The following is an 82,856-nucleotide window of genomic DNA, read 5'->3' on the forward strand; positions in this document are numbered from 1 at the left end:
ATAGCCAGAGAAAACCAGCAGGAAAGCGGGACGAGGGAGCGGAGGCGGGATTGGATGTTTGGAGGCGGCCATGGAGAGCGGAATCCGTCGGGGATGAAAGCCATCTGGAAACCGTTAGTGAAACTTAGGCTCCAGGGATGGAAAAAGACGGGCAGAAACTGAAAACCAAATCAGTTTCTGAGATGCCCACTGAACGGTAAAGTCCCATAAAGAGTTTACCGTGAATGGGCATCGGACCGTCTTTTTCCGTTCCTGGAGTCTTAGTTTCACTTACGGTTGGAAGCCGGTTTTCATCCCCGACGGATTCCGCTCTCCATGGCCGCCTCCAAACATCCAATCCCGCCTCCGCTCCCTCGTCCCGCTTCCCTGCGTAACTTTCACCAATTAAATCCCAATTTATTTCCTTTTCACCGGAATCCAAATCTCACTCCTATAATCCGCCGCTGAGGTATCGCCCTCTGAATACCACTCAATGGATGCGTCCATAGCGATATCATACTCCTGATTATTAGGCAGCCATTCGTGGAAAATCTTTGTGTTGACCGACTGCAGGGATCCCGGCAAAGGTCCGGTGCATCTGAATTTCATCCATTCCATTTCCGGGAATTCATAAAGAACCAATCCGTCCGGAACCGTTTTTCCATCATAAGCTCCTGCGATCAGATAGCGGAAAGTTTCGCCTTTCTGGGGAGAGTCAATACAAATTCCATATTCTCCAATATTATAATTACTGATTGCCTGCTGAATTTCCCTGTGTTCTTCTTGGCTGAATAGCGGTTTCATATACATTCTGCAAAATTCATCCCAGAATTTGGGAATATCCTGGTAAGAAGTTTCATAAGAAATCTCCCGCTCGAATCCAATCACCTGAAATCCCTTTACTTTTTCTGTTACATAGTCCATGTCGTATCCTCCTTGAATTGAAATTATAATTTTTAAAGGTAAGAAGGGTTTTATCTTCTCCGAGTGGTTCTGTGTGCGCAGCGGAGAGATACCATGGAACCGGCTGTACGCTTTTGTAAAGCTTTCAGGCGTGTCGTAACCGTATTTTAAGGCCAGATCGATGATCTTTTCATTGCCGGAAGCCGCATCCAGTGCCGCAAGATACAGTCTTCTGTTTCTGATATATTCAGCAGGGGAATAGCCAGTCATAATTTTAAATCCCTTTTGGAAATAAAAGGATGACATATGTATTTCGTCCGCGATATCTTTAGAAGAGATATCGTCCAGCAGATGATTTTCTATAAACCTGATCGCGTTTTGTAAATCGTGGGTCCAGTCCATTTTCCTTACCTCCTGATGAAATTATAATATTCAATAAGAAAATATTCCTGTCATTTTGTGCTTATATTTGTCTAAAGGCCGATTCGTTCACATTGTATATTTTGCATAAAACACAAGATCCATACCATTCATAATAGGTTCGACTCTGCCAGTTTTCCTATACCCAATCTTTTCGTACAAATAGCAGAGTTTTTCTTCCTGCAATATGGTGTCCAGTTCCCATTTTTCTGCCGTTGGGTATAATGACTCGACAATCGTAATTGCTTTTTGAGCGTATCCATATCCCTGATATTCAGGAAGAATACAGATTTGCTTTAATTTACATAGTGTTTCAAAATGGCATATCCTCAATGCACCGATATGCTTTCCTTTAAGAGATATAAAATAGTAATCAGTAATTGGGTCGTACAATCGTTGTATAGTACGTTCGAGTTTTTCTGCACCTGGGCTGAAATCGTAATCTTGATATTTTTCTAATAATGCTTTAAATGATTTAATTTGTAAATCATATAGTTCTTGTGCATCGGTAAATGATGCAATATCTAATACAATAGGCATGTCTTCACCTCTCAATCCTATGGCTGCTTTTTGAAACATACTGGCACAGAAATTCGACTTTAATTATTCCTGTATTGTGTATGTTTTGGTGTTTTTATCCACCCACACTTAGAAAAAGCAGGGACATTAAAATTTATTATATCAGACATGAACTGAAAAAACAGTTTTATTTTCCCTTCCTTTGTCCCGTAATGGCCGCTGTCAGTATGGTTAAAACGGGAAGCAGCAGATCAACCGTAAGGCAGAACTCTTTCTTTTAGTGTAGCATGGGTGGGAAAGCGGTGTAGAATTAGTATTTTCTTTATTTTTCATAAGCAGACATTTATAGGATGAAACAGATGATGGATTTGCAAAAATTCAGCGGTTAAAAAGCCCCTCCCTCAAACGGGAAGATAACGTTGGAGGAAGGGGCGCATTTATAATGACCGCGAATGTTGATAATCATTATTTGAATTTAAAGAAAGATCCTTTTTCCGTATGCTCTTTTACCAATTGTATGAAATATCCCATGGCTTCCGTTACATAGAAATCTTTCCTGTAAATGGCACACAGCGTCGCTTTCGAGTTGTCCCGTTTGAGGCGGAAAAATGCGCCGTAATGGTGGGAGAACGCCACATAATCCTGTAAAAGGGCGAATCCCAGCCCGGCCTGCACCAGGTTAAAGACCGCCGCTTCCTCGGTGAGAAGAATGGTGTTCTTAGGCTGGAAATGATAGGGGCTGTATGTGGCCTCATCCCAACTGCGGTGACGGTCCATCACAATTGTATTAATAAACGGTTCGTCCTGGAAATCATCCAGATCCACCGGAGGCCGGAGACGCCAGTCCGGCTCTTTTTCGGCTGCTTTGGCGATTGGATGGTTGGGCGGAGCCGCCAGCAGGCAGTAATAGTCGAATAACGGGATATAAGTGAGGGACTGCCGCACATCGCTGGGCACATCCGCTTTATCCATAACGAAAGCCAGATCCAGATTGCCGGCCGAAACCATGCTTTCAAATCCTTCGTGGGATCGGGTGTTTATGGTGAGCTGGATATTGGGATATTTTTTTTGAAAATCCGGGAGCACGATGGAAAGGAACATGGGAGCCCTTCCGCTGGAAATGCCGATGGAAATCCGCCCGGTTTTCGATTCCCTCGCATCGTCCAATGCTCTCTGAAGAGAGTTTTCCAGGAATTTCTGCTTCTGGAAAGTCTCCAAAATCAGCTCCCCAGTATAGGTTGGAATCAGCTTTCCGCCCTTGTATTCAAAAATTTTGGTGTTATAGGTCTTTTCCAGAGATGTGATCAGCTGGCTCAATGCCGGCTGGGATACATACAGTTCTTTTGCCGCATTTGTAATGGACTGGGTTTCCGCTATTTTCAGCAGATAATCCATTTTGCGCTCGTTTAACATAAAAAATTCCCCCTGACTGTTTGTGCTGCGAAATCCATATTGCCAAGAAATAAATATTGAGAAATAAATATTGAGAAACAAATACTGTGAAACAAATACTGTGAAACAAATACCGGGAAACAAAAATCGAAAAACAAATACCGGGAAACAATTTTCAGATACGCTCTAGCGGCCCGGTGCCGGTCTGGGATTTAAAATTATATTGATCATACCATAATAAAATAAGAAAATGCAATGAGTGTTCCGGTTTATCATATAGAGCGTTTCATATAGAGCTTTACTTTTCACGGGCCAGCTGCGCGCTGAAATCGGGGCAAATATACCGCAAAGTGAGGCGCACAGACGGCAGAAATGAATTTTAAGCCCCACATTTGTATTGTAAGAGTTCTGACGGCAGTTCTTCTTGACCAAAACGGCCGGTCAAGAAGCATCGGATGTCCATCCGGTGTAAAAATGGATAAAGAAAGCAGCTTACAAGCGGGCTTGACGCTGCTTTCTTTATCCATTTTTCCGCCGTCAGGGCTGTTGTCTGGTATTAGAAAATGATGAAGAAAAGATAAGAAACTGCTTATATTCCCTCAAAAATGCCGCAAAATAAGGCATTTTCCCCAAATATAAGAAAATGGTTATGGAAAAATAACGAGCTAACTATTTGTCAGGGCCGTTTTATTTTCCTATAATGGGAGCATAGAAACAAACATTCTATCATTTGTTTTTTCGGCCGGGAAAACAATCAAGAACAACAAAGGAGAAATGAGTATGACGTTAGAATTATTTGGGGCGATTTTAGGCGTAACCGTGTTTATATTAATATTGATGTTCCGTCTGCCGAACTGGCTGACTTTTGTGGCGGTAGCGCCGATTGTGGTATTTTGCGGAAGTATGACGACAAAAGAGGTTTATGCGGTATTTTCCAGTTCCGGCCTCCAGCTCATGTATATCATTTGTATTTTCATGGGCCTGATGACAGCCACCGGATTGGACAGCATTATAGGAAACACGGTGGTTACGGCCGCCAACAAAGTAACCCATGGGGATGACAGCAAGACGGAGATCATGATCCTTTTGGTGCTGTTCGTGTTTGGAAATATTTTTTCGTTCTTCCTGGCTAACAACCATGTGGCAATGGCTCTGGTTCCCGTTATTTACGGTATCGCTAAAAAGACAAAGCTGAGCTACTCCAAAATGTGTTTGTTCGTCATTTTTTCCACCACCATCGGCGGCGCGTGTACGCTGGTTGGCACCACTTCCAATGTTTACGCCAACACAGCGCTGTTGGATAACGGCCTGAAGGGCCTGGGAATGTTCGATTTCGCATGGGTCGGCGTGCCTGTAATGATTTTAGGAGGCATTTATTTGATTCTCTGCAACAAAATGTGCCCGTCTTATGTGGAAGAAGTTCCGGGAAGCGCATCAGTTTTAATGGAAGCGAAGGATACTGCCACACCTGAAATGAAGAGAAAGCAGATGTTTGTCTGCGTCGGTTTTGCCGCATTTTTGATCGGTCTGGCTATGGACAGCATTGCGGATCTTCCGGGATTCAGCCCTTATTTCTTCGGTTATTTCATAATTACCGTTTTGTATTTCTTAAAAGTCGCAAAATCAAAACAGTTTTTTACCAGTATCAGTTCCCAACTGGTTCTGTTCTGTGCAGGTATTAACCTGGCAATCGCTATTATTAAAGTCACGCCATTGGGAGACGTGTTCAGTACATTTTTCATCAATGCCATCGGCGGAAGCACAAATCTTTATGTAATAACCGCTATTTTATGGGTGGGTACGGTTGTTATGACCCAGTTTATGAACAACATGGCCTGTGCAGGCGTGCTGGCTCCGGTAGCCATCGGCCTGGCCGAACATTTGGGCGCTGATCCGAGAGCGATGGTTATGGCAATCGCCATGGCGGCCACCAGTTCCTATCTGACCCCTATGGCGTCGGGAACCAACCAGTTAATCATGCCATTTACCAACTTGAAATTCCAGGATTTTGCAAAATACGGCTGGCCGCTGTTAATCATTAACTTCACATGCTGTATGCTGATTCTGCCTATCGTTTTCCCATTTTTCTAAAATGGTCTGTTACGGCATCGGAGCAGAGGCGGAAGATTCATCCGGTTTATCGAAAAACTTCAGGATATAGAAAAGCCGTCCAGGGCGGCAAAAATGAGGAAAGGATATTTACATATGAGATTAAAAGAGATTTATATAAAATCTGCGGATCCGTTTGAACGCGGACGCCAGCATGGGGCGCAGGTAAAAGAAGAGATCAAAAAAGTCTGCCTGGGATACCAAAAATCCTTTGAGCGCAAAGGCTATACCTGGGAGGAGGCCCAGGAAATGGCCATGGAATATGTGCCGCTATTGGATAAAGAAATGCCGGAACTCATGGAAGAGGCCCGGGGAATCGCCCAGGGGGCAGAGATCAGCCTGTCCATCGTCATGGTTTTGAACACCCGGTATGAACTCTTGAAATTCAAAAAGGGCGTTGACAACCATGAGCACAATGAGTGCACCTGCTTCGCAGTGCTGCCGGAGGCAGCCCGGGACAAAGAAACCATCGGAGGGCAGAACTGGGATAATGCCCCATTTATCGGAGAGAATCTTTACATTCTTCACATTGATGAAGAAAATGGAACAAAAATCCTAGGCCTTACGGAGCCGGCCCAACTGATCAGAAGCGGCATGAGCAGCCATGGCATTTCCGTTAACTGCAGCACCCTTTTATCCACTAAAGATGTGCGGGGAGTGGCGGTGCCCACCAATTTTATGCGCCGCCGCATATTGCAGAGCCGGACATTTGAGGAGGCCTGCAATGTTGTGAAAGAATTGAAGCCCTGTGTATCCATTAACTATGTGATCGCGTCGGCTTCAGGTGAAGCAATTGTCTATGAAACCACTCCGGTTGAGAACTTCACGGTCTATCCGTCCAGGGGAATTGTAACTCAGGGAAATGATATTCAGGCTGATCCAGTCATTGACCGGTTTATTCCCGCTGATAAAGAGCATTCCCATCATTTCCGGGGACAGAGGCTTAATTATCTGCTTCAGAAAAAGGCGGGGGATATTACGGAAGAGGATATTATGGAGAATTTAAAGGATCATTATGGTTATCCGGCTTCTGTCTGCAATCATGCGGGGGATCAGAGTTTGCAGACGATTGCGTCCATGCTGTATTGTCTGGATAAAGGGTATGCGTGGATCGCGTGGGGGAATCCGTGTGAGAATGCGTATGAAAAATATGAGCTTTAAAGTAAAGGGGGAAGGCATTTTCGAAAATGCCTTCCCCCTTTACTTAAAAAAACTGCTGGTGCATTCCCGTGACTTCCGTCGTGAGTTAACCAGCAAGATTTGTTTACAGGATAGCTGTATGCGCCTACCGGCACTGCATTTTTAATAGTCATGCCAGTTCCCTGACTGTAAAACAGGTAAAGAGCCATGCATATTTCTACGCCAAAAACAGAACGTATATTCGAAAACATATTGTGCAATTCTTATGCGTTTGGTATAATTAAACTATGGAAAAAAATATATGAATTATCAGAAAAAACAAAGTTAACATATGGCCGTAAGTATGTGTATTCTTTACAGTATCATATTATCTGGTGCACGAAATATCGGAAGAATGTGTTAATGGATGGGCTCGATTTATAACCATTATCTTGCCCCCCAGTCCGGGAACCATCAGCAGGGGAAAAAGCACCTGGGCCGGACCGAACAGTATAACCACACAACAGCTCACAGGGAGGAAATGTTAAAAATGGAATCAAAAAAACTGGAAATCAAAGAATTTTACAGCTCCGAAGACAAAGAATATTGGCTGGAACAAATCAAAAAAAGCGACTGGAGAGCCGGACAATACTTGTATAACCAGTTAAGCCAAGGAACATTAAAGGAATTATGCGGTGAAACAACCCGTGTATTTTTGCTGATAGATGACCGCAGCCTGGTGTCGTTCTGCATTTTGGCCGAGGTAGATGAGGTAAGGGATACGGGCCTCACCCCCTGGATCGGTTTTGTTTATACGTTCCCTCAATACAGAGGCCGCAGGTATGTGGGAAGACTGCTGGACTTTGCACAGAAAACGGCAAAAAACGACGGAGCAAATCAGGTATATATATCCACCGGAGAAATCGGATTGTATGAAAAATACGGATATTCATTCTATCAGATGATGAAAACTAAGGATGGTGCAGATACCAGGGTATATACACGAAAACTTTAACAAACCGTCATAGAGCAGGTTTACGCCTGCCGTTTTACCGCGGTGGTTTCGCAGATGTTCTAGTTTGAAATGGAGAAAGATATGAGCAGAATATTACTTCTGGAAGATGATTTGAGCCTGATTGACGGCCTGACCTATTCATTGAAAAAGCAGGGATACGATACGGTGGTGGCCCGGACGGTCAAGGAAGCCGGTGAGCTTTGGAGCCGGGGACAGTATGATCTGCTGATTCTGGACTTGTCCCTGCCCGACGGTTCTGGTTTTGAGATCTGCCAAAGGGTGCGCCGGACTTCCAGGGTTCCGGTTCTCTTTTTAACGGCTTCCGATGAGGAGGTTAATATTGTGAAAGGGTTGGATATGGGCGGCGATGATTATATCACAAAACCCTTTAAATTGGGGGTTCTTCTGTCAAGGATCAACGCTCTGCTCAGAAGGGCCGGTCATTTTGGTGACGCCGGATTCCAGTTGGAATCCAATGGAATCCGCGTGCTGCCGCTTCAGGGGCAGGCATATAAAAATGAAGCCGTTTTGGAGCTGACCGCAGGTGAATACCGCCTGCTCTGCCTGTTTATGCAAAACCCAAATCTGGTGCTTTCCAAAGAAAAGATACTGGATAAACTGTGGGATGGAGAAGGAAATTATGTAGATGACAACACTCTGGCAGTATATATCCGCAGGCTGCGCACGAAGATCGAAGACGATCCCGGCGATCCCCGCATGATTCTGACAGTCAGAGGAATGGGCTATAAATGGAATGTGTCAGGGTGAGGCGGGAAAAATGAATCTATTCATAAATCATGAGATAAAACAGTTGTTCATGCGGCTTTGCTCCATATTGGGCGCTTTTACCGGTCTGTCACAGATTGGTATCAGGCTTATTTTTGGAACATGGAGCCTGCTGTTATTAGGGCTGTCGGCAGCGGCGTCACTGAGCGTGCTGGCGGCCGTATTTTTATACCTCAGGAAAGAAAACAGGATTTTGGATGAGGGGGCGGCCGGAATTGAGGCGTACCTGGCCGGAAACAGGGAGACGAGAATCGAATGCGACCGGGAAGGCAGCCTGTATAAACTTTTTCACGCGGTGAATACCCTGGCCGCGGTGTTGAATACCCAGGCGGAAAAAGAAGAGCATGTAAAAGATTTCTTAAAAAATACCATTTCCGACATTTCCCATCAACTGAAGACACCCATTGCCGCCATGAGTATTTATAATGGAATCTTACAGGAAGAAACTATGGATCAGCCTGCCATACATGAATTTGTGGTGAAATCAGAACTGGAACTGGACAGGATCGACATGCTGGTTCAGAATCTGCTGAAAATCACCCGGCTGGATGCGGGCTCCATTCAGATGGAACTGTCATTTGAAAATATATCCGGTTTGATGAAGGGTATCCGCCGCCAGTTTGAATATCGAGCTGGAAGGGAGAAAAAAGCCATTGTCCTGTCGGGCAGTGAGAACGCATTTCTATCTTGTGATAAAACCTGGATGACAGAGGCCGTGTCCAATCTGGTAAAAAATGCCCTGGATCATACGGAAGAAGGCGGTTTGATTGAGATTGAGTGGAAAGAACTGCCTGCGGTCACACAGATCGTGGTAAAAGATAACGGATGCGGCATTCACCCTGAAGATATCCACCACATATTTAAACGCTTTTACCGAAGCCGTTTTTCCAAAGACACTCAGGGGGTGGGGCTTGGTTTGCCCCTTGCAAAAGCGATTGTGGAAGAACAGGGCGGCAGCATCACGGTGGACAGCGCAGAAGGGAAGGGGAGTGTGTTTACCCTGAATTTTCTCAACCTTACTGAATTGTAAGGCTGGATTCAGGTAAGAGTAAGGAGGGGATGTTAACCTGTTATCAAACGGCCCGGATGTGTGAAGCCAGGAAAGCCGTTTAGAAAGGTGTGACATAATATGGACTTATTAGAGGTAAATGATATCTGCAAAACATACGGATCCGGTGAAACGGCGGTGCACGCATTAAAACACGTGAGCTTTTCCGTTCCCAGAGGGGAGTTTGTGGCGGTTGTGGGAGAATCCGGTTCGGGAAAGAGCACACTGTTTAATATGATAGGCGCTCTCGATACGCCCACATCCGGCAGAATACGGATCGACGGCAGGGATATTTTTGAGATGGAAGATGAGAAACTTACGATTTTCAGGCGGAGGAATATCGGGTTTGTTTTCCAGTCATTTAATCTGATTCCGGAATTGAGCGTGGAACAGAATATCTCGTTTCCGGTGCTTTTGGATTATAAAAAGCCGGACCAGACATATGTGGAGGAACTTCTCTCCGTCTTATCCCTTCAGGACAGGAGAAATCATCTGCCCCGCCAGCTATCGGGAGGGCAGCAGCAGCGGGCAGCTATCGGGCGTGCTCTGATCACCCGCCCAATGCTGATACTGGCCGACGAGCCAACCGGCAATCTGGACAGCCAGAACAGCAGCGAAGTGATTTCACTGATGAAAACGGCGTCCAGGAGGTATCAGCAGACCATTCTCATGATCACACATAACAGAAGCATTGCGTCCGCGGCAGACCGGGTTTTGCAGGTGTCTGACGGCATTCTCACTGATTTGGGAGGGTATGCCGGATGAACAGTTACTTAGACCTGGTTTCAAAATATGGAAAAATACACAAAAAGAAAAGCCGCCTGACCGTAATATGCATCGCCATTTCAGTGATGCTGGTAACGGCAGTTTTTGGGCTGGCAGACTTGAGCATTAAAGCTCAGATCGCCGACTATATCCGGCAAAATGGGAATTTCCATGCCATTATTACGGATATAACCGACGATTTGGCCCGGCAGATCAATGACCGGCGGGATGTGAATATGGCCAGTTGGCTGGGAATGGCTGAGGATTCGGTTTTTAAGGGGAAAAAATTGGTAATCCAGAGCGGCGCCCAGGAATTTGCTGCCCAGATGAACCTGATTGTAACGGAAGGCAGTTATCCTGAAGAAGAAAATGAAGCCCTTTTGGACGGGGATGCCCTGAATCAATTCGGCATTTCCATCGGTGAGTTTATTGAGGTTCCTTTTGCCGATGGAGAGACAAGACATTACAAGATTACAGGCGCTTATGGGGAGTTTTCCGGCCTGCTGGGATCGGATTCCCACGGATTGTTTCTGTCCACGGCAGGAATGCGCGCGCTGCCTGATGATCTGTACAAGGAATATCTGTATGTCCAGTTTAAGGATGGCGTGAATATAAGAAAAGCCCTGGCAGAGCTCCGGGAGCAGTACGGATTGAGGCCGGAACAGGTATCGGTGAATACCAGGCTTCTGGGGTTGATGGGGCAGAGTGACGACAGCGCCATACTGGAAATCTATCTGACGGCGTTTTTGCTGTTTTTTCTGGTGGCCATGGCAGGTACATTTATGATTGCGGGCAGTTTCCATATGAGCATTTTAGAGCGTACCAGATTCTTTGGGCTTTTGCGCTGCCTGGGCGCAACGAAAAAGCAGATTCGGAGGTATGTCCGCCTGGAAGGCCTGTATTACTGTCTCAAGGGGATTCCCGCAGGTCTGATGGCAGGCTGTTTTGTGCTTTGGATTTCCGTATTTTCCTTAAATACGTTAAACATACCGGACATCCCACCCATGGAACTGTTTCAGATCAGTCTGCCCGGCATTGGGGCCGGAGCTCTGGTCGGTGTTCTGGTAGTAATGGCTGCATCCGGTTCACCGGCCAAAAACGCGGCCAAGGTATCCCCCCAAGCAGCGGTAACCGGAAATCTGGATGATTTCAGCCATCAGAAGATGAAAAAGGCGTCCAACACAGAATTGTTCCATGTGGACACTGCCATGGGAATCCGCCATGCGTTTTCAAGCAAAAAAAGCATGGCTCTGACTGCCGGATCCTTTGCCATCAGCATCATACTGTTTCTGGGTTTCACCGTGTTAATCACCTTCATGAACCACGCATTAAAGCCGTTACAGCCATATACTCCTGATTTGTCTGTGAAAGGGACGGAAGAAAGCCAACTGGTGGGCCGGCCGGTCATGGAGGAACTCAAGCGGCTTCCCTATTTTAAAAATGTATACGGCCGTATGTTTTCTTACCGGATACCGGCAGAATCAGGCCAGAATCCGGGGACGGTAATGCTGATTTCTTACGATGCCCCTCAGTTTCAATGGGCCCGGGACACTCTCCTTTCAGGAAAAATAGAAGATGTGATAAATGGCGGCGGAGTTCTGGTGGAACACAGCCTTTCAAAAGAAATGAACTGGAAAACCGGTGACAAAATCACACTCCATACAGACCGCGGGGCCAGGGAAGTACGGATCGCAGCAATCCTCTCCGACATCCCCTTCAATGCGGAGGCTGGCGGATGGGAAATGGTCTGTTCGGAAGAAACCTTTACAGAATTGACCGGCGTATCGGATTATACGATCATCGATATGCAGACGTCGGGTGAGAGTTCCGTGGTGGATTTGGCAGACCAGATAAGAAACATAATACCGGAAAATATGCTGCTTTTAGACCGGCGTTTAAGGAACAGACAGACCCGCACAGGATTTCTGGCCATGGCTGTTTTCGTCTATGGTTTCCTGATCGTGATCGGGCTGGTTGCGCTGATCAATATCATAAACACGGTAAATGCCAGTGTCTCCAGCCGGATGGGCAGCTATGGAGTGATGCGGGCGGTGGGAATGTCCGGGAGGCAGTTAAAGAAAGTGGTGAGAGCCGAGGCGGCGGCCTATGCGGTGACGGGCAGTATTGCGGGCGGCATTTTGGGACTTCTGCTCCACCGGTTTCTGTTTCAACTCATCATCACCTCCAACTGGGGAGATGCCTGGCAGCCGCCGTATACAGTTTTGGCGGTAACGGTTACTGCATCCATATTGACCACATTTTTAGCGGTGATTTCACCGATGGCGAAAATCGGCAAAATGAGCATTGTTTCTGTGGTAAATGCGGAATAAACAGCTTTGGCTGTGGTTTCCGCAGATACCGCCTTAATGTCATATAATCTTATTGGAAGAAAATGATTTCAGCACCAGTGGTTCCTGGCTGACAAAAAAGGCATCAATGATCTGCGCTTGGGGAGATTCCTTATATTCGAATATCTATGAAGTCACATTTCCCGGCCGTTACTCCGCAAGATGGCGTCTTCATACAGCTGCTTTTGCTGTTCACTATGAAAGCAGATCTCGGAAAAGACCTGTCTGCAGATACTGACGAAAACCTGAGCATAGTGGGGCAGATCCAGATCGGAAGGATATGCCATAACGGTGGTTATTTCAGGCATATTCAGAGGAAAGGCATAGATGTTGGAAAGCTTTTTTCTGTATATGTCATAGGGATAGAACAGGAAACTATCGGTCAGGATAGCGGCGCCGCACCCATTCACGCACATGTTGTAAATTAATTCATTATCATTGCTCTCAAAGACAGCTCTTGGAATCACATCTACAGCTTCAAACTCCTGATCTATCATAAGTCTGATCCGGTTATTAGGGGGAAGGAGCATCAAAGGAATCCCTGTCATATCTGAGAAGGTAATTCCTTCGGCGTATTTTTTCCGCACGATATCCGGCCCGGTGCCGAAATACTGTTCAAACAAAGTTTGAGGTATGACATAATACAGTTTTTCTGATGTGAGAGGTTCTATATGAAGCCGGGGATGAGCGGGGATATTGACGCCGATGCACATATCTAATTTATGATCCAGCGTATATTTTTCTAATAATAGGGAATTTCCCTCCGTCAGCCGAATCTCAATATTCGGAAAATGATTCTGATACGCCTGCCAGAGCAGAGGAAAATAATACTTTCCACGGATTCTGGAGCTCCCCAACAGGAGAATGCCGCTGGTCTTCTGGGAAATGTCAGCAAACTCCGATCTCATAATCCGTTCCATCCGGACAATACGGGCTGCGTAGCGGACCATCCGTTCCCCTTCTGGCGTGAGGCTTAAATGAGGACGGCGGTTGAATAGGGCAACACCATACTCCTGTTCCAGACGTTTGATATGGCTGCTGAGTGTCTGCTGGGTAATGTACAGTTTTTGTGCCGCCGCCGTAATATTCATTTCTTCCGCCGCCGTAAGAAAATAAGCTAAACTCCGTATACTCAAATAAACACCTCCACAGTATTTTTACTGTTAATCAGCTATATATTAAACAGTTTTATTTGATAATAAGATTATGATAACATATATAATACAGGGGTACAAGAAATGATTATCAGCAAAAATGACCATAGTTGGCGGACAGAACCGCTGCAGGGTGGCGCAGGAAATATGGAAATAGAAAAAATAACAAGTTGGGAGAGAAGACCGTGAATTATCAGCAGCTAGAAGCATTATTTCCGGAGTTTCAGGAGATCCGGGATGAAAACCTGAAATTCAAATCAATGGATGCCATGCAGTCAGCTATGGCCCGGGGCGGATGGACCGGTGAGAACATCCATCAGTGCCCTGTGACATTAAACTGGGAGAATTGCAGTGTGTCCTGGGTGGAACATGTAAGGGATGTGACGGAAATGTGTATCCGGGAATTTGTTGCATTGGAGAAGTATTATCAGCGCAATCAGGTCGATTTTAGCCGTGACCGGGTGATAGCCGGGGCCCTGCTTCATGATATAGGAAAGCTGACAGAATTTCTCATGGAAGATGGAAAAGTATGCTACAGCCCGGAAGCCCAACTGATGCGTCATCCTCTTTCTGGGGCGGTCCTTGCGGCGCAGGCGGGCCTTCCCAACCACCTGGTACATTTGATAGCCACGCATTCTTTTGAAGGAGATCAATCCTGCCAGACACCGGAATCTGAATTCGTACGGACCATCGATCTGTTTGTTTTCCGGTGTTCGGTCAAAGGGCTGAAAAAGAAGAACTGTTAACCGCGCTTTAAAATAAATTTTAGGAGGTATATGGAGTTGCTTCAATTAATGGATTGTACGCTGCGGGATGGAGCCAATGTAGTGGGAAAAGGGTTCCCGGCAGATTTAACGACAATGATTTTGAAAGGGCTGACCGCCGCGAAGGTTCCTGTCATTGAATTCGGCAACGCAGGCGGCATCGGCGCCTATGAAGTAGCCGGATTCACTCAGGCGGAGACGGATGAAACTTATTTATCGCTTGTAAAACCGTATCTGGGACAAGCAAAGACGGGTATGTTCCTTAATGCCAGGAGATACAGGGAGAATTATATTGATATGGCGAAGGCGGGCGGGATTGACTTTCTTCGCTGCGGCGCCGACGCCGGGGACTGTGGGATCACATTTGAACCCATAAAGGCGATTAAGAAGAGAGGAATGGAGGCATTTTACTCCGCTATGAAAGCCTATCTGCTGACACCGCAGGAACTGGCGGAAGAGGCAAAACAATTGGAGGCCATAGGGCTTGATGAGTTTACCATTATGGATTCGGCAGGAGCAATGTTCCCGGATGAAGTATCCCGATACGTGGAAGCTCTCGTGAAAGCGGTAAAAATACCGATCGGATTTCACGGACACAATAATTTGGCTTTCTCCGCCGCCAACGCCGTGGCGGCATATGAGAACGGGGCTTCGATTCTGGACTGCGGCCTGATGGGAATGGCCAGAAGCGCCGGCAACATGCCCACAGAGATATGTGCTGCCGTGATGCAGAATAAAGGAGAAATGGAAGACGTGGATTTGTACGCGCTGTTAGAATGCATCGATCAGATCGCCCCAGTGATGAAGGAGCGGTACGGCTATCATAACCCGATCCCTCCATTTGACCTGATTCTGGGCCTTAGCGGCGCGCACTCGAGTTTCGGAAAACTCTTTCGGTCCGCAGCGTCGGAGGCAGGAGTTTCTCTCTATAAACTGATTGTGGAAGTCTCAAAAGAGAACCGGAAAAATCCGAATGAGGACTTGGTACGCGCCGTTGCAAAACGTATTAAAGCCTGAGAAAATGGATATAGGAGGAGACCGCTGTGTTAAAAATATGTATTGCAGGTACCTACCCGGAAGGAACCGGCAGAATTTTTGAGGAACGTCTTCCAGCCGGCCGATTCAAGATTATAGAAGCGGATACACAGGAACAGTTTGATGAGGTGACGGACGCGGATGTGGTAATACTTCGTATCTTCAAAATGCCAAAAGAGGCGTTCGGCCGGTTTGCCAACCTTAAAATGGTAATGCGGTGGGGAGCTGGCTATGACAGTGTGGATGTGAAAGAAGCCGCCAGGCGGGGAATAACCGTCTGCAACACGCCGGGGGCCAACGCATACGCGGTCGCAGAGCTGGCCGTCGGCCTGATGATTGACGTGGGAAGAAATATTTTTGGATATTACGGAAACGTGCGGCAGGATAATTGGGATAGAAATGCATTTAATAAGAGTGTTTCCCTGAATGGCAAGGTGGTGGGCCTTTTAGGAGGAGGAAATATTGGCCGTCAGGTGGCTGAGAGAGTCGCTGCTTTTGGCGCTTCCGTACAGTATTATGATACATACCGCCTGAAAACGGAGATAGAGGAAAGGTATCACATGAAATATGTTGATTTTGATACGCTTCTCAGAACCAGCAATATTATCAGCATTCATATCCCTCTGACGGATGATACCTATCACATATTAGGGGAGGATCAGTTGGAGGCCATGGAACAAAGCCCTATTCTTATCAATACGGCCAGAGGGGGCCTGGTGGATGACGCGGCGTTGCTGGCGGCTCTCCAATCAGGGCGGATCTTTGGAGCTGGTCTGGACTGCGTAGAAGACGAGCAAAGCCAGGTGACAAAAGAACTGATGCAGATGGTAAATGTGATAGTAACTCCCCATATTGGCGGAAGCTCCAGCGACCTGGGAAGTGCAATCATACCAATGATTATAGAAAATATTGTGAAGCTGGAGGCTGGGGAGCCGGTCTCCTATATTGTAAAAGGGTAATACAAATCATTCATTCCAAAAGAGCATAACACATCAAAACCCCTGCAAAAGCGTTATTGTATAAGCTTTGCAGGGGCTTTTTATGCGGACAGGCCGTCCGCCGGTTTTGATATTATTTACTGTTACAGAATCTCTTCTTTCTTTCCAAGAATCGCCTCCACAGCCGCACAGGCCGGGCAGTCACAGAATTTTGCTCCCGCAGCCTTGATCTCCTTTGCGTGAGCCGCCACATTAGGAGCCACGTCCGCGCCGAAGACCTGGGCGCCGGCTTCGGATTCGGCAAAAGCGATTAACTGGTCGATTGGCATGATGTCCGCTTCCAGTTCGTCGATATATTTCTTTGTTTCCGCAGCTTCATGATCCGTTCCAACTGCTTCCAGCCAAGCCTGGGCGGCAGCTCTTGTCTCTGGGCTGCATGTGTGTGCGTCGATTAATTCATGAGTTTTTTCTACAACAAAATCCAATACTTCTTTCTTCATCGTATCCTCCATTCTGAGCGAACTGCCGAGGGCAATTCATACAATTGGTTTCTGATCTTTTTCCGCAGTCAAAACTGTTACTATATTTTACCATATTTGCCCTGTTTTTGCAATTTCGTTTGCAGAGCACCAGCTCAAATTCATTTCATATACAGAGCACCGGCTCAAATTTTATCTGCAGAGCACCAGCTCAAACAGGAACACCACCACACAGGCCGCTATGGACACCTGGAACAGGCTTTTTCCCTTCCAGGCCAGCCCGATGGCCGCAGCCAGTCCCGCGGCAGCCGACCAGATGCTGCCGGTAGCGCTTAAAATCGCCGGAAAGGTCATGACGGACAGGGTGACATAGGGGACGTAATAGAGAAACGAACGTATGGTTACATTTTTAATCTGTTTCCGGATCAATGTGAGGGGCAGCACCCGGATCAGGTAAGTGACGCCCGCCATAACGAGGATATAGAGATAGACGTTATTCTTCATAGGTTTCGTTCTCCTTTAATGGAAATAATAGGGCCGCGATTCCGGCGATTAACACGGTCAGGATGATGATTTTCATGCCGGAGGAGATGAAGCTGAAAAACGGGATTTTGGCGAACAGAAAGCTGGCGGCCATGGAAGCGGCCACCACGCCTGCCAGGACCCTGCTCTTTTTTGCCGGAGGGATGACCACTGCCAGGAACATGCCGTATAGGGCCACGCTCAGCGCCCGCACAATCCGGCCCGGCAGAACTCCGCCCATGACCACGCCAAGGCAGGTGCCAAGGGCCCAGCCGGGAGCCGCCATGCTGATCACTCCATACGTATAAAACGGATTTAACTTGCCCGGCTGTCCGATGGATACTCCGAATATCTCGTCCGTAACCCCATATCCCACCAAAAACCGGTGGATGAGAGGAAAGGACGGGTCCAGCTTCTGGGACAGGGAACAGGACATCAAAAGATATCTCAAATTGATCACAGCCTGTGATATGGCCATCTCTATGTAAGGGGAAGCGGCGCTTATGATGCCCAGCGCGGCGAATTCCCCTGCGGACGTGTTGTTGGTTAAGCTCATTAAAGTTGCCTGAAATGCGGTCATTCCTGAGTTTTTAGCCGCTATGCCCAGGGTAAAGGCCACGGCAATATAGCCCAGTGCGATTGGAATCCCGTCTTTTAATCCCCTGCGGTAACAGGCAGAGTTCGTTTGTACCATTGGAAAATGTCCTCCTAAACGTTTTCTGTTAAATGTAGTTGATTTCCGGTTTTATCCACCTTAAATATACTTTAGTTTACCATTCAAATTGACAGTAGTAAAACGAATATTTATAATTGAAATATTAGAATTTCTAATACAATGTAACTGCCCGGACAGGGGGGAACATGAATTTCCCATACTTTTTTCCCGGTTCTTCCGGTCAAGAAGATGAGCCGTCCCAATTGTCCCAATATAATACACATGATAAAAAGAACCTGTAAAAAATCAGAGGAAGGTAAGATTCTTTCAGGTGATATGGAGGAGGAAGAGATGACACGCTATGACGCATTTATTAAGGTAATTGAAACCGGAAGTTTTTCCAAGGCAGCCAAAGAACTGGGCTATACCCAGTCCGCGGTCAGCCAGATGGTGCACTCCCTGGAAGAAGAACTGTGCACAACTTTAATCAGCCGTAGCAGAAAGGGGATATCCCTGACGCCGGACGGTGAAGAGTTTCTTCCATATATTAAGAGCGTTTACCATTCCCACAGGGAACTGCTGGAAAAGAGGAAAGAGCTGCAGGGGCTTGAGGGCGGCATCATCAGGATCGGGACATTTTCAAGCGTATCCTGCAACTGGCTTCCTGAGTTGATAAAAGAGTTTAAAAAACAGTTCCCGGATATCTACTTTGATCTCCAGCAGGGGGAATACACCAGCATTGCAGGGTGGATCAAAGAGGGGAGCGTGGACTTTGGGTTTGTCAATCCGGAAGCGGTGTCCGGGCTGACCACCATTCCGCTGGCGGAGGATGAGATGCTGGCTGTTCTTCCGGTGGGGCATCCTTTGGCAGAAAAAGAACGGGTGTCTTTAAAAGAGATGGAAAATGAACCCTATATTCTTCTGGATGAAGGAGAACTGAGCGAACCCCTCAATATCTTCCGCCATTACAACATCCATCCCAGAATCCAGTACCGGGTATTCGACGATTACGCCATCATGGCCATGATTGAAAAGGGGCTGGGCGTGGCCATACTTCCAAAGCTGGTGCTGAGCCGGTGCAGATACGAGATCGTGTTAAAGGAGATTTCCCCGCCCATTGTGAGAACCATCAGCCTGGCTTATAAGAATAAGAAGGTTCTGCCTGTGGCCGGCCGGTATTTTATCGATTTCATTCTGGAGAGTTTTCATAAAAAAGTATGATAATATTTCATACTGTTTTTCCTGATCCAACAGGGGTAAACTAAAGACAGATAAGAAATGAATCACAAAGATCGTTTCATTTTATAGGAGGTTTGTCTTATGGAGACAGGTAAGAAGAAAAAGTCTTTTTGGGCTAAGATACCCACAAGTGTCTGGCTGCTTTTATCCCTGGTATCGGCATTTTTGCTGTGGATCGTTATCGCGTCAACGGAATCAGGAGGAGTGGTATTCGCAGAGCCGTGGGAAGTGCTGAATAAGTTTATCGCCAAAGTTTCAGACGGAACGTTATGGCCACATGTGTATATCAGTTTATTCCGTGTTATTGCCGGTTTTTCAATTGGATTTGTAGTATCAATCCCGATCGCATTTTTAATGGGCTGGTATGCGCCGTTTCGGAATCTGGTGGCGCCGTGGATCCAGTTCGTGCGTAACATTCCGCCGTTAGCTTACATACCCCTTGTTATCACCGGAGCAGGTGTTGGCGAGAAAGCAAAGGTAATCGTAATTTTCATCGCTTCATTCCTCGTATTGGTTGTAACCATCTATCAGGGCGTCTGCAATGTGGATGTGACACTGATTAAAGCAGCCAGAGTTTTAGGAGCGACGGACAGAGATATTTTCTTTAAGGTAGTCATCCCGGCTTCCACGCCGTTTATCCTGGTTGGCGCCAGACTGGGCCTTTCCGCATCCTTAACCACCTTGGTGGCCGCGGAGCTGACGGGCGCGTCAAAAGGTCTGGGCATGATGATCCAGAAAGCCCAGGGTTATTACGATATGGCAACCGTGCTTCTCGGCATTTTGATTATCGGTATTATCGGAATGCTGATGGAACAGCTCGTTAAATTCTTAGAGAGGAGGCTGACAGGATGGCAGGAAACAATGCAGTAAAGATGGAAAAAACAGAAACCGGAGCCGGAAGCAATAAGGTAAAGGTTAAAATTGATAAAGTTGAAAAAATTTACAGCGGCCGCAACGGCGACATGGTGGCATTAAACGGCGTCAGCCTTGACATCATGGAAAATGAATTCGTATGTGTGGTAGGGCCTTCCGGATGCGGAAAGTCAACCTTGTTAAATATCATCGCAGGATTGTTGGAGCCGTCTTCCGGCGCTGTCTATGTGGACGGAAAAGAAGTAAAAGGCCCGGGCCCGGAACGCGGTGTGGTCTTCCAGCAGTATGCTCTGTTCCCATGGCTGACCGTATTGAAGAACGTGCAGTTTGGCTTAAAGCTCCAGGGCATGGGAGAGGCCGAATCCAAGGAAACCGCCATGAAGTATTTAAAAATGGTGGATCTGGAACAGTTTGCGGATTCCTACCCTAAGGAGTTATCCGGCGGTATGAAACAGCGTGTGGCAATAGCCAGGGCTTACGCGGTGAATCCACAGGTGCTTCTGATGGATGAACCTTTCGGGGCTTTGGATGCCCAGACCAGGACACAGCTCCAGTCCGAGCTCATTAAAACATGGCAGGAACAGAAAAAGACGGCTTTCTTCATCACACACGATGTGGAAGAGGCGGTTATCTTAGCCACTAAGGTCATTATCATGAGCGCAAGGCCGGGACGCATTAAAAAGATTGTGGACATCAATCTTCCCTATCCCCGCACTCAGGAGATGAAGATGGAACTTCCATTCCTGGATCTTAAAAGCTACATATGGGGCGAAGTATATAAAGAATACCTTGAAGTCCGTAAATAATAAATTATTTTTAAATGCCGCTTAAAACTAAAATATGACGGCGGCAAGAAGGAGGAAACTATATGAAAAAAAGTATGAGCGTGTTATTGGCATCAGCGATGGCAGCGGCAGTGCTGGCAGGATGCGGCGGCGGAAAGACTGAACCGACGACAGCGGCCACAACGGCAGCGACAACAGCGGCAGAAACCACTAAGGCAGAAGAGACCACAGCAGCAGAAGCAAAATCAGAAGCAGCTTCTACGGAAGCTAAAACTGAGGCTGCAAAAGAGCCGGAAACATTTGAGCCGGCAACACTCCGGGTGGCATATATGCCGAATATGGGAAGCTGTTCCCTGGCCATTACGGCAAAAGAAAAAGGGTATTTCGATGAGATGGGCCTCACCGTAGAGATGGTGGAATTCCAGGGCGGCCCTGCTGAAATCGCAGCAATGGCTTCCGGCGATATCGATATCTCACAGATCGGACACGGCGCTCATGCATTGTGTGCGGAAGGAGAAGCGGTGATCTTCCAGATCGACTGTACCAGCCTTGCGGACGCAGTGATCGGAAATAAAGACAAAGGCGTTAATACAATCGCTGATTTAAAGGGCAAAAAAGTAGCGGCTACCAGCGGAACATCGGCTGAAATTATTTTAAATCTGGCTTTAAAGAACGAGGGCTTAACGGCTGACGATCTTGAGATCGTAGAGATGGATGCCAACGGCATCGTATCCGCAATGGTAAGCGGCGCGGTAGACGCATGCGCTACCTGGTCACCAGGAACCACCACAATCGCGGACGCATTGGGCGACAAGGCTGTCTGGCTGGCAACCAACCAGGATTATGTAAATGAAGTTACATTCCCGTCCAGTTTCATCACAACCCAGAAATATGCGGACGCAAACCACGATTTACTGGTTCGTTTCTCACGGGCTTTACAGAAAGCGTCTGATTACAGAGCAGCCAACATCGATGAAGTTGCTAAATTCGTTGCCAAACAGTGTGAAGTTGACGAAGCTACCATGTTGGCATGTACCGGTGAAGGCCAGTGGCTGACCAGCGATTTCGTAGGAAAAGGCCTGGCTGACGGAACCATCAAGAAATACTATGAGAACCAGCAGCAGGTATTCATTGACGGCGGACGGCTTACTGAGAAAGTTGATGTAGATAAGTATGTCCTGTTTGATGTGATGCAGGAAGCATATGATGCAAATAATAAATAAAACTTCTTTTATTCAGAGGCTGGAGAAATGCCTGGAATAAACGGATAGCGGTGCGGCGGCAGAAAAAACGGAAGGAATCCGGTTTTCTGCCGCTCCACCGCTTTTTCAGTGGCGGAGCGCGTCCTGGAATTTAAGCGGGTTTCAGCGCTGACTGGCATCAAACGTTGTAAATAAGTTCAAATTATGGTACTATCTTGATAGTTTATACGGAAGCGGGGATGGGGGACATGCTGTTTATCGTATTGTTATTTTTGGCAATTTCATCAATCGCCCTGTTTTTTCTCAAAAGGGACAGGCAGACGTTATATATGCTGGGACTCTGTTTCAGTTTTATTTTAATGTTTATCGGGATTATCATCTACTTAGCCAAAACAGGGGGGCTTTCACAGGCCCAGAAGCTGTTTTTGTTTTTTGATACGAGAATCCAGAGAAAGCTGTCCTATTTGATCTTTCCGCTGAGACAATTAGGTTATATGATCGCCATAGGGCGGTTTCTGTTTCCGGCATTTCTGCTGTTGATCGCCATCAATTACAGCATGATTCCCTGGGTGCTCAGGTATAAAAAACGGAGCTGGATGGTTTTTATTCTTCCGGTGGTCAGCCTTGGCATCTATTATCCGGAGATTTTCTTTAAGCTGGTGAGAAGCCGTTTTACCCTGCAGCTTTTTCTGATGAAAGCCACGGTGAGCTGGATTTATCTCTATTTGATTGCCGCGGTATGTCTGCTGGTCTGTGAGTACCGGGGAACGACCATTCCCTATTCCAAGAAGCAGTTCCGGTATATCACGGTTTTCCTTTTGAGCGTGACGGCCCAATATGCAGTTTACTGCACCCAGGATCCGATCCAGGTTTACCAGATGTATTCCAGTGAATACATGAGATTCAGCGGAAGGCTGTATACCAATTCCATGATGAGCATACAAGGCTGGTTTCTGTTCACTCTCGTTACCATGTTTTTTGTGGTGCTGGGATTCTGGAACCTGAAAAACTATACGATGATCGATTATGAGGAAACTGCGGATGAGGTGAGGATTCAGAGGAAATTCGATACGGCCAGCATGGGGGTGTCGGTTTTCGTGCACAGCATTAAAAACCAGCTCCTTTCCAACCGGGTGCTGTGCAAGAAAATGCGCAGGGAACTGGCCCAGGAGGAGCCGGACCTGGTTAAACTGACGGAGTATGCGGACATGCTGGAAGATGTGAATGAAAGCATGCTGGGCAGGATGGAGGAACTGTATAAAAGCATAAAATCCAATTTCATTTCCCTGTCCCCGGTGGAGGCGGATAAGGTGATCGAAATGACGTTAAAGCTGTTTCATAAAAAATATCCGGAAACGCCGGTGGAAATATCCGGTGTAACGGAGGAATCGGTTTTGGCAGATGTACAGCATCTCAGCGAGGCGCTTTATAACCTGCTCACCAACGCGCACGAGGCATTTATGGCATCCGCCAAGGAAGAAGAGCGGCTGATGCTGATCATTCACAGTGAACGCCTCTATATCGGTTTTGAAGTCAGGGACAATGGAATGGGAATATCCAAGCAGGACCAGCGAAAGATTTTCGATCCTTTTTATACCAGCAAGAACACCAATTTCAACTGGGGGATGGGGCTTTATTATGTGAGGAAAATCGTGAAAAGCCATTTGGGAATTTTAAGGCTGGAAAGCAGGGTGGGGGAAGGAACCAGCTTTTTTGTGATGATTCCCCGATATGAACCCAGAGGCAGGGGACAGTAAAAGAAGATATTTAAGAAGGTATTAAGAAGAAGGCATTAGAAGAAGGCATGAGATAATATGGAAAAAGGGAGGCAGGAAATAAGCGTATGATCAGAATTGCAATTGTGGAAGATTTCGACCTGATCAGGGAAGATCTATGCGAATTGATCGGGGGCCGGGAAGATATGGAGGTTATCTGGGAAGCTTCCACAGGCCAGGAGGCGGTGGAACAGGCTAAAGAAAAACATGTGGATATCATTTTAATGGATATAGAGATGGAAACCGTCAATGCGGGAATCCTGGCGGCTGAAAGGATACGGGATGAGAATCCGGACCAGCAGATCATATTTTTGACGGCCCATGAAACAGACCAGATGATCATAACGGCCATGGGAACCGGGGCCGTTGATTATATTGTAAAAGGCGGTACGGATGAAGATGTGCTCACCCATATCCGCAACGCCTACGCGGGCAAGCCGGTGATGGAGTACCGCATCCAGGAGACTGTGATGAAAGAATATACCAGGCTTCAGCGTTCGGAACGGAGCCTTCTTTTCTTCATCAATAACGTGTCCCAGCTGACCGCGGCGGAACGGGAGCTGGTGAAACTGCTTTTAGAGGGCAAGAAGGTTAAGGAAATCGCCCAGGTGCGCTGTGTGGAACTCATTACGGTGAAGACCCAGATCAAGAGCCTATTAAGAAAATTCGGCTGCAGCAGGACCAAGGAGATCGTATCCATCATTCGGGAATTGAATATTTCCCACCTGTTTATTTAAACTGATCCGGTCATATATATTTAATCAAACGTTTGGGCAAAATTTTTGAGCAAAAGTTAACAATATGTGATAGAATAATATTGTTTGTGATTTAATACAAAAGACAGGCATGGCAGCCATTCAGACGGCCCATCTTCTTTGACGAAATATATGGTCTGAACGGTTGCCTGAAATGAAGGATTTATAGGAAAGAGGAGAAGGAATGAGTGGATATTTATATGTAATATTTTTAGCTGTCAGTTTTACTGCTTCCGTGGTCGGAGCGATCTGTGGAATTGGCGGCGGCGTTTTGATCAAGCCGCTTTTAGATGCGTTTGGGGTGCTCAGCGTGGCATCCATCAGTTTTCTGTCCGGCTGTACGGTGCTGGCCATGACCTGCTATTCCGTAGGAAAGTCAAAGCTCAGCGGTGAGTCAAAGGTGGATATGAAGACGGGAACCCCTCTTGCCATCGGTGCGGCCATAGGCGGAGTGGCAGGTAAGATGATGTTCCAGGCGATTGCGGCCATGTCGTCCGATCCCAATAAGGTGGGAGCGGTACAGGCGGCCTGTCTGCTGGTCATCACATTCGGAACCATGGTTTATACGGTCAATAAGGACAAAGTACATACCCTTCATGTTACCAATAAAATGGCCTGTATCCTGATCGGCCTGATTCTGGGAATCTGTTCTTCTTTCCTGGGGATCGGCGGCGGCCCCATCAACCTGGTGGTGCTGTTTTATTTCTTTTCCATGGATACAAAAGTGGCGGCGGAAAATTCCCTGTATATTATCCTGTTTTCCCAGATCACCAGTTTAATCAATACCCTTGTTACGGGAACCGTGCCGGAATTCGGCTTCCTGCTGCTGGTTTTAATGGTCGGCGGCGGTATCATGGGCGGTGTCGCAGGACGTATTGTCAATAAACGGATTGATGAAAAGACAGTTAACCGTTTGTTTATTGTACTCATGATTATTATTATGCTGATTAATGTTTATAATATATACCAGTTTATGTAAATGCTGGCAGGATAGGAGGGGCTATGAAAACACTGTTAAAAAATGGTCTTTTATACCTGAATCACGGATTTGAGAAAAAGGATCTTCTGCTTCGGGACGGCATTATCTCACAGATCGGAGAATCCCTTGAGGATGGGGAGGCGGAAGTGACCGATCTGGAAGGAAAGAAGGTGGCGCCCGGATTTTTCGACATCCACACCCACGGCGCGGTGAATGTGGATGTGAACGCGGCATCGGCCGAGGACTTTGAGGCCATTTGCCGGTTTTTCGCTTCCAAAGGGGTGACTAGCTGGCTGTGCTCGATATTAACGGATACGAGAGAGCAGACGCTGGCCTGTATCGAAGAATACAAGCGCTGGAAAACATTGGAACATAAAGGCGCAGACCTGGCCGGAATCCATTTGGAAGGGCCGTTTCTCTGCGCAGAATATAAGGGAGCCATGCCGGAACATCTGCTGCGGCCTGCGGACCTGGAACTGCTGAAAGAGTATCAGGAAGCGGCTGGCGGAGATATCCGTTACATCACCGTATCCCCTGAAGTGGAAGGGATTGTGGATATGATCCCGGAGATTAAAAAACTGGGCATACAGACTGCAATCGGCCACTCCGGCGCTGATTACGATACGGCCAGAGCCGCCATCAAAAACGGAGCGGCGGCATCCACCCATACCGGCAATGCGATGAAACTGCTGCACCAGCATTTTCCCGCCATCTGGGGAGCCGTATTGGAGGATGACGACCTTTATTGTGAAATGATCTGCGACGGCCGCCATCTCCATCCAGGCACGGTGCGGCTGATCATTAAAACCAAAGGGCTTGACCGGGTAATAGCAGTAACGGATTCCATCATGGCGTCAGGACTTCCTGACGGAAAGTATAAACTGGGCGTCAATGACGTTGTGGTTGTGGACGGGGATGCCAAACTGGCTGTAGGCGGAAGCCGGGCGGGAAGCACCCTTACCATGGATGCGGCGCTGAGAAACCTGCTGGAGTTCACCGGCCGTCCTATTGAGGAGTTAATCCCTGTGATGACGGAGAATCCGGCCAGGCTGATGGGAATGTACGGCAGCATCGGTTCCATCGATACAGGCAAAGACGGGGACCTTGTGGTTCTGGATGAAGAGAACCGGGTGTTTTCCACCTATTCAAAAGGGAAAATGCAGTATCATGTATAAGGTTTTGGAATAATATGTTCCGGTTGTGCAAACAATCACGAAAATTTGCACAACCGGAATTTTTATGTATGGATTTGTTAAATGGATCGTATTTTTATGATTTTGAAGTTACAAACGTAAAAACAATGCGTTTTTTCTTAGGGATGGTTTAACCATATGAGAAAAGGAGAAGCGTATGCGTACAATAGTTTGTGATGTTTGGCAGACTCGTTTTAAGCAGATGGAATCGAATTCCAAAAACGGCCGGAATGACGGCAGAAACCAGTTGGAGAATAAATATGATAAGGATGTGGGGCTCTTTCTTAACGCGTTTAAGAAGGAGCCTTTTCATATAGATTTTTGGGCTTATGAAACATTGTACAGGAAGTATGTGGTGGCCAGCAACCAGAAGATGACCTTATACCGGTTCGATGATATTATATATATGGAGTCCTATCTCCATTCCGTTAAGATACATACAATAAATGGCACTGAAATCATACAGTCTAAACTGGATGAGGAAGAGGAGAAAATACCGGGATGGAAATTTATCCGGATTCATCAGAGCTATATTGTGAATCTGGTTCATGTGAACAGCCTGACGTCAACAGAGGTGGTGTTATATAATGGGCATAAACTGAAGGTCAGCGCCAGCAGGCGCAGACAGGTGCTGAGATCCATGGAAAAGTTTGCCGGGTGGGGAGAAAATAGCTGAACATGCGTCCGGGTTTTGGGCGCTGTTTGTCTGTTTGGGTGAGGTGGAAAGACAAAAGCATTTTACTACATTCCGGAAGTGCGTTATAATAGAGGTTACAGTAACGGCCGGGGCTGCATCCGCTGAGAGGCTCCCGGCAGTTCTGTGGATTAAATGCCGTTTTACACGGCGGAATGAAGGAAATGAATGAGATTACTGACTGAAATCCCCGACCGGTTCTGGAGCCTGTTTAGGTCGGTCAACCGGGAAACTTACATAGAATCATTGTTGAAGATCAATGAAGAATACGAATATAACAGCTATTTCCTCAGCAGGGAAGTCTGCATCCAGGTGCTTGCGGATTATTTTGCCCAGAGAAAGATTACCATCAAACAGGAGGAAGAGGACGACGAGATCGATGCGCTGGAACCGCCGGCCACCCGGATTTTAAACTGGCTTGTCCGGGCAGGGTGGCTTCGAAAGCTGGATGACTACAATACTCTGGTGACCAACATCGTAATCCCGGATTACGCCGCCGTCTTTATTGAGGCGTTTGAGCATTTGTTCAATGAGGAGGAGAATGAAACGGAAGTCTACATCCAGAACATCTATGCCATTTTATTTTCCTTCAAAAATGATCCGAGAGCCAGCGTGAGCCTGCTCCATACGGCCCTCGTGAACACCCGGAAGCTAAATAAGGCCCTGCAGGACATGCTTCATAATATGGATAAATTTTTTGCCAGCCTGCTGGAAAAACGGTTTTACGGCGATCTGTTAAAGGAGCACCTGGAAGGCTATGTGGAAGAGATTGTAAAAAAGAAATACCATATACTGAAAACATCGGATAATTTCTATCTCTATAAGACGGATATCAAGCGCTGGATCAACGAGATGAGGGAAGATTACGACTGGGTGGAGAAGACTGCCGGCCGGAGCGGAGGAAATGTGGACGAGACACAGATCATCCGGACCCTGGACGATATTGAGAGGGGATTCGATGATATCGAGCGGAGAATCGCCAATATGGACAGAGAGCACATGAAATATGTGAGCGCCACGGTGGGCCGCCTGAACTATCTGCTGAATAATGACGACGATACCAAGGGCCTTGTGATACAGCTTTTAAACCACATGGCCGCCAAAGAGGATATCACTGAAACCCTGAGTGAGATCAGCGGCAGGATCAACCTGTCTTCTCTGGAAGTGATATCAGGAAAATCCCTTTATAAAAAGAGAAAGCCCAGAACCGCTTTTACGGAAGGGCTGGAGGATGTGGAAGAGAGCGAAGAGCTGGACCGGGAGGACATTCTGCGCCTGAACCGGCTGGGTAGCCGTTACAGCAAAAAGGAGATAGAAGATTTCATCTTCTCCCGCATGACGGAAGGGACGGCGGAAATTACAGAAGGTTCGGTTCAGTCGGATCAGGAGTTTGAAAAGCTGATTCTGGCATATGATTATGCGATCCGCAGGAACAGCCGGTTTGCGGTCAGGGAAGACCAACCGGAACTCATCGATAACGGCAGATATCAATACCCAAAACTGACATTTACGAGGAAATGAGGACGACTATGATAGAATACTTTGAAACAATGCCCCAGGAAGAACAGCAGCAGCTGACGGAAATCATCCAGCTCCTGTTCCGCCAGACCTTTATCCTGGAACGGAAATACGACAGAAGGATGTCCAGATTCCAGAATAACAGGGAATTCAGGGTCTGCAATAAGCATTTGGAATTCATCCGGGAATACTTTGCCATCAGCGGCATTTCCGTGTATGAAAACAGCCAGATGGGAGTGATTTACATACAGGGAGAGAATCTGCTGGGGGATAAACTGCCGAAACTGGCAACCCTCTATATCCTGATTTTAAAGATTATTTATGAAGAACAGATGGCAGCGGCCTCCACCAGCGTCAATGTGTATACCACCCTGGGAGAGATCAATGAGAGGCTGGGCAGCTACCGCCTTTTAAAGAATAAACCGTCCGTAACGGAGATCAGAAAAGCCATCGCCCTGCTCAAGCGCTATCAGATCATAGATCCGCTGGACGTTTTGGAGGAACTGGACGGGCAGACCAGGATGATCATCTATCCATGCATCAATGTGGTGCTTTTGGGGGATGATGTCAGGGCTTTGATCGGCGCATTTGCGGAAGATGAAGGAGATACAGAAGGAGAGGGAGAAGAAGAGGATGACGAACCAGAGATTTGAGGCATTGTCCAGGATGTGTTTGAACAACTGGCATTATATCAGCAGAAAGACGTTGTCGTTTAACGACTCCATCAATTTCTTCACAGGCCATTCGGGGAGCGGGAAATCCACGGTTCTGGACGCCCTTCAGATTGTGCTGTATGCCAATACGGACGGCAGGGGGTTCTTTAATAAAGCGGCCGCCGATGATTCGGACCGTTCCCTGCTGGAATATTTAAGAGGAATGATCACCATTGGGGAAAACAATGAATTCTCCTATTTGAGAAATAAGAATTTCTCCAGCACCATTGTGTTGGAACTGAAACGGACGGATACGGAAGAATACCAGTGCGTGGGCGTGGTATTTGATGTGGAGGTGGCCACCAATGAAATCAGCCGGCTCTTTTTCTGGCACAAAGGCCCTCTGCCGGAGCATCAGTACCGGTCGGGTTCCCGCTGTATGTCCATTGAAGAGATAAAAGGCTGTTTACAGCAGAATTTCAACAAGGAGGAATATTATTACGGTTCCCATAATGAGCGGTTCCGCAGGCAGCTCTACGATGTGTACCTGGGCGGGCTGGATATGGAAAAATTCCCCCTGCTGTTTAAACGGGCGATTCCCTTCCGCATGAACATCAAGCTGGAAGATTTTGTGAAGGAATATATTTGTACGGAACAGGATATCCATATAGGGGATATGCAGGAAAGCGTGATGATGTACGGCAGGATGCAGAAGAAGATCGACGACACCTGCCGGGAGATCAAACACCTGGAACAGCTCCGGGGAATATATGTTAAGATGCAGGCCAAGGAGGAGGAAGGACGGGAGTACAGATACCTGGCCGCTAAGATGGATATTCTGTCCGACCGGCAAAAGATCAAAGAGCTTCATGACAGGATACTTTTGTCGGCTGAAGACCTGGACAAACAAAAAATCCAAAGGGCTGAACTGGAACAGTCTGTCCGGGAATTGGACGAAAGAAGCGAGGCGCTGTTAAAACAGATCTCTTCCACCGGATATGAAGAGAAGAAATCTGAACTGAGATCCATGAATGAACTGATTGAAGCCCTTTTAAAGAGCCGGGTGAAGTGGGAGAAAACGGCGGAGGGGCTGAAACGCTGGATCGACCAGGATATCACGGACAACAGCACGATCTGGGACATTGAAAAGTTTGAAGAGGGAGACATTCAGCCGGAAGAGATAAAAAGGCTTAAAAAATCCATCCATGAGACCCGGATGGAGGTAAGAGAGCAGGAGCAGGAGGCTTCTTCCGCCATCCGCAGCCTGAGAAAACAGGAAAAAGCGGTACAGGAAGATTTAAAGAAGCTGAAACAGGGAAAAAAGGCCTACCCCAAAGAACTGGAACGGGCCTGCAACTATATCCAGAGACGCCTTCTGGAAGAGACGGGGAAATCTGTGGATGTGAGGATTTTAGCGGATCTTCTGGATATCCGGGATGATAAATGGCGCAATGCGGTGGAAGGCTATATGGGTAATAACAAGCTGGCCCTCATTGTGGAACCCAAATACGCCGGAAAGGCCATGGATATTTACCGGGAATTGGACCGGAAGGAATATTTCCGCGTGGCGGTTCTGGATACGGAAAAAGTATCCCAGAAGGAACAACCGGTATTTAAGAATTCTCTGTCCGAAGAAGTGATAACGAAGAACAGTTACGTACAGTCCTACATCGATTTCCTTCTCGGAAAAGTGGTCAAATGTGAAACTACCGGGGAACTGAGAAACTGCCAGATTGGAATTACGGCGGACTGTGTGCTGTATCACAGTTACCGCCTGCAGTATATCAATCCGGACAATTATACCAGAAGCGCATATATCGGGGCCATGAGCATGGCCAAGAGAATCCGCCAGTTGGAACAGGAACTGGAGGAACTGAAAGAAGAGCTGGCTCCCCAGTTAAAGATCCAGAAGGAATGCCAGGATATCCTGAGCTTAGAGGAACTGGGCCTTCCGGCTGAGGACTATATAAGCTGGCTGAACGACATGGACAAATTAAAGGACAGAGAAAAAGAAAAGAAGCGCCTTGTAAAGCAGTTGGAAGAGCTGAAGGAAAAGAAGGTGGATCTCTGGGAAAATGAACGCCGCACGGTTTTGGAGGAAAAGAAGGCCAAAGAAGATTTGGCGGAACAGGTAAAACAGGTGCTCTGGCGTCTTAGCGGCCAGATGGAGGAAAACAGGAAAAAGCAGATCGAATTCAATGAAATTCTGGTTCAAAAAGAGCGGAACTTTACAGCAGACGACCGGTATGAGGCCAAAGCGGAAGAACTTCTGGCCGGGCTTTCCGAACCGCGGTACGACAGGCTGTGCCAGAAATACCTGGACGCTTCAATGAAAGCAGAGGAAGAGAAGGCAGCCATCTGTACAGAACTTCAGGAAGGCCGTTTCCTCTATTTGAAACAATATCCCAACCGCAGTTTTTCCGCCACCATTGAGAATAATGACCCCTATGACAAACTGTTGGAGAGGCTTCAATGCGATAATCTGGAGGAATACCGCCAGATTGCCAGAGAGCAGGCCAGGTCTGCCGTGGAACATTTCCGGGACGACTTCATGTTTAAAATACGCAGCGCCATCAAGGAGGCCCTGATCCGTAAAGACGAGCTGAACCGGATCATAAATAAACTGGATTTCGGTAAAGATAAGTACCAGTTCGTGATCGGCAAAAATAAGGGGCCGGACGGCCGTTTCTACGATATGTTCATGGATGATTCCCTGGAAGTGAATCCCAGCATGCTGACGGATACCTTCGAAAACCAGTTGGATTTTTTCACCATCAACCACGAAAATCACTACGGGGATATGATTAATGAGCTGATCAATGTGTTCATTCCGCCGGAGAGTGCGGATCACGACCAGTTGGAAGAAGCCAAGCAGAATATGGATAAATATGCGGATTACAGGACCTACCTGTCCTTTGACATGCAGCAGATTGTCCGCAGCCAGGGCGAGGAAACCATCAAGATCCAGCTCAGCAGGATGATTAAGAAAAACTCGGGAGGCGAGGGGCAGAATCCCCTTTATGTGGCCCTGTTAGCCAGCTTTGCCCAGGCATACCGGATCAATATGTCCCCCAAAATGCTGCGGAACCCTACAATCCGCCTGGTGGTTTTAGACGAGGCATTTTCCAAGATGGATGCGGAGAAGGTGGCAAGCTGCATCGAGCTGATCCGCGGCCTCGGTTTCCAGGCCATCATAAGCGCCACCAATGACAAGATTCAAAATTATCTGGAAAATGTGGATAAAACCTTTGTATTCGCCAATCCCAATAAGAAGTCGATTTCTATACAGGAATTTGAGAAGAGGGAGTTTGGGGAGCTAAGGAGAATGTTAAATGGAGATTAAATTAGTTGATAAGATAATCGAAAAGTATGAAAAAAGCACAACAGATTGGAAAGAGGGAGCTTCCGGAAACCGGAGCCTGAGAATCCAACAGAAGGATAAAGATCAGATTGGCAGCCTGGAATTGATCAGCCAGGCTGTTGAGCTGGAAAAAGAAAAGCTGGTTGAGATTAAATGGTATGCTCATTTATCAGAGATCGAGATGATCCATTATTCCTTAAAAGACATGCCGGAATTTTATGCCAGAGCCGGAAAAATATCTAAGCCCCAGAAGATAAAGGATTGTCGGGAGTTTTTGGAGAATGAGAAGCAGAAGATAAAAAGAGACTGGTTACGTGCCTATTACGAATCGTTCCTGGATAAACTGGAAAAGGGCGAAATACCAGGGGAATTGGAGGGAGACAGACTTCTGTTCCGATGTCTAAGCGGCCTGGATCAGTTAGAAGAGCCGGTTTATAAAAGAACATTCAGCAAGCATTTTCTGGGCAACTCCAAGCTGTTTGAAAAAAGGTTCCAGAAGAAAATTTTAAACATAGCTAAGGCTCATAATCCGGAAATTGACGATAATATGGATAAGTCGTCCATATTATCCCAGCTCTATCTGGAAGAATACTCTCAGGAACTGGCCCTGAAGGGGAATGTGATTTTGGAACTGGAGGGTCAGAGCATAGATTTGTCGCCATTTATTTATGGACTGGTCATAAACAGCCAGATGTTAAAACATGCAGAAGTCCATGCAGGGCAGAAGATACGCAAAGTTATAACAGTGGAAAATAAGGCCAATTTCATGTCAATGCCGTATGAAGAAGGAACTTTGATTGTGTTTTCCCACGGTTATTTTACGCCGCTGGAAAAAGAATTTTTAAAACGGCTGTATCAGTCGCTGGATGGAGACCAGGTGGAATATTTCCATACCGGGGATTTGGATTATGGAGGCATAAAGATATTCCAATATATTAAAAACAACATCTTTCCGCCGTTAAAACCTCTTTATATGGATTTAGAAACATTTGAACGCTTTAAAGCTGAAGGAGAAACGATTGAAAGGTCAACACTGGATAAACTGAAGCGTGTAAAAGAGCCGCTTTTACAGGAGTTAATCGATATAATTTGTGAAGAAAAGCTGGTAATAGAACAAGAAAGTTTATTAATAAAATAACAGCGGAATGCTGTAATCAGTAGAAAGGAGAAATGCAGATGTCAACCGTATACTCAAAAGATATTGAATACCACATCCATCTCAAACCGGGGGATGTGGGGGAATATGTGATACTGCCGGGTGATCCGGGACGGTGTGAAAAGATTGCCGCTTATCTGGAAGATGCCAAACTGATGGCCTCCAACCGGGAGTATGTGACATACACCGGCCATTTGGGGGACAAACGGGTCAGCGTCACTTCAACGGGAATCGGCGGCCCGTCGGCGGCCATCGCCATGGAGGAGCTGATCCACTGCGGCGCCCACACATTTATCCGCGTGGGAACATCCGGGGGAATGCAGCCGGACGTGCTGGCGGGAGATGTGGTCATCGCCACAGGCGCCATCCGCCTGGACGGCACCAGTAAAGAATACGCTCCCATCGAATATCCGGCCGTAGCCGATTATGAAGTGGTGGAAGCCCTGAAAAAGGCCGCCGACCGTCTCGGGAAACGCTCCCATGTGGGTGTAGTCCAGTGCAAAGATTCCTTTTATGGCCAGCATGAGCCGGAAAACATGCCGGTCAGCTATGAATTGTTAAACAAATGGGAGGCGTGGAAACGCTGCGGCGCACTGACCTCAGAGATGGAGTCCGCCACGCTTTTCATCGTTGGAGCGGTGCGCAGGGTCCGTGTGGGATCGGTGATGCTGGTAATCGGCAACCAGACCAGAAGAGAAATGGGCCTGCCCGATATCCAGTGCCATGATACCCAGAGCGCAATTGAGACGGCGGTGGAAGCCATAAGGATGCTGCCTCCATTTCAGAAAAACAGCGCTGCCGCACAGTAAACGAGTAAAAATGCCATGACAAGGTTGACTGCCTTTGTATGCCTTGAAAAAAATTTACAAAAGGCTGATCCGAATAACGCCCAGACAAAAGAACCGGATGAACCGATGACGGACAGGACAATTACAAACCCAGCCAATGCGCCGGCCGACTGGTAAAAAGGCAGTATGTAAAGGGACATTGCAGTGATGGCATAAATATAAATTTTAGGGTTGGCGAATTGAAGGATCATGCCTGAAAGAAAACTGGCTTCATTGCCGTCCCCGCCGTTCAGATCGGAAGAACTTTTCCAGACTTTCCATGCCAGAAACAGCATATAGGCGGCGCCTAAAAACTGCATAACTGTTTTTACCCTTGGAAGATATGAAAATAAGGCGGTGCTGAATACGGCGCAGACGGTCATTACAACTGAAAAACCGGCGAGTATTCCTAAATTGAACCGGATGCTGCGGCGCATCCCAAGGCGGGCTGCATTGCTCATTGAAAGCAAATTATTGGCTCCCGGCGTGTATGCTGTTATAAAACAATAAATTAAAAAGTTATACAGTTGAAACATCTTTGACCTCCTGCTTTTTTGTTAGGGAATGATAATACTCTGTCTCTTTACAAAGAACTTATAAAATTATATAATGATATAAAAATGATAATATATTGTACATGTACGATATAATGATACATTTTGTATAATATAATGTCAATAGGGAGGAGGAAATTATTTGGATACAATGAATCTGATCGTTGCAAAGAATATCAAACGGCTGCGTGAGGAGAATAAATTGAGTATGGAAGAGCTTTCTAAACTGAGCGGGGTCAGCAAGAGCATGCTGGCTCAGATCGAGCGTGGGGAGGGGAATCCCACACTTTCCACACTTTGGAAACTGTCAAACGGAATGAAAGTGCCCTTCGATGCTCTTACGGTCTGGCCGAAAAATCCGTATGAAATTGTAAAGACAGCGGATATACAGCCATTGTTGGAAGATGGCGGCAAGGTGAAAAATTACTCCATTTTTCCCGATGATGAAAACAGAAGGTTTGCGGTATATTATCTGGAACTGGAGAAGGGAAGTTATTGGGAATCAGAGCCGCACCTGAAAGGAACCACAGAGTTTATCACTGTTTTCAGCGGAACCATCGAAATTTATGCCGATGAACAGAGGTTTGTAATTGCAGCAGGGGAAAGTATCCGGTTTAAAGCGGATACGGTCCATTCTTACCGGAATATAAGCAGAGAGACGGCGGTTCTGCATATGATTCTCTATAATCCATGAGAGAAATTCAGTTCACGGCCTTTGGATGAAACATAATCCTGATGGCTTATTTTTCACACCCAAATTTGTGCCGGAGCCACAAATTTGAATTGGAGCTGAGAATTTGAGATTTTCAGCGCGTGCCTGCGCAGCGCAGAATTTGCGTAACGCAGAATTTGCGCAGCGTAAAATTTACGAAACGCAAATACTGCGCATTAAAACGCTCCGACATGGAGGAATAAAATGGATATATACGAAAAAATGCATAATGGTGATCTATATGCTACGGATAATGAACAGCTTATGAACGACCAGACTGTATGCCTGGAACGCTTGTATGATTTTAATCTGACCCGCCCGTCGGAGACGGAAAAAAGGCAGTCCATGCTGAAAGAAATGTTTGCGGATATAGGCAGTAACTGCTACATTGAACCGCCTCTTCATGCGAACTGGGGTGGGAAACACGTGCATTTCGGCAATAATGTCTATGCAAATTTTAACCTGACTCTTGTGGATGATACCCACATTTACGTAGGCGATTACACCATGATCGGCCCTAATGTAACCATCGCCACCGGCGGGCACCCCATTCTGCCCCAGCTGCGGGAGCGTTTTTACCAGTATAATGCGCCGGTACATATCGGCAGAAACTGCTGGATTGGCGCCGGAGCTATCATCGTTCCGGGTGTCACCATTGGAGATAATTCGGTCATCGGCGCGGGCAGCGTGGTGACAAAGGATATTCCGTCCAATGTGGTCGCAGTGGGCAATCCATGCAGAGTGCTGCGTGAAATCGGGGAAAGGGATCGGAAGTATTATTTTAAAGACCGGGAGATTGATGGGGAAACGCTGCAAATGCCCTGACAACATCAAGTTTCATGAGTGTTCACAGTTCCTCACCGGAGAACCCGGCAATGGTGCGGCGCAGACGGCGGGGAACTGTGAATACTGCCCCTTCCATATCCTGCCACTGTCGATTTTGCAGAAACAGTTGTGATTTTTGTAAAAAGTCGTTATAATGGGTAGGTACAAAAAAAAGGGGGTTCATATGATGAACGAACAAAAACAGTTCAAACCGTATATACCTGCGGAAAAAGTTGATCCTGAGCTGACAATCCTATCGATTGTCATGGGTATTCTTTTAGCGGTTGTATTCGGTGCAGCCAATGCTTATTTAGGTCTGAAGGTAGGTATGACTATCTCAGCATCGATACCGGCGGCTGTAATTTCCATGGGTGTCATCCGTGTTATTCTGCGCAGAAATTCTATTTTGGAAAGCAACATTGTACAGACAATCGGTTCCGCAGGCGAGTCCCTGGCGGCAGGAGCAATCTTCACATTGCCGGCTTTATTTTTGTGGGCAAAAGAGGGAAAGATGGAAACTCCCAACATGCTGGAGATCACATTAATCGCCTTCTTAGGCGGTATCCTGGGCGTTCTGTTCATGGTTCCGCTTCGTAATGCTTTAATTGTGAAAGAGCACAATACCCTTCCTTACCCGGAAGGAACCGCATGTGCGGAAGTCCTTTTAGCGGGTGAAGAAGGCGGCGCGAATGCGTCGACGGTATTTGCCGGTATGGGAATCGCGGCTCTTTTCAAATTTATTGTAGATGGATTTAAAGCAGTACCAAGCGAAATCAATTTCAGAGTAAAAGGTTTCCCGGGAGAAATCGGTACTCAGGCATATCCGGCTCTGATCGGTGTGGGCTACATTGTAGGCCCGAGAATTTCTTCTTATATGTTTGCCGGCGGTATTGTGGGATGGCTGGTGCTCATCCCTGCCATCGTGCTGTTCGGTTCCGGTACTGTCCTGTATCCGGGAACTGAAACCATCGGTAAGATATTTGCTGAAAATGGCGCCAGCGGAATCTGGGGAACCTATATCCGTTACATCGGCGCCGGAGCGGTTGCCTGCGGCGGTATCATCAGCCTGGTAAAATCACTTCCTCTCATCATCCGCACATTCAGCGATTCGATGAAGGATTTAAGGGGCAGCCGGACGACAAGCGCTTTAAGGACGGAAAAGGATCTGGACATGAGATTTATCCTGGGCGGGATCATCATCATGATTCTGGCCATCTGGCTGGTTCCGGCAGTTCCGGTTAACTTAATCGGAGCGATTATCGTCGTTGTATTCGGTTTCTTCTTCGCAACCGTTTCATCCAGAATGGTTGGCCTGATCGGAAGCAGCAACAACCCTGTATCCGGTATGGCCATCGCAACTCTTCTGCTGGCAACCATTATTTTGAAAGCAACCGGCAATGTGGGCATCAGCGGAATGCAGGGCGCCATTGCCATCGGCTCCATTATTTGTATCATTGCGGCTATCGCAGGCGATACTTCACAGGATTTAAAGACAGGCTATCTCCTGGGCGCTACGCCTATGAAACAGCAGATCGGTGAATTAGTGGGCGTTACGTCCGCTGCTCTGGCCATCGGCGGCGTATTATATCTTCTGAATGCCGCATGGGGATTTGGTTCCGCGGAGCTGGGCGCTCCCCAGGCCATGCTGATGAAGATGATTGTAGAAGGCGTTATGGACAGTAACCTGCCCTGGACCCTTGTATTCATCGGCGTATTTATAGCCATCGTTATGGAGATCTTACGGATTCCGGTGCTTCCGTTTGCCGTAGGCCTTTATCTTCCGGTACAGCTGAATGCATGTATCATGATCGGCGGAGTGGTAAGGCTGGTGTTGGACAGCAGGAAGACTAAGAGCGCAAAAGAAGAGGCGGAAAAACAGAGAGGAATTACAGACGGCGTGCTTTATTGCTCCGGTATGATTGCCGGTGAAGGCCTTGTAGGCATCCTTCTGGCGATTCTCACCGTTTTCGGTGTTGCCGATGTGTTCGATTTCTCTTCCAAGGTTCCGGCTTCTGTGGGCAATATCGGATGTATGATTGTAATCGTGCTCATGATTTTATGCCTGCTCAAGTTCTCTGTCTGGAAGAAGGCCAAAAGCGAGTAAATAAAGATGAAAAAGAAAAATGATTCACGCAATTACCTGGAATTCATACCCGAACGGAGTGAATTCCTGACCTGGAATACGGATGAAAAAGGGATTGTTACATTGGATGTGGAGAATAAGGGAGTATTTAATACGATTGCGCAGACGTTATTTAAAAAACCCCGTATTTCACACATTCATCTGGACGAACTTGGAAGTTTTGTCTGGCCTCTGATTGACGGCAGGACGGATATCACCGCCTTAGGCGTTTTGGTAAAAGAAGAGTTTGGAGAAAAAGCCGAACCTTTATATCCAAGGCTGGCAAAATTTTTTCAAGTGTTGGAAAGTTATCATTTTATAGAGTTAAAGAAATAAAAAAGTTATTCAGACGGTGAGACAACCGTTTGAAAGAAGCCGGGAAGAACCCGGAGCGGTGTCGGAAGAGGATGAACTTTTTCTTACGTCCGCCCTGGATTTTTTCCGGTTTTATGATTTTATTGGAAAGAAAAATACAAATGATATTTAGGAGAAAACAGTATGAAACAAGGATATTTAGCACGGGAATCCGAACGGGTGAATCAAGCTGCCAGAAAAACTCTCGTTAAACTGGTCATTGTATTTGTATGCGCCCTTTCGGCCGTTTATTTTCTCGGAAGGGATTCCATCGATTTTAGCGATGTTTCTTATGGCACGATACCATTTTACATAGTTATTTTGTTGGGAATTGTGCTGTTTGCCATCGTGGTTAAAATAATCGCGACCGGACGCACGGCTGTAAACGGCAATAATTTATTCCTTCCTTTTAAAGAAGATACTCAGGAAGCGGTGGCCCGGATAATTGACAAAGAAGCGGCCGAGGGGAAAATCCTGGTAGAGGAGTTTATCGGTCAATTTAAGGATCCAAAGAAGGCCAGCGGAGAAAAAATAGTGTTGCTGCCGTCTTATCTGCTGATCTGTGGAGTAAAAGGCGGCCCCAAAGGTACTTCAAAAGTGACGGCAATTCCCCGCAATCAAATATATTGGATCTGCGCCCAGGCAGGCTATAAGGGCGGGCCATTCATTGTGAAGCTGCTGATATTCACGGACAACAAAATTTTTGCTGTAGAAGGAACCGAGGTAGAACACGTTCAGGGCATAGCGGAAAAGATTTATAAATACATACCCAATATTTTTAATGATTATGATCCTTTTGTGGTGTCATATGAGTTTGAAAAGATCTTTCATAAAAATCCGGAGGATTTTTTTGCCATATATGAAGAGGAGAGGAAGAAAAAAACGCTGGTTCATTGATGGGCAGGAACTATTCTTCCGAAGTCCTGCCGGAAAGCAGATGAAACCAATTTTTTTTAAAATCCAGCACCCCTTCCTTCTTCAGCTTACAGAGTTCACCTGACATGGCGCTGCGGTCCACGCAGAGATAGTCAGCCAGCTGCTGCCGGTTAAAAGGAATCTCAAACCGGGCATTTTTCTGTTTTAAGGATTCTTCCGACAGATAGGAAAGCAGCTTTTCTCTCGTGGAGCGCTTAGCCATATGCTTCATTTTCTGGGTGAGCATCAGATTCTTGTCTGCCAGCACGGACAGCAGATTACGGATCAGCCGTGTGTGAAATTCACAGGCGGAAGTGCAGACCGTAATCACCTTCTGCACATCCAGGAACAGGATTTCCGTTCTCCCTGCCGCAACCACGCTGACGCCCAGTTCCACAGAGGGCATACACGCATAGGCATCTCCGAATATCCGTCCCTCAGAGCATTCGGATAAAATCGTCCGGTTGCCCCAAAAATCTTCTTCGATCACATGTACTGACCCTGTCAGGACCAGTCCCATGGAAGTCACATGGTCTCCATTTCTCCAGATAAATTCCCCTTTTTCATAGGTGCGCTTTACGGCGCTTAAACAGTTTAACATAGCCTCTATTTCCCCGGTTTCAATTCCGCAGAATAAAACCGATTTTTTTAGTGCGGACATAGCAGAATTCATAAACTTCCTCCTTGCCGGAACGTTTTGCGCAAATTATTGTTGCGGAGATTTACGTTGCGGAAATTACCGTTGCGGAAATTATCGCTGTGCTGGCACGCGGTGAGAGTTTCAGATTCCCAGCGGTGATTCAAATTTGTGGCTCCGGCATAATTTTGGGTGTACCTGATTTTTTTTGTTTGTTGTAAAAACAACAGATTTGTTATTAAAATTATATTATGATAATCCCATCAAGTCAAGAAGAGGAGAATAATCAGATATGGAAAAAAATATGTTTTGCTTTCAATGTGAACAGACCGCAGGCTGCAGCGGATGCACCGGAAAAGCCGGGGTATGCGGAAAAACAGCCCGTACAGCCAATCTTCAGGACGAACTGACCGGAGCCCTCATCGGTCTGGCCCGCACCTGTTCCAACCAGACGCCGACTGAAGAAACAACAAAATTGATGATCGAAGGCCTGTTCACAACCGTAACCAATGTGAATTTCAATGACCGGACAATCGAGGAACTGATAGAGCGGGTGAGAGAAGAAAAAATGCGTCTGGCCCCAAACTGCCTCACCTGTGGAGCCCCCTGCGGCCACAACGATGATTATGATATGAAAAACCTGTGGGAGGCGGAAGAAGAGATCCGTTCCTTAAAGTCCCTCATCCTCTTTGGAATCCGCGGTATGGCAGCCTATGCATATCATGCCCTGGTTCTGGGATATACCGATGTAGCTGTAAACGACTTTTTCTACAAAGCTTTATTCGTAATCGGCGAAGACTGGACGCAGGAGGAATATTTGAAAATAGCCATGGAAACAGGGGAAGTGAATTTAAAATGCATGGAAATGCTGGATCAGGCCAATACGGAAAGCTTCGGCACCCCCGCTCCAATAAAAGTATCCATGAAAGTGGAAAAAGGCCCGTTCATCGTCATAACCGGCCATGACCTTTACGACCTCAAATGCCTTCTGGAACAGACCAGGGGAAAAGGCATCAACATTTATACCCATGGTGAAATGCTTCCCGCCCATGCTTATCCGCTTTTAAAACAATACAGCCATTTAAAAGGCAATTATGGAACCGCCTGGCAGAACCAGCAAAAAGAATTTGACAGCCTTCCAGCGCCCATCCTCTTTACAACCAACTGCCTGATGCCTGTAAAAGAAAGCTATGCGGACCGCGTCTTCACAACCGAACTGGTTTCCTATCCGGAAATGGTTCATATCGGAGAAGATAAAGATTTCTCCCCGGTGATCGAAAAGGCCCTGGAGCTGGGCGGTTTTCCCGAAGACCGGGTATTCACCGGAATCAACGGGGGAAGCGAACTGCTCACCGGTTTCGGCCACGGAGCGGTTTTGTCTGTGGCGGATCAGGTGGTGGACGCCGTTAAAAATGGACAAATCAGTCATTTTTATCTGGTAGGCGGCTGCGACGGCGCCCGGCCCGGCCGCAATTTCTACACCGATTTTGTAAAAAACACGCCGGAGGATTCCATAATTCTCACCCTGGCCTGCGGCAAATTCCGCTTTAACGATCTGGACCTGGGTCAGGCTGCGGGGCTGCCCCGGCTGATGGATATGGGACAGTGCAATGACGCCTACAGCGCCATCCGCGTGGCGTCTGCCCTGGCGGATGCATTCGGATGTACGGTGAACGAACTGCCGTTGACCATTGTACTGTCATGGTATGAGCAGAAGGCTGTATGTATTTTGCTCAGCCTGCTGTATCTGGGGATTAAAAATATCAGCCTGGGCCCCACATTACCGGCATTTTTGGCGCCGGGAGTGCTGGAGTATCTGGTGGAGGAGTTTCAGATTAGGGCGGTTAGTGATCTGACGGTATAATTTTTTTACATTAGAGGTGTTACATCAGAGGTTTTACATCAGGGGTGAAGGCATTTTCGAAAATGCCTTCACCCTTGATGTTAAAAAAAATTATTTCTTCACGAATTGTTTGTCAAATTCCGGATTAAAATAATAGAAGTTCTTGGAATCCAAATCCCCCTTTATTTTCTCCAGCGCTTCTCCAAAACGCTGGAAATGCACAACTTCCCTGGCCCTTAAAAACTTCAGCGGTTCCCTCACATCCGGATCAGTGATCACCCGCAGCAGGTTGTCATAAGTGGTGCGGGCCTTCTGTTCCGCGGCCAGGTCCTCTGTCAGATCGGTGATGGCATCGCCTTTAGACTGGAATTCACATGCGTTAAATGGGATTCCGCCGGCAGCCTGAGGCCACAGGGCGGTGGTGTGGTCGATATAATAAGCGTCAAATCCGGCTGTCTTCGCTTCTTCGGCCGTCAGGTTTTTGGTGAGCTGGTAGATGATGGAGCAGACCATCTCCAGATGTCCCAGTTCCTCGGTTCCGATATCGGTAAGCAGTCCGCCCACCTCTTTGCAGGGCATGCTGTAACGCTGGGACAGATACCGCATGGACGCGGCTAGTTCGCCGTCAGGGCCGCCAAACTGGCTGATCACTAACTGAGCTGTTTTCGGACATGTTTTCGTTATTTTTACAGGAAATTGAAGCCGTTTTTCATAACACCACATAATCAGACACCTCCTTTGATATTTGCAGGGGAATTGGTATTGGCTGCGGCATCCCAGGGTACAGGTCCGTCGCTCCAGGTCCAATGGCGCTGCTGCGGGTATTTGGTAAAGCTTTTTGTCTGGTTGTTGGTGTCAGGACAGACACAATTCCTGGTAAGCGGTTCATAATTTTCCGCATAGGTTTTTAAAAGTTCTTTCCTCTGTGTGGACATCTGTTTAAAATAATCCATCGCATCCGTATCCAGGGGATGGGTATCCAGATAGAGGGTCAGGTCGTCGACCACAAAACTAACTTCATTGATCTGTTTTAAAAGCTGTAAACGGTCAGTCATGAGCTTCACCTCCTATAAAAAATGGAAGATTCAGACACGGGAAAATAGTTCCTTCCGCCAGTGCCTTTTCCGGTGTATATGGCTGTTCCCACGGCTGCATAGGCACTGTGGCGATTGCGAGATGGACCGGTGTTTTTGATATCTTTTCAACAAAATCCATAAAATATCACTCCTTTCTGCATCAAACAAGTTACCTTACTATTATTTGAGCGAAAGGCGGATTTACTTTATTAAAATATTGCCATGTAAAAATAGGGATGAAAAAAGCCGGGAATTCGGCCTGCAGAAAAGAATAACATCAAAAAGGTATTATTTTCCAAAGAAAATGAAACGGATCAGGTAAAAATATTCCTGCCAGTTGATATAGACCAGAACGGTCATGGGAATTAAACACAGAGCTATGGTCAGCGCCGTATTCCATTTGGACGGCAGTTGATATCTGTAAAAAATAAAAAAGGAAAGCCAGGAAGCAACGCAGCTGACCGGCAGAGCGAAAAAAGCTAAAAATGTTATCAAAGTCATTCCGCGTCCCCCCAATCATTGAATTCCATAAATGTTTTCCTGCTTATATTTTACTATAATACAAGCTGTTTTACAATGGAGGCGGAAATGAATTTTAAACACGCTGTGAACAGAAATCTGACGCGAAAACCATGTGTGGATTATGTAAACAGGGCTAGAATTTGTGGAAAATATACAAAAAAATAAACGGATCAAACGATCAAAACTTAATTTTTAATTAAAATCACCGTGACTATCTTGAAAAAGACTGTGTGTTTTGGTATAATTTAACCAATAACATCATATCTATAAATACGGAAACTATATATTGCCGAATGCCATATTCCTGTTAAATCAGGCTGTGGTAGCGGGAGAACCAATTAATTGGGGTGAATTCAGAAATCTGCGGAACAAAAGCGGATTGAAGATAGGGGACCTTCTTCCCCGAACCCGTCAGCTAATCTCGTAGGCGAAGGAAGGTTTGTGCGTTTGTGATACGCACTTTGTTTTTATTGAATAAAACAGCCTATAGCTGCCTTCGCCACCCGGATATCTGATTCCGGGTGCTTTTTGTTTCCGTAAATCTATCAAGTGAAGGAGAGACTATATGAAAGAGACAAAGAAAAACCCCAGTTTATTTTTATCAATTCTTATTTTAGCGGTTATCGCTTCTGTTTTGACCGCCGGTATCTCGGCCGGTGTTGCCACAATTCCTCTTCTGGTGGTAAATATTTTCCTGATCCTTTTGATTTCCATGGCCGCCGGTTACCGTTACGCTGACCTGGAAAAGAGCATGATGGCCGGAGTAAAACGGGCCATAGACTGTGTGATGATCCTGGTATTTGTGGGAATCCTGATCGGGGCCTGGATTCGCTGCGGTACGGTTCCCATGATCATTTATTACGGTCTTGGAGTTATCACCCCCCGGATGCTGGTGCCTCTTACCTTTATCATGTGTTCCCTTTTATCCCTCTGCATCGGTACTTCTTTAGGCACCGCGGGAACCATGGGAGTTGCCTGTGTCAGTATTGGAATCAGCATGGGAATTCCTGTTCCGCTGACTGCGGGAGCGGCAATTTCCGGATCCATTCTGGGAGATAAACTTTCACCTCTGTCCGATTCTACCATTCTTGCAGCCAGCGCCAGCGACATCAATATTTATCATCATGTACGTTCCATGTCTTACACAACAATACCGTCGGTTCTCATAAGCCTTTTTATTTTTTACGTCCTTGGAGGGAAATATGCGGGCGCGGCTCTGGACCAGAGTGTGCTGCAGACGGTGAGAGACACCCTTTCCGGCATGTTCCAATTTCATATCGTCCTGCTGGTTCCCATGATTCTCATTGTAATCCTCTGCCTGAAAAAAGTACCGGCAATTTTAGCGATCCTCATTTCCGGATTTGCCGGACTGTTCCTGGCTGTTGTGGTACAGGGCGCAAGCCTTACGGAAGTGCTGGCTATTGTTTACAGCGGCGTAAAAGTGGATACGGGAGTGGCCATTGTGGATACTATGCTGAGTAAAGGAGGCATTTCCTCGATGATGGCTACGATCTGCACCGCGGTTCTGGCTCTTGCCATGGGCGGCATTCTCAGCGAAGCAGGATATCTCAATGTGATTGTAGACCGGATAACCAGGGTGATCAAATCCGACACATCCGCAATTCTGACCACATTGGCCTGCGGGATTATCACAGTCATGCTGGTTACCAATTTCTACGTGTCCGTAGTCCTCATGGGTACCATGTTCAAGGAAATCTATGACAAACGCGGGATACACAGAAGCGTGCTTTCGCGGACAATCGAGGAGGCCAATACGATTATTCTTCCATTAGTTCCCTGGAATACGAGCTGTATTTACTATATGAGCTTATTTGGATTCACATCCTTGAGTTTTGCCCCTTATGTGGTGTTCGCTTATGTGAACATTGGAATCAGCATCCTGTGCGCTCTGGCCGGAATCTTTATCTTTAAAGCGCTGCCGGACAATGACGCAGAATCAGACTGGCGCATTTGGAAGAAAAAAGATGTGACAGAAGGGCCGGAGGAAATGGAATCCGTGGATGTGGAAACCGTGATGGAAATGTGAAAATGTTACAGTTCAGACGGCTGATCTTCTTGACCCAAAAGGCCGGTCAAGAAGCATCGGATGTCCATCCATGTGTAAAATGATAGTAACCCTCCTAAACAGTTAGACAAAGAATTAACGGGATGGTACAATGATAGTATCACAGTTATTCAATTAACTAGATTCTGAAAGGAGAAACTATCATGAAGAAACGTTACAAAATTTTGGCGGCCGCTCTGGTAATGACATTTTCAATGAGCATTACATCATTTGCCGGCACCTGGAAACAGGAAGCGGAGGGATGGTGGTATCAGAATGATGACGGCTCTTATCCTCAGTCCGGCTGGCAGTGGATTGACGGCAATGAGGACGGCGTAGCAGAGAGTTATTATTTTGATGAGAACGGTTATCTTCTGACCAATACCACAACGCCAGACGGATATACGGTCAATGATGGCGGTGCATGGACCGTGGATGGAGTTGTTCAGCAGAAACAGACGGGCCCCGGAACAGACGGCGGTGAATCCGTTTCTGACGGACTCCGGTTATATCAGGAAGCAGCCAAGAAATCTTCACAGCTTTCCAGCATGACGGCAGCCAGCAAAATTTCCGTGACTATGACCATGGAAGGGGAAACGGTTACTGCTGATATGAATATGGATTTGAAATTCAAAGACTTGAATCAGTCATCCATGAAATATCTTGCCACGCTGGATATGAACATGATCGGAGTGAACATGAAAGGCACCATGTTCTATACTGACGGTTATTACTACATTGATATGATGGGAATAAAGCAGAAAGTCCCAATGGATATAGCCGGAATAACAGCCCAGGTTAACAGCGATATGAACGGGATGGGGGACGATTTGACCGATTCCATGCAGAATGTGACAGTTGCTGATGATGGAAATGGCAACAAAGTGATCTCCTATACCATGAATATGAGTGGATTCAATTCCTATATTATGTCCATCTATGACCAGATGGGGCTTAATGTTGATTCCGTTAACTTCAAAGATCTGAAAGGGAGATCTGTGATCAATCCGGAAGGTTACTGTATTTCGGAGGATATGGACTTTGTGTTTGATTTAACCATGGAAGGTCAGACTGTGAGCGCTAATATGGCCATACAGATGAATTATATCAATATCGGACAGCCGGTAGACTTTACTCTTCCTTCAACGGAAGGATTCACGGAGGCTGGTACAGCCCAGTAACTGGCTCAACTGAGTTCAGATTCAGAACACATAGATATAATGGTTTTTGTAAAATAAAAGATTGGCAGACAGGTTGATGGTTTTCCTGCTGCCAATCTTTTTTTGTTTCACCAAGAAATCTGCGCCCTGGGCCTGTTTGCAGAAGTTACCTCCTCTGCCCCGATTTCATCCCCAACCGGTCAGGAATCCGCCTTACAGCGTCAAACACCACAGCCAGCCACCGGTTTCCCAATACGGCCGTTAAAAGGAAAGATAACCCCAAAAGCCCAATAATCCACAGTTTTGAATGCACATTCACCCTGTTAAAAAATCCAAAATACTGGAGCAGGTCCCTGATAATCCTGTGGAGGATATAAATCTGCAGTGTGCGGCTGCCGATTGTGGTAAAAACCGTTCTTTTCTTAGGTACGGCGGCCATGAACCCCAGGGAAATACAGATCGTCACAATGTACCACACAATCCGTATAAGCCCGCCATAAGGATATAATTCCGGCCCCAGCCGGTGATAATTGATGCCGTAGACAATATTTGAATAGGGCATCAGCAGATCATAAGTGCACAGGAAGAGAAAGGATGCCGTAAAAAATGAGAGCAGCAGAAGGAAAACCTTGTGGCTTTTGTGAAGCCTGTCTTCAATCTTTTTGCCGTTCATATAATAGCCTGCATAGAAAAATGGCGCAAAGGCCAGTGTCCGGTCCAGAGCCAGCGTGGAATCTACGGAACCCTCATAGCCTGACAGCAGGCTGATGATGATGGAACCGGCCATCACCGTGCGGGGATCCAGCTCCCGGATAAATGGAATGGACAGATACCAGAGCCCCAATGCCAGCAGATACCAGGGTGCGCCGCTTTCTTCGAAGAAGTCGATATACAGCCCGATTTTCCCGTCGATCAGTCCCTCTGTAACATGAACCATGATTTTAAACAGGATATACAGCCACAGGATCTGAATCAGCTTATCCGCCCGGAACCTGCCGTTTTGAACCACATGAGTGGAAAAATACCCTGATACAAAAATAAAGCAGGGCATATGAAATGTATAGATTAAATAAAAAATATTATTGGAAAAACGTGTCTTGTCCAAAGGCAGCAGAAAATGCCCGGCTACCACCAGGAAGATCAAAACAAATCTGAGATTATCGAAATAGGCGCTGCGCTCCTGATGTGTTGTGCTTTCCATCATAAATTCCCCCAAGTGAAAGATTATGGTAATACGGCCCTTCTTCACAGGCTGTTTTACTGTTTTAAGCATGTTCCATCATACTTCCTCACATGCTGTCTGTCAATCCATGTAAGGAAATTGTAAATGCTGCGGGGCAGAAAGTGGCAACCGTTCAGATAGGTCTGCGCATTTACTGCCCGGACCGTACGAAAACATTGCGGTTGCAGGCATCCAGCCCCTCGCCGCAGGCGGCTTTAATGGGCTGGATGCGTAACGGTTCAGGCCTGTCTGAACTGTTGCAGAAAGTGCAAACGATTGTGTCATGATTGTTACAGTGAACGGCTGCTGGTATTTTAAGAGAAAGAAGGTAATGGTTGACAAATGAAAATGAACGATAGTATAATATTTATATGTACACACGTGTTGATATTTGAAAATATATCGTAAATGACGAAAACAGGAGGTTGGATGATGGAAAAACAATTGAACGTAGGATTTCTTACCACATATTCAGGGAGATGGCCCCAGGAAGTGCCGTCCCAGAGAAATCAGGAATACGGGGACTGGCTGGAAGAGAATCTTCCCAAGTTAAACATCATACGGGCGGATGTGATGGGATGCGGGCGCAAAGAGAATGAAGCCATTGTATCCCAGTTTAAGGCCGCCCAGGCGGATGTGATCGTTATGGTTTACGGTGCGTTTACCGGTGATGATGTGGCGTCCTATCTGACGGAAATGCTGAATATCCCCATTCTTCTGTGGGCTCCCTATGAAGTGCCCTTTGAAAAGGATGACCGCCTGTATTCCAACGCACTGTGTTCCATGACTATGAATTCAGCCGCTTTGAGAAAAGTGGGAGTGAAGTGCCATACGGTTTATGGAAGCAAAGAAGACGAGAGAGCGGCTGGAAAGGTCAAGGATATTCTGATGGCCTATCACGTTATGAAGTGCATGAAACATACGAATTTGGGCCTTCTGGGCTACCGGCCCACCGCATTTTACAACTGTTCCTTTGATGAATCCTTAATCCGCCGGACGTTCGGCATAAAGATTGAGGAAACCGACTTAAAAGTAGTATTCGATAAGATGGATGCTCTTGATCAAGACGCTTATGAGGCGGATATGAAGCAGATGTCGGAACGGTTTGACACATCCAAACTGCCGGAGGGCCATTTGGAAAACCATTCCAAGTTATATCTGGCCATAAAAGAGGTGATGGCGGAACAGGGTTACGATTTCGGCACCCTCAAGTGCTGGCCGGAGATGGGCAATTTACATACAACGCCTTGTGCGGTTTTAGGGCGCCTGGCCGATGATGGAATCAATATCGGGTGTGAAGGCGATGTGGACGCCGAGATTGCACAGATGGCAGAATATTATCTGACCGGACAGCCCAGCTTTATTACGGACATGATCAATATAGATGAGGAAAAGAACCTGATGACATTCTGGCACTGCGGCAATGCTGCGCCGTCTTTATGCAACCCGGATTATGATGTTCTGATCCGCAATCATCCTCTGGCAGGGCAGGGAACGGCTTTTTATGGGGCCTTAAAACCGGGCGTCGTGACAATCGCCAGATTCTGCAACATCGGAGGACAGTATAAACTGTTTTTAATGGGCGGCGAAGCCGTTGACATGGACCGCTACACCAAGGGAATCATGGCCAACATAAAAGTGAAGATGCCGGTCCGCCAGGTGATCGAACGGATTATCGATGAAGGCGTTCCCCATCACTACAGCCTTGTATGGGCCGATGTTACAGCTCAGTTGAAGGAACTGTGTTCCCTTTTGAATATTCCTGTGATTGAATTGTAAAACATTAGAAAATCAGACAAAACAAGATGAAACCGGGAGCCCGTATTTTAATAATACAGGTTCCCGGTTTCCCCTGAACTTTATCACCGGCAGCCGTTAAACTCTCTGACCGCATCGGCCATTGCGGCCACATTTGCCACAGGGGTCAGGGCCTGGATATTATGAATTGTGTTGAAGACGAAACCGCCGGATGGAGAGAATATTTCACAGATTTCCAGTACCTGGCGGCGGACTTCCTCAGGCGTACCGAATGGAAATGTTTTCTGCGTATCCACACCGCCGCCCCAGAAGACGATATCATGTCCGAATTCTTTTTTGAGGGTGCGGGGATCCATCTGCCGGGCTGTCCATTGAACCGGATTTAAGATGTCAAATCCCGATTCGATGAGATCCGGGATCAGGGGAAAGATGGAGCCGCAGGAGTGTTTGATTGTTTTCCATTCCGTGTTTTTATGGATCCATTGATTGATCTTTTTATAATAGGGCATGTAGAGCTCCCGAAACAGCTCCCGGGAACAGAAAGGCCCGTTCTGCGTGCCGAAATCCGTTCCACAGACAAATACTGCCTGAACTTCATTGCCAACCACCTGTTTGATCCGCTCCAGGTTTTTCAGCGCGATGTCGGTGGAATAGGTAAAAATCTGATGGAGGTAATCCGGGTTTGCGACCATAGCCATATACCATTCGCTGATGTCTCTAAGGCCCTTGGGATGTTTTAACATTCCTCCCGGAACCAGCGCGATGTCGCCCACCGCGCAGCCGCCGAAAGCTCCAATCCGGGCATAAGGGGTCTGTTTGGCCATTTTCAAGCGTTCCCTGATGCAGTCCAGGACATCTTCGGAGATTTCCTTGAATTCTTCCAGATTATCCTCAACATGGGGATGATCCTCATCATAATCGTGGCCTCTTATGATAACATCGAAGAAATATCCCCCTTCAGGCATTTTAGCGCAGGGAGGGCAGCCGGTATCTCCATCCACATAGGCAAAGGTATTTCCACGGTCATCCGAGGTGGTTGTAAAATGTTCCGGGACGAGAAGCCTCTGCCCCCACGGCGCCAGCCACTCCTTTTCACCGGTTGTTTTTACCCCCATGCTGGTATTGGGGTTCCAGACAGGGACCGTATCCACGCCCAGGGCTTCTTTTAAATCATCATCCAGTACGCCCAGCATCTGCATTGGCTCCTGTACCTTCACCAGCCGTTTCTCCAGGCCGTAATACTCTCTGAGCTGTTCCACCACAGAGACGTGGATGCCGGTGGTGGAAGTTGCGCCGATATCAAAAGGAACCGGTCCGGACTGATGGTTTAGGGCGCGGGATAATTTCTCTTGTTTTGTCATTGTTAACCTCACTTTCGCCGTTTGTACGGCATGATTTTTTATAGTAAAGGAAAATCTTTATGTATCGTCGGGAAAAAGGTGTGTTGGAGAATTCGGAAATCTATTTTTATACGCCTGGAATCACTGCAAAAAATACTTTTTTTTACCTGCATTGTTTGGGACATTTCTGGTGCAGCAGTGAGTATTGCGTCAGGCGGCAGGAGTTTGACAGCTATTTGATTCTTTATATAAAAAGCGGCTCGGGAGCAGTGGAATCGGACGGGATAAGCCGCCGGGTGGAGGCAGGAGATCTGGTCTTTTTAGACTGCCATGGCCCTCACGGATATTATGCCGACCCTGAATGGGAGATCCAGTGGATCCATTTGGAGGGGAAAGCCTGTGAAAATTATTATAAACTGATCAAAAGCCAGACTTTGGGCCAGGTGCGGCTGACGGTTCCTTATCTGGCGGAACGGATCTTTGATCAGATTACCTCAGGATTTTCAGAGGGCCGAACCATCCGGGATTATTTGATTTCCAAATATATAACAGATCTTTTGACATTGTTTTTCCAGGAAGCTTCAGAGGGACAAAAGGACAATGAAATGGGCCGGATCGCGGAATCCATGACCAGTTACATCTGTTCACACCTGGATTCCCCCCTCGACCTGGATTCCCTGGCCCGGCGCTGTTCTATGAGCAGGTATCATTTCATCCGCGTGTTTAAAAAAGAAACCGGATACACGCCTCATGACTTCATTATCAATGCCCGTATAGACAAGGCAAAATACTATCTGAAGTCGACAAACATGACGGTAAAAGAAATCAGTGCCGTGTGCGGATTTCAGAATGAAAGCAGTTTCTGCACCTGCTTTAAAAAGAGGGAAGGCATGAGGCCGCTGGCCTGTCGGGAAACAAGATGAATCTGCCTTTATCTTAACAGAGCTGGAGGAATCTGTCATTTATAAAACCTGTGATATTATTTTTAAAAATTGCTCAGGCCGCCTCCGGCCTTGCCGCTGGGAGATTCTTAGTCTTCCGGCCGGATGGCCGGGGCACTGGCGTGACTGGGAACAGCGGCAAAAGCTGTAACAATTCACAGATAATTGCGAAATAGTATTGACAAATAGGTGTGAAACTGTATAATATAATATATACACACGAGTTTACAAAGAAGGAATTTGTACAATATGAAGCAAAGTGGAGAACGTGTAACGAGAGCCGACGTAGCCAGGATGGCAGGAGTCAGCGAGACGGTGGTATCCTATGTGATCAATAATAACCGGTATGTGGCAAAGGAAAAACGGGCCAGGGTAGAAGCCGCCGTGTTGGCGCTTAACTACAGGCCGAATAATGTTGCCCGGGCTTTGAAGGGGAAAAACAGCAATCAGATTCTGTTCATTGCCGACCAGATCACCAATGAATATTTCAGCCGTATCGTGAGTGAGATGGATAAGTACGCATACCAGGCCGGATATCTGATCTCCCTGTGCGCCAACCGCAACACGCCTGAATTCGTTTCCCAGGTGATCAGCCGGCAGTATGACGGAATCATCATCAGTTCCACCAGTTTTCCCACGGAATACATATTCGATTTCAGCAGCGCGGGCATACCTGTGGTGTTATTTAAGCACCGTAGAAGGGAGAATCTCCCTGAGAACGTAGCTGTTTTAGCATCGGGGCTTTACACCGGAGCCAGAGCTTGTGTCAGACATTTGATTGAAAAAGGCAAGAAGAACATTATTTATATCGACCGAATCAGCAGACATGGCAACAGGAGCACAGAAGAGGATCTGCGTCTCAGCGGGTTTATGGATGAGATGAGGGCCAGCGGTTTTGAGATTACAGAGTGGAGCACTGTGGCCGGATGTCATAATGAAGACGAGTTGACGGAAGCGGTAGTGAAACGGTTAAAAGACGGCCCGGTGGTTGATGGGATTTACGGCCGTAACGATATGGTCGCCTGCATAGCCATGAACGCGGCCATTGGGCTGGGATACCGGGTGCCGGAAGACCTGGGGGTGATCGGATTTGACAACTCCAGTATAAGCAGATTCTGTTCTCCCAAGCTGACCACCATGGAGATGCAGAGAGAAGAGATCAGCAAAACAGCCATATCCATGATTTTAGATATGGTAAACGGCAGAAAGCCGGATAATGCGGAATTTGAAACGAGGTTAATTGAACGTGAAAGCACTTGACAGAAGACATTTTTTTAAAAGAGCGGTAAAAGTACTTGAAAATAATTTGCGAAGATTATAAAAAGTACTTTTTTATGAAAGATACACACGAGTGTACACGAAAACAGAAAACAACGGTTCAAAGGAATATGCAGCTATGGTGATGAGTATGTTCCATTGAATCACAAGGGATCAGGGGTTTAATCTTTTATAAAAAAGTATGGTAATAATCGAGGCAATTTATAAACATAAAAATAATAAAAAGAGAGAGGGTATTTTTATGAAAAAAAAGTTATTGGCATTGGCACTGGTATCGACGATGACATTATGCTCCGCTTGTTCGGGAGGAGGATCAAAACCTGCTGAAACACAGGCGCCTGCCGCCACAACTGCCGCAGCGAAGACGGAAGCCGCGGCGTCGGCGGAGGCAGCCACGACTGCGGCTGAAACCGCCGAACCCGTTACGATTAAGTTTGCCAATTACGCTCTGCTGGAAGCTGGCTATGAAGATTTCTGGAATGGCGTAAAAGAAGGGTTTGAAAAGGAGAATCCCAACATCACCATTGAATGGGTGACGGCTCCATACGGTGAGCTGGTAAACCAGGTGATCAACATGGCAGGCGGCGGAGATAAAGTTGACCTGATTTTTGGCGAGATCGGCTGGGTGCCCGGACTTGAAGACGCAGGGCTTTCAGTAGCGGTGGATGAAGTGCTGCCGGCTGATTATCTGGCTGATTTCTATCCCAGCATTATGGAATCCTTTAACATCGACGGAAAACCATACGGACTGCCCATGTATGTATCTCCATATGTATTGTATTACAATACGGAACTGTTTGAAAAGGCTGGGTTAGACCCGGCGGCGCCTCCCACAACTTATGACGAGATGATGGAATACGCGGAAAAATTATCCCAGTTAAAGGATGATAACGGCAATCCGGTTTATGCCTTCGGACAGACAACCGCTTCTGTTCCCGTATCCGGTTCAGCCATCAACGGAATGATTTTCAACTTCGGCGGAACTCTTTTGGACGGGGAAGGCAATTTAAGCATTGATAACCAGGGCTTTAAAGATGCCATTACCATGCTGAAAACATTGGATGAAAAAGGCTACAATCCTCAGAACGCCAAGTTAAAAGATTTGAGAAACCTGTTTGCGTTAGGCCAGCTTGCTATGTATTATGACCAGTCATGGGGATACAACGGAATCCAGTCAATTAACCCGGATGCGAAAAACTTTACGGCTTCTGCTAAACCTTTAAAAGGCGGAGCAGGCGACGGGCAGAGTATCCTTCAGGCACATTGTCTGATCTTTGCCGACAACGGAGACGCCAAGAAGGCGGCAGCGGCTAAATTGGCCCAGTATATCATTACACCTGAAGTGCTCAATGATTATTTAACCAATATTACACCGGCGTATCCGGCTAAAGCGGCTATGGCTGACAGCGTAGCGGATAACGATATATTAAAAGGCGCGGCAGGATCAGCGGAGAACGTTATCGCACAGGTATTTGTTCCCAGAATCAGCGATTTGAATCTGGAACTTTGTACACTGGCACAGGCGGTTACGGTATCCGGAAAAGATGTGGATACGGCAATCGAGGAATTCAGAAAGGCAGCAGAAGCAATACTGGCAGAATAGGCCGGTAGACGCGGACGTAACAGGATAGGGGCAGCTCTTTTTGGGGTGCCCCTATACTATACACATTTTTGGGGAAAATAAGGGGTTTCGGTTAGGAGGTTTACCGTATGAAGCATAAAGGGAATACGGCCAAGGCAAGAAGGGACGGGATTTTTTCTCTGATTTTGCTGCTGCCGGCCGTTTTAATGACATTTATATTTATCCTGGTACCGGTCATTGATTCAATCATAAAAAGTTTTATGAAATATGAAATTAAGAATATAATCAGCGGAAAACCTGGAAAATGGAACAATTTCGGCAATTATATTAAACTGTTTCAGAATGCAAAATTGCCTCAGGCGATTTCCAATACATTTATCTTTGTTATTTTTGTTGTAATTTTAGCGTTTGTGCTGGGCATGACCCTGGCGCTGATCCTCAATTCAGGCGTTAAATGCGCGAAGATCATTCAGGGCATTATGATGACGCCCTGGGTAATTCCCACGATCATTTCAGCTCTCATCTGGATGTGGCTGTTTCAGCCGCAGTATGGCTTGGTAAAATATCTGGTTTCAGTGGTTACGGGAGGCAGGGTAACCGATCTGGCAGTTTTAAATAACCCGTCTTTGGCCCTTTACGGAATCAGCGTTGCGGCTTTGTGGAAACAGATTCCTCTCATGACCCTGCTTCTTTTAGCGGGACTGCAGAATGTTCCCGGCGAACTGATCGAAGCGGCAACCGTGGACGGGGCCAATAAAGTACAGCGCCTGTTTCACATAACAATTCCTTACATGAAAAGCGTTATCAGCGTGGCCGTTTCCATGTCCATCATAGAGAACTTCAAGCAGTTCCCTCTGTTCTGGACGATGACGGGCGGAGGCCCGGACGGGGCTACCACCACACTTGCCATTTTGAGCTACAGGGAAGCATTTGTAAGCCAGAACCTGGGTTCCGGAGCTGCGGTGACCACAGTATGGATGCTTCTGATGATCATTGTCATCTTCATCTACAACAAGATTATGAATAAAGTAGAGACGGAATAGGGGGTGGAGCAGTGAAAAGTAAAAAGATAGGTTTTGAGGTCCTTAAATATGTTCTGCTGGTTTTGATCCTGGTTTTTCTGCTGTTTCCCATCTATTGGATGGTGGTTACGGCATTTAAGACCAATATGGAAGCATATAAGTATCCCCCGACGTTCTGGCCCGAATTATTTTCAGGAAGCAGTTTTAAAAGCTTGCTGACAGTGAATAACCAGTTCTTCATCTATTATAAAAACAACTTTATTGTAGCCGGTTTTTCGGCGCTGGGTTCCACCGTAATCGCCCTCATGTCGGGATACGCCTTGTCGAGATTTCATTTTAAATGGAATAAATGGATCTTAGCAGCCCTTTTATCCTCTCAGATGTTTCCGGTTGTCAGCCGTATGATTTCTCTTTACGGCCTTTTGGGAAGCGTGCATCTGATCAACACCAGAACCGGTTTGATCCTGGCGGTTATAGCGGCTCAGGTGCCGTTCTGCGTCATGCTGATGGATGGATTTTATGACGGCATTCCACATGAAATTGAGGAGGCGGCCACTGTGGACGGAGCCAAGAGGCTTCAGACCTTATTTCAGGTTGTCATTCCGCTTGTGAAGCCGGGAATCCTGGCAGTGGGAATCTATTCATTTTTGATGACATGGGATGATTATCTTCACGCGGCAACTCTGATCCAGAACGATGCGCTGCGGACCCTGTCGGTAGGCATTGCCCTCAGATATCTGGGCGAGCTTTCCTATGACTGGTCCTTAGTCAATGCGATCTCCGTAGTCGGCGCCCTGCCGATGGTGCTTTTATTCATTTTCTTCCAAAAATATATGGTAAAAGGCCTGGTTGCGGGAGCTGTAAAAGGATGATGATAGAAAAGAAAGAGAAGAGGAGAAAGAGATGTTAACTACAAATATAGAGATGCTGAAACGGGCTTCTAAAGAAGGATTTGCTATACCGGCATTCAATACCCAGGGAGGCAATTATGATATTATCTGGGCTATATGCAAAGCGGCGGAGGATATGAGATCGCCGGTGATCCTGGCCCATTATGTGGCGACGGGGGCCTATTCCGGCCACGACTGGTTTGTGGAGGTCTGTAAATGGTGCGCCAACAAGGTTTCCGTGCCTGTTTCCATCCATTTGGATCACGGAGACGGATTCGGTATCTGTATGGAGGCCCTGAAACTGGGATTTACATCCGTCATGATCGACGGCTCCACCAAACCGATTGAGGAAAATGCGGCCATGACCAATGAAGTCATAAAGGTTGCAAAGTGTTTTGGAGTGCCGGTAGAGGCGGAGATCGGTGAACTGCTGCGCTTAGACAACATGGGTACGGTGATGGAGAATAAAAATATAGTGGATCCTGAAGACGTACGGCGGTTCCTGCAGTTGTGCAGCCCCGATTCCCTTGCCATAGGCATTGGAAATGCCCATGGCTATTATCAGGGGGAACCGGATATCCATCTGGATGTGATGGAGGCAGTGCGGAAATTTACGGATATCCCGCTGGTTCTTCACGGCTGTACCGGCATGAAGGAGGAGATCATTAAAGACGCCATTAAGCTTGGTGTGGCCAAGATCAATTTCGGTACGGAAATCAGGTATAAATATGTGGAACATTATGAAGAAGGCCTGAAGACATTGAACCACCAGGGCCACTCCTGGAAATTATCCCAGTATGCCAATGAAAAGCTCCAGGAAGATGTGAGAAAGATCATCCTGCTGGCCGGTTCGGACGGAAAGTGCAGATAAAAGAACGAAATGAGGAGGACAGCTTGAAACCTAATATTATTTTGATTACAGCTGATCAGATGCGGGGGGACTGTATAGAAGCGTTAGGCCACCCGGACATAAAAACTCCCTATCTGAATACGATGATAAATCACGGCGCTGTATTTACCAATGCCTACAGCGCCACGCCCACCTGCATTCCGGCCAGGGCGGCCCTTTTTACGGGCCTCTCCCAAAGATCCCACAGAAGGGTGGGCTATCAGGACTGCATAGACTGGGATTATGAAAACACGCTGCCCCAGGCATTTGCCGACGGTGGATACCATACCCAGTGCGTGGGAAAGATGCATGTCTGGCCGCCCAGAAAATTGATGGGATTTCACAATGTGGTGCTCCATGACGGATTTCTTCCCCACAGGAATAAAAATACGCCGGCAAACAGATGGTGGGACAGGGTGGACGACTATCTTCCCTATCTTCAGCGGGAAGCGGGATATCAGGCGGATATCGCGGATCCGGGCATTGACTGCAATTCCTGGGACGCCAGGCCCTGGCCCCTTCCGGAACACGCCCATCCCACCAATTGGACGGTGTCCATGTCCCTGGATTTTCTCAGAAGGAGGGATCCGACGAAGCCTTTCTTTTTATGGACTTCTTTTGTGGCCCCCCATCCGCCCCTGCTTCCGCCGGACTGCTATTTCAGGCAGTATATGGAAAAGGATCTGGCGCTTCCGGTGCATGGGACGTGGGAGGAGGATGGGCCGGAATATCCTGACGTGGATTGTTTTAAGGGACATTTGGCGGATGAAGACATCCAGAAGATGCGGGCGGGCTATTACGGTTTAATCACCCATATGGATCACCAGATCGGAAGGCTGCTGCGGGGGCTGAAGGACGAAGGCGTGTTAAACCAGACGATCATCCTCTTCACTTCGGATCACGGGGAGATGCTGGGGGATCATCAGATGTTCAGGAAGAGCCAGCCCTTCCAGGGCAGCGTCCATGTCCCGATGATTCTCTACGATCCCGGAAATCTGCTGGGAATCCGGGGAGGAACCCGTTGTGATGAAATCGCTGAACTCAGGGATGTGATGCCGACCCTGCTGTCCGCCGCAGGCCTGTCCTGTCCGGAAGGGGTGGAAGGCCTTGATCTGGCCGCCGCGTTAAACGGGGAGGGAGAAACCAGGAACTATCTTCACGGCGAACACACCGCCCAGTCTGCTGCTGGGCAGAGCGCCCAGTATATTGTGACGAAAACGAGAAAATATATCTGGTACTCGGATACGGGAAGGGAACTGCTTTTTGATCTGGAAAAGGACGAAATGGAGCGTTCGGACGTATCCGGCCAAAAAGAGTATGAGAGGGATTTGTCAGAACTGAGAACCTGCCTGACAGCAGAACTGAAGGGCAGGGAAGAGGGATACAGCGATGGTACTGCGCTTATTACGGGCAGAAAACCTGAAGTCTATCTTAAAAACAAAACTAATATATAAGGAGGTTACTGCCCTGATGAGTGATGTACAGGCGGCGGAATGCGGGCTTTTGGCATACACCCAGGGCAGGATATAATTATGGAAAAGAAAAACAGTGAAATTACATATCAGGAAATTTACCGGCAGCCGGAATCATTTGCGGCAGTCAATGAATCATTAGAAGATATATTTGCGGTGCTGGATCAGGCGTTTGCGGAAAAATATGATGAACTGATCTTTACGGGATGCGGCACATCCCTTTATCTGGCGCAGGCGGCCGCCCACGCGTTTTCAACCTGCAACGCGGTTCCGGCCAAAGCCATGTGCTGTTCGGAACTTTACTATTTCCCGGATACTTATGTGAAAGGCAGAAAGGTTCTGGTCCTTCCGATCACCAGAAAGAGCTATACCACAGAGGTGCGCATGGCCATAGATAAGGTGAGAAGTTATCCAAATGTCAAGTCCCTGGCAATTACCTGCGACAAAGACAGTGAGAAATACAACGATTACGTTCTGCTTTCCCCTGAAACGGCGGAAGACAGCGTTATCATGACCCGTTCCTTTACCAGCATGGTATATTTGTCCGTAATTATGGCCATGTATGCGGGAGGGAAGAAAGACCAGGTTATGGCCATGTCCGGTTACGCGGATCACGCCCGGGATGCGCTTCAGAAGATGGATGATCTCGCTAAAAAGATTGTGGCGGAAAATGAAAACCTGAATCTCTATATCACCCTGGGCCAGGGGATTTATTATGGAATTGCCAATGAATGCATGAATAAGATGAAAGAGATGGGTCTGACTAATTCAGAAGCCTATTACAGCCTGGAATACCGCCATGGCCCCATGAGCCTGGTGGATGAGAATACGCTGATCATATTCCTGGGCAGCGAACACACCGGAGACGGGGACGCCAAACTTCTGGCAGAGATGAAGAGCTATGGAGCGGTTACTGTGGCAATCGGAAGCAAAGCCGGCGCGGAACTTTCGGAAGCGGATTACTGCCTGGATCTGCCCTATGGATATAATGATGAGCAGAATGCAGCCATAATCGGATTCATCGGCCAGTTTTTGGGCTATTATATTGCGGAAAAGAAGGGGATTGATGCGGATTCCCCAAGGCATCTTTCCCAGGCAATTGTGATAAAGTAGGACGTTACTGGCGGAAATAAACCCGCCGAAACGTCAAACGTTTGTGCAAACGGCGCTTGACTGACAGGGGGATAAACGTTATAATTATCGGCAGCCGCTGACAGAAGTCAGTACCATTTTATTTCATTTACTTTTCACACAGGAATACCAGGAAGGTATCCGCCAAAACCGGCGGGAGAAGAACGCTTTCCTGGTATTTTTTGTGTCCTGGCAGATGTTTTTGGCCGGAGGGTTTATAAACGCAGTTCCCGCAATTATCTTGCAGATTATTCTGGTTCCTGCTATTATTATGGCATTAGAGTGTGTTTGAAAATTCATTTCCGTCATCTGCACGCCCTGCTTTGCGGTATATTTGCCCCGAATTCGGTCAACGTAGCCCGCTGCGCCTCCCTCATTCGGAACAAATCTCCCACAAACTGTGACGCACAGCTGCCAGAAAGCAATTTTCAAACACACTCTAAAGTGAGCAAAGGTAATGGGATAAAAATGAATAATAGGATAAAGATAAAAGAGATATTGATGAGACATATGAATGAGTATCCGCAGATGGAGGTGCAGGATGCGGTGAAGCTGCTGTATCAGAGCGAATTTGGCGGCGGACATATGATAAAAGAGGAAGCTCTCAGCCTGGAACGGCTCAGGGCTGAATTCGGGGAAGGAAGGAAAAGATATCCCCATCCGGGAGAGGCCGGGGAACCGGTTGGCGGCGGGCTCATGAGAATGGACCTGGATGTCCTGAACCGGGGGCTTTCGCCGGAAACACTGAACAGGATGTTCGTGCTGACGGCTGCGGAAACGTCTGGCTCTGCCGGCAGTTTTGAGGGCAAACTGGAAGCTCTAAGAGCTTGTGTGAAAGAAGGGAGCACCCCGTTTAACATAAAAGAGCTGGATGATTACCTGAAGAGATACAGGGCTGAAGGCTATCCTGCTGTCAGCCACAGCCGGCGGTACAGGGACGCTTATGAGCCCTCTTACCGGATTGTAAAAGAGGAATATGGAGTATACTTCCAGGTGTTCCGTGATATTGACCTTCTGTTGAAGAAAACAGATAAGTCCCCCCTTTTGGCCGCCATTGACGGGAAGAGCGGAAGCGGAAAGAGCACCCTGGCCGCCCTGATTCAAGAGGTGTATGGGTGCGGCCTGTTTCATATGGATGATTTCTTTTTGCAGCCCCATCAGAGGACAGAGGAACGGTTTGCCCAGGCCGGAGGAAATGTGGATTATGAGAGGTTTTATGAGGAAGTTCTCGTTCCTGTTCTGGCGGGGAAGGATTTTTGCTACAGGAGGTATGACTGCTGCAGCCGGAAATTGGCGGAAACCATAGAAGTGAAGGCTTCCCGTTTAAATATTATAGAAGGGGTTTACAGCCAGCACCCGTATTTTGGAGATATTTATGATCTGAAGTATTTTATGACGGTCAGTGAAGAGGAACAGCGCAGCAGGATTCTGAAGAGGAATGGGGAAGTTATGCTGGAACGGTTTTTGAAGGAATGGATCCCGTTGGAGAATATTTACTTTGAAAAATGCGGAATCGGCGGAACTATCATAAATGTATAAAAAGTCTGAAAATTTATGAAAATATAAATTTATAATTACATAATGATAATTTATGATAGATATAAAGAGAAAAAATATAAAATTATTGCAAAATTATTGCCGGATTGTATTGACAAAAATACAATCTTGGTGTATGATACAGATAACAAAAGAAAACGACGAAAATTAAGAAACAGGAGGATGGGCCCTTGGGATGACGTGTTAAAATTTCCAATCAATCGGAATTAAAAATTGTAGATTCAGAAGGAGGGTGGACTTAAAAATTTAAGATAGGAAATCAGATCAGGAAGTTATTTTATAGAAAGTATTTAGTATGATACAAGTATTTTAGTTCGAGAAAGAAGTAGTAGTTTAAAAAAACAATTTAAAATGTCAATTTTAAAGAGTTCATATAGATGAAAAGTATTTTAAGAAGTAAAAGTAAGTAGTTGTAACAAAAAGATAGATGGAAATAAGTAATGATATAAAATCTGATAGAATATCTTAAACATGTTTTTGAGAAAACAACCGGATGAACCGACAAACAAAAATCCGGTGAGAGGAAAATTTTAATCATATACGAAATTCATTAGGTACCAAATGAATGGAGTGAAGGAAAGACGGATATCAATTATGGAAGATAATTTGATATCCGCCTTTTCTTTTTGTAAGGTTATCCGGTTTCCGAAAAACGCTGTGTCCTCCATTGTCCCGGAGTCACCGTATAATATTTTTTAAACACCTTGGTATAATAATTCTGATCGTAGAATCCGCAGGATACGGCAATTTCCTCGATGGAATTGTCCGGCCTTTTTAGCAGTTCCAGGCTGTGTTCCAAGCGGATTTCCATCAGGGATTCATGGATGGATTTGCCGAAGGCGGCGCGGAAAGAACGGGTTAAAGCGGCCCGGCTGCAGTAAAAATGGCTGCAGAGGTCATCGATGGTGAACTTAGAGCCGTAATTCCGGCGCAGGTATTCCAACACCTTCTCAGGAAGTTTGGTGCTGGGCGTTTTCAAATGTTCTTTCAATGTAATATATGCGGCGCAGATGTCCATGACCGAGATGCATGATAAGATCTGGTCTTTGGAGCGGATAGGGATTGTCCCTGCCGCTTTTTTTATTGCCCCTTCGTCTGAGGAATAATTGAGCGCCCGGGAAATTACAAAGTTTTTGCTGGTTTTCTGCGTGTCCAGGGTCTGTCCCATCATCAGATAGCCGGTGAGGGTTCCGATGTGGTAGAGCGGGGCCACGGCTTCGTATAAGCCGAAATAACACCGGTACAGGTAGACTTCTCCTGTCTGGCTGACTTTCTGAAAAGCGGCCTGGTCATAGCTGCGGCAATGTTCCAGGCCGCCGGGGCAGCTTTGGATCATCTGGCAAAACGGGGATTTTTCCTGGGGAAACGCGCAGATTTCCCGAAAAGCCGTGTCGTAGACCGACATTCGGAAACCGGAAATCGTGTATAAATTCTTTAATATTTCTATGAGCTCAGGAGAGGGATCCATATCTTCCGCCTTTCATAAGAATGAGTAAAAACAAATTAAATATCCGATTTTACTATATAGTATACGATATTCCATAGATAATTCCAAGGCTTTTTTCTAAAATATTAAGCAGCAGTAAAGACAGCGGTAATTGTTCAGATAGGTCTGAACTGTTGCAGACAGCGGAAAATCCGATGTTTTTGACCGGCTTTTCCGGTCAGGAACATCAGCCGCCTGTACTTGTACTAATAAATGATCCGGGAGGGGATAACGATGGAGAGGAAACCTGTATTAGTAATCATGGCAGCGGGAATGGGGAGCCGTTACGGCGGTTTAAAGCAGATTGATCCGGTGGATGAATATGGAAACCTGATTATCGATTTTTCGATCTACGATGCGAAAGAGGCGGGATTTGAAAAGGTGGTATTCATCATTAAAAAAGCCATTGAAAAAGACTTTAAGGAGCTGATCGGAGACAGGATTGAGAAGCAGATGGAAGTGGAATATGTCTATCAGGAACTGGATAAACTGCCGGATGGATTTGAGATTCCGGAAGAACGCCGGAAACCGTGGGGGACGGCCCATGCAATTCTCTGCTGCAAAGACGTGATCCAAGGGCCGTTTGCAGTGATCAACGCGGACGATTATTATGGAAAAGAGGCATTCCGGTCTATTTACCGTCAATTGACGGCCATGGAGGATGGGGATAAATATGAGTACACTATGGTTGGATATGAACTCTGTAAAACCCTGACGGATTACGGACATGTGGCCCGTGGGGTATGCCGGGTTGGGCAGGATCAGATGCTTGAGGATATCCAGGAGCGGACCAGAATTGAAAAACGCCAGGATGGAGCGGCGTTCACAGAGGACGACGGCGCCACTTGGACGGAACTTCCGGGGAATACGGTAGTCTCTATGAATATGTGGGGCTTTACTGAGAGCATATTGGAGGAGATATCCCGGCGGTTTTGTTCATTTTTAGAGGATCAGCTTCCGAAAAATCCGTTAAAATGTGAGTATTTCCTCCCCTTTGTGGTGGATGAACTGCTGAAGGAGGGAAAAGCGGAGGTGAAAGTGCTTCACTCTGAGGATAACTGGTATGGAGTAACTTATAAAGAGGATAAACGAGTGGTGATGGATGCGGTCAGGGCTTTAAAGGCTAAGGGCTGTTATCCTGAGACATTATGGGGGACAGATAGGATGAAGGAGATATTTGAGGCATTTCGGTTTGAGGGCAGCCCGGTTTCCTGTGAGCGGTACGGGAGCGGGCATATCAATGAGACGTATAAACTGATAACGGACGGAGAAGGCGGACAAAAGGAATACATTCTGCAGAAGATCAATCATCAGATATTTAAGGATGTGCCCGGCCTTATGAAGAATATTGATGGTGTGACCACATTTTTGAGGAAAATGATTATAGAAGAGAAGGGAGACCCGGACCGTGAAACATTAAATCTGGTGCCTGCCATGGATGGAAAGGTTTATTATCAGGACAGGGACCAGGGGTATTGGAGGGCCTATTATTTTATAAAGGGCGCTTCCTGCTATGATGTGGTGGAAAAGCCGGAGGACTTCTATGAGAGCGGTAAGGCATTCGGACGGTTCCAGGGTCTGCTTTCGGACTATCCGGCAGAAGAGCTTACGGAAACCATTCCGGATTTCCACAACACCCCTGTGCGGTTCCAGAACTTCTTGAAAGCTGTCAAAGAGGATGCCTGCGGCAGGGCGAAGGGGGCGGAAGAAGAGATCCGCTTTTTGATGGAGCGGGAAAATGAGATGGGAATCGCAGTGAATATGCTGAAGAATAAGGAACTTCCTCTCAGAGTGACCCATAATGATACGAAGTTAAATAATATTATGATCGACGACGTGACTGGAAAAGCCATATGCGTAATTGATTTGGATACCATCATGCCGGGGCTCTCCATCTTTGATTTCGGGGACGCCATCCGTTTTGGAGCCAATACAGGGGCTGAGGATGAGACGGATTTGTCAAAAGTGTCCATTTCCCTGCCGCTGTTTGAAATCTATACCAAAGGATTTCTGGAAGGGTGCGGCAAAAACCTGACCCAGGCTGAAATCCGCATGCTTCCGTGGGGAGCCAAGCTGATGACTTTGGAGTGCGGTATGCGTTTTCTGACGGATTATCTGGAAGGGGATCATTATTTCAGGATTCACAGGGAAGGTCACAATCTGGACCGGGCCAGGAGTCAGTTCGCTTTGGTGGCGGATATGGAGAAGCATTGGAAAGAGCTGGAGGATATTGTTGCCGGGAATCATTAGAGATTAACGATAGTGAGGTATTGTAACGTAACAGTTCTGAATTGTTACATTATAACTCAAAAAACAGGAAAAAATGGGATTGGGGCCATTTGCTGAATATGGCTGTCCCTCTTTTTCCTGTCTTTTTTTATTTTGAACAATTATCAGCTTGGGATGAAAAAAACAGAATGTGGAAAGGTGGTTGACTTTAGGGGACGGGTTACCTACAATGGAGATATAGCGATTTGAGCAGGAGAGAGAAAGAAAATAAAGAATAAAGGAGAATAAAAACATGGCAATTTATATGAATGAACCTTCCAGGACTTTTGGGGAATATCTTTTGATTCCGGGGTATTCGTCTACCCAGGCAATTCCGGCCAATGTGAGTTTGAAGACACCTCTGGTGAAGTTTAAGAAAGGTGAAACTCCGGCGCTTTCATTGAATATCCCCATGACGTCTGCCATCATGCAGTCGGTATCGGATGATAAGATGGCGGTGGCGCTGGCGAAAGAAGGGGGATTGTCATTTATCTATGGTTCACAGAGCATTGAAAGCCAGGCTCAGATGGTGGCCCGGGTGAAGAATTACAGGGCGGGATTTGTAACCAGTGATTCTAATATTTCACCGGAAAATACATTGGCGGATATTCTGGAATTGAAGAATAAAACAGGGCATTCAACGGTTGCTGTTACGGAAGACGGCAGTCCTAACGGGAAGCTGGTAGGTATTGTCACCAGCAGGGATTACCGGGTCAGCAGGATGACGGAAGATACGAAGGTAAAGGAGTTCATGACGAAATTTGAGGATTTGGTGTGCGCGGATGACAGCACCACCTTGAAGGAAGCCAATGATATTATCTGGGAACACAAGCTTAACTGCCTGCCCATCATTGATAAAAACCAGAATATGGTTTCATTTGTTTTCCGTAAGGATTACAATTCCCATAAAAAGAATGAGAATGAGCTGATAGACGGGTCAAAACGTTATATGGTGGGAGCAGGTATCAATACGAGAGATTATAAAGAGCGGATTCCGGCGCTTCTGGAAGCGGGGGCCGATGCCCTTTGCATCGACAGTTCGGAAGGATTTTCGGAGTGGCAGAAGATCGTTTTGGAATATGTGCGCAGCAATTACGGGGACAAGGTGAAAATCGGCGCGGGCAACGTGGTTGACGGCGACGGGTTCCGTTTCCTGGCTGAGGCCGGAGCTGATTTTGTAAAGGTGGGAATCGGCGGCGGAGCCATCTGCATCACCAGAGAGCAAAAAGGCATTGGACGGGGGCAGGCAACAGCTCTGATCGAGGTTGCAAAGGCCAGGGAAGAGTATTTTAATGAGACGGGCATCTATGTGCCGATCTGTTCGGACGGAGGAATTGTCCACGATTACCATATAACGCTGGCGCTGGCTATGGGAGCTGATTTCCTTATGCTGGGAAGATATTTTGCCCGGTTTGATGAAAGCCCTACGAAAAAAATCAATGTGAACGGAAGCTATATGAAGGAATACTGGGGTGAGGGAAGCGCCAGGGCGAGAAACTGGCAGAGATATGATTTGGGCGGAGATGCCAAGCTTTCTTTTGAAGAAGGGGTGGATTCTCTGGTTCCCTACGCAGGCAGCTTAAAGGATAATGTGAATCTTTCTTTGAGCAAGGTGCGCTCCACCATGTGCAACTGCGGCTGTCTCACCATTCCTGAACTGCAGAAGAATGCGAAGATCACGCTGGTTTCTTCCACCAGTATCGTGGAGGGCGGAGCCCATGATGTTATTTTAAAAGATAACCGCCAGTTTATGTAAAAACGCCGGTATGAACGGTTGACGCGGGATAGGAGCCTGGGCGCCCAAGGGATATGGTCAGTATCTTTTTGGCGGCACAGGCTCTGTGTTTTTTGGGTATGATGACGGCAGTTTCTAATAGCGGCTTTTAAGATGCAGGAGGGGAGTTTATTGAAGATTTGTGAAAATTGCAAGGCAGCTTTACATGATGATGCTAAATTCTGCCCGAAATGTGGCTGCAGACAGGCAGAAGGGCCGCAGATACGGCCGGATGTGTATAGGGAACCACCAGCCGGAGGAATAACGGGGACGGGAAAAATGGAAAATAATAACCGTAAAAGGGGGAAAACGGCTGCATGGATTTGCGGGATGGCAGTCATGGCTGCCGCGGGGATTTTGTGCGCATTTTTCCTGGCAGGGGCAGCGCAAAAAGGGCGGTTTACACACCATTTGGAATCAGGAAAACGGTATCTGGAAGAGATGAAGTATGAAGAAGCTGTCCTGGAGTTCACGGCGGCTGTGCGCATAGAACCCAGGAACATGGAAGTATACCTGTCTCTGGCGGACGCTTATACGGGTCTGGGAAGAGAGGATGGGGCCGGGCTGGTGCTGGAGACGGCATTTTCGGTGATCCGGGAGGAATATGAAGAAAAGGAAAGAGGGCCGGAGAAGAGCGAACTGGTATTGGAACGTTTGATGGATTCTTATGAGGCACAGGGCCGGGAAAAGCAGGCAGATGAGGTAAAACAGTGGATAGACACCATTTCCCCGGGGTGGGAAAGGGAAAATGATGATGGAGAAGGAGGAGACGGGAACGGAAGAAGCAAAGAAGGCCGGGACGATGCGGACGGGAGCAATTCTGCCGGGAGCGATTCCGGCCGAGGGGATTCCGGCGGGGGCGGTACAGACGGGAGCGGTTCCGCTGTGAGTGGCTCGGGCCGAGGGGATTCCGGCCGGGACGATTCAGACAGGGATGATCCGGGGCAGAGCGGGACGGAGAATTCTAAGCCGGATGTGACGGAAGCGGAGCTGAGATCCATATTGGAAGCTGCTGCAGACCGTGAAATCATAGAATTTAAGTATTGCGATCTCAACAAAGACGGACGGCATGAAGCGGTGGCTATGACAGGAACCATTGAATACGATTATTATATGACAGAGGTCGAGCTGTGGTTTGTTGACGAAGTTGGAGCATTTACTGTGGAAACAGGAATCGATGAACTGCCATTTGCCATAGATTATTGGTATTTGGAAGTAGGAGATGCGGGAACGGAACAGCATGTGGTGCTGAATGGAAATATGATGATGGGCAGCATGAAGCAGTGTTTTACATACCGCATGGAAAACCGGGGGCTGCAGCAGGTTTATGACGGCTATGGAGAGATCTTCATGAGAGACGGACGGCTGTGGTATGGTTCGGAAGATTATGATGGAGCGGAATCAGATTCAGGGATGCTGGGGCATACGTGGAAGGATTATCCCATCTTTTATGAGGATGGAACTTATAAAGAGTATGGCGGAATTGAAATCACCAGGGAATTTTTTATGGGATATCAGAATGCGGCCGCAGTCTGGGACGGGATGCTGGAGGAAGTGCTGGAAAGCAATCCTGAGGCAGAGTACGAAGTGAAAATCTGGTACAGAGGAAATGGGCTGATAACGGTGGATTTTGGCGTTTATAACACTGAGGGATACCGGACATTCTCCCATGTTTATGTGGAACTGAAAAATAACCAGGTGCGTCTGCTGTCCTGGGAAATCACGGATGAAACCGGAAGAGTGACCGATTCTTACTGTTCCAAGGGCGGCGTGCTGGGAGAAGCGGGAACCGGTTTTCCGGTTAAATATCCGGAGCCGCTGAAACGCTGAGAGGGATATTTAACCGGTAAACCTTGAACCGTTGAGAAGAATACTTAACCGGTAAACCTTGAACCGTTGAGAAGAATACTTAACCGGTAAACCTTGAACCGTTGAGAAGAAACCTTAACCAGTAAACCTTGAACCGTTGAGAAGAAACCTTAACCGGTAAACCTTGAACCGTTGAGAAGAATACTTGACCGAAAAGCCTTAAATCGTTGAGAAGAATATTAAAACGGAAAGCCGCTGACAAGCAGCCTGTAAATACCGTCATTAACTGCGGTTTTCATATTCACGGGGAGAAATCCCCGTGATTTTTTTGAACACCTTGCTGAAATAATAGGGGTTATCAAACCCCAGCATGTCGGAAATCTCATACATCAGGTACTGATGGGTGTCGATCAGTTCCTTGGCGTGATCGATTTTTACAGAGGCGATGTAGTCCGACAGAGTGACGTTGGTAAATTTCTTAAAGGTATTGCTCAAATGGCCGTAGCTGATATTGAGGGCGTCTGCGATATCGGTCAAGGTCAGTTTTTCCGTATAATGGGACTGGACGTACCGTTTGGCCTGTTCCACCAGTTTATCGGAGCGGGTGTTTTTCCGGTCGTCCAACAGCCTGCATAATTTGGAACAGAAACTCTGCAGCCACTCGATGATATCCGCCAGGCTGTTGAAATGGTTTAAATGTTCCGCAATATTGATGGTATAAGGAAAGACATCCTGATAGCTGTTGTCCTCATTTTCAAAAAATGCATATAGGTATGTATAAATATTGATACAGGCGCTGGTGGCGTGTTCCTTTCCCGGCTTTCCTTCCTGAAACAGGTCGATGATCTGGCTGAAAATGGACGCCATCTTTTCGCTGTCATTTTGGGCGATGGAGGCGGATAAGTCCTTTTTCAGGAAATTGATGTTAAAGGTCTTGGCATTGCTCCGGTGGAAGGTCTGGCCGCTGTAATAGACAATCGGAGACGAGGAATCGTAATAATAATATTCCAGCGCGGTCAGGGCGTGTTCCAGGGCGCAGGGAAGGCAGGGAACGCCGTCGGTCTGTTCGCTGATGCCGTAAACGGCTGTGAGTTCGAAATAAGTTTTCAGCGCCGTATTGCATTTGGCGCAGAAGTTGTCCACGGTCCTTACAAAGTCATCTCCCGGCCGCAGGGAGGCGGCCAGCAGGTAAATGGTATCGGAATAGCTTAAAAGGGTCTGGTCTTGAAAGGTCCGGCTGGTGATACCGCTTATGATATCCAGAATCTGTTTCTGGATCTGACGGAAATCATAGGAATCTTCGCCCGGTTCAAAACTGATGTTGTCGGAGCGCATGGAGCAGAGGATGATGAACGGGCGGTGATAATGGCCCTCCAGTTCGGGCGGCAGGCCGTTTCCATCGGAGAGGGAGCCGGGGGAAAGGAGCAGACGGCCTAAATACTGCTGCACCATGTCCTTGGAGCTGCTCTTTATCAGATCGTTTAAAAGCTGGTGCTGCTGGTGCTTTATCATAAGATCACAGGACTTTTTGGCTTTGTTTAAGGATTCCGCCAGGGCGTCTTCATTTAAGTCTATTTTAACCAGGTAATCGGAAGCGCCCAGGGTCAGGGCTTTCCGGGCCAGGGAAAACTCTTCTAAATTGGTAAGGACGATAAAAGCAAAGGTACATCCGCCGGCCTTACATTTTTCAACCAGCTCTAAGCCGTTCATGATGGGCATGCGGATATCTGTGATCACAATATCGGGCTTTTCTTCAAGGATCATGTCGTAGGCAGAAGGCCCGTTGGTGGCTTTTCCGACTATGGCGCAATCATGGTCCTCCCAAGAGATAAGGGAGGCGATGCCTGCCAGTATAAGGGGTTCGTCGTCAACTAAAACAATACGGTACATAAGAATTCTCCTGAATTTTCTATAAAATTTGCCGATTCGCTATAATCTATAATTCCAAAGGGAGCGAGACAGTGATTGTGGTATATGTATCCAAAACACTGTCAATTTTAACTCCATAATCCTCTCCGTAAACCAGCTTCAGCCTGCGGTCCACGTTGGGCAGGCCGATGCCGCTCATATTGCTTTTGGTGATTCTTGAGGTGTCGGTCAGCAGCTTTTTTATGTTCTCTTCAGAGATGCCGATTCCGTTATCCGTAACACTTACATAGAGAATATTATCTTTGGTATAGGCATGTATTTTGATTAATCCGCTGCGGCCGCTGGGTTCGATACCGCTGAAAATGGCATTTTCCACCAGGGGCTGAAGGGTCAGTTTGATGATTTTGGCGTCGTACAGATATTCTGATTCCACGTCGATATCCACATCAAACAGCTCGATATACCGGATCTTTTCTATTGTTACATAATTATTCAAAAAGTCAAGTTCCTGGCGCAGAGTAACTTTCTCGTTAAACCCTTTGGCCATATTTTTGAGCAGAGAGGAAAGGGCGGTGACAACCTGCACGATTCCGCTGTTTTTCTGTATGGTGGCAATCCATTTGATGGAATCCAGGGTGTTGTATAAAAAATGAGGGTTGATCTGGGCCTGAAGCATCTTGATTTCCAAGTCTTTTTTCTCTTTTTCGCTCTTAACCCTGGTATCCAGCAGTTCTGAGATGCGGCCCGACATGTGGTTGATCTGTTTTCCGATCATTCCTATCTCATCGTCTGTTTCAATGGAGGCATCTCTGGTAAAATCTCCCTGGGATATCAATTTCAGCCGGTTTGTCAGCCGTTTGATAGGCGCTCCCAATTGCCGGGAAATCAGTACAGACAGGATCAAACCGATGGTGAGGCAGAAAAAGAAGATGATCACCACCGTGTTTCCGATCACCGTATGGTCAAAATTCATATCTTCCACAGGCATGATCTCCAGCATCAGAAGGCCGCTTACCAGTTGTTTCTGATAGGTTATGACACAGTCTTCTCCGGACAATTTTCTCCTTAAAACCCCGCTGAATGCATCGGAAGAGGCCAGTTCCTGAATCAGGGAGGCGGTGTCCAGCCTGGAGCCGTTTAAGGAAGAGATGATTTCTCCGTTCTCTGTGGTGATATAGAGAATCCTGTCTTTTGGAAGGACATCCAGAAGGGAATTAAACAGCTTTGGTGAAATGCCCAGGAATACCCAGGCGTCTTTCGGATCGCTGCCGCTGTTGTATTTCAGAGGGCGGACCAGCGGTATGATCTGGGGATTGGCATAACGGCCCAGCGGAAAGGGGGATTCTTCTAACGTGAGTTTGTACTGGGATGTGTTTTTTGTGAGATAATCGTCAAACCAAGGGGCATTTGTGATATTTTCAAGATCATCGCTGGAACCGGAAGAGCTGCCGGCCTGGATCAGAAGCTGGTCTTTATTATATAAGGTAATTTTGTAAATATATTCGCTGTAACCGGAAATGGCGCAGAAATCCCTGAGGACATCGGCGGCGTAAAGGGCCATCCGTTCGCTGGAATCCGTCTGAGGGCTTTTTAGTGAAGTGGTTAAAAACAGGGATTTGCGTTCGGCGCAGTTTAACAGGATGTTGACCATTTCATCATAGGCCAGGGAAGCCCGGTCCGACAGGGTTTGAATCCGGTTGACCGAGTTGTTGGTTTCATTTTTAATCACATCATTCTTATAAGAAGTGAAATTGTAAATACTGATCACACAGGCAATGCAGACGATGATCAGCATATTGTAAAAAATCAGCGTTTTCTGAAATGTTTTAGGCGCGGTATGTGCCTTATGCAGGGTGTATTTAATCATATAGAGAACCTCCTGTGATCTGTTTTTATCATACAGTTTATGGTCTGAAAAAACAATGAAAACGGCATCGAATCAAGAAAAAGTATAAGAATCTGTAAATTTTATATTTTTTCATTTGGATAAAAAAGTGACGGGAATAAATAGTAACAGAATTCTATAAATCGTTTATTTAGGTGAAATCCTGATTTTGTTATCCTTAATATATCAAAAGAAACACAGAAAATTGATGAGGGAGGTTTTAAAAAATGAAATCAAAGAAAGCATTGGCAGCAGCGCTTTGCGCAGTGATGACTGTTTCTTTAACAGCCTGCGGCGGCGGAAAAACAGAGCCGACAACGGCAGCGGAAACAAAAGCAGGTGAGACTACAAAAGCAGGTGAGACCGCAAAGGCAGAAGAGACAACCAAAGCGGCAGCGTCAGGCGAGCAGGTGGAATTGTCCGTAACCACATGGGACAATGAATCATCTCCTCAGTTCTCAGCAGTAATCGAGGCGTATGAAGCGGCAAATCCGAATGTAAAGATCAAAATTATCGACACTTCAGCAGATGAATATAACAACTCACTGGGTATCAGCTTATCGGCTGCACAGCCTGATCCGGACGTGATCTGGGTTAAGGATATGGGCTCCATGCTCCAGATGGCTGACAAGAACCAGCTTCTTCCAATCGACGACTTCATTAAGAACGACAACTTCGATTTATCCATCTATAAAGGAGCGGCAGAACAGCTTCAGTACAACGGGGTTTCTTATGCGCTTCCATACAGAAATGACTGGTATGTGCTTTACTACAACAAAGATTTATTCGACGCAGCAGGAGTTGAATATCCTTCCAACGATATGACATGGGAAGAATATGAAGAGCTGGCGGCTAAGATGACATCAGGGGAAGGCAGCGCTAAGGTATACGGCAGCCACAACCATACATGGCAGGCTCTTGTAACAAACTGGGCAGTACAGGACGGCAAGAACACCGTGGTTGAAAAAGATTACAGCTTCTTAAAACCATGGTATGAGAAAGCTCTTGCACTGCAGGATGGCGGTTATATCCAGGATTACTCCACATTAAAGACAGCTAACATCCATTATTCATCCGTATTTAAGAATCAGCAGTGCGCCATGATGCCTATGGGAACCTGGTTCATCGCAACCATGATGCAGTCACAGGCTGAAGGCGAAACAAACTTCAACTGGGGCGTAGCCAACATTCCTCATCCGGCCGATACGGAAGCAGGATATACGGTAGGTGCGTTAACACCGGTAGCCATCAGCGCTTATACAGACCAGCCTGACCTGGCATGGGATTTCATCAAGTTCGCAGCATCTGAAGAAGCAGCGGAAATCCTGGCTGAACAGGGCGTATTTACTGGTATCCAGACAGAAGAATCCATGAAGACCATCGCTTCCGCAGAGTATTTCCCGGAAGGCGACAGCAACGTAGAGGCATTGTCCTATACCCACTATGCATTTGACCGTCCGCTGGATCCTCAGATCGAAGAAATCCGTACCGTATTGGATGAAGTACATGAAATGATTATGATCAAAGCTTATTCTGTTGATGACGGAATGAAAGAGATGACAGAACGTGTCGCAAAAATCAAAGGCTGGAACTAATTAATGTTTTAGGCTGACAAAAAGAGCGCCTCTGAATATGCATATTTTTTGGAGCGCGCTCTTTTTTTGCCCAAATAAGACGTTAAGTAAGCCGCTTTTGCGGCAGAAATGGAGGAGAAAATGAACCAAGAGAAGAAAAAAGGTCTGACTTCCAAACAAAAAAGGGCCATTCGCAACAACCTGACCGGGTATGCCTTTGTTTTACCAAACCTGATCGGATATTCCATATTTGTATTTATTCCGGTGTGCTTTTCATTTGTTTTAAGCGTGATGCAGTGGGACGGTTCCCAGGCTCCTATGAAGTTTGTGGGATTTGCCAATTTCACTCAGATTTTTTCTGATGATGTGTTCACGAAGGCATTTTTTAATACTATAGAATACGCGGCCATGACGGTTCTGCCCACTTTGGTGTTGTCTCTGCTTCTGGCTGTGCTTTTGAATTCGAAAATAAAAGGAATCGCCCTGTTTCGGACGTCATTCTTTTTCCCATACATCGCTTCAATCGTGGCAGTGGGCGCCGTGTGGAACATGCTGTTCCAGCCGGATTTCGGTCCCATCAATGAAGCGCTTAAATTCATAGGGATCAGCAATCCGCCAAGGTGGGTTGTGGATGTCAACTGGGCCATGGTGGCTATTTCCATCGTCAGTGTGTGGAAATATATGGGGTATTACATGATCGTATACCTGGCGGCCCTTCAGGGCATTTCCAGTTCGTTGTATGAAGCGGCCAGCATTGACGGCGCCAACGGCATCCAGAAGCTGCGCTATATCACCATCCCAATGCTGACGCCGACTACATTTTTCGTGCTGATCATGCTGACCATCCAGTGTTTCAAAGTATTCGATCTGGTATACGTTATGACAGGCGGCGGCCCGGGTAACGCCACAAAGACTATGGTTAACTATATTTATGAAAAAGCATTTAAGAGCTGGCAGTTGGGGCCGGCAAGCGCGGGCGCAATTATACTGTTTATTGTAGTGTTAATAATTACCTTGATCCAGTTCTCAGGCGAGAAAAAATGGTCCAAGGACATGATGTAGGAAGGGAGCGGTGAAACGGTTATGAAAACTAGGGAAAAAACAATGAAAAACATACTGGTTGCAGTGCTGGTCCTCTTATCTCTGCTGATGCTGGTTCCTTTCTACTGGATGGTGATATCTTCTTTAAAGCTGAATAAGGACGTATTTTCCATACCGATGAAATGGTGGCCGGATGAAATGCACTGGGAAAATTACCAGATTATTTGGAAAAAGCTTCCGCTTTTGACATTCTTTCTGAATACTGCTAAACTAACAATATGTACAACGGCTATCCAGTTGTGCACCAGCTGTTTTGCAGCATACGGGTTTACAAAAACGAAGTTTAAAGGCAGGGATTTGATCTTTTTGATGTATGTCACCACAATTGCGGTTCCGTGGCAGGTATACATGATCCCTCAGTTTATCCTTGTATCTAAAATGGGCTTAAACGACACTCACTTAGGGCTGATCCTGATGCAGGCGTTCTCCGCCTTCGGCGTGTTCTTGATCCGCCAGTTCTATATCAGCATTCCTGATGAACTCTGCGAGGCTGCCAGAATTGACGGTCTGACGGAATTCGGCATTTTCAGACGGATTGTGTTCCCTCTCGGAAAGCCGGCCATGGCTACTCTGGTTATCTTTACATTTACCACGGTATGGAATGACTTTATGGGGCCTCTGATCTATTTGAAGACCAAAGAATTGAAGACCATCCAGTTAGGTATCCGCATGTTCATCTCCCAGTACGGGGCTGATTACGCGTGGATCATGGCTGCTTCGGTTTGTTCTCTGATCCCTGTTGTGATTGTATTTTTAAGCTGCCAGAAATTCTTCGTTGAAGGGGTTGCTGCCAGCGGCATCAAAGGTTAAACATAAAAAGGAGATTTGGTATGGCACAGACGTTTGAAAGTTTAAGAAAGTACCCGGGGCTGGATCATGATGATGTGAAAAAGGCCCTGGAAGGAGCAATCGGAGTGGTGAGGGAAGATTTAGGGAAGTTTACGGACTTTTTCCCGTCCTCCAACAGCTTTGACGGATTTTATGAGCAGACGGACAATGTAGAATGGACCACCGGATTCTGGACAGGGGTCTTATGGCTGGCTTATGAAAACACGGATGAAGGGTGTTTTAAGGAAGCGGCGTTAAAACAGGTGGACAGTTTCTTAAACAGGATCGAGAATAAGATCGATGTGAATCATCACGATATGGGCTTTTTATTCAGCCTGTCCTGTGTGGCGGCCTATAAGCTGACAGGAAGTGAAACCGGAAAGAAAGCCGCGCTGCTGGCGGCCGATCATCTGGCGGAGCGTTACCGCGAAGTTGGAAAATTCCTTCAGGCATGGGGAAATGTGGGAGAAGCCAAGGAATACCGGCTGATCATCGACTGCCTGTTGAACCTGCCGATCCTTTACTGGGCCAGTGAGGTGACGGGAGATCCTTCTTATGCGGACAAGGCGGAAAACCACATCAAGACGGCCATGCGCTGTGTGCTCAGGCCGGATCACTCCACCTATCATACGCATTTTATCGATATGGAAACGGGAGAACCTACTTATGGTGTGACCCACCAGGGCAACCGTAATAACTCCGCATGGGCCAGAGGCCAGGCGTGGGGAATCTATGGAATCGCTCTCAGCTACCGCTATCTGAAGAAGCCGGAATATATCGATCTGTTCTTCCAGGTTACGGATTATTTCATTGAGCACCTGCCGGAGGATCTGGTTCCTTACTGGGATTTTGATTTCGATACGGGAAGTGAAGAGCCCAGGGATTCTTCCGCATCGGCCATCGCTGTCTGCGGCATTTTAGAGATGTGCAAATATCTGGATGCCAAAACCGGGGAAAAATACAGGGATGCGGCTGATAAGATGATGAAGGCTTTAATCGTCCACTGCGCCAATACGGATATAAAGAAGAGCAATGGTCTGCTGCTTCACGGAACCTATGCTAGGGATTCTGAGGAAAATACCTGTAAAAACCGGGGCGTGGATGAGTGCAATACCTGGGGGGATTATTTCTATATGGAAGCCCTCACCAGAATGATGAAGGACTGGGAACTGTATTGGTGATGAAAAAACCAAATCTATTATATATTTTTGCAGACCAATGGCGTTATGAAGCGATGGGCTATGTGAAGGAAGACCAGGTGATAACGCCCAATATCGACCGTTTTGCCGGAGAGAGCCTGTGCTTTTCCAATGCTTACAGCACCTTCCCTCTGTGTTCCCCTCACCGGGCCTCTCTTATGACGGGAAAATATCCTTTCAGCGTGGGCATGTGGACCAACTGCAAGATCGGCCTGGAAGAAAAGATCATGTTAAAGCCCCAGGAAACCTGCATCGGCAATGTGCTGGGGGATCATGGATATCAAACGGGATATATCGGAAAATGGCATCTGGACGCGTCGGAACTGAATTTCAATCCTCATCCGGAATCGGGAGCGAAGAACTGGGATGCCTACACGCCTCCGGGTGAGCGGCGTCAGGGATTTGATTACTGGCTCTCTTATGGAGCTGATGATGAACATCTGGATCCCCATTACTGGGCGGACAGCCCAAAACAGATCAGGCCGGGAAAATGGTCCGCTGAATTTGAAACGGATCAGGCGATCAGTTATATAGAGGAAAGAAAAGATGGGGAAGAACCATTTGCGCTGTTCGTATCCTATAATCCGCCCCACCTTCCTTATGAGCTGGTGCCGGAACAGTATTATGAAAAGTTTAGGGACCTTCCTGTCCGCTGGCGGGATAATGTGCCGGAGGAGATGAGGACGGAGAAGCTGGAAACCATTACAAGGCAGTATTTTGCCGCGGTTCACGGAATTGATATGCAGTTTGGCCGGATTATGGAGTATTTGAGGGAGCAGGGGCTGGAAGAGGACACTTTGGTGGTGCTCTCGGCAGACCACGGCGAGATGCTGGGGTCCCACGGCCTTATGAGCAAGAACGTCTGGTATGAAGAATCTGTCCATATCCCGCTCATGATGAGGCAGAAGGGCAGGATTGCCCCGGGAACGTATGACGGCATATTTGCCAGCCCGGATCATATGCCCACACTTTTGGAGATGCTGGATGTTCCGGTGCCGGAAACCTGCCAGGGTTTTGGCCATAAAAAGGCTGTGTTCGGGATGGACGAAAACGTTCCTCAGGATATGTTTCTCTGCTCCTATCCCGGCGGCGCGGAGATGGTGGCGGAATTTGAAAAACGGGGCCTGGCCCACAAAGCGTATGGGTGGCGGGGAATCAAAACACACCGTTATACCTATGTGGTGAGCAGAGGCTATGCGCCCGGAGAAGAGGTCAAAGAGTATCTCTATGACGATTTGAACGACAGATACCAGCTCAGCCCCCGGATGATCGAAAAGGAGACGGATGAGGAACTGGTGCTTGGATTCAGAAGGAGATTGGAAGAATATCTTGAGCTGACACAGGATCCGTTTTTGATGATTGGACGGTGAAAGGGGCGGTAAATGTGGAAGGCTGGCAGGCGGAAAGGCTGTCGGGCGGAAAGACTGGCGGGTGAAAAGACTGTCGGGCGGAAAGACTGGCGGGTGAAAAGACTGGCGGGCGGAAAGACTGTCGGGTTAAAAGACTGGCGGGCGGAAAGGCTGTCGGGTGAAAAGACTGGCGGGCGGAAAGCCGCCGGGTGAAAAGACCGGAAAGTGAAAGCGTCGGCTGGATTATAGCAGTAATACAGGTGAAAAACAGCTCTGGAATCCGTGGGCAGACGGGTTGCCGTGGGCTGTTTTTTTCTTTATATAGATTGTTTTTCTGGGATAAAAAGTCCGCTGGAGTGCGTTTGAAAATTGCTTTCCGTCAGATTTGTCTGAACTGTTACGAAAGATAAATTTCATATCGGGTTCAGATTGTATTTACAGATGTTTTGGAATCCATTATGATATAGGTAAATAAAAATGGGAGGTCTATGGATTGGCGACGATAAAAGATGTGGCGAGACTGGCGCAGGTCTCAATCGGGACTGTGTCCAATGTGCTGAATGGCAAAACAAAAAATGAAGAGCTGATCAGGCGTGTGGAAAATGCTGTGGAACAATTGTCTTACCGCCCGGATGCCAATGCCAGAAATTTGAAAAATACAAACAGCGGTCTGGTAGGGATTATGGTTCCGGATTTAAGCCAGTCCCAGTATGCAGCATTTCTGCAGCAGATGGAAAGCATATTGAGGGAGCATGGCTATTCGGTTTTGGTGAAGCTGAGCCGCAATAACCGGATGGTGGTTAAAAAAGGGATCGCTGGTTTTATGGAACAGGGCGTGGACGGTATCATAGTCTATTCCGCTATTCACATAAAAAGTACGGACATTCCCAGAAATTATGAGATGCCCATGGTTTTGATCACCGGAAAAAATGTACCGGGTTTTCCAGGGGATCAGATCATTCTGGATTATACCAACGCATTTGGCCAGGTGATGGAGAAGTTCAGGTTGAAAGGGCTTTCCCATGTGGGGCTGATCATGGAATATAATATATTGGAAGACGGCGGCCTGTCTTCTGTTTATAAAAGCTATTTCCCGGATATGGACCTGGTCAAATCTGTGGACAGCAGCAGGGAAAGCGGATTTCAGGCTCTGTTCCAACTGGCATATGGACATCCGGAGCTGGACGGCGTGATAGCCGGCAGCATTTCTCTCGCCCAGGGGATCAAAAAGGCGCAGGCCGCGCTGGGACTTGGGGACGTCTGTGTGGCTGCGGTTAAAGAGAGCAGCTGGATTGAAGATGAAGGAAACTATGATTTCCAAATGACCATTTCCCAGACCATGGTGGCGGAAAAAGCGGCAGACTGTCTTCTCCGAAGCTTGGAAGAGGCCGCGGAGCACGAATTTACAATCGACAGAGTGGAGGCTGAAATGGATTGGTTCCAGCCAATGAATGCCGGAATCGGAAAATCAGCGGCCAGTTTGAGATTTGCCATGCTGGACAGCCCTTCGGCCAGAAGCCTGCAGATGCTCAGCTCCATCTATAGGAAAGAGAGCGGCGCCAAGGTGGAATTTGATCTCTTCACCTATCAGGAACTGGAAGATCTTTTATATGCCCAGGCTGCGGATCAAAACAGCAGTTACGATGGATTTATGATGGATCTCCCATGGCTGGACGGTCTGATCGAGAGCGGCTATGTGAAGAATCTGGATACATTTTATGAGGGGAACAGGGAATTTTTTGACGGTTTTTTAGAAGGGGTTCTGAAAGATTTTGGGATGTATGTGGAATCGGTTTATGGCGTTCCCTTTATGTCGGGCGCACAGCTCCTTTTCTATCAGCGTGATCTGTTCGAAGACAGAAAACTGAAAATCCTGTATCAAAGGATGTATGGCGGTCAACTGCAGCCGCCCAAAACGTGGGAGGAGTTTAACCATGTGGCGGAATTTTTCACCCAGTCGCTGAACGAAAAATCACCGGTTCCATATGGAGCTTCTTTAGCCCGCGGCGTAAACGTGTATACGTCCATCTATTTTCTGTCTCATTTGTGGTCTTATGGCGGCCATGTATTTGATGAAAAAGGCAGACCGGATCTGGATTCCGCTCCTGCATTAAACGCGCTGAAAAACATGGTGGACAGCTACCGCTGCACTTCGGGCCGGGAAATCCGTTCCTGGAATGAGCTTTCTGAAGAATTTAAAAATGGAAAAAGCGCTATGATCATTCTTTACGATTCCGATGCGGGGGATATCAATAATTATACCAGCTCCAAGGTGGCAGGCAATCTGGGGTTTGATCTGATACCGGGAGGCACTCCGGTTATGGGTGGCTGGAGCCTGGCTTTAAATACCTATGGAAAGAACCAAAAAGACGCGGAACAATTCCTTCTGTGGGCGTGCGGACTGCAAAATTCCATTCCGCTGGCCCTTTTAGGCGGTTCTACACTGAGGGCAGGATATTATAACCGGACGGATCTTGAAAATATCGAACCATGGAAGCCATTAATCCTGCCCAGCTTCCGCCAGAGCAGAAAGAGAATCATGCCGGAAATCCTGGATGACAGCATGTATAAAAATATCATTTATACCAGGATCATTCCCGAGGAAATACAGAATGTGCTGGACGGCAAAGCGACGGAAGAGGATGCTTTGCGGGCGATGCAGAAAAGGATCGCAGAGTTCATGGCTCTGTAGTGATTGGGGGAATCTTTATTTAGTTGATTAGTGAAAGTAACGCCATGAATCCTGGGGATGGGGACGGACGGGGGCGGAGGCCCGCTTGGAGGGTTGGCACCGGGCGGAACGGAACCCGTTGGCGATGAAAACCGGCTTCCAACCGTAAGTGAAACTAAGGCTCCAGGAACGGAAAAAGACGGTCCGATGCCCATT

Annotated in this window: 71 protein-coding genes, 2 pseudogenes and 1 riboswitch; of the genes and pseudogenes, 53 read left to right on the plus strand and 20 right to left on the minus strand. The window is 47.0% G+C overall.

Annotated elements, in window-relative coordinates; genetic code table 11:
* Nucleotides 1-124: 124 nt before the first annotated feature.
* From GPL15_RS05700 to GPL15_RS05715, 4 genes are all read right to left on the minus strand, one after another.
* Complete coding sequence (locus GPL15_RS05700) at nucleotides 125-421, minus strand: hypothetical protein (protein WP_215696871.1); 297 nt, start codon at nucleotides 419-421, stop codon at nucleotides 125-127.
* On the minus strand, nucleotides 397-1,284 hold the full coding sequence (locus tag GPL15_RS05705; RefSeq protein WP_215696873.1) for an AraC family transcriptional regulator: 888 nt from the start codon (nucleotides 1,282-1,284) through the stop codon (nucleotides 397-399). Before GPL15_RS05705 ends, GPL15_RS05700 begins: the two co-directional genes overlap by 25 nt.
* Nucleotides 1,285-1,371: 87 nt before the next feature.
* Nucleotides 1,372-1,842, minus strand: coding sequence for a GNAT family N-acetyltransferase (locus GPL15_RS05710; RefSeq protein WP_215696875.1), 471 nt, complete (start codon nucleotides 1,840-1,842; stop codon nucleotides 1,372-1,374).
* Nucleotides 1,843-2,286: 444 nt separating this feature from the next.
* Complete coding sequence (locus GPL15_RS05715; RefSeq protein WP_215696877.1) at nucleotides 2,287-3,234, minus strand: LysR family transcriptional regulator; 948 nt, start codon at nucleotides 3,232-3,234, stop codon at nucleotides 2,287-2,289.
* A 759-nt stretch (nucleotides 3,235-3,993) separates the two neighbouring features.
* Here GPL15_RS05715 and GPL15_RS05720 point away from each other — a divergent pair.
* The 8 genes from GPL15_RS05720 to GPL15_RS05755 all read left to right on the plus strand — a co-directional run bounded on the left by GPL15_RS05720 (nucleotide 3,994) and on the right by GPL15_RS05755 (nucleotide 12,385).
* A complete protein-coding gene (locus GPL15_RS05720; RefSeq protein WP_215696879.1) occupies nucleotides 3,994-5,304 on the plus strand; it encodes an SLC13 family permease in 1,311 nt (436 codons plus the stop codon).
* A 114-nt stretch (nucleotides 5,305-5,418) separates the two neighbouring features.
* Nucleotides 5,419-6,483 (plus strand): C45 family peptidase, encoded by a 1,065-nt coding sequence (locus GPL15_RS05725; RefSeq protein WP_215696881.1) that lies wholly within the window; start codon nucleotides 5,419-5,421, stop codon nucleotides 6,481-6,483.
* Between the two features lie 186 nt (nucleotides 6,484-6,669).
* Nucleotides 6,670-6,885, plus strand: coding sequence for a transposase (locus tag GPL15_RS27910; protein WP_346344901.1), 216 nt, complete (start codon nucleotides 6,670-6,672; stop codon nucleotides 6,883-6,885).
* 106 nt (nucleotides 6,886-6,991) lie between these two features.
* Nucleotides 6,992-7,456 carry a GNAT family N-acetyltransferase gene (locus GPL15_RS05735; RefSeq protein WP_215696883.1) on the plus strand — a complete coding sequence of 155 codons (465 nt, stop codon included), beginning with the start codon at nucleotides 6,992-6,994 and terminating at the stop codon, nucleotides 7,454-7,456.
* Between the two features lie 81 nt (nucleotides 7,457-7,537).
* A complete protein-coding gene (locus tag GPL15_RS05740; RefSeq protein ID WP_215696885.1) occupies nucleotides 7,538-8,224 on the plus strand; it encodes a response regulator transcription factor in 687 nt (228 codons plus the stop codon).
* 10 nt (nucleotides 8,225-8,234) lie between these two features.
* Complete coding sequence (locus GPL15_RS05745; protein WP_215696887.1) at nucleotides 8,235-9,272, plus strand: HAMP domain-containing sensor histidine kinase; 1,038 nt, start codon at nucleotides 8,235-8,237, stop codon at nucleotides 9,270-9,272.
* A gap of 99 nt (nucleotides 9,273-9,371) precedes the next feature.
* Nucleotides 9,372-10,055, plus strand: a complete 684-nt coding sequence (locus tag GPL15_RS05750; RefSeq protein ID WP_215696888.1) for an ABC transporter ATP-binding protein — start codon at nucleotides 9,372-9,374, stop codon at nucleotides 10,053-10,055.
* On the plus strand, nucleotides 10,052-12,385 hold the full coding sequence (locus tag GPL15_RS05755) for an FtsX-like permease family protein (RefSeq protein WP_215696890.1): 2,334 nt from the start codon (nucleotides 10,052-10,054) through the stop codon (nucleotides 12,383-12,385). The genes GPL15_RS05750 and GPL15_RS05755 overlap by 4 nt, the downstream gene beginning before the upstream one ends.
* 152 nt (nucleotides 12,386-12,537) lie before the next feature.
* Here GPL15_RS05755 and GPL15_RS05760 read toward each other — a convergent pair whose 3' ends face one another.
* Nucleotides 12,538-13,539 carry a LysR family transcriptional regulator gene (locus GPL15_RS05760; RefSeq protein WP_215696892.1) on the minus strand — a complete coding sequence of 334 codons (1,002 nt, stop codon included), beginning with the start codon at nucleotides 13,537-13,539 and terminating at the stop codon, nucleotides 12,538-12,540.
* A gap of 203 nt (nucleotides 13,540-13,742) precedes the next feature.
* Here GPL15_RS05760 and GPL15_RS27290 point away from each other — a divergent pair, with 203 nt between their 5' ends.
* The 3 genes from GPL15_RS27290 to GPL15_RS05775 are packed head-to-tail and all read left to right on the plus strand — an operon-like array spanning nucleotide 13,743 to nucleotide 16,315.
* Nucleotides 13,743-14,303, plus strand: a complete 561-nt coding sequence (locus tag GPL15_RS27290; protein WP_215696894.1) for an HD domain-containing protein — start codon at nucleotides 13,743-13,745, stop codon at nucleotides 14,301-14,303.
* 36 nt (nucleotides 14,304-14,339) lie between these two features.
* Complete coding sequence (locus GPL15_RS05770) at nucleotides 14,340-15,338, plus strand: 4-hydroxy-2-oxovalerate aldolase (protein ID WP_346344902.1); 999 nt, start codon at nucleotides 14,340-14,342, stop codon at nucleotides 15,336-15,338.
* 26 nt (nucleotides 15,339-15,364) lie between these two features.
* Nucleotides 15,365-16,315, plus strand: a complete 951-nt coding sequence (locus GPL15_RS05775; RefSeq protein ID WP_215696898.1) for an NAD(P)-dependent oxidoreductase — start codon at nucleotides 15,365-15,367, stop codon at nucleotides 16,313-16,315.
* Between the two features lie 122 nt (nucleotides 16,316-16,437).
* Here the strand turns inward: GPL15_RS05775 and GPL15_RS05780 are convergent, their stop codons facing one another.
* From GPL15_RS05780 to GPL15_RS05790, 3 genes are all read right to left on the minus strand, one after another.
* On the minus strand, nucleotides 16,438-16,794 hold the full coding sequence (locus tag GPL15_RS05780) for a molecular chaperone Hsp90 (RefSeq protein WP_215696900.1): 357 nt from the start codon (nucleotides 16,792-16,794) through the stop codon (nucleotides 16,438-16,440).
* Between the two features lie 171 nt (nucleotides 16,795-16,965).
* A complete protein-coding gene (locus GPL15_RS05785) occupies nucleotides 16,966-17,277 on the minus strand; it encodes an AzlD domain-containing protein (RefSeq protein WP_215696902.1) in 312 nt (103 codons plus the stop codon).
* Nucleotides 17,267-17,989 (minus strand): AzlC family ABC transporter permease, encoded by a 723-nt coding sequence (locus GPL15_RS05790; protein WP_215696904.1) that lies wholly within the window; start codon nucleotides 17,987-17,989, stop codon nucleotides 17,267-17,269. The genes GPL15_RS05785 and GPL15_RS05790 overlap by 11 nt, the downstream gene beginning before the upstream one ends.
* Nucleotides 17,990-18,301: 312 nt before the next feature.
* Here GPL15_RS05790 and GPL15_RS05795 point away from each other — a divergent pair, with 312 nt between their 5' ends.
* The 14 genes from GPL15_RS05795 to udp all read left to right on the plus strand — a co-directional run bounded on the left by GPL15_RS05795 (nucleotide 18,302) and on the right by udp (nucleotide 34,942).
* Nucleotides 18,302-19,171 (plus strand): LysR family transcriptional regulator, encoded by an 870-nt coding sequence (locus tag GPL15_RS05795; protein ID WP_215696906.1) that lies wholly within the window; start codon nucleotides 18,302-18,304, stop codon nucleotides 19,169-19,171.
* Between the two features lie 99 nt (nucleotides 19,172-19,270).
* Nucleotides 19,271-20,059, plus strand: coding sequence for an ABC transporter permease (locus GPL15_RS05800; RefSeq protein WP_215696907.1), 789 nt, complete (start codon nucleotides 19,271-19,273; stop codon nucleotides 20,057-20,059).
* A complete protein-coding gene (locus tag GPL15_RS05805; protein ID WP_252198117.1) occupies nucleotides 20,038-20,868 on the plus strand; it encodes an ABC transporter ATP-binding protein in 831 nt (276 codons plus the stop codon). The genes GPL15_RS05800 and GPL15_RS05805 overlap by 22 nt, the downstream gene beginning before the upstream one ends.
* A 62-nt stretch (nucleotides 20,869-20,930) precedes the next feature.
* On the plus strand, nucleotides 20,931-22,070 hold the full coding sequence (locus GPL15_RS05810; protein WP_215696909.1) for an aliphatic sulfonate ABC transporter substrate-binding protein: 1,140 nt from the start codon (nucleotides 20,931-20,933) through the stop codon (nucleotides 22,068-22,070).
* A 218-nt stretch (nucleotides 22,071-22,288) separates the two neighbouring features.
* Nucleotides 22,289-23,806, plus strand: a complete 1,518-nt coding sequence (locus tag GPL15_RS05815; protein ID WP_215696912.1) for a HAMP domain-containing sensor histidine kinase — start codon at nucleotides 22,289-22,291, stop codon at nucleotides 23,804-23,806.
* Nucleotides 23,807-23,892: 86 nt separating this feature from the next.
* Entirely contained in the window at nucleotides 23,893-24,561 is a 669-nt protein-coding gene (locus tag GPL15_RS05820) for a response regulator transcription factor (protein WP_215696915.1), read from the plus strand.
* Between the two features lie 202 nt (nucleotides 24,562-24,763).
* Entirely contained in the window at nucleotides 24,764-25,558 is a 795-nt protein-coding gene (locus tag GPL15_RS05825) for a sulfite exporter TauE/SafE family protein (protein ID WP_215696917.1), read from the plus strand.
* Between the two features lie 23 nt (nucleotides 25,559-25,581).
* The gene (gene nagA / locus GPL15_RS05830) at nucleotides 25,582-26,733 is read left to right on the plus strand and encodes an N-acetylglucosamine-6-phosphate deacetylase (protein ID WP_215696928.1); all 1,152 of its coding nucleotides are present in this window, start codon (nucleotides 25,582-25,584) and stop codon (nucleotides 26,731-26,733) included.
* 175 nt (nucleotides 26,734-26,908) lie between these two features.
* A complete protein-coding gene (locus GPL15_RS05835; protein WP_215696929.1) occupies nucleotides 26,909-27,427 on the plus strand; it encodes a LytTR family DNA-binding domain-containing protein in 519 nt (172 codons plus the stop codon).
* A gap of 186 nt (nucleotides 27,428-27,613) precedes the next feature.
* Nucleotides 27,614-28,966, plus strand: a complete 1,353-nt coding sequence (locus tag GPL15_RS05840; protein ID WP_215696930.1) for a Wadjet anti-phage system protein JetA family protein — start codon at nucleotides 27,614-27,616, stop codon at nucleotides 28,964-28,966.
* Nucleotides 28,967-28,974: 8 nt separating this feature from the next.
* Nucleotides 28,975-29,616: a DUF4194 domain-containing protein gene (locus GPL15_RS05845; protein WP_215696931.1), complete on the plus strand. Its 642-nt coding sequence runs from the start codon at nucleotides 28,975-28,977 to the stop codon at nucleotides 29,614-29,616.
* Nucleotides 29,597-32,959 (plus strand): SbcC/MukB-like Walker B domain-containing protein, encoded by a 3,363-nt coding sequence (locus GPL15_RS05850; protein WP_215696932.1) that lies wholly within the window; start codon nucleotides 29,597-29,599, stop codon nucleotides 32,957-32,959. Before GPL15_RS05845 ends, GPL15_RS05850 begins: the two co-directional genes overlap by 20 nt.
* The gene (locus tag GPL15_RS05855) at nucleotides 32,949-34,115 is read left to right on the plus strand and encodes a Wadjet anti-phage system protein JetD domain-containing protein (RefSeq protein WP_215696933.1); all 1,167 of its coding nucleotides are present in this window, start codon (nucleotides 32,949-32,951) and stop codon (nucleotides 34,113-34,115) included. Before GPL15_RS05850 ends, GPL15_RS05855 begins: the two co-directional genes overlap by 11 nt.
* A 38-nt stretch (nucleotides 34,116-34,153) precedes the next feature.
* Nucleotides 34,154-34,942, plus strand: a complete 789-nt coding sequence (gene udp / locus GPL15_RS05860) for a uridine phosphorylase (protein WP_215696934.1) — start codon at nucleotides 34,154-34,156, stop codon at nucleotides 34,940-34,942.
* On the opposite strand, the gene GPL15_RS05865 is transcribed toward udp, so the two are convergent.
* On the minus strand, nucleotides 34,915-35,496 hold the full coding sequence (locus GPL15_RS05865; RefSeq protein WP_215696935.1) for a LysE family transporter: 582 nt from the start codon (nucleotides 35,494-35,496) through the stop codon (nucleotides 34,915-34,917). The two genes, udp and GPL15_RS05865, sit on opposite strands and share 28 nt — an antisense overlap.
* Nucleotides 35,497-35,656: 160 nt before the next feature.
* Between GPL15_RS05865 and GPL15_RS05870 the strand changes: the two genes are divergently transcribed.
* The 5 genes from GPL15_RS05870 to GPL15_RS05890 all read left to right on the plus strand — a co-directional run bounded on the left by GPL15_RS05870 (nucleotide 35,657) and on the right by GPL15_RS05890 (nucleotide 40,424).
* Nucleotides 35,657-36,208 carry an XRE family transcriptional regulator gene (locus GPL15_RS05870; protein ID WP_215696936.1) on the plus strand — a complete coding sequence of 184 codons (552 nt, stop codon included), beginning with the start codon at nucleotides 35,657-35,659 and terminating at the stop codon, nucleotides 36,206-36,208.
* Nucleotides 36,209-36,430: 222 nt separating this feature from the next.
* On the plus strand, nucleotides 36,431-37,051 hold the full coding sequence (locus GPL15_RS05875) for a sugar O-acetyltransferase (RefSeq protein ID WP_215696938.1): 621 nt from the start codon (nucleotides 36,431-36,433) through the stop codon (nucleotides 37,049-37,051).
* Between the two features lie 187 nt (nucleotides 37,052-37,238).
* Nucleotides 37,239-39,155 carry an oligopeptide transporter, OPT family gene (locus GPL15_RS05880; protein ID WP_215697011.1) on the plus strand — a complete coding sequence of 639 codons (1,917 nt, stop codon included), beginning with the start codon at nucleotides 37,239-37,241 and terminating at the stop codon, nucleotides 39,153-39,155.
* A 6-nt stretch (nucleotides 39,156-39,161) separates the two neighbouring features.
* Entirely contained in the window at nucleotides 39,162-39,509 is a 348-nt protein-coding gene (locus tag GPL15_RS05885; RefSeq protein WP_215696940.1) for a PqqD family protein, read from the plus strand.
* 162 nt (nucleotides 39,510-39,671) lie between these two features.
* Nucleotides 39,672-40,424 carry a hypothetical protein gene (locus tag GPL15_RS05890; RefSeq protein WP_215696942.1) on the plus strand — a complete coding sequence of 251 codons (753 nt, stop codon included), beginning with the start codon at nucleotides 39,672-39,674 and terminating at the stop codon, nucleotides 40,422-40,424.
* Between the two features lie 10 nt (nucleotides 40,425-40,434).
* Here GPL15_RS05890 and GPL15_RS05895 read toward each other — a convergent pair whose 3' ends face one another.
* A complete protein-coding gene (locus GPL15_RS05895; protein ID WP_215696944.1) occupies nucleotides 40,435-41,115 on the minus strand; it encodes a Crp/Fnr family transcriptional regulator in 681 nt (226 codons plus the stop codon).
* Nucleotides 41,116-41,371: 256 nt separating this feature from the next.
* On the opposite strand from GPL15_RS05895, the gene hcp reads away from it, so the two are divergent.
* On the plus strand, nucleotides 41,372-42,943 hold the full coding sequence (gene hcp, locus GPL15_RS05900; RefSeq protein ID WP_215696946.1) for a hydroxylamine reductase: 1,572 nt from the start codon (nucleotides 41,372-41,374) through the stop codon (nucleotides 42,941-42,943).
* Between the two features lie 90 nt (nucleotides 42,944-43,033).
* Here hcp and GPL15_RS05905 read toward each other — a convergent pair whose 3' ends face one another.
* The 4 genes from GPL15_RS05905 to GPL15_RS05920 all read right to left on the minus strand — a co-directional run bounded on the left by GPL15_RS05905 (nucleotide 43,034) and on the right by GPL15_RS05920 (nucleotide 44,499).
* Complete coding sequence (locus tag GPL15_RS05905; RefSeq protein ID WP_215696948.1) at nucleotides 43,034-43,645, minus strand: manganese catalase family protein; 612 nt, start codon at nucleotides 43,643-43,645, stop codon at nucleotides 43,034-43,036.
* A gap of 2 nt (nucleotides 43,646-43,647) precedes the next feature.
* A complete protein-coding gene (locus tag GPL15_RS05910) occupies nucleotides 43,648-43,977 on the minus strand; it encodes a spore coat protein CotJB (RefSeq protein WP_215696950.1) in 330 nt (109 codons plus the stop codon).
* Nucleotides 43,970-44,137: a spore coat associated protein CotJA gene (locus GPL15_RS05915; RefSeq protein WP_215696952.1), complete on the minus strand. Its 168-nt coding sequence runs from the start codon at nucleotides 44,135-44,137 to the stop codon at nucleotides 43,970-43,972. The genes GPL15_RS05910 and GPL15_RS05915 overlap by 8 nt, the downstream gene beginning before the upstream one ends.
* 149 nt (nucleotides 44,138-44,286) lie before the next feature.
* On the minus strand, nucleotides 44,287-44,499 hold the full coding sequence (locus tag GPL15_RS05920) for a hypothetical protein (RefSeq protein WP_215696954.1): 213 nt from the start codon (nucleotides 44,497-44,499) through the stop codon (nucleotides 44,287-44,289).
* Between the two features lie 298 nt (nucleotides 44,500-44,797).
* Nucleotides 44,798-44,962: riboswitch (cyclic di-AMP (ydaO/yuaA leader) on the plus strand.
* A 123-nt stretch (nucleotides 44,963-45,085) separates the two neighbouring features.
* On the opposite strand from GPL15_RS05920, the gene nhaC reads away from it, so the two are divergent.
* Both nhaC and GPL15_RS05930 read left to right on the plus strand, forming a co-directional pair.
* Nucleotides 45,086-46,567 (plus strand): Na+/H+ antiporter NhaC, encoded by a 1,482-nt coding sequence (gene nhaC / locus GPL15_RS05925; RefSeq protein WP_215696956.1) that lies wholly within the window; start codon nucleotides 45,086-45,088, stop codon nucleotides 46,565-46,567.
* Between the two features lie 182 nt (nucleotides 46,568-46,749).
* Nucleotides 46,750-47,766, plus strand: coding sequence for a DUF6612 family protein (locus GPL15_RS05930; RefSeq protein WP_215696958.1), 1,017 nt, complete (start codon nucleotides 46,750-46,752; stop codon nucleotides 47,764-47,766).
* Between the two features lie 145 nt (nucleotides 47,767-47,911).
* Here the strand turns inward: GPL15_RS05930 and GPL15_RS05935 are convergent, their stop codons facing one another.
* Nucleotides 47,912-48,949 carry an acyltransferase family protein gene (locus GPL15_RS05935; RefSeq protein ID WP_215696960.1) on the minus strand — a complete coding sequence of 346 codons (1,038 nt, stop codon included), beginning with the start codon at nucleotides 48,947-48,949 and terminating at the stop codon, nucleotides 47,912-47,914.
* Between the two features lie 447 nt (nucleotides 48,950-49,396).
* Here GPL15_RS05935 and GPL15_RS05940 point away from each other — a divergent pair, with 447 nt between their 5' ends.
* Nucleotides 49,397-50,746 carry a fucose isomerase gene (locus GPL15_RS05940; RefSeq protein WP_252198119.1) on the plus strand — a complete coding sequence of 450 codons (1,350 nt, stop codon included), beginning with the start codon at nucleotides 49,397-49,399 and terminating at the stop codon, nucleotides 50,744-50,746.
* A gap of 83 nt (nucleotides 50,747-50,829) precedes the next feature.
* On the opposite strand, the gene GPL15_RS05945 is transcribed toward GPL15_RS05940, so the two are convergent.
* Nucleotides 50,830-52,086, minus strand: coding sequence for a uroporphyrinogen decarboxylase family protein (locus GPL15_RS05945; protein ID WP_215696962.1), 1,257 nt, complete (start codon nucleotides 52,084-52,086; stop codon nucleotides 50,830-50,832).
* A 59-nt stretch (nucleotides 52,087-52,145) separates the two neighbouring features.
* Here GPL15_RS05945 and GPL15_RS05950 point away from each other — a divergent pair, with 59 nt between their 5' ends.
* The 8 genes from GPL15_RS05950 (at nucleotide 52,146) to GPL15_RS05985 (ending at nucleotide 61,252) form a co-directional block, all read left to right on the plus strand.
* Nucleotides 52,146-52,988 carry an AraC family transcriptional regulator gene (locus tag GPL15_RS05950; RefSeq protein WP_215696964.1) on the plus strand — a complete coding sequence of 281 codons (843 nt, stop codon included), beginning with the start codon at nucleotides 52,146-52,148 and terminating at the stop codon, nucleotides 52,986-52,988.
* 267 nt (nucleotides 52,989-53,255) lie between these two features.
* Nucleotides 53,256-54,266: a LacI family DNA-binding transcriptional regulator gene (locus tag GPL15_RS05955; RefSeq protein ID WP_215696966.1), complete on the plus strand. Its 1,011-nt coding sequence runs from the start codon at nucleotides 53,256-53,258 to the stop codon at nucleotides 54,264-54,266.
* Nucleotides 54,267-54,525: 259 nt separating this feature from the next.
* Nucleotides 54,526-55,887 (plus strand): extracellular solute-binding protein, encoded by a 1,362-nt coding sequence (locus GPL15_RS05960; protein ID WP_215696968.1) that lies wholly within the window; start codon nucleotides 54,526-54,528, stop codon nucleotides 55,885-55,887.
* Between the two features lie 107 nt (nucleotides 55,888-55,994).
* Nucleotides 55,995-56,909 carry a sugar ABC transporter permease gene (locus GPL15_RS05965; RefSeq protein ID WP_215696970.1) on the plus strand — a complete coding sequence of 305 codons (915 nt, stop codon included), beginning with the start codon at nucleotides 55,995-55,997 and terminating at the stop codon, nucleotides 56,907-56,909.
* 11 nt (nucleotides 56,910-56,920) lie between these two features.
* Complete coding sequence (locus GPL15_RS05970; RefSeq protein WP_215696972.1) at nucleotides 56,921-57,760, plus strand: carbohydrate ABC transporter permease; 840 nt, start codon at nucleotides 56,921-56,923, stop codon at nucleotides 57,758-57,760.
* Nucleotides 57,761-57,791: 31 nt separating this feature from the next.
* Nucleotides 57,792-58,649, plus strand: a complete 858-nt coding sequence (locus tag GPL15_RS05975; protein ID WP_215696974.1) for a class II fructose-bisphosphate aldolase — start codon at nucleotides 57,792-57,794, stop codon at nucleotides 58,647-58,649.
* A gap of 23 nt (nucleotides 58,650-58,672) precedes the next feature.
* Nucleotides 58,673-60,121 carry an arylsulfatase gene (locus GPL15_RS05980; protein ID WP_215696976.1) on the plus strand — a complete coding sequence of 483 codons (1,449 nt, stop codon included), beginning with the start codon at nucleotides 58,673-58,675 and terminating at the stop codon, nucleotides 60,119-60,121.
* A 78-nt stretch (nucleotides 60,122-60,199) separates the two neighbouring features.
* Nucleotides 60,200-61,252 (plus strand): SIS domain-containing protein, encoded by a 1,053-nt coding sequence (locus GPL15_RS05985; protein ID WP_215696978.1) that lies wholly within the window; start codon nucleotides 60,200-60,202, stop codon nucleotides 61,250-61,252.
* Nucleotides 61,253-61,375: 123 nt separating this feature from the next.
* Here GPL15_RS05985 and GPL15_RS27915 read toward each other — a convergent pair whose 3' ends face one another.
* A complete protein-coding gene (locus GPL15_RS27915; RefSeq protein ID WP_346344903.1) occupies nucleotides 61,376-61,708 on the minus strand; it encodes a DUF6783 domain-containing protein in 333 nt (110 codons plus the stop codon).
* Between GPL15_RS27915 and GPL15_RS27295 the strand changes: the two genes are divergently transcribed.
* Nucleotides 61,601-62,809 (plus strand): DUF6783 domain-containing protein, encoded by a 1,209-nt coding sequence (locus GPL15_RS27295; RefSeq protein WP_346344904.1) that lies wholly within the window; start codon nucleotides 61,601-61,603, stop codon nucleotides 62,807-62,809. The two genes, GPL15_RS27915 and GPL15_RS27295, sit on opposite strands and share 108 nt — an antisense overlap.
* Nucleotides 62,810-63,461: 652 nt before the next feature.
* Here GPL15_RS27295 and GPL15_RS05995 read toward each other — a convergent pair.
* Nucleotides 63,462-64,295 carry a PocR ligand-binding domain-containing protein gene (locus tag GPL15_RS05995; RefSeq protein WP_215696980.1) on the minus strand — a complete coding sequence of 278 codons (834 nt, stop codon included), beginning with the start codon at nucleotides 64,293-64,295 and terminating at the stop codon, nucleotides 63,462-63,464.
* Between the two features lie 252 nt (nucleotides 64,296-64,547).
* On the opposite strand from GPL15_RS05995, the pseudogene GPL15_RS27300 reads away from it, so the two are divergent.
* From GPL15_RS27300 to GPL15_RS06010, 4 genes and pseudogenes are all read left to right on the plus strand, one after another.
* Nucleotides 64,548-65,465: pseudogene (locus GPL15_RS27300) on the plus strand (sugar phosphate nucleotidyltransferase); the annotation flags it as partial.
* Between the two features lie 72 nt (nucleotides 65,466-65,537).
* Nucleotides 65,538-66,563: pseudogene (locus tag GPL15_RS27305) on the plus strand (aminoglycoside phosphotransferase family protein); the annotation flags it as partial.
* Nucleotides 66,564-66,834: 271 nt separating this feature from the next.
* The gene (locus tag GPL15_RS06005; RefSeq protein ID WP_215696985.1) at nucleotides 66,835-68,337 is read left to right on the plus strand and encodes an IMP dehydrogenase; all 1,503 of its coding nucleotides are present in this window, start codon (nucleotides 66,835-66,837) and stop codon (nucleotides 68,335-68,337) included.
* Nucleotides 68,338-68,634: 297 nt separating this feature from the next.
* The gene (locus GPL15_RS06010) at nucleotides 68,635-70,185 is read left to right on the plus strand and encodes a hypothetical protein (RefSeq protein WP_215696987.1); all 1,551 of its coding nucleotides are present in this window, start codon (nucleotides 68,635-68,637) and stop codon (nucleotides 70,183-70,185) included.
* Between the two features lie 261 nt (nucleotides 70,186-70,446).
* Here GPL15_RS06010 and GPL15_RS06015 read toward each other — a convergent pair whose 3' ends face one another.
* Nucleotides 70,447-72,054, minus strand: coding sequence for a response regulator (locus GPL15_RS06015; protein WP_215696989.1), 1,608 nt, complete (start codon nucleotides 72,052-72,054; stop codon nucleotides 70,447-70,449).
* 46 nt (nucleotides 72,055-72,100) lie between these two features.
* Nucleotides 72,101-73,900 (minus strand): sensor histidine kinase, encoded by a 1,800-nt coding sequence (locus GPL15_RS06020; RefSeq protein WP_215696990.1) that lies wholly within the window; start codon nucleotides 73,898-73,900, stop codon nucleotides 72,101-72,103.
* 245 nt (nucleotides 73,901-74,145) lie between these two features.
* On the opposite strand from GPL15_RS06020, the gene GPL15_RS06025 reads away from it, so the two are divergent.
* The 6 genes from GPL15_RS06025 to GPL15_RS06050 all read left to right on the plus strand — a co-directional run bounded on the left by GPL15_RS06025 (nucleotide 74,146) and on the right by GPL15_RS06050 (nucleotide 82,661).
* Nucleotides 74,146-75,513, plus strand: a complete 1,368-nt coding sequence (locus GPL15_RS06025) for a sugar ABC transporter substrate-binding protein (protein ID WP_215696992.1) — start codon at nucleotides 74,146-74,148, stop codon at nucleotides 75,511-75,513.
* A 120-nt stretch (nucleotides 75,514-75,633) separates the two neighbouring features.
* Nucleotides 75,634-76,554 (plus strand): sugar ABC transporter permease, encoded by a 921-nt coding sequence (locus GPL15_RS06030; RefSeq protein WP_215696994.1) that lies wholly within the window; start codon nucleotides 75,634-75,636, stop codon nucleotides 76,552-76,554.
* A 21-nt stretch (nucleotides 76,555-76,575) separates the two neighbouring features.
* Nucleotides 76,576-77,403 carry a carbohydrate ABC transporter permease gene (locus GPL15_RS06035; protein ID WP_215696996.1) on the plus strand — a complete coding sequence of 276 codons (828 nt, stop codon included), beginning with the start codon at nucleotides 76,576-76,578 and terminating at the stop codon, nucleotides 77,401-77,403.
* A 20-nt stretch (nucleotides 77,404-77,423) separates the two neighbouring features.
* Nucleotides 77,424-78,602, plus strand: coding sequence for a glycoside hydrolase family 88 protein (locus tag GPL15_RS06040; protein ID WP_215696998.1), 1,179 nt, complete (start codon nucleotides 77,424-77,426; stop codon nucleotides 78,600-78,602).
* On the plus strand, nucleotides 78,602-79,990 hold the full coding sequence (locus tag GPL15_RS06045) for a sulfatase (protein ID WP_215697000.1): 1,389 nt from the start codon (nucleotides 78,602-78,604) through the stop codon (nucleotides 79,988-79,990). Before GPL15_RS06040 ends, GPL15_RS06045 begins: the two co-directional genes overlap by 1 nt.
* 472 nt (nucleotides 79,991-80,462) lie before the next feature.
* On the plus strand, nucleotides 80,463-82,661 hold the full coding sequence (locus GPL15_RS06050) for an extracellular solute-binding protein (protein WP_215697002.1): 2,199 nt from the start codon (nucleotides 80,463-80,465) through the stop codon (nucleotides 82,659-82,661).
* Nucleotides 82,662-82,856 lie beyond the last annotated feature (195 nt).

Origin of the sequence: Clostridium sp. MCC353, from assembly GCF_018785315.1 — a bacterium.
In the GTDB taxonomy this organism is placed as follows: domain Bacteria; phylum Bacillota; class Clostridia; order Lachnospirales; family Lachnospiraceae; genus CHH4-2.

Coding starts and splice junctions, on each gene's coding strand:
- GPL15_RS05705 (WP_215696873.1), bottom strand. CDS start 1,284: ATGGACTGGACCCACGATTTACAAAACGCGATCAGGTTTATAGAAAAT.
- GPL15_RS05710 (WP_215696875.1), bottom strand. CDS start 1,842: ATGCCTATTGTATTAGATATTGCATCATTTACCGATGCACAAGAACTA.
- GPL15_RS05715 (WP_215696877.1), bottom strand. CDS start 3,234: ATGTTAAACGAGCGCAAAATGGATTATCTGCTGAAAATAGCGGAAACC.
- GPL15_RS05720 (WP_215696879.1), top strand. CDS start 3,994: ATGACGTTAGAATTATTTGGGGCGATTTTAGGCGTAACCGTGTTTATA.
- GPL15_RS05725 (WP_215696881.1), top strand. CDS start 5,419: ATGAGATTAAAAGAGATTTATATAAAATCTGCGGATCCGTTTGAACGC.
- GPL15_RS27910 (WP_346344901.1), top strand. CDS start 6,670: ATGCATATTTCTACGCCAAAAACAGAACGTATATTCGAAAACATATTG.
- GPL15_RS05735 (WP_215696883.1), top strand. CDS start 6,992: ATGGAATCAAAAAAACTGGAAATCAAAGAATTTTACAGCTCCGAAGAC.
- GPL15_RS05740 (WP_215696885.1), top strand. CDS start 7,538: ATGAGCAGAATATTACTTCTGGAAGATGATTTGAGCCTGATTGACGGC.
- GPL15_RS05745 (WP_215696887.1), top strand. CDS start 8,235: ATGAATCTATTCATAAATCATGAGATAAAACAGTTGTTCATGCGGCTT.
- GPL15_RS05750 (WP_215696888.1), top strand. CDS start 9,372: ATGGACTTATTAGAGGTAAATGATATCTGCAAAACATACGGATCCGGT.
- GPL15_RS05755 (WP_215696890.1), top strand. CDS start 10,052: ATGAACAGTTACTTAGACCTGGTTTCAAAATATGGAAAAATACACAAA.
- GPL15_RS05780 (WP_215696900.1), bottom strand. CDS start 16,794: ATGAAGAAAGAAGTATTGGATTTTGTTGTAGAAAAAACTCATGAATTA.
- GPL15_RS05785 (WP_215696902.1), bottom strand. CDS start 17,277: ATGAAGAATAACGTCTATCTCTATATCCTCGTTATGGCGGGCGTCACT.
- GPL15_RS05790 (WP_215696904.1), bottom strand. CDS start 17,989: ATGGTACAAACGAACTCTGCCTGTTACCGCAGGGGATTAAAAGACGGG.
- GPL15_RS05795 (WP_215696906.1), top strand. CDS start 18,302: ATGACACGCTATGACGCATTTATTAAGGTAATTGAAACCGGAAGTTTT.
- GPL15_RS05800 (WP_215696907.1), top strand. CDS start 19,271: ATGGAGACAGGTAAGAAGAAAAAGTCTTTTTGGGCTAAGATACCCACA.
- GPL15_RS05805 (WP_252198117.1), top strand. CDS start 20,038: ATGGCAGGAAACAATGCAGTAAAGATGGAAAAAACAGAAACCGGAGCC.
- GPL15_RS05810 (WP_215696909.1), top strand. CDS start 20,931: ATGAAAAAAAGTATGAGCGTGTTATTGGCATCAGCGATGGCAGCGGCA.
- GPL15_RS05815 (WP_215696912.1), top strand. CDS start 22,289: ATGGGGGACATGCTGTTTATCGTATTGTTATTTTTGGCAATTTCATCA.
- GPL15_RS05820 (WP_215696915.1), top strand. CDS start 23,893: ATGATCAGAATTGCAATTGTGGAAGATTTCGACCTGATCAGGGAAGAT.
- GPL15_RS05825 (WP_215696917.1), top strand. CDS start 24,764: ATGAGTGGATATTTATATGTAATATTTTTAGCTGTCAGTTTTACTGCT.
- nagA (WP_215696928.1), top strand. CDS start 25,582: ATGAAAACACTGTTAAAAAATGGTCTTTTATACCTGAATCACGGATTT.
- GPL15_RS05835 (WP_215696929.1), top strand. CDS start 26,909: ATGCGTACAATAGTTTGTGATGTTTGGCAGACTCGTTTTAAGCAGATG.
- GPL15_RS05840 (WP_215696930.1), top strand. CDS start 27,614: ATGAGATTACTGACTGAAATCCCCGACCGGTTCTGGAGCCTGTTTAGG.
- GPL15_RS05845 (WP_215696931.1), top strand. CDS start 28,975: ATGATAGAATACTTTGAAACAATGCCCCAGGAAGAACAGCAGCAGCTG.
- GPL15_RS05850 (WP_215696932.1), top strand. CDS start 29,597: ATGACGAACCAGAGATTTGAGGCATTGTCCAGGATGTGTTTGAACAAC.
- GPL15_RS05855 (WP_215696933.1), top strand. CDS start 32,949: ATGGAGATTAAATTAGTTGATAAGATAATCGAAAAGTATGAAAAAAGC.
- udp (WP_215696934.1), top strand. CDS start 34,154: ATGTCAACCGTATACTCAAAAGATATTGAATACCACATCCATCTCAAA.
- GPL15_RS05865 (WP_215696935.1), bottom strand. CDS start 35,496: ATGTTTCAACTGTATAACTTTTTAATTTATTGTTTTATAACAGCATAC.
- GPL15_RS05875 (WP_215696938.1), top strand. CDS start 36,431: ATGGATATATACGAAAAAATGCATAATGGTGATCTATATGCTACGGAT.
- GPL15_RS05880 (WP_215697011.1), top strand. CDS start 37,239: ATGAACGAACAAAAACAGTTCAAACCGTATATACCTGCGGAAAAAGTT.
- GPL15_RS05885 (WP_215696940.1), top strand. CDS start 39,162: ATGAAAAAGAAAAATGATTCACGCAATTACCTGGAATTCATACCCGAA.
- GPL15_RS05890 (WP_215696942.1), top strand. CDS start 39,672: ATGAAACAAGGATATTTAGCACGGGAATCCGAACGGGTGAATCAAGCT.
- GPL15_RS05895 (WP_215696944.1), bottom strand. CDS start 41,115: ATGAATTCTGCTATGTCCGCACTAAAAAAATCGGTTTTATTCTGCGGA.
- hcp (WP_215696946.1), top strand. CDS start 41,372: ATGGAAAAAAATATGTTTTGCTTTCAATGTGAACAGACCGCAGGCTGC.
- GPL15_RS05905 (WP_215696948.1), bottom strand. CDS start 43,645: ATGTGGTGTTATGAAAAACGGCTTCAATTTCCTGTAAAAATAACGAAA.
- GPL15_RS05910 (WP_215696950.1), bottom strand. CDS start 43,977: ATGACTGACCGTTTACAGCTTTTAAAACAGATCAATGAAGTTAGTTTT.
- GPL15_RS05915 (WP_215696952.1), bottom strand. CDS start 44,137: ATGGATTTTGTTGAAAAGATATCAAAAACACCGGTCCATCTCGCAATC.
- GPL15_RS05920 (WP_215696954.1), bottom strand. CDS start 44,499: ATGACTTTGATAACATTTTTAGCTTTTTTCGCTCTGCCGGTCAGCTGC.
- nhaC (WP_215696956.1), top strand. CDS start 45,086: ATGAAAGAGACAAAGAAAAACCCCAGTTTATTTTTATCAATTCTTATT.
- GPL15_RS05930 (WP_215696958.1), top strand. CDS start 46,750: ATGAAGAAACGTTACAAAATTTTGGCGGCCGCTCTGGTAATGACATTT.
- GPL15_RS05935 (WP_215696960.1), bottom strand. CDS start 48,949: ATGATGGAAAGCACAACACATCAGGAGCGCAGCGCCTATTTCGATAAT.
- GPL15_RS05940 (WP_252198119.1), top strand. CDS start 49,397: ATGATGGAAAAACAATTGAACGTAGGATTTCTTACCACATATTCAGGG.
- GPL15_RS05945 (WP_215696962.1), bottom strand. CDS start 52,086: ATGACAAAACAAGAGAAATTATCCCGCGCCCTAAACCATCAGTCCGGA.
- GPL15_RS05950 (WP_215696964.1), top strand. CDS start 52,146: ATGTATCGTCGGGAAAAAGGTGTGTTGGAGAATTCGGAAATCTATTTT.
- GPL15_RS05955 (WP_215696966.1), top strand. CDS start 53,256: ATGAAGCAAAGTGGAGAACGTGTAACGAGAGCCGACGTAGCCAGGATG.
- GPL15_RS05960 (WP_215696968.1), top strand. CDS start 54,526: ATGAAAAAAAAGTTATTGGCATTGGCACTGGTATCGACGATGACATTA.
- GPL15_RS05965 (WP_215696970.1), top strand. CDS start 55,995: ATGAAGCATAAAGGGAATACGGCCAAGGCAAGAAGGGACGGGATTTTT.
- GPL15_RS05975 (WP_215696974.1), top strand. CDS start 57,792: ATGTTAACTACAAATATAGAGATGCTGAAACGGGCTTCTAAAGAAGGA.
- GPL15_RS05985 (WP_215696978.1), top strand. CDS start 60,200: ATGGAAAAGAAAAACAGTGAAATTACATATCAGGAAATTTACCGGCAG.
- GPL15_RS05995 (WP_215696980.1), bottom strand. CDS start 64,295: ATGGATCCCTCTCCTGAGCTCATAGAAATATTAAAGAATTTATACACG.
- GPL15_RS06005 (WP_215696985.1), top strand. CDS start 66,835: ATGGCAATTTATATGAATGAACCTTCCAGGACTTTTGGGGAATATCTT.
- GPL15_RS06010 (WP_215696987.1), top strand. CDS start 68,635: ATGGAAAATAATAACCGTAAAAGGGGGAAAACGGCTGCATGGATTTGC.
- GPL15_RS06015 (WP_215696989.1), bottom strand. CDS start 72,054: ATGTACCGTATTGTTTTAGTTGACGACGAACCCCTTATACTGGCAGGC.
- GPL15_RS06020 (WP_215696990.1), bottom strand. CDS start 73,900: ATGATTAAATACACCCTGCATAAGGCACATACCGCGCCTAAAACATTT.
- GPL15_RS06025 (WP_215696992.1), top strand. CDS start 74,146: ATGAAATCAAAGAAAGCATTGGCAGCAGCGCTTTGCGCAGTGATGACT.
- GPL15_RS06030 (WP_215696994.1), top strand. CDS start 75,634: ATGAACCAAGAGAAGAAAAAAGGTCTGACTTCCAAACAAAAAAGGGCC.
- GPL15_RS06035 (WP_215696996.1), top strand. CDS start 76,576: ATGAAAACTAGGGAAAAAACAATGAAAAACATACTGGTTGCAGTGCTG.
- GPL15_RS06040 (WP_215696998.1), top strand. CDS start 77,424: ATGGCACAGACGTTTGAAAGTTTAAGAAAGTACCCGGGGCTGGATCAT.
- GPL15_RS06045 (WP_215697000.1), top strand. CDS start 78,602: ATGAAAAAACCAAATCTATTATATATTTTTGCAGACCAATGGCGTTAT.